Below are 115,343 nucleotides of genomic sequence, written 5' to 3'. Positions count from 1 at the left end.
GTTCACTGAATACGGCTAAATTGTAGCAAGTCATTGCACGCACCTTGTCTTTTTCATGATTGGTGTCTCGCTGCCAAAGAGCAACTGCGGAATCCCAGTTCTCATCGGCGATATGACTCTCAGCCATAGCAAGATTGTCCGAACCTTTGACGTGATACTTGCGATAAACCGTATGTTCATTCGGTTGCAAACGGGCACCATAGGCGTGTCCGGCAGTTTTGCTTTTGAAAACCAATGAATCCTTGCGATCGTTAAGAGCCATAAGCGCCCTTAAGGGGCTGGTTCCCCTGGCACTGGTCTTGAGTTCTTCCCTGAATACAAACTCGTCCAGAACCTCCCGGCTAAAGGGGTCGTATATGCGCCATCCGTTTTCGATAAGTGTTTCAAGATTAATCTCGTGGCCCTTTACCTCTGCTTCCCGGCGTATCATGTCTGCTCTCGCCATTTTCGTTTTCTTGAGCGAGTACTGGGTATTCGTCTGGTAGTAAGCCAGTGAAAAAATGGCGTCCAACTTATGAGTTTCACAAAGTTTCTGAATGGCTGTCCAGGAAACTTCAGAAGGCGTCCCGGCATTCCCATAGGTAAGATCGGCCTCGTTTTTCAGAAGAATTACCGAATCAAAACGGCTATCGGCCATTAACTCTTCCAGCAGACCATTTAGCGCAGCCTCCTGCCCCACTTCCGAAAGTGACGCATCTTCATTCGCAATGGCCTTGCCAAGTCCTTTGAGGTCTCGCAAATTTTGTACAGACGATTTCGTCTTTACAATACCTATTCTTCTGATATCTTTAGATAGCTCGACGGCTGCGGGTTCCAGCGTATTTATGGCCACCTGATTCGTAGTTCCGCAAGATGAAATTCCCAGGCAGAAGATCCCTATTAAAAAGTGGAATAATGGCTTTCGCATTAAACGATCTCTTTAGCAAATTCTGTTTAGGGGGAAGAATTCAGTTGCCAGCATGTGCCCTATACAACTACATATTTGAGCAAAATATTGTTCTTTCATGCGAATTTCTGTACAAAATAAACTCGTTTATGCCTTTATTTAATAAGCACTTAGGGTTTGCTGCAGCTTAATTTCAGGTATTGGGTCTATTGCATACCTTTGCAAGCATTCCGGTTTTTATGAGCGAGGTAGTAAAAAAAATGTTGCAGGACCTAGAATTCCCGGCGGTCAGAGACCACCTGGCCAACCGTTGCCATACCGAATTGGGTAAGGAAAAGGCACAATTGGTGGCACCGGAGAAGGATCAAGCCTTTTTGCGCACATTGCTGGGGCGAACCTTCGAGTACCTGGCTTCCTACACCAACGAAAACCGTATCCCAAATCACTATTTTGACAGTATAAACGGTGAGTTAAGATTGTTAAAGGTTGAAAACACCACCCTGGAGATAAGCGGATTCCGAAGAATTGCCGCCATTTGCAGTACTGTGCTGGCCCACAAAACCTTTTTTAAGAAATTCAAAGAGTACTATCCTTTACTTTTTGAATATTCAGAGGAATTGGAAGCTAACAAGGAGATCCCACAGCTCATTGAAGCGGTTATAGATCGATTCGGGGAGATTAGGGACGATGCATCTACCCAGTTAAAACAAATCCGCATAGAGATCAATCAGGTAAGGGGAAAGATCAACCAGAGTTTCGCCTCAGCCCTTTCTTCATATCAGGCCTCCGAATATTTGGATGATATCCGTGAATCCGTGGTGGAAAACCGCCGGGTACTTGCCGTAAAGGCCATGTACCGCAAAAAAGTAAGGGGTACTGTATTGGGGGCAAGCAAATCCGGTAGCATAGTCTATATGGAACCCGAGGCGACCTTTAAATACAGTAGACAATTAAGCAATCTGGAATACGATGAAAAAGAGGAGATACAACGTATTCTAAACGAGCTCACGGCAGCTATAAGGCCTTATATGGCGCTATTGGATCAATACCAGTACTTCCTGGCCCATATTGATCTAACAGCGGCAAAGGCCCGCTACGCCTCAGAGATGGACGCCATTCTTCCTCAAATCAACAACGAGAGCAGGCTCTACCTTCGCGATGCCTATCATCCATTGCTATTTCTTACCAATAAACTGAGCGATCAAAAGACCTGGCCGCAAACGGTGCAACTGGACCAGGAAAACCGGATAATCGTCATCTCCGGACCGAACGCCGGGGGGAAGAGTATCACTTTGAAGACCATAGGACTACTTCAAGTAATGCTTCAATCCGGGCTTCTAATCCCCGTTCATGAAAGGAGTTCAGTTTGTTTCTTTGATCAAATTCTGACGGACATTGGGGATAATCAATCCATAGAAAACCATTTAAGTACTTATAGTTACCGCTTAAAGAACATGAATGGCTTTTTAAAGAAGTGTAAAGAAAATACCCTCTTCCTTATCGACGAATTTGGCACAGGCAGTGATCCGGAGTTAGGGGGTGCGCTCGCGGAGGCCTTTCTGGAGGTCTTTTACGAAAGAGGGGCGTTTGGAGTAATTACCACGCACTACGCAAATCTCAAAGCCTTAGCGGATGAGCTTCCTCATGCCTCCAACGCCAATATGCTTTTTGATTCCAAAACCTTGCAACCTACTTTTCAACTGGAAATGGGTCAACCCGGAAGTTCCTTTACATTTGAGGTGGCCCAGAAAAATGGTATTCCCTATAGCCTGATCAACAAAGCAAAAAAGAAGGTAGAACGCGGTAAGGTCCGTTTTGATGCCACCATTGCCAAGCTGCAAAAGGAGCGCAACAAGATGGCGAAGACAGGTTCTCGTTTACAGGAAGAGGAATCCAAAGCCAGGGATGAGGCTAAAAGACTGGAAGAACTAAACGCCAGAATCAAAGCCAAACTGGAGAACTACCAGGAATTATACGACCATAATCAGCGGATGATCTACCTGGGAAATAAGGTGAATACCGTAGCCGAACGATATTTCCAGGACAAGAAAAAGCGGCCTTTAATATCTGAATTGCTACGAATTGTGGAAACAGAGAACAGCAAACGCAAAAAGAAGTCGGCCAAAGAATTCAAGGAAGATCGTCAAAGAAAGGCTGCCGTTAATCAGGAGGTTGAAAAAGAGGTAAAGGTTATCCGCCAAAAGAAAAAAGCGGAGAAGAAGTCCCAAAAATCTCCCGTTCCGAAGCCCAGGCCGGTCTTTAAGGTGGGTGACCGGGTACGCTTGTCTGATGGCAAGGCAGTTGGGAGCATAGACAGTTTGGAAAAGAACAAGGCTATTGTTAATTACGGACTTTTTACCACGAATGTCAGCGTAGATCAATTAGAATTGGTAGAAGCCGCAAAGAAATAAGCATTCCGTTTAGTTCAGTGGGGCTACGCCCTCTCCTCCCCTAAGTTCAAGATAAGTGTTTTGACTGTAAAAAGCTTGCAAAAATAACAGCCGGCATCCGGTCGTTGATCCCAACCTAGCGGCCGACTGTATTTTAAGCTATATGAAATTGGAATTCAAGATGAGAACTTAGACCTAAATACCATTTCGAGCTCTTATCATCGCACAGCTATTGTCTTTCGCCGTTCCAGGAACCACTCGCATTCGCCCCTGCGTTTGACCAGGTACCTATAGCTTCATTATCCTCTCTTAATTGTCCGACAAACTCCCCACCTTCTGTGGTCGTGCCCAAAGTTGCTGACAACATACCATTTTCCGCAACCGTTCCATTGATGGCGTAAGTTTCAGAATTCCTGCTTGATGTTGCCACCCCTGTAACCACCCCTGAAGAATTTACGTTGACGGTCCATGCTCCCCTATCATCTCCCGTATAGGTTCCGCTCCAATTCCCCGCTAAACTGGAATCAATCTCATCTTCTGAACAAGATGTATTTAAAATTGCTAAAATAAGTATGGGAAAAAAGATCAGTTTTTTCATTTTTCTGTTTTTTTGGTTCAACTCCTCAAACTTAGATGAGAAAAATGCTTGTCCATAATTCTGTATATGGACAAAGTATGGACAGATTTGAGCGATGCTTAGCGAAAGTGCTATGGACAAACCTGTTAAGGTGCATAATTCAAAAACCTATAATCATAACAATATCAAAGGTTTAATCCACTACACCCGCCATCATGAAGTATTCTTTTTATAGACAAGCCTTTTTTTGATTTGTAAAAACCAGGATTGCACAGTCCCTTACGGAATCAGTTTATGTACAAAAAAAGGTATAGGAAACAGAGCCGCAGTCCTGAGTCAACATACTCAAAAGTATTCATCATTGAATTAGTCGGGGGTGGCAATTTTGCCTAATTCCACCTGATTGAGGCTATAATTCTAGTGCTGGATCCAATAAAAATCTCTGCCTTTTATTGAATCTCGATTTTTATCACCAAAGGGCCGTTGTCCGGTCCATCCAGGTCTCCAGTCTAAACTTTTTTTGAGAAATAACAGCCAAAAATCAGTCGAAAATTTAAACAAAAATGGATATAACTATCTTATTATTAGATGTTTAAATACATCAATGTTTATCCATTTAATAATATAGGAGCTTGTAAGCTGTCCAGAGTTTGTCCATACCTGATTTTAGCTCTTCACATTTATCACCTCTAATTTTACCCCATCAATTTTGATAACCGTTTTGTGAATTCTTACCCGGGGACGGGTCAAAGATCCAAACTGGGTAAGGAACACAAAACAGCATTCATCAAAACTCACAAAACGATGGAAAATTTTAGAATCAATCTCCTGATATCGACAATATGCCTTTTAACTTTTCTCATGTCTTGTGCGAAGGATTCAAATGGTTTGGATGATTCATTCGCAGATCAGACCATAACTATTGAAGAAAATCCTGCGAGGGGAACGATCATTGGAAAGATCAAAGAAAACCTGCAAGGCAATTATGTTTTTACGATTGTAAGTCAAGATCCCGAAAACGCTTTAGATATAAACGCTGCTACCGGTGAACTGATCATCTCAGATGAGCTATTGTTCAATTATGAGATTTACCCTGAGCTTACGGCAAGCATTCAAATCGCCAACACAGAGGGCAGTACTATGGTTAACCTTAAAGTTACCCTCATCGATGCTGATGACATGGTCTTCTTTTTGGGATCTTCTCGAGAAGCATACCTGCAAGCCGCTTATGGCGATTGGATAGCAATAACCGAAGAAGAATACGATCTTCTGGCTGCTCGTATCGCCGGGGTAGTCAAAAGCGGGACGACTGAAGCTCAATATCAGCTGGAAGGCACTACTTCGTTTGATACGTTTGACGCGACCTACGCAAACTTCAATGAGTACAACATTCCAGAGGGTCATCGCCTTTTTGCTTTTAAATATTTTTCCACCGCTGACGAGGTTGAAGGCGTCAATATTAAGGTTTCTTTAGCCGACGTTTCCCCGGCCTATGCATCTTTGCCAGCTGTATTACCTCCACATGGCAAGGGCAACCAGTTCTTTGTGCTCAAAGGCGGCAGCGACCCTGCACTTCGGGAATTGCGATTAGGAATGTATTCCCCAAAAAGCGGTTTGGTGGTTATTGATCCAACCTTGGATTCGGAAGTGTTGTATGGTGTCGATAACTCAGAAATCCTCAATGACTTTCCTCCTGTTTTAAATGCTGTTGGCCGCTATCAAGGCCTAAGCACTGAAATTATCCAATGGGACTAAAAAAAAATCGCATGAAAAAAATAGCATACATATTGATTGTTGGTTTGACTCTATTCGGATCTTGTTCAAAAGAAGGTAACTCACCTACTCCATCCACAGTCGAGGCAAATGACTTTTCTATAAGCATAGACGAACATCCTTTCGATGGAACCTCCCTGGGTCGTGTTGAAGGCAATAATCTTGAAAATGCGGTCTTTAAAATAGTCAGTCAAAATCCAGCGAACGCCATGTCCATTAATGGGCAAACGGGTGAAATTACAGTACAGGACTCCACGCTGTTTGATTATGAAATCAATCCAATACTGACGGCTTCCATGACCGTAAACAACGACGTTTCAAGTGATGACTTCAAGCTGGAGATCACACTGAACGATATCGATGAAATTGAATTCTACCTCACCGATTCCAAAGAAACTTATAGAAATGCAGAAAATGGTGAATGGATCTCTATCACTGAAAATGAATATGAGACCCTGGCCACAGCGCTAATTCAAGTCACCCGAATAGGAACTAATCAGGAAGAATATAATGCCGAAGGCGAAACCATCACTTCAAGTACTGATTTCACCTTTGCCCTTGACGGGGCGAAAATTCCGGAAGGAGGATTGGTCTTTGCTTTTAAATATGACAATGCATCACCACTATCGGAACGCGCCAAGTTGAAATTCACTGAGGATATCTGGCGGGGTTATGAGGATTTTGGCCCACTATTTCCCTCCCATGGGGAAGGCGAAAATTTCTTTTTACTAAAGGGCAATAACACTGCCTTCGAGAAGGAGGGTTACCTGGGTTTCTACAATGAAAACAGGATCCGATGGATCAGAACAGAGGGCCTCGATACCCGTTTCTTTTTTGTTTTTGGTGATAGTAGTACGATGTCCCAATCCTATCAAAACTTTATAGTTCGCTACCAGGGGCTTAGTACTATGATCAAACAATGGAAATAATCACAATACGGAAATAAAATGAAAGCATTTAATTATTTAGGGGTCCTTTTGCCACTGCTCTTTTTAATCGGCGCCTGTAGTAAAGACTCTACTGATGAAAGCAGCAATGACATAGCGATAAGTCTTGATGAATATCCTGCCAGCGGAACAACGGTAGCAGTTTTGACATCAAACTTATCAGGAACAACCACCTATTCCATACAATCCGAATCGGTCAACGGGGCATTTGCCATAAATCAGGAATCCGGATCATTGACCGTTGGGAACTCCCTGGCCTTTGATTTTGAAATCAACGAGACCATTACCGCTTTGGTGAACGCTTCAAACGGAACTGATACCGAATCCATCCCAATAGAGGTCTCTATTGATGACATCGATGATATTGAATTTGTCTTGTCTGATTCAAAATCAGACTACCAGAGCGCAATGGCCGGGGAGTGGTTGGAAATCTCCAAAAAAGAGTACGATAGTCTCTTTACAATAATCAACAGTATCAATTTGGTAGGTTCCAGCGAGGATGATTACAACGGAGCTGCCAGGGCCAATTCTTTCGAATATCATTCAAATAGGACGGTGGCCAATTTTGGTAATCTGTTGCCCAAAGGAGAATACCTCTTTGCTTTTAAATATATATCCGGAGCGACTGAGGTAAATGCCGCCAAGGTGAAGATTTCGGAAACATCAGTGACTTCCGGATATCAAGATTTTGGATCTGTACTTCCGAATCATGGAGCAGATGAAGTCTATTTTATACTAAAAGGCAATGATACCAACTACACCAATGATACCTATTTGGCGATGTACTCGGATAAAAGTATAGCCTGGGATCCATTCTTTCAACAGAGTACAGTAAATCACATTTTCAGATCTGGTGACACCAACATCCTGGGTGGAGATAATATGGTTATACGACAAGCCAATACCGTATGCACCTACCAAGGCTTGAGTACGCCCATAAAACAATGGAAATAATCACAAAACAGTTATAACTATGAAAACACCTTATTACTTAAAGATCGTTTTGCTACTGATTTTGGCAGCGACCTCTTGCAGCAAGGACTCCAAGCAAGGTTTCAGCGTTGCAGACCTACAGGTATCCCTGGAGGAAAACCCATCAGATGGGCAGTTGATTGCCTCCCTGGTACCAGGAAATACCGAAGGATTGGAATTCAGCATTGTCAACCAAAGCCCGGAAAATGCCTTTTTACTCAATGCAAATACCGGGGAAATTCGGGTAAATGAAGCTTCCCTTTTTGATTTTGAGACAAATCCGGAATTGACCCTTACCGCCTTCGTTTCTGACGGAATTAAGGACGAAACGGCAAGAGTAACTGTCAATCTCGATAATATGGATGACATCTTCCATTTCCTTAGCGCCTCTAAACAAACTTACCTTGAGGCTGATGCCGGCAATTGGATTGAAATTACACAAGAAGAATACGATGCCTTAGAAGCAGGGCTCAATAAGGTCTCCTTTGTTGGTCCCGGAAGAAGCAGTTATGCCTTTAGCTCTACCTTGAATTATAGCTATACGGCAGCTGGTTTTACATCTGTACGCCATGAAGAAAGGCATCAGGTAGTGAACAATGGGTACATTTTTGCTTTTAAATACATGAATGGCACAGGCTTCGGTTGGATACCTGGGCATCAAGTCAAGCAAGCAGATGGCAATCCATTGAATCCTTTGACAGATCTTGGAAATCCACTACCCTTTCACAGGCTGGGGGACGTCTCCTATTTTGTATTGAAAGGAAACAATACTCCCGCCTCAACAAGCGGGCCCGGTTATATTGGATTTTATTCAACAGCTCCCGTTGCCTATTGGGATGGCACCGGTGCCTATATGGGAGAAGGCAATCTCTCTCAGATCAATCCCCCTGATAATTCACAAGAAGTACGTTTCAATCTGCAATATGAAGCCTTGATATCCACCCAGAAACAGTGGGACTAATCAACAACTCAGAAAAAGAAATCATTATGAAAACAAAAAAATCAAATAACAAAATACTGTCAATACTACTAGCGGCATCCGTTGCTTTAACCTCTTGTAGCAAAGATGACAACGAGGATTCTCCGGAAGGCCCTATCAACAATGCCAATGTAGCGGCACAAATAGATGAATACCCGAGATCAGGAGATTTTATAGTCACGGCAGAATCCAAACTCTCCGGAGATTTGAACTTTACCTTGACTAAGGTCTCCGTGAATGATGCCTTCATTTTAAACGAGACATCAGGCCAGTTGACCGCAGCCAACCCTTTTGCTTTCGACTATGAAACGAATACTGAGATCACGGGAGAAATCACAGTTACCAATGGTACCGAATCCGAAGTCTTGTCCCTGCAGGTAGACATTAATAATATTGATGACATTGCCTATTTTCTTAAAGGTTCAAAAGAGGCCTATTTAGCCGCCAGTCCGGGGGATTGGGTGCCCATTACCAGTGATGAATATCTTACGCTCTCTATAGAGATCAGTGGTACGAATAGGTCCGGCACAACTGAGAATCTGTACGAGGCCGGTGTTGTGGTAGAGGTTTTTGACACTTACGATGATTTTACCGTTGCCAACGATGCCGCACCCATCCCTGTGGACAATTATGTCTACGCATTTAAATTTTGGTCAGATGCAAGTAACACCAACGGAAATAGGGTAAAAGTTTCTGGTACCTCTTTGACGGAAGGTTATGAAGATCTAGGCAACAGCCTTCCAACAGGTGGCCGGGGAGAACAGAGTTTTGTGCTTAAAGGAAGTAACGATCCAACAACCAGTACCGGGTATCTGGGAATGTATTCACAGTCTGGCCTTGCCTATGATGTCAGAGGAAATGCTCCGGGAGAGCACTATTTTGTTCAGGGCAATACCGGAACTATTGGAAACAATTTCAACATAGTGCAGCGCATATGCCTCTATCAAGGGCTAAGCACTTCTATAAAACAGTGGGACTAATGGAAACGTTCATGAAAACCGGATTTAAAGTGTACTTGTTTTTTGCAGTGACCCTTGTAGCAATCTCATGTGGCGGAGAAGATGATAGCATGCCGGTAATGGTAGAAACAAGTGGCGAAGTTCTTTTGGATGAAAATCCAGCGTTAGGGGTAGCAATCGATACGCTTTCTAACCGGATCCAAGGCGCCGGTGATTTTTCCCTGGCCATTGAATCACATAAGGATGCTTTTGCTATTGATGCTGTTTCCGGCATTATCAGTGTAAACAACCCTTTAATATTTGATTTTGAAACCAATCCGCTCATAACGGCAGTCATTTCCTATCAATTGAATGGCGAGAATAGAGAATTCGAATTAAGGGTACGTCTGGAAAATAAGGATGATATTCTGCACTTTTTGACAACCAGTCAAGGGCTTTACGAACTAGCCGCTGCGGGAGAATGGATCAAGGTTACAGAGGTAGAGTATGAAACCCTGGCCGAAAATCTGGTGGAAATCGCCGCATGCGGAACTACGAAAGAACAGTATGATCAGAGTTTTCCGGATCTACCTGACGAATTACATCAAGGAAGTTTTACTATAGCCAATAACAATGGTGCTACTATACCTGAAGGAGCTTATCTGTTCGCATTTAAATATTCGTTTAATCCTCATGTGACCAAAATTAACATTGATGATTCGCAACTCAAGATCTCAACTGATGCAATAGACCAGGGGTATGAAGATTTTGGACCTCCCCTGCCCTTACATACATTTGACGACGCCTTCTTTCTACTAAAAGGAAATGACAATCCTATTGCCAGGGAAGGTTTCCTGGGTATGTATAAGGACACCTACGTCTGGACCAACTCACAGCTCATTACTGAAGAGTATTACTATGGCACCGGAAATGTCACTGAACTGGATGGCTTTGTCCGCAACCAAAAATCCTTCAAATACCAGGGTCTCGCCACTACGGTAAAACAGTGGGACTAACAATTAAAAAAAGAAATGATGAATAAATCAATAGGTAAAATAGTAGGTTTAATATCCATACTGCTTATACTCTCATGTTCAAAGGATGAGGATAACTCTCAGAACACGGCTGGCCCTGAAAACCTGACAGGGACCACCTGGAGAAGCTCAGTATTTCCAGGTACGGATGTGGAATACGCACTTTTAGAATTTCTATCTCAAACCCAGGTTCAGGGGTCCACAAAAAGACCGGAACAGGAAATTCAAATTGACTGGACCGGAATTTATGAAATTGTGAATGACAGCATTTTTATTGATTATGAAGTTGAAGGCCTAAAAGGACGTATAACTGATATCGAAATAATATTTACTACAGAGGAATCATTCGAAATCAGATTCGTAAAACAGTAGTCTCCAATAATTAGTTTAGTTAGCTATAGAGGCCGCAAATTGCGGCCTCTTTTTAATTCGTATTCTGATTTGCATATCAATTTGCTATACGAACATCAGTAAGCGTCTCAGGACCTGACTGCCCTCCTAGGATGTATAAACTCCCTTTAAAAGACTTGGCCGCAAGATTTCTTCGTGATGAAAATATACTGCCATTTTCATTAGGGGTTTTATTCCATTCCAGGCCATCCGTAGAATTCCAAATATCTGATAAATCATTCCCTACGATGTCACTCCCTCCCAAGATCCATAGTTTATCTTCATATTCCGCCAAAGCCTGACCATATGAATTTTGTATAGGTACATTCGATACAGACTCCCAGCTAATTCCGTCAGAACTGTGGTATATACTGTTAAGGGCAACAGTCTCGATGCCAAAAGTGCCACTTATTCCCCCGCTGATCCAAATTTCTCCATTAAACACTATGGAGGCATGATCAGCTCTTCTTCCAAAACCGGACTGTATTTGTGCTTCCGTCCAATTAACACCATCGCTGCTGTACCAGGCATCCTCCAAAGTCAGGCCATCAGTACCCACACCACCAAAGATCCATAACCTGCCATCAAAGGACACTGAACTATGTCCGCCTCTTTCTATAAATTCAGATGGTGCACTGGCACTAAGATTTGTCCAGGTCAGACCATCTTCACTGTTCCATACCTGATTTGTAATCCCTCCACCTATAAGCCATAACTTGCCGTTATGACTGGTAAATGTATAATCCCAAAAACTATCATCAGGAAAAGTACGGACCATTTCCCAAGTATTTCCCACTTCGCTAAACCAGACTTCATTAGCTGTGGCCATCCAAAATTGGTTTTTAAAAAGCTCAACATGTACCCGAGAATAATTACCGCTATAGCCTCCGTCTCCAATTAGTGCAGCCCCTTGAAGATCACGGGTGGTAAACCCAAACACACTGCTTTCCGATTTTGCTCCATTATCGGTTCTGGCCACCACCTTCCAATAGTAATCAGTTAGCAAATTCAATCTATCTGCGGCCGCCAGGGTATAAGTCGTTTCAGATAGTTCGGATGCCACCAACGTGGTCGGGTTGGGGTTTTGATCCAGATAGAGATCGTAACTGATATTCCCCTGCATAGCTTCCGATGGGCTTTCCCAGGAAAATTGGGGTTGTCTTGGTACACTGGTGGCATTGTTTTCTATACTGAGTAGATTGAAAGCATCCAGGTTTTCCTCTTTACTACAGGCAATTGATAAAAATGCCAATGTAGTCCCTAATATTAATAGCCTTGTTTTCATATTAAACGTTTTGTGGGTTACTTTTCAAAATTAAGGGCAGATGATATCCCTGGCTAGTTTTGTCCATGGACAAAGTATGGACAAGACCTCTGGAACACATACCAAAGTCGCATGGACATGAAAAAATCCCGGTTCCTTTAAATACAGCTTAAATTGCTGATTCTATGATATTTAATAATTCATTTATGAGAGAAACAAAGTGTATAGACATGGACAGCTTATAGCCTCAGCCATTGCAAGCCAAGGTGTAAGGGTTTCCTTGCAGAGGGATATTGACTATCTTGGGTAAACCAAACCAGCTTTATGAAAAAACTAACTCTTGTAGCCTTATTCATCAGTTCGGGCTGTTTTATGACCGCCAGCGCTCAGTACGCATCCAATCAGGAACAAATTGACAGTCTGCTTCAAGTACTGGGGTCTGCTCCAAGAGACTCTTCGAGAACCCCTATACTCGTCAATCTTTGGAGGGCACATATTAATAACGATATTGAAAAGGCCTTAACCTTTAGCGATTCGATCATAGCCCTGGGAGAAGACTTAGACAATATTGCAATACTGGCCACGGGGTATCAACGCAAAGGAATTGCCTATCACTATTACGACGATCTGGATAAATCCAACACCTATTACAAAAAGACTCTGAAACTTAGTGAACAACAAGGAGAAACGGCAACTACAGCCGCTATGGAATTAAATATCTCCATGAATTATGAAAAGCTGGGGCAGCTAGACAGTGCCTTGTACTTCACCGAAAGAGCCAAACAACACTTTAGCGCTGTAAATGACAGTTCGGGTGTGGGTAGCGCTCATCATTCAATTGCAATCATACGGGGAGCTCAGGGGTATTATCAGTTGGCGTTGGAAAATTCCATTTCTGCCGCAAAAATCTTTGAAACGGTAAAAGACTCCCTTCGTTGGAGTGATGCGCAATCATCGATAGCCCTGAGTTATTCAAGAATGAGGGACAGTACTTCAGCCATACCCTATTACAGAAGTGCAATTGAGTTATATAAAAGGAAAAACGATAAGCACTTCCAGGGCTTTGCTATGACAAACCTGGCCGTGCTTCTTTTAAGAAAACCAGAGATGCAGGCAGAAGCTGAATCCCTCTTAAAGGGAAGCATATCTATCGCCAAAGAAATGAAAACTCCTTCTAATGAATCCTTTGCCTACCTGAATCAAGGTGCTCTGTACTTTTATCAAGGTCGGTACAAAGCTGCTGAGTCTTCATTATTAAGATCTAGATTCATTGCGGATTCCATAGCAAACGGCAGGAAAAGATCCGAAGTACAGCTTTGGCTGGCTGAGCTCTATTTGGAACAAAATCAAACTAAAAAGGCATATGAAGCTATAGAAGAAGTACTGGCGAATACAGATGCCGAGATTGGCCTATCCTTAAAAAGCAAAGCCCATAAATTGCAATCCAGGGCCTTATCTCAACTTGGTGACACAGATAAAGCATTAGTTTCATTCAAAAGTTTTAAGCAATTGAATGACAGTATTTTCAACACTGAAAATGCTAATCGAGTTGCCGAACTCCAAATCAAATACGAGACGGAACGCAAAGAGGCAGCACTCGCACTTCAGGAAGAAGAAATAAATACTTTAAATGAAAAAGCAAAGGTTGATCAGCTAACTAAGGGAATGTATGCCGGAGGAATGGCTTCCGCCCTGGCCCTGTCCGGACTATTGGTTTTTGGTTTCCGCCAGCGTATAAAAAAGAACCGCATTGCCAGGGAAAAGCAAGAGGAGCTATATAAAAAGGAAATTGAGCACAAAAAGAAAGAGCTTGCGAGCCAGACCTTACATCTGGTACAGAAAAACACCTTTATTCAGGAACTTATGGAAAACCTTCAAAACATTAAGAACGATCCTGATCGTTTTAAGGTGGAGTTCCGAAGGATTGTTATGCTACTTAAAAAGGAAAATGCTTCGGACAAGGATTGGGAAACTTTTAAAACCTATTTCGCTGAAGTCCATAACGACTTTGATCAGAAACTAAAAACACTCTCTTCGGACATTTCCGAGAAGGAGATCAGGCTGGCGGCCTTTTTAAGAATGAATTTGACCACCAAAGAGATTGCTGCTACCCTCAACGTTATGCCAGATAGTATACTTAAATCGAAATATCGATTGAAGAAAAAACTGGGGCTACCTAAAGAACAAGACCTTAACGAATATCTCAATACATTATGAAAAGAATCTACCTTGTAGTGCTGTTATTTACGGGTTTTGGATGGTCGCAGGATCAAGCAAAAATAGATAGCATCCAACTCTTGCTGCCGAAGCAGAGCGACACAGTAAAAATGAATTCTTACAACAGCATTTTCAATATGCTGGTTCGTAAACAGCCTGAGGTCGCAAAAAAATATCTGGATACTTTGTTGACCGCCGCTCACGATAGTAAAAACAGCTCTTTTATAGCGAAAGCGTTGAGAAGTGAAGGCGTTTATTTTTATTACCAATCAGATTATTATGCTTCTGAAAAATCATATACAAAGTCGATACAATTATATGAGGAATTAAACCAAAAAAAGCCTTTAAGTGCAGTACTGAATAATTTGGGAATCGTCCAAAAGTATCTGGGAAAGTTAGAAGCGGCCGCTCAAACGCATTTACGCTCCCTTAAACTGAAAGAGGAACTGGGTCTGGGGGCTTCGGATATCGCCGCCTCTTTAGTCAATATAGGTGTACTGCAATGGGAGCTGGGAAATCTTGAACTCTCAACAGAATACTACGAAAAAGCGGAAAAACTGTGCCAGGAAAATGGATTGACCTGGGGTTTGAATCTCGTAAGGGGTAATCTCGCTGCAAATTATAAAAATAGCGAGCAATATGATAAGGCTTTGAAATACTATAATATGGTGTTAGCGCATTGGGAAGAACAAAAAGACTACCCTGCCCTGGCAAAAAACTTAAATTCCGTAGGTGCGCTCTACTTTCAAATGGATAGTATTAGTAAAGCCAAATCATATTACATAAAATCCCTAGAGCTTTCAAGAAAATATGGTGAACCGCAGATGGTGGGTCTGACAACCCGTAACCTGGGGAAGGTTAGCATGAAAGAAGGCAGACATGAGTTAGCCCTACAATATTTTTTAAAGGCTCAGGACATTTCGAAAAAGACCGGAACCATGGTCAGAAATGTCGGAGATCACCTAAACATCGCCGAGGCCTATGCGGCTTTGGGGAATTATAAAGAGGCCTACAGGAATAGGGCCGTGCATTTTGAGAAATATGATTCAATTTTCGAAAAAGAAAAAATCGAACAGATAAATGATCTGGAGGCGCGTTACCAGTCTGAGAAAAAAGAAGCGGCCATCGCCTTGCAGGAAGAAGAGATCAAAACATTAAATGAAAAAGCCAAGGTTGATCAATTGACCAAAGGGCTATACGCGGGCGGTATGGCCTCTGCCCTGGCCTTGTCCGGACTGCTGGTGTTCGGTTTCCGGCAGCGCATAAAAAAGAATCGTATCGCAAGAGAAAAGCAGGAAGAGATCTACAGAAATGAGATCGAACATAAGAAAAAGGAGCTGACCAGTCAGACCTTACACCTGGTTCAGAAGAACACCTTTATCCAGGAACTTATGGAAAACCTTCAAAATATTAAGAACGACCCTGATCGTTTCAAAGTAGAGTTCAGAAGGATCGTAATGTTACTCAAAAAAGAAAACGCCTCGGACAAGGATTGGGAAACCTTTAAAACCTATTTCGCTGAAGTGCATAACGATTTCGATCAGAAGCTTAAAACACTCTCTTCGGATATTTCAGAGAAAGAGATCCGGCTGGCGGCATTTTTAAGAATGAATCTGACCACCAAGGAGATTGCGGCCACGATGAATGTAATGCCAGACAGTATTCTCAAATCCAAATACCGTTTGAAAAAGAAATTAGGCCTGTCTAAGGACACGGACCTAACCACTTTTCTTAATACTTTGTAGATAAGGTTTTCAGCGTTTTGGGTCGTATCTTTGTAAGGTGGAAAACCTGGATGGCAAACAGCTCATTTTTTTTGACGGAGTCTGCAATCTCTGTAACCGCTCAATACAGTATATCATTAAGCGGGATAAGAAGGACCTATTCCGATTCGCTCCACTCCAGAGTTCTCTGGGGGAAGCCTTTATACAGGAACGGCAGATAGACACTTCCAAGGTAGACTCCATTATTCTTTACGAGCCAGATGTTGCCTATTACACCAAATCTACAGCCGCTTTGAAAATCGGGCAGGCCTTTGGAGGCGGATATAAACTACTAGGTATCTTTGAATGGGTCCCCCGCCCTATCCGGGATTGGTTCTATGACAGGGTTGCCAAAAACCGGTATCGCTGGTTTGGAAAACAAGATGCCTGTATGATACCTACTCCTGAATTGACGGCAAAATTTCTGGGTTGATCGCCTTCCAGAACCAAAATCTCCTATTGAATTATGTTAAAGCCTGATCTTTTAGGCGAACTGGCATGCGTTTTGAGGCTTTTTTTATTAAATTTAAGGAGATGATCTCTTCTTAAATTCCTAACCAACCACTCTTATTTTTTTAAAGACCTCCTTGGAGTCCGGAACGGGCGTTAGCCTAATGTATCCGATATGTTACTGTCCCAAACCCGTAACTGATACCTACAAGAGATGCTAAACTAACATAATCTAAACCATGATTAATGGAAAGAATAATCCCTATTTAGAAATAACATTTTAAAATTTTGTCTATGAGAAAAGTAATTGTACTATTGGTTATGCTGTGTTCCGGTCTTGTTATGGCGCAGGAGCGCGGCGCTAAGAACGACATCATTGTCACCAAAAACGGCGAGCTCATTCAAGCCAAGGTGGTGAAAGTAACGGAAAATGCAATCAGTTTTAGCTATCCCGGCGAAACCGTTCTCAATGAAGTGGCTACGTCCAGTCTTGAAAAGATCGTCTTCTCCAGTGGAAGAACACAAACCTTTGCAAAGGGCGCCAGATCTACCCAAAGCCAACAGCCCCTGGCGGTAGAAAACGAGCCCATCCCAGATGAAGAGATCTACCTTGGACCAGAGTCCAACTATACCGAAAACCAGCTTACGGTCTTACCGCTATCCTATATAAAAAATGGAGTTCACGACAAGAAAATGTCAAACCAAATGACTTCTTTCGTTACGGCCTTCATGGACAGTAATGCCAAGCCTTACGGTATTACGGTACCGGAAATGACCCAAACCATTGATAAGCTGGTGAGCGCGGATATCGGCTACCAAAAACTCGGGCAGGCTACTCCTGCCGAACTACGCGACGTGCTGGGTTCTGAATATATATTAAAAGCCACACTTAAGGATGACCGCTCTTCCGGGCAAGCGAGCCGTGATCTTTATTCAGATAACAATACTAAGACCCTAAAGACCACGATTAGCATACAGTTGGAGCTTTACGGGGCAGACCAGGATGAAGAAAAATATCAGGTAACTTTTTCGGAAGACATTGCGCTTAACCAGGCGGCAACCAGTCTTGAAGGCAAGTGGAAATCGTCCATCAAGTACGTGTTGCAGCAGTTGTTGTCTTCCAGAAGTCTTTAGGTAGTTTCCCTGATAACTTCCAAAACCTAAGGGTTTGGGGAGCTTCCTAAACGCTCGAATTGGCAGGGTCCGAACTGGGTGTACCCGTCAGTTCGAGTGCTTTATAAGAATTAAATTATACATAACCGCCGGAGAAGCGATTATTTGAGGTTGTTGAGGATGAAATCCAGGGTTTGATTCTCCCTGGTTTTCTTGAGATAGGCATTGTTGCGATGCGTGATGCTCTCTGCAAGTCCCAGGCCCTGAAGATATTTAATACTGTCTTCGTATTCCAGGGTCACTTTGCCTGTAAGCAAAAGATCCATTGATTGCCCTTTGGTATATCTGTCGTATATCTTTCGCAGACCGCTAAGGTACAATCTGTCCTTGGTAAAGCCGCCCCCTCGGTGGGCTCTCAAGGTAATTCCGAAAGCCTCGTTCCGGTTCAATTTATATTGATTATGAATGAGGTCAAAAGTATCAGCAAAGCTGTATCCTTTTATTAAACTATCCGCTGCTAAAACCCTGTAAGCCAGCTCTCTTAGTCTTTTTATAGTAAGGGCGCCACTCATGTACTCGCTAAATACTGAAAGCCCTTCCTGGGTCTCGACATTTTTGGGAAATCCATTGTAAAAGATCTTAAGGGGCTGTAGCATCCCGTTAAAGGTTGTCACCAGGTGGACCCCGATCTCGTGGTTGGCAAGAGTTAAAAGTTGATTTTTGCTGAAAAGCGTATTCCGCTTGATCAAAAGTGTTTGCGAAATATTACTCACCATCGCATCGGCCGCGATATTTGTGGAAAAGCGAATATTAAGCGGAAAGTCGTATTGCTGTGCAAAGTCCTCAAAATATGCCTTGGCTTCTTCAGGGCTAAAAACCTTCTCCATATCCCCGTTCCCCTGTTCATCCTCGTAATGCAAAATGTACTTGGCATTTTGTACATCCTTTTCCGTGGGCGTTCCGTAAACGCGAAGTGAATTGTAGTAAAAATCCTTTTTACTGCCTATGGTTTCAATACACTGCACCATATTGGCGTAATAGTAGATAATTTCCTGGTACAACTGCCGGATGTGGTCATCCTGTATTCGCTCAAGCCTTTGAGAGAAGAACAGCCTGTGGATCTTATAGGGGTCGAATTTTAGCTTGGGGTATTTAAATTTAGGGGTTTCCGTGTATTTGGAAGCGAAGAAGCGATGCTTCTCTTTCTCAATGTTCAACGGATTGACATAACTGAGTAGTTCTATCCGCTTTACCAACCTGTCCAGGTTAGCGTCTATTTCAAAAATATCTGAATAGGCAGCTCTCAATTCCGTCTGCTCCTTCTCGTTGATCATAAGCTCTGCTCAAATTCCTTTAGCTGCAAAGGTATTAATTCTGTCAATTGCGCTTCTACTGAACGTACTACCTCCGGATAAATTATCCCGCTGTATTCATCGCAATAGACTTTGGCTATTTCGGTGGCGAGCACCAGGGTATTTTCAAAGCTGGTGCTGATATATTTTAAAAAGAAACCATTACCCTGAAAGGTATCATTGATCTTAGAAGTGCTTTTTATGCCGTTAGGAAGGTCCATACTACCCAGTTTGCGACTCCAGGAAGCTGCCAGTGCCCCAAACCGCTGATTGTCGATATTGGCCGTACCAAGATTCCAGGTCGGCACCTCCCTATCCCAGCGTTTCCAGTTGTAGCTGTGCATATCGAACACCAGAGCTTTGCCATACTTCTCTTCAATTTTTGCGATGAGCGCATGAACCACCTCGTAGAATGCCCCATGTTTGGCGAGACTATGATCATATTCTTCAGCGGAAAGGGGTTCACGCCAAAGTTGCTTGCCCCAGGCATCCGAATAGACCGCTCCATCCGGAGCTCTGTTGAGATCGTATTCAAAGCGGCTGTCACATCCTGCAATCACTATAGGGTGCGATTGCACCATCTGCCTGGTACAGGGATCTTCCTCGTACCATCGATCGTATTCCGTATGCAGGCAGTTTTCCCAAAGCGATTTTCTGAACTGATGGCCGTCATGCACTGCACCGCAAACATAGGGTGCGTAATGTGATATTTTAAGCGTAAAGGAGTAATCCTCGGAAACAGCTTCAAATGGGATCTCCGCGGCTATGTTGGAAATGATGCGTTCAATTGGTAACCTAAGCATTCTCTACCTCATTACGCAGACGAGACCTCCTGTCGAAAGCCTTGAGCTTGTCTATGACCTTACTTTCAATAAAGTCGATAACCTTACATTGGATCTTGGTCTTGTACACCTTGTTCATATAGGTGATCCCGCCCGGTGACATTACATTGACTTCCACCAGTTTTCCCCCAATCACATCGATCCCCACGAAATACAGACCGTCCTTAACCAGTTTTGGCCCAATCTGCTTGCAAAGGGCCTTTTCCTGCTTGGTAAGGGTGTGCTTGGCTACCGAACCTCCTGCGGATACGTTTGAGCGGTGATCATCGGAACCTGGAACACGTCTCATGGCTCCGATCGGTTCGCCGTTGAGGATCAATATACGTACATCTCCCTGGTCTGCACCTTCTATATATTCCTGTAAGATGACATAGTTGGAACTACCATCAGAATTCGTTACATAAAAATCCAAAAGTGATTTGATATTGGACATTGCAGACTTCTCGATCAGTATCACTCCGGAACCTCCAAAACCATTCAGCGGTTTAAGGATCATTTTTTCAGCTGCAGATTCTTTGATCTGCCGAATCAGGTAATTCTTATTCTTGGAAACATGTGTTACCGGTATGATATTATTGTGGGAATCCCCAAAGGCAGCGGTATACAATTTGTTGTTGGCCTCCCTTAAGCCCTGAAGGGAATTCACTATAAATACATCGTCCTTAACCGAATCCAGGAAATTCAGCATGATCGGATCCAAAGGCGGATTTGCCCTCATAAAGATCACATCGAAACCAGCCAGCGGCAGCATCTCCTCCCTGATTGAAGCGTTTTTGTAAAATGTTTTCAGGTTGGCCGGAACTTTTTCCATCCTGTTGATCACCGTACAGAAAGCGTTGGTCACACTATTTCTGATCGTCAGGTTTGCAGGCGTACAGATCGCTACACCGTGGTTGCGTTTAACACATTCGTGAATCAATGCTAAACTGGTGTCGTTTTCCGGGTCGATATCTTCCCAGGGATACATTAAAAAACAAATGTTCATGGCTTAGATTTTTAAAAGTTTACTTTACTTCGTCGTAGTGGTCGTCCCAATGCCGTACGTGAGGTTTTCCCAACTTACCTACAGATTTGGCAACCACTGTGGACACAGTTGCATCTCCTGTAATATTGATTACAGTTCTAAACATATCAAGAGGTCGGTCTACCGCAAAAATAAGCGCTAAACCTATAGCGTATTTGTCTGCCGGAAAGCCCACGGACTCCAGGACGATCACCAGCATCACCATTCCGGCTCCAGGCACCGCCGCTGTTCCGATGGAAGCTAATAAGGCCGTCAAAACAATGGTAAGCTGAGCAGAAAGTGGTAGCTCAAAGCTGAGCGCCTGTGAAATAAATACAGCGGCAACACCCTGATACAGGCTTGTACCATCCATGTTTATCGTAGCCCCTACGGGAAGCACAAAACTGGAAACTTCCTTATCTACCCCAATGTGCTCCTCTACTCTTTCCATGGTAACTGGCAAGGTTGCCGCGCTGGAACTCGTGGAGAATGCCAGGAGTTGCGCCGGACTAAGCTGCCTCAGGAACCAAAAGGGGTTCTTGCGCGCCAGTGTGGAAACCAGCAGGGAATAAAAGACCACCATTAGCAAGAGTCCAAGGATCACAACACCCGAATACTTTAGCAAGGCAAGCAGTATCTCCGGATCGCTGGAAGACACTACAACATTGGCCAGAAGGGCAAACACCGCTACCGGAGCGATGAGCATGATCAGGTCTACCATTTTTAAAACTACATCATTCAGGGAGTCGAAAAAATTCTTAAGCGGTCTGGCCGTTTCCTCTCCAACAAGCAGCAATGAGATCCCCAGGAAAATCGTGAAAAAGATCACCTGCAACATAAGGCGGTTATCACCCATGGCCGCAACTGCATTTTCAGGAACCATATCCTCCAAAAACTGTAAAGGCCCCATTTCTTTCTGTCTGCTGGCCTCCTCCAGTTTGGAAACCACCCCGCTATCGGCAGCATAGGTGTCCGTAAGCTTGGTAATGGTTTCTTCGGAAATACCATCTCCCGGACGAAGAATATTGACCAGTAAAAGGCCCAAAATAATAGCCACCATAGTGGTGGTCACATAAATACCGATGGTCCGCAGTCCGATATTCCTGAATTTTGAAATGTCCTTGAGATCGGAAATACCTTTAATCAGTGAGGCAAGGATAAGTGGAATGGCAATGAGCTTAAGAAGCTTAATAAAAATGGTTCCAAACGGACTTATCCAGTCCTTGACAAATCCCGGGCCCCATTCCGGGTAGGTCATTACGAATCCAAAAACAAGACCCAAGACCATCCCAATTAGAATTTGCCAATGCAACTCTAGTTTCCGCATAAAATGAAGTTTGATTTAGGCGGGTAAGATACTATTTTGGACGGAAACGCCCTAAAAAAGCACCTCTATAATTTGCTGATACGGTTGAGCAAAACAAAGTCGGCAAGAACCAGGGCTGCCATAGCTTCAACTATGGGTACCGCTCGTGGAACAACACATGGATCATGTCTGCCCTTGCCCTGAGCCTGGACCGCGTTACCTTCCTTATCAATAGTCTCATAAGCCTGGATAATGGTAGCCACAGGTTTGAAAGCCACATTGAAATAAATATCCATACCATTGCTGATACCACCCTGTACTCCCCCACTGTGATTGGTCTTTGTACTGCCGTCCGAATTGAATAGGTCGTTGTGCTCACTTCCTTTCATAGACACCCCTTTAAAGCCGCTGCCGTATTCAAATCCTTTTACCGCGTTGATGGAAAGCATGGCCTTACCTAATTGGGCATGTAGTTTGTCAAATACCGGTTCGCCAAGACCCACAGGAGTATTCCGGATCACACAACTGATCACTCCGCCAATGGTATCGCCCTCCTTACGTACGGATTTGATATAATCTTCCATTCTAGCAGCGGTATCCGGATCAGGGCAACGAACGGGGTTTGACTCTGTTTTTGTCAGGTCCAGTTCGTTAAAGTCTTTTTCAAGCTTAAGGGTTCCGACCTGGGAAACAAAGGCGTTAATGGAGATGCCTTCGAGCAACTGCTTTGCAATAGCTCCGCCTACTACCCGGCTAGCGGTCTCCCTGGCCGAACTTCGGCCACCACCTCGGTAGTCCCTGAAACCGTACTTCTGGTCGTACACATAGTCCGCATGCGAAGGACGGTAAGAATCTTTGATATGACTGTAGTCCCTGGATTTCTGATTGGTATTGTGAATGACAAAACCAATTGGGGTTCCTGTGGTTTTTCCCTCAAAGATACCGGAATAGAATTCAACGGTATCCGGCTCCTTGCGCTGGGTGACAATAGCGGATTGTCCAGGCTTCCGGCGGTCCATTTCTGCCTGTATGGCTTCCATATTCAAGGATATACCAGCCGGGCACCCTTCAATAATTCCGCCGATGGCGGGTCCATGTGATTCTCCGAAGGTGGAAAGTTTAAATAGGTTTCCGAAACTGTTCCCAGCCATATGATGCTTTTGTGGTTTAGAGTCCTAAATAGCTTACAGATCTCTTAAGGTTGAACTTCAGGCGACGCGCTGTACGAAAAATCACCCGGCTATGTACTTCAAACAGTAGCGTTATATTGCTCTACTTGCTGTTTTGACGCCAAAGGTAAATGTTAAATAGCTCTCCGCCAAGTAGTCGCTTCGCTTAATATTCGCTTAACACTACTGTTATTCACTTAATTTAAAGTTAACCTGAGGATTATGAATCCTTGATATGAAATTGAATATTAATTATACCTATGGGTTTAATTTTGTCCTTAAGAATCTAACCTGTATGTGAATTGAAAAAACGCAAACTAGAGGTAGCCGTCATCTCTGATGTGCATTTAGGCACTTACGGCTGCCATGCAGATGAACTTATTGCTTACCTCAATAGTATTAAGCCCAGGAAACTGATACTTAACGGGGACTTTGTGGACATTTGGCAATTCAGCAAACACTACTTCCCGCCTGCACACCTGCAAGTGCTTAAGAAGATCATAGGAATGGCCTCCAGCGGCACCGAAGTTTTCTATATCACCGGGAACCACGACGAGATGTTGCGCAAATTTGCGGATATGAAGGTGGGCAACTTTAACCTGGTAAATAAACTGGTCCTGGAGCTCGACGGTAAAAAGGCCTGGTTCTTTCACGGGGATGTCTTCGATGTATCCATAAGACATGCTAAATGGTTGGCCAAATTAGGTAGCTACGGCTATGGGGCACTCATATTACTTAACCGTTTTATAAACTGGTTGCTACGTTTGCGCGGCAAAGAGCGATACTCTCTGGCCAAACGCATAAAGAACGGGGTGAAGAGCGCGGTGAAAAGGGTCAATAATTTTGAGAAGGCCGCGGCGGACCTTGCCGTGGAGAACAACTACGACTATGTTATCTGTGGCCACGTGCATAAACCCAAAAAGGAGCATTACGAAAATAAGCACGGGAAATGCTTATACCTGAATTCCGGGGATTGGGTAGAAAACCTCACAGCTCTTGAATATTCCTTTAAGCGCTGGAAAATCTACAGGTACAATGAGGACAAGCTCTCGCCATTCTACGTTGACGAGGATCTTAAAAGCATGGATATGAATGAACTCATCGCCTCTATTATAGATCTCCGCTCTCAACAGAAAAAAAAGAAGGAAAAGGACGGGGAGTCCTTAGACGAGTAAAGCTTGCAGTAGTACTGTTGCCGGATGTAATGCCGTCCTTTTCGTCCCATCAAAGATCTGGTGCCTGCAGCTGGTTCCATTGGCAGCTATAATGGTATCTCCATTTGCCTTTCTGACGGATGGGAACAACTTTAGCTCCCCGATCTGCATGCTGGTCTGGTAATGCTCCTTTTCGTAACCAAAAGAACCTGCCATACCGCAACAACCGGAGCTGATAATAGAAACCTTATAATTCTCAGGTAAATTCAATGCATCAAAAGTGACCTTTTGATTCGCCAGGGCCTTCTGATGGCAGTGCCCGTGAATTTTTACTGTCTTGTGTTCCCTGGTAAATTGTTTTGATGTGATTCGCCCTGAGGTGATCTCATCCGATAAAAACTCCTCCAGGAGATAGCTATTCCGGGCAACCTGGTCCGTAAGGCTCTTGTCAAAACCAAATCGATGATACTCATCCCGGAAAGAAAGAATAGCTGAAGGTTCTATCCCCACAACCGGCCAGTTTTTTTCTGAATAGGCCTTTAGTTGCTCAAGATTCCTGGCTGCAAGTTTTCTGGCCTGTTTTAAAAAGCCTTTGGAGATATACGTACGTCCGCTTTCCGCTTTAAAAAGTTCCACATCATACCCCAATCTGACCAATAATTCCAGAGCATCTTTGCCAATTTCCACATCCAGGTATCGTGTAAACTCATCTATATAAAGAACTATTTTCTTTCCATTTACATTATGCTGATCTTTAAGCTCTTGCAGATATCTATCAAAATTAAAACTTGATACTTTTGGAAAGCTTCTGGCAGGGGCAACACCAGCACTTTTCTTAAGGGCCCCGGAAAGCACAGGAGAAGAGTATACCGCATTGGTAAGCCAGGCTACTTTACTCCCGAGTCTGTTTAGACGGGTATTGTATGCGAATAGCTTATTTCTAAGCGAATAACCATTGGTTTCCTGGTATTGATACTGGAATTCCGCCTTTAGGGCAGCGACATCTACATTACTGGGGCATTCTCCTGAACATGCCTTGCAACTCAGGCATAGATCAAATACTTCCTTAAGCTCTTCATGGTTAAAAGGATTGGGTTTTTCCGATTGCGTCAGGAACTCCCTCAATGCGTTTGCCCTTCCCCTGGTCGTATCCTTTTCATTCTTAGTAGCGTGATAACTGGGGCACATAGCGCCCTGCATTTCGTGGGATTTTCGGCAATCTCCACTGCCGTTACACTTTTCCGCAGCTCTTAAAATGCCCTGGCTATCCGAAAAATCCAGCAAGGTGCTTATCTCCGGCTCCGTACGATCAATTTCGTAGCGCAGTGAAGCATCCATAGGGTATGGATCCACGATCTTACCGGGGTTGAAAACCCCCTGAGGGTCAAAACAGCTCTTTACTCTTTTTAGTAATTCATAGTTGGCCTCCCCTATCATAAGCGGAATGAATTCTGCCCGAACTATACCATCTCCGTGTTCTCCACTGAAAGAACCTTTGTATTTTTTGGTCAATTTAGCTACATCAGTAGTGATGGCCCTGAATAGCTTGACATCATCGGACTTTTTAAGGTCCAGGATTGGCCGCAAGTGCAATTCCCCTGCCCCGGCATGGGCGTAATACACCGCTTCCTGTCCATAACCCTTCATAATGGCCGTAAACTCTCCTATGAATTCACTCAGGTCTTCAATTGCCACAGCGGTATCCTCAATACAGGCCACAGCCTTTCGATCTCCTACCATATTACCCAAAAGGCCAAGACCCGCTTTTCTTAAAGCTATGGCCTTTGCAATATCCGCTCCTTTAAGCACCGGATGCGCATAACTCTTTCCGGAAGTCTTTATAGTGCTCAAAAGTGCCTCCAATTGTGCATTAAGGCCTGCATCATCCTCGGCTTTTACTTCTAACATGAGCAGCGCCATAGGATCTCCCTCTACAAAAAACCGGTTCTTTAGTTGCTCCCGGTTGTTCTTCGTGCAATCCAGTATCACCTTATCCATCATCTCGCAGAGATGCAGCCCGTGTTTCATTAGAGGGGCAACATCTTCAAGACAGTCCTCCAGGGATTTGTAATGGGTAACCACCATAGCCGCTTTTGGAGGTGGTAATTCATCCAGTTGTAAAGTGATCTCAGTAGTGAAAGCCAGTGTGCCCTCGCTCCCGCTAAGTAGTTTACACAGATTGATATGTTCTTCTTCTCCGTGGAATATTTCCGCTTTGAACAACTCGTCAACAGCGTAGCCAGTGTTGCGCCTGTGGATACTTTCTTTAGGAAATTTTTCGATAACTTCCTTTCTTATATCTCTATCAGACAGCTCTTTATGCAAACTCTTATAAATATTTCCTTCAAACGTATCTTCTTTGCTTTTCGCAAGGTATTCCGCAGAGGTCATTGAGTGGAATTCAGCCAAAGAACCATCGGAAAGCACTGTTTTCAGACCTACTACCTTATCCCTGGTTACTCCGTATTGAATGGAGGTAGTACCACTGGAATTATTTCCCACCATACCTCCTATCATACATCGGTTCGCAGTGGAGGTATTTGGTCCAAAGAAAAGGCCATGTGGCTGCAGATAGGCATTCAACTCATCCCTGACCACTCCGGGTTGAAGTGTGACCTGCTTTAATTCTTTGTTCAGGCTGATGATTTCTGTAAAATGCCTGGATACATCCACAACAATACCTTCACCAACACATTGGCCTGCCAGAGAAGTACCGGCCGTACGGGGTATTAGTCCGATCTTATGGGTAGCAGCAAATTTGACCAGTTTCTGAATGTCACTGGTAGATCTAGGAAAGGCGACTGCCAATGGTATTTTGCGATATACAGAAGCGTCCGTAGCATACAAAGCCCTGTTAAGTTCATCACTATGTAACGTCCCCTCCAGCTCCCTTTCCAGGCTATTCAAATAATTTTTATCCAATTTGGAACAATTTTTGGGTACTAAAGTAAGTTTTTATTAGCTGAAGATCATCCTTAAGATCTCATCAATTGAATCAAAATAAACAGAAACGCATGAAAATTTTAAAAGCACTCCTTTTCGTATTCTTTTTTACCGGTCTTTCGTTACAAGCTCAGGAAATATCAGATCACGCCCTCGGCCTTCGCCTTGGGGACAGTGATGGCTTCGGGGCCGAGATATCCTATCAAAAGTCCATTGGCCGGTACAACCGCGCCGAAATTAACTTAGGATGGCGGGACAGCCGTAATTTTGACGCCTTTAAACTATCCGCACTCTACCAGTGGGTACATTCCATAGATGGCAATTTCAATTGGTACTACGGTGTTGGTGGCGGGCTCGGTAGTGTAGACTTTGAGCCCATTCCGGGAACAGGTGGCGCGGATCCGGTAACTCCGGATGGCGGACTCTTTATATTCGCGGCCGGGGACATCGGGGTTGAATACAATTTTGACATTCCCCTGCTCCTTTCATTGGATTTCCGGCCGGAAATTGGTCTTTTGGGCTACGACGATTTCTCCGATAATTTTGATTTTGATATTGCCCTGGGTATCCGGTATCAGTTCTGATACACTTGAAATTTACGGGTTTAGGCAGACACAAGCTTATGTTAAGTGTTTTTTTTATTAAGCTTGATATCTGTACCTTTGGCCATCATAAATTTCTTTCGATGAAAATATCTTTATACGCCATCGCGGCTGTGTTTGTCTTAGCCGCATGTGGCGGAAGTCCTGACGGTTATACTCTTGAAGGCACTTTAACCGGAGAACTAGAGAATGGCACCCAGGTTTTCTTAAAGAAGACTGATGAGCGCAACCAGCCTGTTGATGTGGATACAGCCACTGTTGAAAATGGCACGTTTAGCTTTGCAGGTGCCTCATTGGTACCGGAGTTGCACTACATCTTCATTGACAAGATCCGCGGAAATATCCCGGTAATCCTTGAAAATGGGACTATTGAAGTAAGTGCGCAAAAAGATAGTCTGGCATTCGCCAGGATCTCGGGCACCCCTCAGAATAAACTCTTCGCAAGCTTTCTAAAAGAGTCAAGGGCCATGTCTGCCAGGGCCAATTCCATGTACAATGATATGCGGGCTGCCACGACTCAAAACGATACTGTACAAATGAACTCCCTGCGGGACGAGTATTTTGAATTGCAGGAGGAAGCCAAAAAGTTCGAGATGGATTTCGCGAGGGAAAATCCAAATGCATTGATCTCGCTATTAATTCTGGACAAAGTATTCACTACAAAAGCCATTGGCGATGAAGAGGCCAGAGTACTATTCGATGCCCTTGCACCGGAACTCAAGGAAACTTCAGTGGGAAAGAAACTAAAAGAAAAACTGGAAAAAGGAAAAAGCACTTCTATAGGAGCAAAGGCCCCTAATTTTACCGGGCCCTCCCCTAGCGGAGAAGAACTGGCGTTACACGATGTGCTGGGAAAAGTTACTATTCTGGACTTTTGGGCGGCATGGTGTAAACCCTGCAGGGCAGAAAACCCTAACGTGGTTCGGATATACCACAAATATCGCGATAAGGGATTGAGTATCCTGGGTGTTTCGCTGGACAGAAGAGCGGAAGATTGGAAAAAAGCCATTGAAGACGACGGGTTGGTGTGGAATCACATTTCCAACGTCAATTATTTTGATGAGATTGCTCAGTTGTACAATGTCAATGCAATCCCGGCTACTTTTATCCTGGATGAAAATGGTGTTATCGTCGCCAAGGATCTACGCGGTCCGGCCCTTGAAGAAAAGATAGCAGAATTGCTGCAGTAAACATTAAGAACATCGGCAGCAAATAAAAAGAGGCTGTCAGAAAAGTTCGTTGGTGTAATGGTCACATCGAGCGCAGTCGAGATGTGATTGATTGTCGGAACTTCAATGAGTTCTCGACTGCGCTCGAACAGACAATATACGCCTTATCACAGCCTTTTATTCCTTAAACTTATCTCTTAAAACTTGTTTTGAACGTCATCAAAGGTGCCGGTGACCGTTGGATTCCCATTCCGTACTACACTACCAAAGATATTGGCGACTGAACTGTCTCCTATAAATTCCAGGGTAGCGCCGTCATTGAGGATCAGGTTACCATAGACCGTAAAGTTTCCTTCTATCCTTAAAGTCGCTCCACTATCTACTGTGACATTTCTCCTGCGGTTATTCCTTGCTACAACCAGAGTACCATTCATCTCGAAAACACCTCCGGAATTTATGTTCACACGGTTATTACTAGTCCATGATCCGCAAAGCAGCAACGAACCATTAACAGTAATATTATTGAAGCGCTTCGCTCCCGTATATCCAACATCATCTCCGGAATTGACAGTCAGCTTGGAACTTCCGTCATAAGCTGGCAAAGATGCGCATTCTGTAGCCAGGCTCTCACTGGGCTTGTTCAGTTTAATAACCTGAACCCCTTCCCTTCCGGAAGCAGAGATAACATAATCTCCTTTTGTAGCTACATAGTTGGTAGAACCATCCAGTTCTATGATCCCGTATATATCGTTATTAGTCGCGTCCTTTTCCACAAGGCAAAGTCCTGCGCCACCGTTGGCCATCAAAATAATATCGTCATTTGCTGCTGTGCCCACGGTAACAATATCCGCTTCGGCAACACCTTCAGGGTTGATCAGAATAGGGATGTATTCCAACAAACTCCCCGAACTCAGGCTATAAACCCCGGCACCATTGGCAGCCTCGGGCACCACAATTCTGTCGCCTGAGAAGTCTAAGGTCCTTTTAGAGGCACCTCCAAAGTCTGTAGAAATTGGGATGTCCTTCACGGACTGGAACCCACTGTCTAAAACGCGGATACCGCTTCCGGCATCCAATAAGGCAATGGTACCATTGTCTACGGCAACAGATCTTAGGTCAGCAAAAGAAATTTCATTTTGCACACTGAGATCAGAAGCATTATAAGAGGTCAGGGTACCATCCCTTCCGCTGGTTACCAGGACCGAACTACCGCTGATCTTAACGTCGTTGGCGTTAAAACCCTGCTGAAAGGCGTAAGAGACACCTCCGCTAAGGCTGAGGCGTCCATTGGAAACCCTGATCTTTCCAATAAAGGAGTTGGAAGTAGCGGTTGCGGAGGTTTCCGCATTGACCCCACCTACGATATAAACATATCCGTTGCTGTAGGCGATGGAGTTAAGATCAGCATTCAGGTAAACCAATTGTGATCTAACGCTTGGGTTGTTCGGATCTCCAATATCAATGATCTGTATCCCACCAAAATACACTTCCCCGGCAGTATTGTAGGAGACATAGGCATAATCTCCGTCTATATCCACGTGGGAGGCGGCCAGTTCACTACCGTTATAGCTGGGTGGATTCACCTGTGCAACAAGGGTCAAGGGATAATCCCCTGCCTGTTCATTGGCTTTGGCAGTATTAGACTTGTTCGTAATGGTTTCTTCTTCCAGAATATCAAGTACCCCGGATTTGTCAAAACTCAGCCTGCTCTGGAGAACAGCTTCGTTTTCTTCCAGTAGTATATCTTCTTGCAGATCGTCCTTAAACACAGTAGTTTCGTCACTACAAGACACAATAAACACAATGAGAATTGTGAAAAGTCGGGCAACTCTTTTCGTCATAAGTAGGTCGTACTTTAGTTGTTTGGGTAACTAAGTAACGTGCAAATATCCAAAATGGTATATTTTCTTACAATAATATTCGATAAAAGGCATGAAATACAGGAGGATAGTGAATTTCAGAAAGGATATGATCCCTAAAGTTTACCCAGTTTCTCCAAAACAAACAGAATTACAATAGGCACGGCGAGCAGCACCACCATAACCGTATCTGTTACAATCAGTTCCGGTTTAAAGAGTAAAGTAGTAGCATAGCCTCCTATGGCACCTCCGAAGTGCGCGGTATGCCCGATGTTCCCTATACGGCTCTTCATCCCATAAATGGAATAAAGCATGTAGCCAATACCCAGAATGTAAGCGGGAATAGGAATGGGAATGAACATCAAAGCCAGTTGCATTTCGGGTTCCAGCAAAATAGCGGCGTAGAGCACTCCGGTCACCGCTCCACTGGCACCGACCGCACTGTAATAGGGTTCGTCCCGGTGGAAGAAAAGTGCCAAAAGACTTCCTGCGATAAGACTAATAAAATAAATGATCAGGAATTTGGCCGGATTGAACCAGTAGATCACCACATTAGCAAAAAAATACAGGGTGAACATATTGAGGAACAGATGGGCCAGGTCTACATGCAGGAATCCCGAAGTAAGCATACGCTCCCGCTGGCCTGACCTGATAGCCGCAATCCCGAATTTATAGCGTTCAAAAAAAGCCCCATCATTAAATCCTTTCAAGGAAACCAGCACATTGGATGCAATGATAGCGATGGTGGCCAGGTGGATGTTCATAGAAATGCGGATTATTTATAAGTGCCAAATATAGCTATATTTGCCCATAGTTTTGATCTAGATGCAACTGCTGGTTTATTCCTTTGCCTATCCTTTTTTATGGCTAATTTCCCGGCTTCCTTTTCGGGTTTTCTACGGGCTTTCTGATTTTGTATTTTTCCTGGTATATCGGGTTTTTAGATATCGAAGAAAGGTAGTGATAAACAATCTTAAACTGGTTTTTCCCGAGAAAACCGCTGTTGAGATCAATACCATTTGCAAAGCCTTTTACCGGCATATGTGCGATATGTTCCTGGAGATGATCAAAACCCTAAAACTTAATGAAACAAGCCTTAAAGAAAGATACCGGCTGATCAATCCGGAGATGCTGCAGGAATTGGAAAAAAATCGAAGTGTATTGGTCCTTTTTCCGCATTACGGGAACTGGGAATGGAGTATTATCGTGAATCGCTACATTGAATCCAAAGGTTATGCGGTATATCAGAAGATAGGGAATGTGTATTTTGACAGGCTTATACGGAAGATCAGGGCTAAATGGAATACCAGCCCGATTACCCAAAAAGAGACCGTACGAACTATAGTCAGAAACGAAAAAGCCAATGTACGGGCGGTTTATGGCATAGTAAGCGACCAGTCGCCGCAAGCACATGTAGCACAGTACTGGACAGAGTTTATGGGGATTAAGGTGCCTATTTACAATGGGCCTGAAGTCATAGCCAAAAGGCTGAACCTGGCCGTTTTATTTGCCCGGGTTAAAAAAGAAAAACGCGGCTACTACTCCCTGGAATTGATACCTATCGCCGAAGAAGGTGCCAAGACAACCCAAAATGAGATCACAGATACCTTCCTGAGGCTTACCGAAGAACAGATCCGCGAAGAGCCCACATTTTACCTCTGGACACACAAACGCTGGAAACACAAGGACAAGGTTCCCGAGGCTTTCTCCTGATCTTTTCCCTCTCCGATTAAATTTTTATTCTACCTTTAATAGTCGCTTAAATGAACAAATATGGAGCTGTTAGAGGGCCTTTGGAATGAAGTGATCGGATTTCTGGGCATTACTCAGGTACTGGAAATACTGCAATCTGGCGATTATACTGCTTTCCGTACCTATGACGGGGTGTTGTCTCTCATCTATCCTATCATTCCGCTATTGGTAATTCTGGAATTTATCCTGGGACTGGTCTATAAAAAGCCTCAGACCAAGGTCTACAAAGTAAACTTCCTCATCTATGTATTCAATCGTTTTGTGGGTAGGTTCATTGCCATAGCCATGGTAACTTTTTGTATTGGGTTGTTCCAACCATACGCCCCATTTCAGACCTCATCTACCTGGTACTGGTTCATTTACGCCTATATTGTTTGGGAATTCGGACATTTTATCTATCACTACCTCGGGCATAAGGTAAGGCTCTTCTGGTGTCTGCACGCTACACATCACGCTCCCGAGGAAATGAACCTTTCGGTGACCTATGCCCATTTTTTCCTCGAAGGGCCTTATGCGGATACTATAAGAACTACAGTTTGCATACTGGCAGGAGTAGAACCCGCTATGCTCTTATTGATCATGTTTATAGACGGTACCTACGGAGCCTTTATACATGTTGGTGAGAACTTTATCAAAGATGCCAGATTCGGATGGCTGAACAAGATCATGCTTACCCCATCCCATCACAGGGTACATCATGCCAGGAATCCACTTTACATCGATACCAATTTTTGCAATCTCCTGAATATATGGGACAGGGTTTTCGGCACCTACCAGGAAGAACAACCAGAAATAAAAATAGAATACGGGGTCACCCGAAAAATGAATACCGGTAATTTCTGGGATGTGTATTTCGGAGAGATAGTGGCTTTGGCCAGGGATGTGTTCCAGGCTCCTGGTTTAAAGAACAAGTTACTATACCTCATTATGCCACCAGGCTGGAATCATACCGGGGCACATAAAACCGCTAAACTGGTTAGGGCTAAATACTTCAACAATATTGATAAATAGAGCTATTTAAAAAGCTATATATCAATATTATACAAATATTCAATAAGTCAATCGATCCCTGCTACAGATCTGATCTCTTTAATAATGCGATCAGCCAGTTCATCTGCTTCGCTTTGCGATTTAGCTTCCGTATAAATCCTGATGATTGGCTCCGTATTGGATTTCCGCAGATGCACCCAATTCTCGGGAAAATCAATTTTTACCCCATCAATAGTTGAGATATCTTCGTCCGCATATTTATCCGCCATAGATCTCAATATACCATCCACATCCAGGTCCGGAGTGAGGGCTATTTTTTTCTTACTCATGAAATAACTTGGGTAATTGTCCCTAAGTTGCTGTACACTACCCCCGCGTTCTGCCATCAACATCAAAAACATTGCAGTTCCTACCAGGGCATCCCTGCCGTAATGACTCTCCGGATAGATAATTCCTCCGTTACCCTCTCCGCCGATCACCGCGCCTATCTCCTTCATCTTGGTAACCACATTCACCTCACCTACCGCCGCCGCCTCATATTTTCTTCCGTGCTTTTCCGTGATGTCTCTCAAAGCCCTTGAGGAAGACAGATTAGAAACCGTATCCCCTTTCGTTTTTCCCAGAACATAATCCGCGCAGGCCACCAGGGTGTATTCTTCACCAAACATTTCTCCCTGGTCCGTGATAAAGGCCAGCCTGTCTACATCTGGATCTACTACAATACCAAAATCCGCTTTCTCCTCAACCACCAGTTTACAGATGTCGCCCAGATGTTCTTTCAACGGTTCCGGGTTGTGCGGAAAATGTCCGGTAGGGTCGCAATACAATTCAACTACTTCCACCCCTAAGGCCGCCAGCAACTTAGGAATAGCGATTCCTCCTGTAGAATTTACACCATCGACAACAACCTTAAAACCTGCTTTCTTAATGGTCTCTGCATCGATCAGGGCCAGATTTAGAACCTCGTCTACATGGATATCCATATAAGCATCGTTGCGGGTGATCTTCCCGAGATCGTCCACTTCCGAAAACTCAAAGGCTTCTTTTTCTGCCAGTTCAAGAATAATCGCGCCCTGGGCCGCATCCAGAAACTCACCCTTTTCATTAAGTAACTTCAGCGCATTCCATTGCTTGGGATTGTGGCTGGCCGTCAGAATAATACCTCCGTCCGCTTCCTCAATGGGTACGGCTATCTCTACAGTTGGAGTTGTGGAAAGACCGAGATCCACTACATCGATTCCAAGTCCAACCAGGGTGTATACCACTAAATTCTGGATCATTTCTCCGGACAATCTGGCGTCTCTTCCAATGACCACTTTCAACTTATTCTTACCTGAGTATTCCTTTAGCCAACTACCGTAAGCCGCTGCAAATTTTACTGCGTCAATAGGGGTTAAATTTTCGGCGGGTGCTCCTCCTATGGTTCCCCGGATCCCGGAAATTGATTTGATTAGTGTCATAGATGTAGAAAAAGTTTTTGCAAATATACATCTCTGGACTATTTTCCTGTGTTGCTAATTTGTAAATTCGAGCTGACTAATTTCATACCCATAGGTGAATTTTTTGGCGCATATCTATCTTTCCTTTGAGGATGACGAAATCACGATCGGAAATTTTATTGCCGACAGCATTAGGGGAAAGAAATACAAACACCTGCCGGAACGCGTACAAAAGGGGGTGCTTCTGCATCGGGAAATAGATACCTTTACGGATGCCCACCCCGTACCTCGCCAAAGCAGTAAGAGGCTTCACCAGAACTACAGCCATTACAGCCGCGTGATCGTAGACATCTATTACGATCATTTTCTGGCAAAAAACTGGGAGCGCTACTCCGAGATCCCCCTGGATTCGTTCGTTGAACGCTTTTACGACTTGCTGGAAGACAATGTGGAACTGCTGCCTGACGGCATTAAGCGAATGATGCCCTATATGATCACCGATAACTGGCTTTTGAATTACGCTAAAATGGAGGGCATAGCCCGTGTTCTGAACGGTATGAACCGGAGGACCCTGAACCGGAGCAAAATGAACTTTGCAATATTCGACCTGGAAGAGCATTATACATCTTTTGAGTCAGAGTTTACCGAATTCTTTGACGAACTCATCATATTTTCCAAACAAAAATATCTTTCCCTATGCGAAAACTGATTGCGATCCTAAGCTCTGCCCTACTCCTACTAATCGGATGCAAACCACAACCGGCCCAACCTACCGGCCTGGTGACCCAAAATGCTATGGTGGTATCCGCCAGAGCAGAGGCCTCAAAAATTGGTGTTAACATTCTGAAACAGGGGGGAAACGCTTTTGACGCCATGGTGGCCACAGAACTCGCCCTTGCCGTCGCTTATCCCTACGCCGGGAACCTAGGTGGTGGTGGATTCATGGTCTACCGCAAAGCAAATGGTGAAGTTGGTGCTCTGGATTATCGGGAAAAAGCCCCATTGTCCGCACATAAGGATATGTACCTGGATTCTCTGGGAAATGTAATCCCGGGAAAAAGCACTAAAGGTGCGACTGCCGTTGGGGTTCCCGGGACTATTGCCGGTATTTTTGAAGTACACAAAAAATTTGGAACGCTTCCTATGGAAGATTTGATAAATCCGGTTATAGCCCTGGTAGACCAGGGGGTATCCGTAACCGAAAAACAAGCGGCCAGACTAGACCATTATTGGGATCAGATCATTGAAGTAAATGGAGATTCCACTCTCTTTTTCAACAAATGTGTCGAGGGGGACACATTGCGTTATCCTGCACTGTCTAATACACTGAGGAGGATCGCCAAGAACGGTCGGGATGAGTTTTACAAAGGAGAAACCGCCACGATCTTATCTGAGTTCATCCAAAAAAGAGGAGGTTATATCACCTTGGAAGACCTTGCCAGATACCAGGCGAAATGGAGGGAACCCATACAATTTGAATACAAGGAGCTGAAGATCACCTCCATGAGCCCTCCCAGCAGTGGAGGAGTAACCATGAATCAGATCTTTAAGATGATAGAACCCTACGATATTGGCGACTATGAACACAATAGCCCGGAAGCTATTCAACTGTTTACAGAAGCGGCAAGGCGGGCATACGCGGATCGCAACTATTTCCTGGGCGACCCGGATTTTGTATCTATTCCGCTCAACACCCTTCTCGCGGATAACTATCTCGCGGAACGAATGAATAGTTTCGACTTTAAACAGGCCACCCTTTCCTCCGATATAAGGGAAGGAGAGATCTCGATATCGGAAAGCTCAGAAACCACCCATTATTCTATTGTGGATGCCCAGGGAAATGCGGTTTCAGTGACTACCACCTTAAACGGGGCTTATGGCTCCAAGCTCTACTGTGATGAACTGGGCTTTTTCCTAAACAATGAAATGGACGATTTCAGCGCTAAGCCCGGAGTTCCTAATATGTTCGGCCTGATCGGTGCTGAGGCCAACAGCATAGCCCCGGAAAAGCGAATGTTGAGCAGCATGACCCCTTCTATCGTTGAAAAAAACGGTAAATTGTGGATGGTAGTCGGCACCCCTGGAGGTTCTACCATAATTACGGCGGTTGCACAGACAATTCTCAATACTTACGAATTTAATTTGAGCATGCAGGAAGCGGTAAACGCGCCTCGTTTTCACCATCAGTGGTTACCGGATGTGATCACTTTTGAACCTGAAGGATTCCCGGAAAGCACCAAAGAAAGGCTGAAAAGCAAGGGGTACATCATCAATGAAAAACGCACTCCCGTGATCGGTAAGGTGGATGCTATACGTGTCTTAGAGGATGGCAGACTCGAAGGAGGAGCAGATCCCAGAGGTGATGACACCGCAATGGGGTTTTAAATAAAATATTATGAAGAACTTATTGATGTTTTTGCTTTTTACACTGGCCTTTGTGGAGGTTAAGGCACAGACCGTAAAAAACCTAAAAGAGATAAAAGACATCTCCTACCTGAGCCCCCGTGAAATTCAGGTAGACAGCCTGCAAAAGCTACACCTTATTCTGCCTGAAGGCATAAAAAACCCACCTTTACTTCTATGGATAGGCGGAGGAGCATGGTCTTTTGTAAACCGGCATAAAGAGCTTCCGCTTTGTAGAAAGCTCGCAAAAAACGGGATTGCGGTGGCCTCGATAGGGCATCGACTAAGCAAAGGGTCTTTTTCAGAAAAGAGACATGAAGAGGGCATAAAGCACCCGGAACACATCAAAGATGTAGCAGCGGCTTTTAGTTGGTTATATAAGAACGCGAAGGACTATGGCTATGACAACAGCAAGATCTTTGTAGGCGGTTTTTCTTCTGGCGCCCATTTGGCGGCACTTTTAGGTATGGACGAACGGTATCTGAAAAAATACGGGCTGAAGACGGATGATATCAGCGGTCTCTTACCCATATCCGGAGCTTTCGATATTCATCACTACTTTGATGCTTTTGCCCAAAGTGAAAACGGCGACACTCAGGAACTGGCCAAAACACATGTGATGGATGTTTTCGGGGATCCTTCCGGTTTCAAAGCCGCGTCCCCGGCTACTTATATTGAGCAATTGCGGACCCCTATGCTGGTTGTCTCGGATGGAAGCGTGGCAAGATATACAGAACATTTTGAGAAGTTGTTAAAAGCCTCCAACTTTGCTTCGTATAAGTTTAGCTACTTTTCCGATTTCGATCACGGTGCTTTGTGGAAAAATATGTCCGAAGACGACTCAAGTGCAGCCCGTGATCTCATGGTAGAATTTGTACAGCATCATTCCGGGAACAAGCTTAGATGATCAGTAAGTTTTTAGTCTAAAGCTCGGAAAGTCCGAATTCGTGTAGAATCACCTGCCATTCTTCCGTTTCCATAATCTCCAGGATCTGCTGAGAGATCCTGGCCTCCAGATCGGTGTGTTGTCTGGATAATCCAAAGGCATAGAACTGCACATCAAATTTTACGGGAAGCACACTCAGGTTGTCACGGAGTACCGGGTCTTGTTTGATCCGATAACGCAGAATCGGCTCGTCATACATAAAGGCATCTATTCCGTTATCCCTGAGCTCCAACAAGCCGGGCCTGACCCCTTCAAATAACCGCACATCCTTAAAGAAACGTCTCTTTAAAAAGTCGGCGCTACCTGAGTTGCTGATGGTCCCTACGGATCTTTCCTTAAAAGCATTAAAGCTGTCGGCGTTGCTACTGAGCTGATTCACCGTAAGGCTGGAAGCTATGCTGGCTGTAAGCCCTGAGATGAAAAGGAGTCCGGTAAACATTAACAACAAGGCAGTGATCTTACCGCTTCTGCTCTTAGGTGATATATCCCCATAACCAACGGTGGTCAGGGTAACAACGGACCACCACAGGCCGTCCCAGATCCCCTTGTAACCTTTGCGGAACTGTTCAGGGTTCTTACCCTTTTCAAAATACCATCCCGCAAAACCAAAGACCAGAATAATACAGAACAAGATGAGAAAACCTCTCAGGAAATTACGGTTAAAAAACCCCTTTACGAATTGTATCACCTTCTGATAAGATGAGATCTCCGCAACTGCAATGGTGGAATTTGAAGCGTAAAAGGAGTGCGTAAACTCAATCTGCCTGCTTCTGTCACTGGTAATGGTCAACGGATTTATACTGACGTCTATACTCCCTGTTTGCAGAGCATTGAGCATCCCGGCAAAATCCATCGGAACCAGTTTATACTCAAGCCCCAGACTGCTGGCAACTTCCTCCCACAGCCAGATGTTGATACCTGTGAGTAATTCATCCTCCTGAACGATAAACGGAGGAGCAGATGTATAACCAACTATAAGGGTATCCCTTTCAGATTGTGCCCTGACGCCACTAAACAACAGCAACAGGACCAAACCGCTTAGGAAGTATTTCATATCGCAAGCACAAATTTATGAAGTGGCCTAAGATACGATTTTGAAGTTCTTATCCGGATTATTGCGCGAGCTTTTGTTTGAGCTCCTCCATACTTTGCTGCAATTCCCTTAGCAGCCCTTTTTCTGTGGTAGCGTCCTCGCCAAAAGTTATTTTACTGTTGACCTGCCATATCTCCTGAATCTGAAATGGCTTAATCTCGTAAGGCGGGTAGTTGTCATTAAGCGAGATAAGGGTAATATTATTGGAATTGGGTTTCTTTTCTATTTTCTTAACCAGAACAGCATCTTCCAGAACCACCACATACATTTTATTCGGGTTGATGTGGTCTATATGTTCAACGGCTTTGGCCAAAACCCATTCTCCCGGCTTTAGATTCGGTAACATACTGTCTCCTTCTACCTGAAACCCCCTATAGGTCGCGTTCCTGAATTCGGGTATGGGAAGATCGAATGCCGGAAGTTGCTGATACCAGCTTGTATCCTGAATATTCTGGGGATAGCCGGCTGCGGCTTTGGCATTGACGAGTACCATATTTTCCCGGTCCTCGGAATCTACGGTAACCACCTTCGGGATGACACTTGCAACAGAAGTTTCCAGGTGTTTCTGATTGCTCTCTCCAAAAAGCCATAGGGGATTGACCTTGAATTGCCTTAAAAGCTCGGCGACAACCTTACCGGAAAGTTTGGTCCTTCCACGCTCAATATCGGCAGTGGTATTGGAAATTCCCAATAGCTTGGCAAACTCTGCCTGGGTAAAACCCTCGTCTCTTCTGATCTCAATAAAGCGTTTTAAGGTAAGCTCATTTTCCATAATTCAGCCCGTTTACCGCGGTTTGCAGCCGCGATCCAGATACTATTGTATTATGATCCCGGCTGCTTCCGCCAAATAAAATTAACTAACAAACTACTTCAAAAATACAAAATTTGGAATATTTCCAAAAATTTAACTGGAATATTTCCATAATTAGGAATATTTCCATATTTTTGGATTAATTACAAAAAAGGGCTTATGTTATCCACAGAAATCAATCAAAAACTCAACGTATTTGCAAGGGCCGGAATGCGGGATCAGACGCATTTTACGAAACGACAGCGATCCAATCACAAATGGACTTCAGCGACAAAAGAGAAGATTCAAACCCCTGTGGTAAGATCCCGAAATCATAAGAACAAGCAATTAACCTTATTCGATATATTATGAATACTGCAAAGATCCTGATCTACGATGGAAGCTTCAATGGTTTTCTCACGGCCGTATTTACTGCCTTTCAGGAAAGACTGACCTTATCGGACATCCGCAGAAAAGCACGCGGACAAAATGATCTGTTCTCGGAAACTCACACCATATTCACCCAGATGGACAAGGCCAAACGGGTATGGAAAGGTATGGAGAGAAAGAATCACAGTGCGTTGAGAAACAGTTATTTCGCCTTTTTAAGTGAAACCAAAAACGTTGAGATGCTTGTCTATAACTATATATGTAAGATGTTTGGTCGCAGAAATGCGGTAGACGAATATCATCCGGATATGGTTACGCAAAAAATAGGGCAGCTTGCCCGCATGGTAGAGCGGGAAAAGCAGTATCTGGAAGCATCCATAGACTTTCAGCTTTCCGGAGATGGTATCTATTTCGCAGCGGTACGCCCTGATTTTAACGTACTTCCATTGATCTCAAAACACTTTCGGTCCAGATTTGGCGATCAACCGTGGATGATCTATGATCTAAAAAGGAATTATGGGTTGTTCCAGGATGGAGGAGAATCCAAAATTGTTTCGCTGGACTCGACTAAAATGGAACTGGAAACTGCTCCAAATGGACATTCGCTGAACATCAGGGAACATATTTCACCGGATCTATGGCCGATTCATAGTGGGAAGACGGATGTCAGAACAAAGGCCAACGGCAAGTTCAACCGCCAGAGAGCCAGGTGGAGATACAGAGGAGAGAAAGAGGCCGTTTGATCAAGGACGTTTTTCGAAACTATTTATTACCTCAAAGAAATCTGCACTCATTTTTTCCTTATCGATATCGCTGTAATACTTCAGTTTTTTGGAGCCATTGTCCTTAGAGGTCTCAACCTCCGTTACTGTCGCCCATTCCGGGTGAAGATATGCTTCAATAAGTGCCAGATCCCAGAGCGTCCTTTCGGTTCTTCCACCGTCGAGATGGGTATACCAGCGGTCGATTAGGAATTTGCCGATCGTATTGGAAGAAATCATCTCCCTGGTTTTTTCAAAATTGAATTTCATTTTAGCTCCAACGTTAATCGGCATAACGAACATTTCCACTTCAGAAAACAAAAGCACATCCAGGGCATAAGGATCCATCAGGCTGTTGAAATCATGCCTTCGCAGAATTCCATTCTCAAAATCGTAGGTCGTCCCGAACCAGTAAAGGGTTAGTTTTGAGGCAATACTCTCATCGAGGTAGATGGCGGATGCCACATTAGTTAAAGCGCCCAGGGCTATCACGGTAAGCCGTTCGCCTTCGGGAAGTTCTTTGGCCAAACGAATGATCTCATAGGCTGCTGCAGAATGCTGCGCCCTGTCTCCCCAGTCATACATCCTGGCAATCCCTCCCCTATTCGCCTTGAGTTGCAGACCAAGCTCCCCCAACAACATTTGATTCAGTCTGTGACTGTTTTCCATGGACTTTGGAAGTGTCCAATGACTGGTTTGCCAGTGTGTAGCATTCAGGCCCATGATCTCAAGATCATCTTCCAGCAAAATGCGGGCAAGAGCGTAAAGATCGTCCACCTCATTGCCGGTGTCGGCATCCAGCAAGACTTTCCCCCTGGCCTGAGATAAAACCACAAAAGGTAAAAAAACAAAGGTAAATAAGAAGGCAGCAATCAATGAGTTTGGCTTAAGGAACATAGCGGTAATTTTAGATTTCTCCGTGAATATATTCCTATACCATTTACCATCAAAATGAAATGCTTCTAAATTCCGTTTTAGCTCTCAAAACCGTACCTTTGCAACTTTGTCTAAAGGAATGATATCGTACGAGGAAAATATTGAAGTCAGGGGCGCCCGGGTTCACAATCTAAAGAACATAGATGTGACCATCCCCAGGGAAAAACTAGTAGTAATCACCGGGCTCTCCGGAAGCGGCAAATCCTCGCTTGCTTTTGATACGATCTATGCCGAAGGACAAAGGCGTTATATAGAAACTTTTTCTGCCTATGCCCGCCAATTCCTCGGTGGACTGGAAAGACCGGATGTAGATAAAATAGACGGACTCTCTCCCGTAATTGCCATAGAACAAAAAACCACCTCAAAATCACCAAGATCCACCGTGGGTACCATTACCGAGGTATATGACTTCCTGAGGTTGTTATTCGCACGGGCGGCGGACGCTTATAGCTACAACACCGGTGAAAGGATGGTGAGCTATAGCGATGAGCAGATCAAAGACCTTATCAAATCCGCTTATTCCGAGAAAAAAATAAATATACTAGCCCCGGTTATCAAATCGAGAAAAGGTCATTATCGCGAATTGTTTGAGCAGATCGCCAAGCAGGGATTTGTCAAAGTAAGGGTAGATGGTGAGATAAAGGATATCGTCAAGGGCATGAAGGTAGACCGATACAAAACCCACGATATTGAAATTGTCATTGACCGCCTAAAAGTATCCGATACTGAGGATCTGGACAAACGACTGTCTGAGAGTATCAATACGGCTATGTATTCGGGAAATGACGTGTTAATGGTATTGGAGGCGGAAGAAAGTGTTCCAAGGTATTTTAGCCGGGATCTTATGTGTCCTTCAACCGGGATCTCCTATCCTACCCCGGAACCCAACACCTTTTCTTTCAATTCTCCCAAAGGTATGTGCAAGAAGTGTAACGGCCTGGGACATGTATATGAAGTTAATGAGCACAAGATAGTCCCGGATAAAAAACGTTCCATACAAAATGGCGGGATAGCGCCATTGGGTGAGTACAAAAAGTCATGGGCTTTTAAACAATTGGAGACGATTGCCAAACGATATGGATTTGAGCTCAGCGATCCTATAGAGAAAATTCCGGAAGAAGCCTTACAGATCATTCTATATGGTGGGGAGGAACACTTTGAAGTAGATTCAAAGACCCTGGGTGTAAAACGCTCTTACAATATAGATTACGAAGGTATAGCCAATTTCATTCAAAATCAGTATCAACAGGCAGATTCTACTTCTATAAAACGTTGGGCCAAAGAGTTTATGGACAGAAAGACTTGCCCGACCTGTAATGGATCACGACTGCGGACTGAGTCGCTTTATTTTAAGATAGGCGGAAAGAATATTGCTGAACTCGCCCAAATGGATATCGCTGAACTGGCCGCATTTTTTAATGAATTGGATGCCAGGCTCGAAGGCAATCAGAAGAAGATCGCTGAAGAGATCATTAAGGAAATTAAGGCCAGGCTTAGTTTTCTGCTTGACGTAGGTCTGGATTATCTATCGCTTAACAGAAGCTCTAAATCCCTTTCTGGTGGGGAAGCACAGCGAATCAGGCTGGCCACACAGATAGGTTCCCAACTGGTTGGGGTCTTGTACATTCTGGACGAACCCAGTATAGGTTTACACCAGAGGGATAACGGCAGGCTCATACGCTCTCTGGAATCGCTCAGGGATATAGGGAATTCAGTGATCGTTGTGGAACACGACAGGGATATGATCGAAAGCGCCGACCATGTTATAGATATTGGTCCTGAAGCCGGAAAGCACGGAGGAGAGATCATATCTGAAGGGAGGCCCGAGGAACTTATGAGTCATGGCACCCTGACAGCGGACTATATCAGCGGAGAAAAGGAAATTCCCGTCCCGAAAAAAAGGCGCAAAGGCAATGGGAAACAGATTGTACTTTCGGGCTGTACCGGCAATAATCTTAAGAATGTCACCGTTAAAATCCCGTTAGGTAAGATGATTGGTGTTACCGGGGTTTCCGGAAGTGGTAAGTCTACCCTCATCAACGAGACCCTTTATCCTATTATGAATGCCCATTATTTTAACGGTGTGAAAAAACCCATGCCGTATAAGAGCATCCAGGGATTGGAGCATATTGACAAGGTCATTGATATCAATCAATCCCCTATAGGCAGGACCCCTCGTTCCAACCCGGCAACCTACACCGGGGTGTTCAGTGAGATCCGTGCTTTATTCGCGAAGACTCCGGAAGCTGCAATAAGAGGCTATAAGCCAGGCAGGTTCAGTTTTAATGTTAAGGGAGGAAGATGTGAGACCTGTCAGGGCGGTGGTCTGAGAGTCATAGAAATGAACTTTTTGCCTGATGTATATGTAGATTGTGAAACCTGTAATGGAAAGCGCTTCAACCGGGAAACGCTTGAGATCCGATATAAGGGAAAGTCAATTTCTGACGTTTTGGAGATGACCATAAACGAGGCGGTCGACTTTTTTGAAAAGATCCCAAAGATCTACCGCAAGTTGAAAACAATACAGGACGTAGGTCTGGGTTATATTTCTTTAGGCCAGCAATCTACCACCCTTTCAGGAGGCGAGGCACAAAGGGTAAAGCTGGCGACAGAACTCTCTAAAAGAGATACGGGGAATACCTTTTACATCCTCGATGAACCAACCACAGGCCTTCATTTTGAGGATATCAGGGTTCTAATGGAAGTTTTGAACAAATTAGTAGACAAAGGAAATACTATTTTGGTCATTGAGCACAATATGGACGTTATTAAGATGGTAGATCATATCATAGACATAGGATATGAAGGCGGAAGAGGTGGTGGTACGATTGTTGCGGAAGGAACCCCGGAAGAAGTGGCTGCTGACTTGAAGAGTTATACGGCCCAATTCCTGATCAAAGAACTTGAACCCTCCAGAGGAAAGGCATTGAGTACGACGAATTCTTAAACATATCTCCCCCGATAAGATCCTAAGCGAAATAGTAAAATCTGATTATGAGAAAAGAACAACATCATAAAGGGTGGAACGAGATCAAAACCAATGATTCCTGGGCGATATTTAAGATCATGGGAGAATTTGTAAACGGTTTTGAAAAAATGAGTGCCATAGGCCCCTGTGTATCTATCTTCGGTTCGGCCAGGACCAAAGAAGACGGAAAATACTATCAGTTGGCCGTAAGCATTGCAAAAAAAGTGTCCGAAGCGGGTTATGGTATCATAACCGGTGGCGGGCCCGGGATCATGGAAGCCGGTAATAAAGGAGCTAATCTGGCAGGAGGGACTTCTGTGGGCTTAAACATCGACCTGCCCTTCGAACAGCATGATAATCCTTTCATTGACGAGGATAAGAGTCTGGATTTTGACTACTTCTTCGTTAGAAAAGTAATGTTCGTTAAATATTCCCAGGGATTTGTGGTTATGCCCGGAGGATTCGGGACCCTGGATGAGCTTTTTGAAGCAATAACTTTGATCCAAACCAATAAAATTGGAAAATTCCCGATTATTCTAGTAGGCTCTGAATTTTGGGAAGGCCTTTTAGCCTGGGTCAAAACTACAATGCTAAATGCAGGAAATATCAGCCCAAAAGATATGGATCTGATCCATATGGCTGATACTGAAGAGGAAGTTGTTGAGATCATTGACGCATTTTATAAGGGGCATATGTTGAGCCCCAATTTTTAGTTGTAATGTCCGAAAAAAAAGTTGCGAATCTATATTTATTGCCACTGCTTATTGCCAGTATCCTACTGGCAGATCTGGGCTATTCGCAGCATATAAATACCATTACAGCAACCCTGGAAGAGGAAACCCAGGAGATCAACATTCAGCAGGAGTTTATCTACACCAATCACACCAATTTTCCTTTAGACACGCTCTATTTCAACGATTGGGCGCATGCCTACTCCAACAAAAATACTGCACTGGCTAAGCGTTTTGCAGATGAATTTAAAAAGAGTCTGCATCTCGCAAAAGACAAGGAACGCGGAGCGACAGAGATCTTCAGTATTGTAGACGATGAATATCGCGCCTTGCTTTGGAACAGGACAGAGGGAAGGGATATCGTAAGGATCATCCTGAACTCCACCTTAAAGCCCCAGAGTTCTGTTAAGATATTCATTACTTATACCGTTAAACTGCCCCCGAACCGGTATACCCCCTATGGCTATGATCCGCGTGGAGGGTATTATCTCAAGGATTGGTACTTAACCCCTGCGGTGTTTGAACGAGGAAAATGGGAATTGTATTCCAACAAAAACCTCGAAGACCTCTATACGGATATTACCGACACCAATATAAACTTCACCTTCCCGGACTCCCTATTCCTGGGAACCAACTTAAATGAGATCAGCGTCACTCAATTCCCGAATAGTCAGAATGCTTCTATAAGAGGAAAGAACAGGTTAAGCTGCGATATCATACTCAATCCTAATAAGAAATTCATAAAACATGTCACCCCCCACCTGATCGTAGTGACAGACATTAAGGCCAACAAGTATGACGAAGTATTACAAGGAGTATCCATTAACAGGGTAACCAAATTCATTCATGAAAACCTTGGCGACTTTCCCTATGAACAGTTGCTGGTAAGTGAAATTGACTTTGATAAGAATCCGCTTTACGGATTGAACCAGTTGCCTTCTTTCATCAGGCCCTATACCAACCAATTTCAGTTTGAGATGAAGTTTCTCAAGACTGCCCTGCGAAGTTATATGAAGGAAACCATTTTTCTCAATCCGCGTAAAGAGAAATGGGTCACCGATGCGCTGGTGAATTATCTGATGATCAAATATGTAGAGGATTTTTACCCCAATCAGAAATTGCTTGGAAAGCTGGCCAACGTCTGGGGAGTACGGAGCTTTCATCTTGCAGAGATGGACTTTAATGAACAGTATCCCTTTCTCTATATGTTCACGGCCAGAAGAAACCTGGATCAGGCCCTGATTACACCAAATGACTCTCTGATCAAATTCAACCAAAAGATCGCGAATACCTATAAAGCCGGTTTGGGGCTCTCATATCTTGCAGCCTATATAGGTAAGGAGAATATTGACGCCAGTGTGATGGAATTCTATGAAACCTATAAACTGAAACGGGTAAGTTCGCTCTACTTTGAAAATATCCTGAAGCGCAACTCGGATAAGGACATCGACTGGTTTTTCAAAACCTACGTAGGTACCAGTAAGCGCATTGATTACAAGATCAAGAAAGTAAGGAAGACAGAAGATTCCATCAACCTGATCTTAAAGAACAAAACAGGTACCAATGTACCCATTTCACTTTTTGGAATCAACAAGGATTCGGTGGTCTCCAAGTACTGGTTCCCCGATGTAGAATCGGAGAAATCCATAACCATACCGCGAAAGGGCGAAGAGCGTCTGGTACTGAACTATGATCAAAAGATCCCGGAGTTCAACCAGCGGGATAACTGGAAAACCCTGAACGGTTTTTTCTCCAGCAATAAAAAGATCAAATTACAATTCTTTAAAGATTCCGAAGACCCTTATTACAACCAGATATTCTTTATGCCCATCGCGAATTTCAATATTTACGACGGGTTAACCCCAGGAATTCGCTTTACCAATAAAACTCTGCTAGAAAGGCCTTTTATTTTTGATATTGCTCCCCAGTATGCCCTGTTGGAGCAATCTTTGGTAGGCTATGGTCGATTTAACTACCGTAAATACCACGGCAAAAGCGGCTTATTTGTGACCAACTATGCTCTGGGCGGTTCAACATTCCATTTTCAGGAAAATTCCCGCTACAGTACCATCACCCCATCCGTTACCTTTGGATGGCGGCCCGCAGACCTGATCTCCAATCACAGGAATACGCTGGTATTCCGCTATGTCAATGTTTTCAGGGATATTGATGAAAACCTGGAATTGGAAACAGATCCGGATTACAGCGTTCTCAACGTGCGTTTCAATAATTTCAACAACGGGATCATCGATTACTTTGCCTGGTTCGCTGACGCCCAGCACTCCGCGGATTTTAGCAAGCTGGCTTTCAACCTGGAGTACAGAAAACTGTTCCAGAATAATACACAGTTCAACATTCGCTTCTTTGCCGGGAAATTCCTGAGGAATAAAACGGATTCCGACTTTTTCAGCTTTGCCCTGGACAGGCCCACAGACTATCTGTTCGATTACAACTATCTCGGAAGGTCTGAAGATTCCGGGATCACCAGTCAGCAGATCATTATTGCCGAAGGTGGTTTTAAATCCCAACTGGAAAACCCATTTGCCAACGACTGGATGGCAACTACTAACTTGAGTTTTAGCCTATGGCGCTGGATAGAACTCTATGGAGATGCAGGTCTTGTTAAAAACAAAGGTGTAAACACCCGTTTTGTTTACGACTCCGGGATCCGTCTGAATCTGGTAACCGATTTCTTCGAATTGTACTTCCCACTTTACTCCAACAACGGTTGGGAGATCGCGCAACCCAATTACGACGAAAGGATACGTTTTGTGGTGACCTTAAGCCCGCGTACGCTCATTGGGCTTTTTACCAGGAAGTGGTTCTAATTTATTGAGGATATCTCAGTATATCAAATTTTTGTTGAAACATTTTCAACAAAAATAGTTTCAAATGCTTCTTTTTTAGTAAATATTTAATAATTATCTCTTTTGCAAAATTGCAAAAACGGTTCTGTTTTGGTATTTTTGTGGAAAATCCACCCGGGCCAATGAAAGTAAAACTACAGACCAGCGACGACATTTCCTTTGAAGATTTCAGGGCGCAGATCCTGCAAGACTACAAAGTAGCCGTCACAAGTCGGGAATGTAGTTTGCTCGGGCGCCGTGAGGTACTCACCGGTAAGGCCAAATTCGGAATTTTCGGTGATGGTAAAGAGCTTCCTCAACTCGCAATGGCGCGGGCTTTCAGGGATGGGGATTTCAGAAGTGGTTATTACAGGGATCAGACCTTCATGATGGCCCTTGGATTCCTGAATCCCAAAGACTTTTTCCACGGCCTTTATGCCACGACAGACATTGAAAAAGAACCCATGAGTGCCGGAAGGCAGATGGGAGGGCACTTTGTCACCTACAGCATCAACGAAGACGGAAGCTGGAGGGATCTTACCAAACAAAAAAACAGCAGCGCTGATATCTCATGTACCGCCGGACAAATGCCCAGGTTATTGGGCCTGGCTCAGGCTTCTAAGATATACAGGCACAACAAGGAGTTAAATTCCGAGAAGTTTTCAGATAAGGGGAACGAAGTCGCCTGGGGCACCATAGGAAATGCAAGCACCAGTGAAGGGCATTTTTTCGAGACTGTAAATGCCGCAGGGGTTCTGCAAGTGCCTATGGTTATCGGGATCTGGGATGATGAATACGGAATTTCAGTCCCCGCGAAATATCACACTACCAAAGGCAATATCTCCGAAATACTAAAAGGGTTTCAGCGGGATGAAGAAACCCCCGGCTACGAGCTGTTTACGGTAAAAGGATGGGACTATACCGCTCTTATCCACGCCTTTGAGAATGCTTCTGATATCGCGAGAGAAGAACATGTTCCTGTAATCATACACGTTACGGAACTCACACAACCGCAAGGGCATTCTACTTCAGGATCCCACGAGCGTTATAAGAGCCCCGAACGCCTGGAATGGGAAAAGGAAAATGACTGTAACAAGAGATTCCGGGAATGGATACTTGAAAACAACATTGCAGGGGAGGAAGAGCTTATAGAGCTCGAAAAGGCCATAAAGAGAGAAGTAAGAGCAGCAAAAAAAGAAGCCTGGTCTGAATTCCTTAGCCCGCATCGGGAAGCAAAGAAAGAATTGGTTCAACTGCTGGAAAACGCTTCGGAAAACAGCAGTAACAGGGTTTTCATTACACGTATAAAGAACGACCTGATCGCCATAGACGAGCCTTTGAAAAAGGATTTGCTTGCAAAGAGCAGAAAGGCACTGAGATACCTCCTCGGAGAAGAATCTAAGGAAAAAGAGGCCTTAAGACGATGGATAGATGAGTTCCTGCTCGAAGTGCAACCCAAATTCAGTTCGCACCTATATTGCGAATTACCAACAAACGCTACCGCAGTAGAAGAGGTTAAACCCGACTATTCTCAAGAGTCGGAAATGGTGGATGGCCGTATAATTTTACGCGATAACTTCGATGCCTTATTTGAAAAATATCCCGAAGCCCTTGTATTTGGTGAGGATAGCGGAAATATCGGAGATGTAAACCAGGGGCTTGAAGGGCTGCAAAAAAAATACGGAGAAATACGGGTCTCTGATACAGGTATCCGGGAGACCACCATTATTGGTCAGGGTATCGGATTGGCATTACGTGGCTTGCGTCCCATAGCGGAAATCCAGTATCTGGACTATTTGCTTTACGCCTTGCAGACTTTGAGTGACGACCTGGCTACGCTACTTTATAGAACGGTGGGGAAACAGAAAGCGCCACTAATTGTAAGAACCAGAGGGCATCGCCTGGAAGGGATCTGGCATTCAGGTTCTCCCATGGGCGGACTGATACATCTGCTAAGAGGAATGTACATACTTGTCCCCAGGAATATGACCAAGGCCGCAGGTTTTTACAACACCCTGATGAAAAGTGATGAACCCGCACTGGTCATTGAAAGCCTGAACGGGTATCGACTAAAAGAACCCAAGCCCGAGAATCTTGGGGAACTATGCACTCCTATTGGGGTAGTTGAAACCGTCAGGGCAGGATCAGATATCACCTTACTCTCCTATGGATCTACATTACGGATCGTAACTGAGGTTGCCCGGGAGCTGGTTGAGGTAGGCATAGATGCCGAGGTCATAGATGCCCAAAGTCTGTTGCCGTTCGACCTGAACAATGATGTCGCCAAAAGTGTGAAGAAGACAAACCGCCTGCTGATCATCGACGAGGATGTACCGGGGGGTTGTGCGGCCTATTTGCTACAGGATATCATAGAAAGACAGGGTGCCTATCGCTATTTAGACAGCGCTCCGCAGACCCTGACCTCCAAGGCTCACAGACCTGCTTACGCTTCGGATGGTGACTACTTCTCCAAACCCAATGCGGAAGATATTTTTGAAAAAGTGTACGAAATAATGCACGAATCTAACCCGGAGGACTTCCCAAAACTTCGATAGCCCGACAACCTTGTTCTGAGCTACTTTTCTGAATCGGGTTTTTGTTATATTTAGGGCCAAAAGCAGCTATGTTTTTAGTCTTCCCGGATTTCAATATTTTCAGTACCCCTTTACTGGTCCTGGTAAGCCAGGGAGTTATCTTCGGGATTTTGCTGCTTTCGCGATATAGCAAACGAAGGATTATTTCCGATCTATTTCTGGGACTTCTTGTTCTTATTACCTGTTATCACAGAACAAGTTATACCATAGGTTTCATGGATTGGTATGACACCTATAGGAATACCAAAGTGAATTATTACCTAATTTATCTGGGACTGGCCATAGGCCCACTCATTTATCTTTATGTGCGCTCGGTAACCACTTCGGACTTCCGGTTTAAAAAGAAGGACCTGTATCATTTCCTTCCGGTGCTGTTATACTTCATCTACAGGATCTTTATCCTTCTTTACGACGTCGGTCAACCCGGGTTTGCGGACAAACAAAATGGTATTCTTATGGAAAGCCTGGATATGGGTTATATGGGTGTTTTCTGGGAAGCGGTCTATATTTTCCAACATCTGCTGTACCTCGCGTTTACCCTGCAACTCTTTTTCCAATACAAAAAACAGATCCAGGAATACTTCTCCAACACCTACCGCCTGGAATTGAACTGGATAAAGACCTTTCTGTACCTGCACAGCTTTCTGTTCCTATACTGGGTACTGCAGCAATTCGTTGACCTTAGTGTTTTTGAGCTAAGCTGGATACAACGCTGGTGGTATCAGCTTATCTCTGCAATGGTGATAATTTATGTGGGTATTAAGGGGTATTTTACGGACACCACTACCCTGCACGGACTGGATTTTAAACCAGGAAATAGGCAGTCGGTTATAAAAATCAAGGAGCAAAACACCACAGCCGCGCATGCTGTCCAGGAACCAGGGATAGAGGAACAAAAGTTAGTAGTTCTCAATTATCTTGAAAAAGAAAAGCCCTATTTGGATGCAGATCTGAACCTGAGGGACCTGGCTTTGGGTTTGAATATGTCCAGAAGCCAATTGTCTGAAGTGATCAATATGGGATTCCAGAAAAATTTCAACGACTTCATTAACGGCTATCGCGTTAACGCCATGAAAGACAAGTTAGCGGAAGGACGTCACAAGCAACTCTCACTTCTAGGTATCGCTTTTGAATGCGGTTTCAATAGCAAGGCCACTTTCAACCGTGTATTTAAAAAAATTACGAACTCCTCCCCGACCGAGTATCTCAAAACCTTGTCTTAATACCCTATTACTTCCCGAATGAGACGTCTCAAATCGTATTTGAGACCTGCCCGTACACTTTGGGTCGCCCAACTTTGACCTAATCCTGAGATTTGTGCCGTTCAACAAAAATCAATCAGGATGATGAAAATACTAAAACAATTGATCAAGCCAGTCCTTCAAAACCACTGGATCGCAGATGCCGTTTTTGCTTTAATACGATTTATCGGGGGAATGATAATCGCTCTGGAATTCGGCGCACCAAAATTTGGAATGCCCTGGACAGATGATGATCGCAACCTGGACTTTTTTGAGGTAGTAGCCTGGTTTCCGGAAGATGTGGCAGCCTATGGCGGAATATTTGCGTTAGCCCCGGTATTCTTTGCATGGATGGGGGCATTTAGTGAGGCTGTAGGAGGGCTTTTTCTCGCTCTTGGATTGAAGACGAGGGTAGCATCTTTCCTCATTATGTGTACCATGTTGGTCGCAATTTTCTGTCAGAAATGGGGAGGAAGCACCTGGGGTTTGTTACCCGCGGCCAGTTTTCTATGGATCTCAGTATACAACCTCTATCTGGGATCAGGCAGATTTGGTCTGGATTATCTAATAAGCAAAAGACTGAATAATGCATCACAAAAGTGACCGCCCGGGAAGGGCACAATAATTCCCTGGCATCAATTCATTTCTAAACCATTCAAAATAAAATCAAGATCATGAGAAAAGAAAACATCATTTATGCACTGTGCAGTTCAATTTTGTTCTTTAGTTGTGTTCAGGAAACCCACTTAAAAGAGGTAACCTTTAAAGTAGATATGCGAGCTGTGGACAGTGTCTCGGCTGTCGGGATCCGCGGACAATTCACAGATCCTGCCTGGAGGGTGAAAGTACCTATGACCGACGATGACGGCGATGGAATATATGAGACCACAATATCTGAGAAAACCGCGCAAAATTCTGTGGCGTTCAAATTTGTAAACCGCGATTCGATCTTTGAATTGCAAGGTAAAGACAACCGATATCTAAAGTTTGAATACAGACCTCAAAAACTGGTTCTGGAGGCCGTATTTGATGAGTTGGGAACTCAACAGTTATTGGAAACAAACTAACCGCTTCAGGTAAAAAGTCAAATTTCTGTTACCACTAAGCAGCTTAATTCCTTTACTTTGAGATATTATTCAATTTCTTACAGGCAGCGGACGGCGGCCGAGGTTTAAGTAATGGAAATTAAAGAGATCATTGAAGGATTCTTTGGCTATAAGGTTACTTCCGTAAGCCAACTTGAAGGTTACGACAGTATAAACTACAAAATTGTTTGTTCGAAAGGTTCCTTCGTGCTCAAACAATACCCCGACAGCGAAGAGACCCGAGGATTATTGAAGGCTGAAAATGAGGTATTACAGACCCTTAGTACCCTGCCTTACGATTTTCCAGAACCTGAGCTTACCAGGGATCAGCAAGCAATTTTTGAGAAAGGTGACTGTCTTTTCAGATTGTTGTCTTATGTGGAAGGTACCTTTTTAGGAGATGTATCACATGAAGAGGAACTGCTACATTCCTTTGGCCGATTCCTGGCAGAGATGGACAACGCCCTCCTCGACTGTAAACAAGCGGAAATTCTTGCCAAGGAGACCCGATGGGACCTCAAGCACTTCGGGATCAATCGTCCTTACCTTAATTATATTGAGGATGCCGGGAACAGGAACCTGGTAGACTATTTTTATCTGCAGTATGAACAACAGGTTCTTCCGATCAGCCATCGGCTTAGAAAGAAAATAATTCACAACGACGCCAATGATTGGAATGTGCTTACCAGGGAAAATCGCGTAAGCGGTATCATCGATTTTGGGGATATGTGTCACAGCTGGTTAATCAACGAACTTGCAGTGGCCCTCACTTATGTCATGATGCATAAAACCCGTCCTCTGGAAATTGCTTCCAGTGTTATCGCAGCTTATCAGCAAGTCTTACCGCTTGAGGAGGTCGAGCTGGAGGTGTTGTATTTCCTGATCGGCGCCAGGCTGGCCACCAGCGTTTGTAATTCCGCTAAAACCAAGCTGGACAAACCGGACTCAGAATATATCACCATTAGCGAAAAACCGGCCTGGGAGCTGCTTCGGAAATGGCTTGAGATCGGTCCAATTGCAGCAGAAAATGCCTTTAAAAAGGTTTGCGGTTGGGAAATTGAGGTCACGCCAATCGAGAAACAGTTGGATCAACGCCATCTGTATTTCAGCGATTCACTTTCGCTGAGCTACCGGAACCCGATACAGATGAAAAGGTCCGCTTTCCAGTATATGTACGACATACATGGAAATTCATTTCTGGATGCCTACAATAATATTATGCTTGCAGGGCATTGCCACCCCAAAGTAGTCCGTGCGGGGCAGCGGGCCATGTCCGTCCTTAATACCAATACCAGGTATCTCTACGACAGCTTGTATCGCTATACCGAAAAACTGTTGAACCTCTTTCCCGATTCACTGAATAAGATCTTCTTTGTGAATTCCGGGAGTGCTGCCAGCGATCTGGCCATAAGGTTAGCCAGAACACATACCCGCAAGAATAAGATCATGGTCCTGCAAGACGGATACCACGGCAATACAGCTACAGGTATCCAGATCAGTCCGTACAAATACCACAAGCTGGATAAGGAATATCACAACCCTGACATCCTTGAGTGTGAATTGCCAAAGGCGTTTAATTCCGGTTATGAAGAGGCCGAAGCAGGGGCTTATTTTGCTAAAAGATCCGTAGAACTTTTGCAAAAAAACCAGGGTGAAATTGCCGCCTTTATCGCCGAGCCGATAGTTGGCTGTGGCGGGCAGGTCCCCCTTGCAAAGGGATACTTGCAAACGGTCTATCCTGAGGTCAGATCGCAGGGAGGCGTGTGCATTAGTGATGAGGTGCAGGTGGGTTTTGGAAGGCTGGGGGATCATTTCTGGGGTTTTGAAATGCACGAGGTCGTTCCGGATATCGTTATTCTTGGTAAGCCTATGGGCAATGGGCATCCCATAGGAGCCATAGTCACTACTTCGGAGATCGCAGCAAGCTTTGATCACGGTCCGGAGTTCTTCAGTTCCTTTGGAGGAAATCCGGTCTCATGCGCGATTGGAGAAGCCGTTCTTGATGTTATAGAAGAAGAGCGCTTACAGCAAAAAGCTAAGACTGTCGGTAATTTCCTGAAAAGCGGCCTCGAAGAACTCGGAAAGCGGTATGCTGAGATTGCGGATGTTCGGGGTAGCGGAATGTTCCTTGGGGTAGAACTCCTGGATCTTCAGGGAAAACCATATACTGAACTGGCCAACCACCTAAAAAATGAACTTAGAGAAAATTTTATCCTTATCGGTACAGATGGGCCTTTTGATAATGTGCTGAAAATCAAACCCCCACTGTCATTTAATGAAAATGATGCCAGAATATTGCTGGATAGGATGACTTCCATAATGGAAAATCGTGCCTAGCTTATTCAAAAATTTCAATACATTTATACCGAAACGAAGATGAAATTTAATGACCTCGAACTTTAAGAATAGTCTGGGACTTGCCCTTTTAAGGGTATTATCCTCCGTAATGCTTCTGACCCATGGCATACCGAAAGTAAAGAAATTACTCAACGGCAATTTTGAATTTGCGGACCCTATAGGAATCGGGGCTACACCCTCCCTCTTCCTTACCACACTTGCTGAGTTCGTATGCCCGATTCTGATCATTATAGGCTTTAAAACGCGCTGGGCAGCAATTCCTCCTGCCATATCGATGTTCGTAGCCGCGTTTTTCTTCCACTCGGCGGATCCTTTCGGAGCCAAGGAAAAACCCCTGCTCTTCTTGTTGATATTCCTGGTGCTGGTGCTGACCGGGCCGGGCAAATTCAGCATAGACAGGAAGTAAATCAACTTAGTTTAGCAAGTAATTCCTTGAGTAGTTCTGATTGGGAGATATTGTTTGCTCCTACCCCTTTTCCTTTCATATCCAGCTCCCTTAGGACAGAAACGATCTGACTCGTTTTCTTCATAGGATAGTTTCGGGCGGCAACCTGGAATTCCGAAACGAAATAAGGATTGATCCTTAAAGTACCGGCGACATTCTTTGGTGAGTGATCCTGTAAACCATGGTATTGCAGTAACTGGGAGAAAAAGTTATAGAGCAAAGTGATGGTTACAACAAATGGGTTATCCCTGGGATTCTGGGCAAAATAGTTGATGATACGAGTGGCTTTAGTGAGGTCCTTTTCTCCAATAGCCTTTTTCAATTCAAAATTATTGTAATCCTTGTTGATCCCAATATGCTTTTCGATCACGGCAGGGGTAATTTCAGATTTTTGAGGCAGTACCAAACGCAGTTTTTCCAACTCGTTTGAAATTCTGCTGAGGTCGGTTCCCAAAAACTCAACTAACAATCCTGAAGCCTTGTGCGTGATGCTATATCTTTTGCCAAGCAACATTTTTCGGATCCATTCGGCAACCTGGTTTTCGTATAGTTTCTTGCTTTCGAATACCACTCCCCCATTATCCCGGATCGTTTTATACAATTTCTTGCGCTTGTCTATCTTCTTGTATTTGTAACAGATCACCAGTACAGTTGAAGGTTGAGGCGATTCCGCATACTTCGCAAAATTTTCAATAGTCCGGGACAGGTGTTGCGCTTCTTTTACGATAACCACCTGCTTTTCGGACATCATGGGATATCTTTTGGCGCTGCCAATGACCGCATCCACATTAGTCTCCTTTCCATAAAGCACCAACTGGTTAAAACCACGTTCCTCTTCGGTCAGTACGTTCTTTTCAATATACTCTGCGATCTTGTCAATAAAATAAGGCTCTTCACCCATTAAAAAGTAAATGTGCTTTACCGCCCCGTTCCTTATATCATTAACAATTTGCTTTACTTCGTCCATCCAAAAAAAAACTCCAAATTTGCGCTATGCAACGCCTTAATTTCCCGTCCTACCAGTTTCGCTTCAAAAATAGCGAAAATAAAATCCGGATTTTCGACCTGATCCGTAAAAAGTTCGTGGTCCTGCAGCCGGAGGAATGGGTAAGGCAGCATACCCTTCATTTTCTGATATTTACCAAGAAATATCCAGCCAGCCTGATCAATGTAGAAAAGCAATTAAAGATCAACAAACTAAATAAGCGATACGATATCGTGGTCTACGAACCAGACGGGAGCATCCGAATACTGGTTGAATGCAAATCCCCTGATATCACAGTAGATCAGTCTACCTTTGACCAAATAGCCAGGTATAACCTGCAATTAAAGGCCAGGTTCCTGATGGTTACCAATGGGCTGGATCATTTTTTTGCCGAAATGGACTTTGAGCAAGAAAAGTATCGCTTTTTGCAGCATATTCCTGATTTTAGCCGTTAATTTGCAAGCATTTTGAAACTTGCCGTTGTCATACTTAATTGGAATGGCGCTGAACTTCTCCGCCGTTATCTGCCCTCCGTAATACGCTATTCAGAGGGAGTTGATATATACGTTGCCGATAATGCTTCTACCGATGATTCCGTGGACATGCTCCAAAGGGAATTCCCGGACATCAAAGTGATCCGGAACAGCACTAACGGTGGCTTTGCAAAGGGCTATAACGACGCCTTACAAGAGATTGATGCGGACATCTTTTGCCTGTTGAATTCAGATGTGGAAGTTAGTGAAGGATGGCTGGCACCGGTTTTGAATACTTTTGAAACACGCCCGGACATCGCCATCATTCAACCAAAGATCCTCGATCTTCTTAAACCGGATTATTTTGAATATGCCGGGGCGGCCGGAGGTTTCCTGGATCAGTTTGGTTATCCTTTTTGCCGGGGCAGGATCTTTCAGGTTCTGGAAAAAGATGAGGGGCAATACAACGACCAGCGGGAGATCTTCTGGGCCACTGGTGCCTGCATGTTTATCCGGAGTGAAGTGTTCCGCGATCTCGGAGGTTTTGACGAGGATTATTTTGCACATCAGGAAGAGGTAGACCTGTGCTGGCGTGCATGGAATGCCGGATATAAGGTATTCTATGTGGGCACCTCTAAGGTGTATCATCTGGGAGGTTCTACACTGAGTAATATGAACCCGAAAAAGACATTTCTAAACTTCAGAAACTCCCTTTTCTCCATCACAAAGAACCTGCCGAGAAAAAAGGCCTTTCCTATTATCCTGGCCCGTTTGCTTCTGGATGGCATTGCAGCGATACGATTTATTTTGCAATTCAAAGTAAACCATTGCCTGGCCATATTTCATGCGCATCTCAGTTATTATAAGCGCTTTAGGAAGATGTACCGGAAAAGGGAAAAAGCTAATTTTATACTAAAGTATTATGCCACAAAATCCATTGTGTGGTCTCATTTCGTACATCAGATAAGTAAATTTAACATTTTAGTAAAAGATTAACTAATTTTGAGAAATCATGGGGTAGCAATTTCTCTAATTTTGCTGCCGCGCCCTACATACATTACGAATAACAAACAATTAATATTAGAAACAAGTATTATGAAAAAAATCATCCTAGGCTGTTTGGGAATAACACTTCTGTTATCTTCCTGTGTCTCTCAAAAAAAATACGCTGACTTAGAGGCAAAGCACAAAGAAACTCAAGACCTTTTGAATTCCGCCACGGTAAAACTTAATACCTGTCTGGAAGAGAAGGCTACGGCAACCACCAGAATGAAGACCCTGGAAGACCAGAATGCCTTCCTTAAAGCAAACAATCAGGAATTGATTAACAATATGGGGAACCTGACTACCCTGACCACCAAAGGGGCAGAAAACCTGGAAAAATCATTGGAAAGCCTCAAAGAAAAGGACCTGACCATTCGCAAACTTCAGGATGCGATCACCAGAAGAGATTCTGTTAACCTCGCTTTGGTACAAAGTCTTAAAGGAGTGTTAGGCAATCTTGATGATGAAGATATCGAGATCAGTGTAGAGAAAGGTGTGGTCTTTGTTTCTATTTCTGATAAGCTGTTATTCAGCAGCGGTAGCTACAACGTTACCAGCAGGGCGAAAGAAGTACTTGGTAAGGTTGCTCAGGTAGTAAACAACAAACCTGATTTTGAGTTTATGGTAGAAGGGCACACAGACGATGTACCTTACCGCAAGGGAGTACTTTTAGACAACTGGGACCTTAGTGTTAAGCGTTCCACAGCGGTAGTAAGAATACTTCAGAACGATTACGGTGTGGACCCTAAGAGGATGACCGCGGCAGGTCGCGCTGAATACGTTCCCGTATCTCAAAGCGAAAAATCTAAAAACCGAAGAACAAGGATAGTTGTACTTCCAAAGATCGATCAATTCTATAGCATGATTGAAGAAGGAATGAAAGATCCGGCAATTAATAACTAGAAATTCAACAGAATAGCTTAATTTTACAACACGGCCAAACTACTTAGTTTAGGCCGTGTTTTTGTTTCAGACCAGCCAGCTTCCATTGTAAGATCTCAAGATACTATTTGAAACGTGAAACCGTTGTTTTATTATGAGAGGAATTCTACTGCTGTTCTGTGTATCTCTTTTTGCCTACTCCTGTAGTACTCTCGGCCTGGGATCCAAACAGGCTGTAAAGTCTGGTAAGGCACCAACAAAAGTTAAACCCTACGACAAAATAATCGGCAAAGAAGCTGTTAGCAGTAGCGGCCTTTTTGATGTACACCAGGTTGGGGACAAGTATTATTTTGAAATTCCAGACAGTATCCTAAACCGTGAGATACTGGTAGTAACCCGCTTTATAAAAACTCCCGCAGGAGCCGGTAACTATGGTGGAGAGGAAATTGGAGATAAGACCATTGTACTGGAAAAAGGGCCTCAAAACAAGATCTTCCTAAGAATATCCACACTGGTAAGCGCTGCTGATGAAAACGATGCTATCGCACAAGCCGTAAACAACTCCAGCGTCACTCCCATCTTGGAGGCTTTTGAGATTAAGGCCGTTAATGAGGACAAACAGAGCTCGCTGATTGAAGTCACCAGTTTTGTGAACAGCGATAACTCACTTCTGGCCCTTAGCCCGGCTCAAAAAAACGCTTACAAACTCACAAGCCTTGAAAAAGATAAGTCCTTTATTAAAGAGATCAATTCCTTTCCGATCAATACAGAAATACGGACGGTAAAGACCTACAAATCCAAATCAGTTTCTAAAAAGGACAAAAGGGCGCTGCCTGCAGCCGCCTTGTCCGGCGTTGTTACCCTGGAGCTGAATAATTCGTTTATTCTGCTTCCAAAGGAACCTATGAAGAAGCGCATTTACGACCCAAGGGTCGGTTATTTTGCAAGTTCCTACCTGGAATACGGAGACGATCAGCAGCAGGTAAATCAAAACATTTACATCCATCGCTGGAGGCTGGAACCCAGAGATGAAGACCGGGCCAAATGGGAAAAGGGAGAGTTGGTTACCCCCAAAAAACCCATTGTATTCTATTTAGACCCTGCTACGCCAAAGAAATGGCGGCCGTACCTCATCAAGGGGATCAACGATTGGCAGGAGGCTTTTGAACAGGCAGGTTTCAAGGATGCCATTATTGGAAAAGAATGGCCTGAGAACGATCCTTCGATGAGCCTGGAAGATTCTCGCTTCTCCGTACTGCGCTATTTCGCCAGTTCGGCTAAGAATGCATACGGACCCAACATTACAGATCCGAGGAGTGGTGAGATCCTGGAGAGTCATATTGGATGGTATCACAATGTCATGACCCTGGTGCACAACTGGTATATGATCCAGGCCGGGGCGGTGGATGAGCGTGCCAGGAAAATGCGCTTCGATACGGATCTTATGGGTGAGCTCATACGATTTGTCTGTGCTCATGAAGTTGGGCATACCCTGGGACTTAGACATAATATGGCGGCCAGTCATGCCACGCCTGTGGAAAAACTTCGGGATGAAAACTGGTTAAAAAAATACGGTCACAGCAGTTCGATCATGGATTATGCGCGATTTAATTATGTGGCACAGCCTGAAGATTCCATTGCCCCGGAATATCTGAGACCCAGAATTGGCGATTATGACCGATGGGCCATTCAATGGGGTTACTCAGGCTTTGCTGAGACTTATTCGGAAACGGAAGAAAAGGAATTACTGAATGCCATGGTAACGGATAGTATTAGAGGTAACCAACGTCTTTGGTTTGGCGGTGAAGGAAGGGACTTTGATCCCAGATCACAGAGTGAAGACCTTGGGGATCATGCGGTTATCGCCAGCAATTACGGCATCATGAACCTGCAGCGTATAGTGCCCTATCTTACCCAATGGACCAAAGAGCGGCAGAGTGATGATTATACCAATCTGGACCTCATCTATAAGGATCTCATCAAACAATATGACAACTACCTGTTCCATGTTGTAAAAAATATTGGAGGTATCTACGTCACTCCCAAAACAATGGGCGAAGAAGGTGAGGTATACCTGCCGGTGCCGAAAAGTGTTCAAAAAGAAGCGCTGGTATTTCTGGACAATCATATTTTTCACGAACCGGATTGGCTGTTACCCAATGATATTCTGAACAATATACAGTCGCCCCGCTCTAAAGAAGCTGTTACCCGTAGTATGGAAAGTGTGATGCTTAATCTCTTAGGCGGAAGCCGATTGAGCAGGATGACCTTTATCACTGAAAGATACCGGGATATTGACACCTACCGGCCCGAGGAATACCTGGACGATCTGCATTTCCTGGTCTGGGGTGAAATGAATGTTTTCTATCAGGCGAATACATACAGAAGAAAGCTTCAAAAGGCCTATGTAGACAATCTCATCGCACTTTATAAACCCAAGAAGGCCAAGGGAGCCATATCTGGTATCCTATCGAAACTTTCAGAGGATTTTACCAGTAACACGGACGTAAGATCACTGGCCCTGGATCAACTGATTCAACTTCAGGGAGAGATCAAAGGGACTATCCCAGTGATCACCCACAGGATGACGAAAGCACATCTGAGGTATCTGGAAAAAGAGATCGAAGAAGTTATAGGAGAGGTCTGGGAAACCGATGATTTTATACCTCCTTATAATCCTGATATTTCCATCAAGTCTAACGGGAAAAACTAAACCAGCGAGCGGTTCAGTATTAAAAAATATCTATAGCACCTTTTCCTTCCCTTAGTATTTCAGGTTCCGAACCGGACAGGTCTACAACAGTAGAGGCGAGATTGCCTCCATAGCCACCATCGATCACTACATCTACGATATTACCCCACTTTTCATAGATCAACTCCGGATCCGTGGTATATTCAAGAATATCGTCCTCATCTCTGATAGAGGTTGATACGATTGGATTACCCAGGGCTTTTACAAGTTCCCTGGCTATGGCATTATCCGGGATTCGAATTCCAACGGTTTTCTTGGATTTAAAATCCTTAGGTAAATTATTGCCTCCGGGAAGAATAAAGGTATACGGGCCGGGAAGAGCTCTTTTCAATATCTTGAAAGTTGGAGTATCTATTTGGCGTACATAGTCCGATAGGTTACTAAGATCCGCACATATGAAGGACCAATTGGCCTTTTGCAGCTTAACCCCCTTGATCCTTGCGATTTTCTCCAGAGCCCTGGACTTTGTAATATCGCAGCCCAGACCGTAGACGGTATCTGTAGGATAGACAACCAGCCCCCCTGATCGAAGTACCTCCACTACCCTGTCGATCTGCCTGGGACTGGGATTATCTTCATATATCTTAATGAGTTCAGCCATAACGCGTGGATAAGAGTTTAAGCAGTTTACTGCACCTGGTATACCCTTACGTAATCTACCTCCATCACAGCAGGGAAAATACTGTCGTCTACACCTTCAAGGCCTCCCCAATCACCTCCAACCGCAATATTCATCAGAAAGTAAAAGGGTTGAGAAAAAGGCCAGTTTTCAGCAGTGGTAACCGCGGGTCGTGGAAAGGTCAATTTTACATTGGTGATATCGTCTATATAGAATTTGAGGTATTGATTGGTCCACAGTACCCCATAATTATGGAATTCCTCTTCTATGGTTTCCAATTCAAGCGGGCCAGAGGTTACCTGAGTTCCATCCTTGTGGTTATTGGCCGTACTGTGAATGGAAAAATGCACTTCATTAGGGCTAAAGCTCACATATTCCATAATATCTATTTCGCCACAGGCGGGCCATCCTACGGTGCCGATATTACTTCCCAGCATCCACAATGCGGGCCAGAGCCCATTCCCTTTGTGTTCAGGGATCTTGGCCCTTATTTCCAATCTTCCGTATCGGAAGTCACTGATGCTGTTCAAACGTGTAGAAGTATAGGTGCCTCCCGTTGATCCAGGAGCCTCTTTTTTCGCTATGATCTTTAAAGTACCATCACTCACTTCCACATTATCATTTTCCACGTAATTCTGTAATTCATTATTGCCCCATCCGTGAGAACCGGTTTCGAAACGCCATTTTTCCATGGAAAGCTCCGTTCCATCAAATTCGTCTTGCCATACGATAACAGCATCATCCCAGTAATCCGGAGCATTTACGTCTGGCAATTCAGCAACGGGGACTGTATCATCTTCCAAAAGTTCCGCGTTATCGTCAGAACTTTGTCCGCAGCTGCAGTACAAAAAAAGGAGGCAAAACAGGACGTTCAGAGGTGTTCTTAAGGTATTTTTCATTTGATTTTTTTTGAGCGAGTCCTAAAATTAAAGCAAAACAGGCGTTTTATAACTATGAGGTTCCTGTAAATGTTCCATTTACGGAAATCAAATAAGTACTACCAACGATTTGGGTTATGATTTACGCCCGCACGGAAAACATTTCCGCGCCATCGGGCATTGACTGTTTCAAATGGGCCAGTCATAGTCCTCATCATTTTTGAAAGGAACTCCCATTTCTAAATCAAGAACAAGTCCATATTCACAATTTAAATTCAGCCAATACTTTTCATTAAAGTACATAGTTAAAAAATCAAACTCATTCTTGTCCCATTGTATTAATTCTGGAAACAGTTTTTCTTTTACAACTTCTGGCGGCAAATTCAGAATTTTTTGTCCATTGTAAGTCAAGTCTGGATGCATTGTTCTCAAGTAACCAAATCGATTGTTTTCTTCATGATAGAAGGTCAGGCGTAGAAATTTTTCATTCCATTCCCAAACCATTTCATTATCTCCAAAATCGTCCAATTGGAAAATTCGGTCTGGTTGACCTAGAATGTCCGATACCTCTTTTTGAGACATTCCAAATTTTAAATTGTCTATTCCAAATTTTGGTTTTAACTCCATTTTCAAGCTTGCTTGCAACTGTCTTCCGCGTGATTAGTCGCAGAAAAATCAGCCGTGATTTTACCGCAAGAGTAAAGATAATTGATTGCAGGAATTTCAAGCTTGAAATTCCGACAGCTATCAGTTATACACGATGTTGGGAAGTTTAGTTTTTGCCTTTTTCTTCTTTACGCCAAAAATCAAATTGTTGATTTAGCAAAGTCACTGCGGGTTTGCCACCTTTTTCTATGCCCTGGACCGCTAGCTTTAAAATGGCTCCATCCTGGGGATTGTAAACCATTAGAAAAGCAGATCTTGCATATTGCGTTTCACACCTTTTATCTCCTCCTGCTTCTTCTCCGGCTTTTAAGGCTAACATAAGTCGTTCTGCTAACGGTTTATCCCTGTTTTCATCAAATGCCTTGTACGCATTGGATACCACTGCCTCTCCATGAAGAATGTTACCCATAACGAGAAAATCGCTTCCCAGTTTTTCTCCATTCCAATCTTGAATTTCAGAACCGGAATAAACTAATGGTTTTGTATTTGGATCCAAAAGAATTAAACCGTATTGCTGCTTTTCGGGCGTAAATTTTTCGTCCATCATGGCTTCAAGTATTTTTTCCAGAGGTACATCATTTTCCATTAAATCAACACCTGTCATTCTCGCATAATAATTACTTGCCGCCTGAATCACTATGGCTCCTTTTCCCGGGACAATCGAAGCGATGCCAGATACATCAAAAGTACATGAGGCACCTACAATGCCAATTTCTCCCGTTTTTCGGTCAACGGCAATAATAGACCAGGTGGCATAGCAATGTGTAGAAAAAAGTGTGGTAAAAAGGATGAATAAGGAGACTCCTATTTTCTTCATAATCTGGAAATTTAAGGTTGGTATATGTATTAGAGATAAATCGAATACAAATTTGTTACAATATCCGAGGTAGAAGTCTTAAAGGATAAAAATCAATTTGGCTGAGGCATTACCACCAAAGGTTTGCATATGGCTTATTGGTAGTTTTTTTTTATTTATCAACTGCTAAACAAGTGCTGTCTTCACTCTAACCGTTTCAATGCCTTCAATAACTTCAGAAAGCAACATTTTTTTTGCCTTTCTATCTTGAAAAACTTCTTGCATGTTTTTTACAATGCCATAAGGAATATTTCTTTGTTCAAGATTAGAAACCCAATACCCAGAGGTTTCTTTGGCAATACATTTACTTATTTTACTGTTTAAAGCTTCTCTTTTAGATACCCGTTGGGCATTCGTGCCAAACTCATTAAACTCTATTCCTAAAAGCATGCACAAGTTTTCAAATTGCTTGTCAGAACCAATGGCCAAAACAAGTAATTTACCATCTTTTGTAGTATACATATCTCCATATGGTGCAATGTTGGGATGCTGTGTTCCCATAGGTTGTGGAATATGCTCTTTCATTAACCAGTTAGTAGCTTGATTTGCCAAAGACGCTAAAGCACTCTCATAAAGTGAAACTTTGATATGTTTTCCTTTACCCGTATTTAACTTGTCAATAATTGCACAAAGAATAGCTTCTTTTAAGTGATGGGCGGCGAGTACATCAATTAATGCGACTGGCATTTTTACAGGGTTTCTATTGGGTTCCCCATTCATAAACATAAACCCGGTTTCAGCCTGTAGTACAACATCAAATGCGGGTCTTGAGTCGTCCTCACCAAAACCTGTAAGTTCTGCATAAATGAGAGATGGATTGTATGGTTTCAAATCATCATAACCCAGTTTAAGTTTTGTAGCAGTACTTGGTTTGTAGTTCGTTATAACAATGTCGGCATCCTTAATGTGATCAATCAAAATCTCATAATCCAGGATATCTGTAACATTGAGTAACAGGCTTTCTTTTGAGAAATTTGCAGCACTATAATAAGCAGAGATGGATCTTTCTTTGGATTCCGTTGGAAGTTTCCATGTTCTTGTAACATCTCCATTAGTGAGTTTATTTTCTATTTTAATAACCCTGGCACCTAACTCTGCAAAGAAGGTCCCCGTTAAAGGACCGGCCAAAACACTTGCCAGCTCTACTACTTTTAAGTTTTTAAACATAATATGATTTCTAAAAGAAGATTTTGTTTATTTGGATTGTTAGATCTTTAGACGTTTGGATGATTGGATTGTTAGACAGCTGGATGTTTGAACGATTTCTTGAATTGTCACTAAATGCGTTTAACAGCTGATACCGTATATCTAATATCGTATGTCTTACTTCAGCTTTGCGCTAAACGCTATCCATGAACCATCAACTTTCAACAAAAGTAAAATTGAGGAATCGAAGAATTGAGGATTTGACTATTGGATTGTTAGACAGCTGAATTGTTGAATACCAGCCCAGAAAGCACTTCCGCGCCATCGGGTTACCTACTCATTTTTAATTCAATTTAGCAAGTACTTCTTCAATTTCCATATGCGTTCTTTCTAATTCAGACGAATACTTATCAGTGTCCTCTTCAATTGCTTTTTTAAACAATTCAAAAGCTTTGACTCTTAATTCCGAGTACTTTAAAAGCAATTTATTCTGCTGAATCAGTTCGGAAGGCAAATTCTCAAACTTATTAGTTCGATTAATAATTTCAATATTTTCCTTCCATTTCGGGATTGTCTTATTATCTAATTCTTGTATTAGAGAATAGTTTGACTCGGTATTCAAGTGGTCATAAAAAACTAAAGTTTCTATTTCATTTTTTGAAAACACACTTAGTTCCGTATCATATTTGTCATATATTTCATTATCCATTCCAAGAAACACGTATCCAAATATTCCTATCAATATTATTATAAGTGAAATAAGTCCGATTCCAGCAGCTCTCCAACCTGAAAAGAATGAGTTTCCGTTCTCCTTATGTAATTTAAGAACATCTCCTTGTTTCCATTCAACAATTCCCCAAATAATTCCTGTATAAATTAATGGAATTATTTGTCTTGGGATATTATCGATTATATTTTCTGGAATCATAAATATTCCTGTGAAAAGTATAATTGTTGTCACAATTCCAATAATCAATGAATTTCTTCCTTCACTTGGTTTGCCCAATGCTTTGAAGTTTTCTCCAATCATATATCCTGCTGCTAGTGGTCCACCGAAAAACGTGGCTCCACCTATAGCTTTTGAAGAGTATAATTTGATGCCTTTTGTTTTATTTTCGACTGGTTCGGTCATATTTTTTTAGCTTGCAAGTGACTAATGGATAAATGATTAGTTCCACACATCCGCCTTACTTCACCTAAATCTAATACTTTATTGGTTGAAATCGAGGAATTGAGGATTAGACGATTAGATTTTTAGATCTTTAGACGTTGGGATGATTGGATTGTTAGACGGCTGAATTGTTGAATATCAGCACGGAAGGCATTTCCACTACATCGGGTTAGCCGTTGTTAATCACTACCATTCTGCTTGACATTTCGTCCGTAATGTTGTATATTTGAATATTGTTTAATTGTTTGGACTTTTCAGACATGATCAGTGATCATTGTCAAACAAATGAGGAGCTAAACAGAAATTTGTTAATATTATGGTTAAAACCAAAAATTGGGATGTTTTGTCATTTCATTCCCTTCGTAACATCAGCTCACCTGATGACTTAAAAAATGATAGAAAAATTCTTTCCGGCACCTGTCCAGTAAAATCAGTACTTAATTTCGAAACAGATCAGAACGTTCGCGACTATTTGTTAGAGGCCGATGGCAAAAAACGTCGACGTCCAACCCAGGTTCATCGAGCAATCATTGAAACGCTCGATAACAATGCGGATAATTTTTGTGTACTAAATGGTGGAATTACCCTAGTAGCGCATCAAGTTGATGTTGACGAAAAAAGTAAATCTCTAAGGTTGAAGAATGCTAGTATAATCAATGGAGCGCAAACCCAAGGTGTCCTAAGAGACTATTTCGACAAATATGAGGAAAGATTTACAGATGATGAATATAATCCATTTGTGAAATTTGAAATAATTGTCACGACAGATGACGATTTAATTGCTGAGACTTCGATATCTAGAAACTTTCAGAATGATGTTATGCCCTTGTCTATAGTTGGTCGATTAGGACAACTTGATGAGTTAGAAGAAGCATTTAAAGAAAAGTTGCCGAATTCTAAGTTTCAAAAATCGGAGACTAAACTGTCAGATGATTATGTTAAAACCGAAAAATTGTTACAAGTTATCACAGCATTAATTCCTTCCGAGTTATGGCCTGGATCTAGTGATATGAATAAGGTTTTTACATACAATATGAAGTCTAAATGTCTGAAGCTGTTTCAAGAAGTATATGAAAAGGGTAAAAATAAAGATGCTACTGATCATAAGTCATATAAAGCTTTATATCAATTCTATCTTGATATTTCTTCGGAAGCGTACATTTTATATAATAAATGGAAGAAACACAGTGGATTTGAAGGAACAAGAATTCGGAAAATAGATAGAGATTCTAAGGGAAATATAGTTAATATTCCCGACGGTATTATCTTTCCAATAATCGCATCTTTTTCTGAATTTGTAATCAAAACGGAAGATGGATGGAAGATAGAGACCCCGGGAAGATTTCGTGACTCCGACATTATTGAAGCGGCTAAATCCGTTTATATGAATATTGCCGATAGCAACCCCCAGTCCATGGGCAAAAGTAAAGCATGCTATTCAGCTCTAGCTCAAGTCACACAAATTTTTAAACGGCTGGGAGATTAAATTAAAAAAGCGGGTTAAACCCGCTTTTTTTTATGGTTGTGGCTAACTAATGGATATATGATTATTTCCATATAACCGTCTTATTTGGCCTAAATCTAATACTTTATTGGTTGAAATTGAGGAATTTAGGATTAGATGATTAGATTTTTAGACGTTTGGATGATTGGATTGTTAGACCGCTGGAAGTTGTGACATTTAACTGTTTACTGCTCACTGTTCACTGCTTACTGCTAACTGTTCACTGCCTACTGCCTACCGCTAACTAATTTATAATCTCCAGTCTGGCAAACCTGAGTAGTAGCTTTTTTACATCCCCTTTTTCAAACTGTATCTCCGCTTTTTTATCATCACCCACACCTTCAATTTTAAGGACTTTCCCCCTTCCGAATCTAGTATGATTCACCAGGGCTCCCGGGGCCAGATTGGGATCGACCGGGTTGGTATTTTTGGTAGGACTGGCCAATTGCGGTTTCAACTTTCGCAATTTTCGCAGCTGCTGTTCATTAGGCTTAAGCGCTTTGGGAGGAGTACCGTTGCTCGGCTTGGACTGCCGCAGTTTGCTTTTATCAACTTCCCCAAAAATGTCCGTATTGACAAAAGACCTGAACTTATAGGTGTCTGCCGGCGTTAGGTTCTCTATGAATTTCTCGTCGATCTCCTCGATGAATCGGCTCGGTTCGGCATCGATCAGTTTACCCCATCTGTACCTGTTTTGCGCGTAAGTAAGATAAGCCTGTTCCTCTGCCCTCGTGAGCGCTACGTAAAACAGTCTTCGCTCCTCCTCCAGTTCACTTCGGGTATTCATGCTCATGGCTGAGGGAAAAAGATCTTCTTCCATCCCAACGATATAGACATATGGGAATTCCAGGCCCTTGGCCAGGTGAATGGTCATTAAGGCCACTCTATCCTCATCTCCGGTGTCCTTGTCCATGTCCGTGGCCAGCGCCACATCTTCCAGGAATTCCGTAAGATCGCCTTTCGCATCTGCCAGCTCTTTCTGTCCTTCCACAAAGTCTTTGATCCCGTTAAGCAACTCCTCTATGTTTTCCATTCGGGCAACACCCTCAGGAGTACCGTCTTTTTTAAATTCCAGAAGGATCCCTGTCTTTCTTGCCACGTGCTCCGCAAGCGTAAAAGCGTCGGAGTTTTCATTCATGATCTGAAAGCTCTTGATCATATTTACAAAATCTTCCAGTTTTCTTCGGGTACCTGAATTGATCTTAAGGTCAATTTTGTCCAGGTTATCCATGACCTCAAAAATGGATCTTTGGTAATGGTTGGCTGCAACTGTGAGCCGGTCTATCGTGGTCTGCCCTATTCCCCGGGTTGGAAAGTTGATGATCCGCTTGAGCGCTTCTTCATCCTTGGGATTGATCACCAGCCTGAGATAAGACAGCACATCCTTGATCTCCTTTCGTTGATAGAATGAAAGCCCGCCGAAGATCCTGTAGGGTATATCCTTTTTCCTGAGCGCGTCTTCTATGGCTCTCGATTGGGAGTTGGTCCGGTATAGCACGGCAAACTTCCCGTTTGGGAGCTGCTTTTGCATTTTATTCTCAAAAATGGAACCCGCGACAAACCTACCCTCTTCCGCATCGGTTACACTTCGGTGTAATTTTATCCTTGGGCCTTCGTCATTAGCAGTCCAGACCACCTTTTCCAATTGATGCTTATTGTTGGATATGATGGAATTCGCGGCATTGACAATGTTCTTTGTAGATCGGTAATTCTGCTCCAGACGGTACACCGCAACGTTGTCGTAATCTCTTTGGAAATTGAGGATGTTGCTGATATTGGCCCCGCGGAAGGAATAAATACTCTGGGCATCATCCCCCACCACACAAATGTTCTGATAACGATCTGAAAGCGCTTTTACAATAAGGTATTGGGAGTGATTGGTATCCTGATACTCATCCACAAGAATATATCTAAAGCGATCCTGGTATTTAAATAGCACCTCGGGAAAACGGGACAAGAGCTCGTTGGTGCGAAGCAGCAGATCGTCAAAATCCATGGCGCCCGCCTTAAAACATCGGTCCACATATTCCTTATAAATATCTCCCAACCTCGGTCTTTTGGCCATGGCATCCGCTTCTACCAATTCCGGGTTTTGGAAATAGGCTTTCACCGTGATCAGGCTGTTCTTGAAAGACGAAATACGATTCTGGATCTGTTTGTATTTATAGATATCCTTATCCAGCCCCATCTCCTTGATTATGGACGCGATGAGACGCTGGGAATCCTGAGTATCGTAAATCGTAAAATTGCTGGGATATCCCAATTTATCGCCGTCATATCTCAGCAGGCGGGCAAAGATGGAGTGAAAGGTCCCCATCCACAGGTTTTTTGCCTCTGAGTCGCCCACAATATGGGCGATACGTTTCTTCATCTCCCTGGCCGCCTTATTGGTAAAGGTCAGTGCCAGAATATTGAAGGCATCTACTCCTTGCTGCATCAGATGGGCTATGCGATAGGTGAGCACACGGGTCTTTCCGGATCCCGCCCCGGCAATGACCATTAGCGCACCTTCCTTATGTAATACCGGTGCTCTCTGCGCATCGTTAAGCTCATTCAAAAACTCCATAAAAGCTGCGACGTTTAAACGGTGAAGTTAGCTAATATTGGACGCATCCTAAAGCCCTCAATTTAATAATTATAAACAATGGTCTAGGAATCTTATGCAATTTGAATATATTTAAAACTCTATTTTGAAATATGAAGAAACCCTCGTTCTGTTTTATCTTGCTTTTCTTATTTGTGAGTTTGAGCAACGTCCATGCCCAGACGAAACAAGCCGGACCTGTAATCAAGGAATACGGCGCTGTTTGGCCAATTGACCAGCCGACATTCAAAACAGATACCACAAAGGTATTTAAAGCGGTGTTCGACGTGATGGACAGCCCGGATGACCCAAAAACACTCAACGCCAAAATAGCTACCGTAGCGCGTTTTCTGAATATGCACGCTCAGCACGGTGTCCCAGCTAAGAACCTCAAAGCCGTTCTGGTAATTCACAATAAAGCTTCCAAAGATATCCTGGATAACAAGGCCTATCGGTCCAGGTATCAAACGGACAATCCCAATAGCGGTATGATCCGCGAACTGTTGGATTCCGGAGTGGATATTATCTTCTGCGGTCAGTCTTCGCTATCCCGAAACATCCCCGTTTCAGAAACTGTTTCCGGGGTGGATCTTGCACTCTCCGCAATGACAGCCTTGATCCAATTACAGGATGAGGGTTACCGCTTAATTAAATTTTAAACTAAAGATCACTATGAGACAACTACTATCCGTTTTTTGTCTGCTTAGCTGCAGCCTGATCATGGCTCAGCAAGCTGACCTGGAAAAAGAGTATAGCGCGATCGAATCCAAGGTCGTCGAATGGCGACGGGATATTCATCAGAACCCCGAGCTGTCTAACCGCGAATTCAAAACCGCTGAAAAAATCGCGAAACACCTGAGATCCCTGGGTATTGAAGTCACCACCAATGTGGCGCATACAGGGGTCGTAGGAATACTGAAGGGAGACCATCCTGGCAAGGTGGTTGCTCTAAGGGCCGATATTGATGCCCTGCCTGTAACAGAGCGAAACGACCTGTCCTTCAAGTCTACGGTAACAACAGAGTTTCTTGGTAAAAAAGTCGGGGTGATGCACGCCTGCGGTCACGACACACACACCGCCATACTTATGGGTGTTGCGGAAGTGCTTTCTAAAAATACAGATAAGATAAGGGGTACTATAAAGTTTATTTTTCAACCCGCTGAAGAAGGACCACCCCCGGGAGAAGAAGGAGGAGCCTTATTGATGGTTAAAGAAGGAGTGCTTAAAAATCCTGATGTTGACGTGATTTTTGGCTTGCATATCAACTCTCAAACTCCGGTTGGTGTGATACGATTCCGACCTGGTGGTGCTATGGCCTCTGCCCAGCGATTTGTGATCAATGTAAAAGGAAAACAAACCCATGGTTCCCAGCCCTGGTCTGGGGTAGACCCTATTCTGATCAGTGCCAAGATCATAGATGGTTTACAAACGATAATAAGCAGGGAGGCCAACCTTACCAACGAGGCCGCCGTGATCAGCGTAGGTAAAATAACCAGCGGCGTACGCTTTAACATCATTCCGGAAAGCGCGGAAATGATCGGAACAATACGGACCCTGGATTACGATATGCAAAAGCAGATCAATAGAAGAATGGAAGAAATGGTTCCTGCTATCGCAAAGGCCTACGGTGGAGATGCTACCATTGAGATTACTACTTCTACTGATATTACGTATAACTTGCCGGAACTGGTTGTTGAAATGTTACCCTCTCTAAAAAGGGTAGCCGGTGATGAAAATGTGCAAATGCAAAAGGCCATCACTGGGGCAGAGGATTTTTCGTATTTCCAAAGAGAAGTTCCCGGCTTTTATTTTTTCCTGGGAGGAATGACACCGGGGAATACCACCCCCTACCCTCATCATACTCCGGACTTTAAGATAGATGACAGCGGCTTGCTACTGGGGGTTAAAGCGCTTACGGAAATGAGCCTGGATTATTTGAATATGTCGGCCCCAGGCCAGTAGTGATTGATTTTTATCCGGGAATATGAAAGAGTTGCTTGATTTTCTTTCTGCGATACCCTGGTGGGGATGGGTCCTTCTGGTTTTGGCAGTTGTTGCATTCAGAGATATCTTTTTGCAACGCTCCCATACTATTACCCATAACTACCCGATTGTAGGGCATCTCCGCTACTGGCTGGAGAGTATAGGTCCTGAAATGCGACAGTACTTTGTGGCTAACAACAGGGAGGAATTGCCTTTCAATCGCATTGAAAGAAGCTGGATCTACGCTTCAGCAAAAAAAGAGAACAATTACGAAGGTTTCGGAACGGACAGGGACATCTATGCACATCAGCACATCTTTATAAAAAATCAAATGATGTCCTTTAAAATAGATAAAGGGCATCCCAACCACCTTGACAAGTTCTTCCTTCCCTGCGCCAAGATCATGGGCGCCTACAACAATCGCAGGAAGCCCTATCGCCCGGGATCGGTTATCAATGTTTCTGCCATGAGTTTTGGTTCTTTGTCCGCGGCCGCCGTGGAGGCCTTAAATATAGGCGTTCACAAAAGCGATGCTTACCACAACACCGGTGAGGGCGGCTTGTCTCCATACCACAATAAAGGTGGAGATGTAATCTTCCATTTTGGCACAGGCTATTTTGGGGTCCGATCGGAAACCGGCGGCTTTTCCATGGAAAAAATGAAGAAGCTGGTAGACCAAAATCCTTGTATTAAAGCAATAGAGATCAAACTTTCTCAAGGGGCCAAGCCCGGCAAAGGAGGGGTGCTTCCAGCGGCAAAGATCTCCAGTCAGATCGCAGAGATCCGCGGGGTGCCGGTAGGGAAAGATGTACTTTCACCACCTACTCATTCTGCCTTTGGAAATGTAACTGAATTGTTAGAGTTCATAGAAGCCATCGCGGAGCAGACCGGATTACCCGTGGGGGTCAAAGGAGCAATAGGCAAACTGGATATGTGGGAAGAACTGGCAGACCGCATGCTGAGTAGTGGAAAAGGTCCGGATTTTATTACGGTAGATGGAGGAGAAGGCGGAACCGGAGCAGCTCCTCCCAGTTTTGCAGACCATGTCTCCTTACCCTGGGTTTACGGGTTTTCTTCCCTTTATCGCATATTCAAAACCAAAGGATTGACGGAAAGAGTGGTCTTTATCGGAAGTGGAAAACTCGGTTTTCCGGCCAAAGCGGCCATGGCTTTCGCCATGGGTGCAGATTGCATTAACGTGGCCAGGGAAGCCATGATGAGTATAGGTTGTATTCAGGCCCAGGTATGCCACACCAACCGCTGCCCTTCCGGAGTAGCTACACAAAGCAAATGGCTGCAAAGCGGTATAAACGTTCCCTTGAAATCTGAGCGTCTTGCCCAATACTTTAAAACGTTTAGAAAAGAACTGCTGGAGATTACCCATGCCGCCGGCTACGAGCATCCTTGCCAGTTCACCATGGACGATATTCAGGTGAACATTGATGACGATTATCTGCACAGCGACCTTAGATCTACTTATGATTATGAAAAGAGCCCGGTACCTTTTGTCAGTATGCAGGATCTCAAGGATTGTGTATATCTTGGCGGCAAAAATGTATCTTTGGCAAAAAATTAATTGATCCGGATCAAATATCATTGCCCACATGAAAAAACTTTTACTCCTAAGTCTGATAATTGGTAGCGCCATCAGCGTCCACGCACAGAAAAAAAGTGAACTTATTGCGGAAATTGACGAACTAAAGCAAAAGCTGGACTCAACCCAGAACCTGGTAACGGAAGCGAACCGCAAAGAAAGGGCCAGTACTGCCCGGGCGGAATCCTTTGAATCTCAGGTTACAGAACTTCAGGATGCTAATGCTACCCTATTAAAAAACCTGAATAGTTTTGCAGAGGTCTCTAACAAGAATTCTTCTGCTATCAATCAGGCGCTGGCCAGCCTTGAAGCTAAGGAAAATCAGCTCAAAGGGATCACTGATGCGATTAGCCGAAATGATTCTACGGCTATTGTCCTGCTTACAAATACCAAGCAGACCCTGGGAGAAGATGCCAAGGTTAAGGTGGCCCAGGGAGCCGTGGTCATCTCAAACAGCCTGGATGCCCTTTTCGGGAGTGACACCGCGGATTCAATAGCCGAAACCGCATCAAACTGGTTGAACAGGGTTGCGGATATCCTCAAGGCCAATCCGGAGGTCGTAATGACTGTTGAAGGCCTGTCTATGACCGGAGATATTGATTTAGCATCCCGCCAGGCACGAGCTGTTAGCAGTTCATTGCAAAAGGACTTTGGTATAGATGCCACCAGATTGACGTCCCGAGGGCGAGATGGAAATCTGAAAGAAGGGGTAGATCTTAAGCTACATCCAAATTTCGGGGCTTTCTATCTTATGGTACGCGAAGGCATAAAGAATTAAGGCTCACAGGGTCATTTGGTTTACATCCATAATTTTTTAGATAAAGCTGCGTTCTACAATCATAAACCAACCCTGAAACAATTTAGGATAAAGCCAAACACATGACCGGAGACGGAATATTTCAACTTTTTGCATACCTATTACCAGCAGTAGTTACCGGAGCAGTAGCCTTCTATTTTTTTCGATTACACACCAGGAATGAAGATGGCAGGAGGCGTTTTTTACTTCACAAGGATTCACAAAAGAATGCCCTGCCCATTAGGTTACAGGCCTATGAGCGAATGGCTCTTTTTTTGGAAAGGATTTCTATTCCCAGCCTCGTGGTTCGCGTAGCTCCAAAATCCGCAGACAAGAATTCCTACGAGCAACTACTGATCAAAAGCATTGAAAACGAATTTGAACACAATCTCTCTCAGCAGATCTATATGAGCGATCAGTGCTGGAGTATCATCAAAGCGGCCAAGAGCGCCACCATCCAAATGATCCGTAAAGCTGGGATGAGCGAAACGGATTCGGCGGACAAATTGAGGGAAGACATTCTGAATCAAACCATGGATAAGCAATCGCCCTCCTCCACTGCCCTTACCTTTATCAAAAAGGAAATTGGGGAGCTTTGGTAAATTAACAGCGAATTATTCTTTTGAAACTTAGTTTTCCGGCTCTATCTCGCTGGTTTCGGTATTCTTGGTCTCGGCAAATTCGTAGCCTCGCTCCCACCAGGAAGTCATTTTCTCCTTATCGAAGATCAGAGAATTTGTAGTTAAAACTATTGGTGTATAGTAGAAATTAATGATGGCATCGTTGTGGTTGGCAACGTACTTTCCAATACGAATATTTTGTTGCTCAATTCGGTCCAGCATAAAGGCAAACATACTGGTCAGCAATGAAAATACGTTCTTCGAAGGCATCCTGTTGAAGTGAGTGACCTCTGTATGCAGAATAATGGCATCTACCACCTTGGCACCGCGTTTTACGGCCTCTTCTATCGGGACCATACTTCCGAGGCCCCCATCCGCGTATTCGCAGCCGTTCTTTCGTATAAGGCTCATAAATGGAGTATAGTTGCAGGATATCCAGATCCATTCGCAAAAATCATCGTACTCAAAATCATTGATCGACTTATATTCCACCTGATTCAGCGAAAGGTTTGAAACCGTTACCACGATATCCTTAGGACCATTTTTCAGGCTTTCGAACTCTTCTATGGTCAAGGTTTCCCTGATCAGTTTCAAAAGATTATGACTTTCCCCAAATGTTTTGCTACCACTGTAGAAATTCCTCAATACGTTCCAGTGATTTATAGCAATATTGGCCATGCCATACCGCTTTTGAATGGTAAAAGGGCAGTTACTGAAAATGCTGTCCTGATCTACCGAACAATATACATCCTTGATCTTTTGAATTTTTTGCAAGGCCAGGTGCGAGATCAACAGACTGCCGGTAGAGGTACCGAGGAAGAGATCGTAGGAATGGCCAAGGGCCTGCATGAGGTATTGCGCAACCCCACCGGCAAAGGCTCCTTTGCTTCCCCCTCCAGAAATGACCATCGCCCTCATTTTTTGCTTATTTTACTTTTTAGATAACGCGTTTCCCTATCGTTCAATCCCTGGGACAACCGCAACAGTCGTTCTTTTTGTTTGTCGTCTTCCAGTAATTTATCTAACAAGCGGCGGGCAAACTTCCTGAATTGCCAGCTATGGTGTGCCGATGCATTGATCAGGTCTACTAAATTGGAATCCGTTAGACCCTGTACCTCGTTGAGTAGCTGAAAAGCATTCTGACGGATCTCAAAAGAGTATTGTGGAGAAGTATAGCCCACCAACTCCAGCGTATATAGCTGTTTATCTTCTTCAGACAAATAGTCCCTGGTCAGCACAGCCAAAAGCAGCCACAATAGCCGAATATTCTTATTGGGAAAGCCCTCTACTTCCGCAGTCATGTCCAGATATTTTGGCCTGCTTTCAGGAAATTGTATCCATAGTTGATAAAACGCGTTTTCCACGGTAATGTAACTGTCTTCCTTTAACAGGCCTTCATAGGCCGTTCTGAGCTCCGATGGAACCGGACTGATTACAGCAGAAAGCGCTTGCCTGATTTTTAGCTTCTGACTGTCAAACGCCTTTTTTAAAAATTCGTTAGATAGTGATTTGTGGTATTTTAGAATGATGCGTTTCTTCAGTTCTTCGGAATCCGTAGCCGTCCAGTATCTGTCCAGGATAGCTTCATCCTGATCAGAACTGCTGGTCATTTCCTTCTGAAGATCGAAAAAGTCCTTAATTGGTCTGGAAGCCTTAATCAGTCTCTTTTTGACCTCATCAAAAGGAAAATCGTCATCTTCCAGCCATTCTTCACGAAAAGCAAGCAGATCCTTTCCACCGGCATCTTCCATTTCAGCTATAAACTCATCGATGGTCACATTTTGATACTGATACTTCTCCAGGTAAGATCTGATCCCCTTTTTAAAATTCTTTTCCCCCAGGTCCTGATATAATATATAGAGTGCCCAGGCTCCCTTTTCATAAAAAGTAAGGCTACCTGCCTTGGGGTTCGTAAGGGCATCCCCTCTGGACTCCTGCTCGAGGTCCTCTAATTGCTTAGCGGTATCGTATAGTCGCCAATAGAAGTATTCTTCGCCAAAAATGTCCTTTTCGGCCAGATAGGCATAAAAAGTTGCAAAGCCCTCGTGCAACCAATGGTGCTCTCCGCTGCCTTCCGTCACCAGATTGCCAAACCACTGATGTGCCAATTCGTGGGCGTTTACGTTAACGTAGTTTTTGTCCTTAAAAGCCGTAGAATCTATGACAAAGGCCTCGGAAAAAATCGTGGTCCCTGTATTTTCCATTCCGGCATAAAGAAAATCCCGTACCGGAACCTGTTTATAGTTTTGCCAGGGATAGGAAAACCCTATCTCCTCTTCCAAAAAATCAAATATCCGCCTGGTATATCGGTAGGTGGGTTCAGCACACAGACTGTCTTTAGGTAAATAGTAGAGTTCCAGTGGAATTCCTGAAGAAGAGATTAACTCCTTCCTATTGTAATTCCCTATGGCAAAGGCCAGCAAATAGCTGCTCATGGGTTTATTCATCCTGAATGACCAGGTTTTTAATCCCTCTTTTTCCTCAGTACGCTCCAGCTTGCCGTTGGCAATAATCTCGTAGTTCTTGTCAAAGGTCAGGTCCATATTAAAAATGACCTTTTCATTCATGTCATCGAAGCTAGGCAACCAATGACTGGAATATTTGCCCTGGCCCTGGGTCCAGATCTGATTATTATCCGGAATATTATCGTCCCATCCAATAAAATACACGGTCTGTCTGGGAACGGCATTAAAATGAATAGACAGACTGTAGGTTTTTCCGGCCTTCATTTTTTTGGAAAGCCCCAGCTTCTTCCCGTCGTAAGTGTATTTTACGCTTCTGTTGTTCAGACTCACTTCGGAAAATGACATGTTCTGGGCATCGAGAAAAACCGAATCTACCTTGGAAAGGGCCTTAAAGGTATAGTGTACATTACCTCCTATGCTCCGTGAACTAGAATCAATATGAATAGAAATATCAGCCTTGAGAAAGTCTAAAGCTCTCTGTTTTTGGGCTTCCAGGGTCTGGTTGGATAGCAAAATTCCCAAAAGGAAAAGGAACAACTTCATGAAAATTTGAAAGCAAATACTACACCAAATTTAGCATTTTGGTTTATTGCGGTTGTACAAGGTAAGACTTATTTTAGTCTGATGAACTCCAATTATCTGCAAACACCGATTACTTATCTCAAAGGAGTAGGTCCTAACAGGGCAGACTTGTTGGGTTCGGAATTGGGTATTAGCACTTATCAGGACCTGCTGAATCTCTTTCCCAACCGACATATAGACAGGACTCAATTCTATAAGATCAATCAATTGGAGCGCAGCAATGCCGATATTCAGATCATTGGAAAGATCATCCATATTAAGACCGTTGCACAAAAGAGGGGCAGCCGACTGGTGGCCAAATTTATAGACGATACCGGGGAGATGGAACTCGTATGGTTCCGCAGTCAGAAATGGATCAGGGAAAATCTAAAACTAAATACGCCCTATGTCGTCTTCGGGCGTGTTAATTGGTACAACGGCAAATTCTCCATGGCACACCCGGAAATGGAAATCTTAAAAAATCAGCAGCCTGCTAAAAGGCTCAGAATGCAACCGGTGTACCCGTCTACAGAAAAGCTGAGCAATTCAGGGGTAACCAATAGAATGATCAGCAAATTTGTGTTGCAATTGTTCGAAGAAACGGGCGGACTATTCCAGGAAACCCTTGCTCCTGACATATTGGATACCCTGAAGTTGGTGCCAAAGCGAGTTGCGCTGCGCGCCATTCATTTCCCGGACAGCCAGGAGGAACTGGCCCGTGCCAGGTTCCGACTCAAATTCGAGGAACTCTTTTTTATACAGCTGCAACTTTTGATGAAGAAACAGCGGAGACAGCAAAAAATACGGGGTTTCAACTTTGAAAAGGTCGGAGATCTTTTTAACGGCTTTTATGAAGAACATCTTCCATTTGAACTAACCTCGGCTCAGAAGAAAGTACTAAGAGAGATCAGGGCAGATTTGGGAAGCAATGCCCAAATGAATCGATTGCTGCAGGGCGATGTGGGTTCCGGAAAGACCATTGTTGCCCTGATGAGCATGTTATTGGCCATAGACAATGGATACCAGGCCTGCCTGATGGCCCCGACCGAAATATTGGCAAACCAGCATTATAACAGCCTGAAAGAATTGCTTGGGTCACTTAAGGTCTCAATTGAATTACTGACCGGTTCCACCAGGAAATCGGACCGAAAGAGAATCCACGAAGCCCTGGAAAACGGTGAACTCCATATTCTGATCGGAACCCATGCGGTCCTGGAAGATAAGGTGGTCTTCAAAAACCTTGGGCTGGCGATAGTAGACGAACAACACCGCTTTGGAGTGGCTCAGCGTTCCCGCCTTTGGCATAAAAACGCTACTCCCCCACATATATTGGTCATGACCGCCACTCCGATCCCCAGGACCCTGGCTATGAGTTTATACGGAGACCTGGACATATCCGTTATCGATGAGCTTCCTCCCGGCAGGAAACCTGTAAAAACGGTACATCGTTTTGACCAAAACCGCTTAAAGGTCTTTCAGTTTATCCGGGATGAAATAAAAAAAGGCAGGCAGGTTTATGTGGTTTATCCGTTGATCAAGGAATCTGAGGCCCTGGACTATAAGGATCTTATGGATGGCTATGAGAGTATTGCCAGGGATTTCCCTATGCCGGATTACCAGATCTCCATAGTTCACGGGCAAATGAAATCCGATGCTAAGGATTACGAGATGAATAGGTTTATCCGGGGAGAGACCCAGATCATGGTGGCCACCACGGTCATAGAAGTGGGTGTAAATATCCCCAATGCGTCTGTTATGATCATAGAAAGCGCAGAACGCTTTGGCCTGTCCCAATTACATCAGTTAAGAGGAAGGGTAGGACGAGGTGCAGAGCAGAGTTATTGTATTCTGATGACCGGTTTCAAGCTTTCCTCCGAAGCCAAAACCCGGCTTGAGACCATGGTTGCGACCAATGACGGCTTTGAAATTGCCGAAGTAGACCTTAAACTGCGCGGTCCCGGAGACCTCATGGGCACACAACAAAGCGGTTTGTTGCAACTAAAGATTGCCGATATCATCAAGGACAGTGATATTCTGAACACTGCCCGGTTTTACGCCAAAAAAGTGCTTGAACAGGACCCATTGCTGGAGATGGATCAGCACAGATCTGTTAGACAGGCATACTCCGAGATCACAAAACACAAAAATATCTGGACCTACATCAGCTAATCATTTGTCCTCCAAAAAAAACGCCCGGTAAAAACCAGGCGCCTTCATTTAACAACGTGAGCGTTCTTAATTAATATCTTCTCCGTTTTCCAGTTTTACCAGGAATCCGGCAATTGCATTTTGATTTAAGGCATCAGGAGCTCTTCCTTCGGCGATTTTAAGGTGCTTAAGGGCTGTTTTATAATCTCCCATGGCAGAATACCCTCTTGCCAGACCAAAGTCTACAGGCCATTGTCCTTTATTCATTTTCGCGTTCTTCTTGAACACAGCCATAGCTTTTTCTTTCTCACCCTGTCCTATGAGTTGCCTTCCATAACCGTGGATCTGGAAAACCGTACCCATTCCCATAGCCTCATCCATTAAGGCATCTGCGTCAGCATTTTTTCCCTGCTTGGTAAGGATCCTGGCCTTTATGCCAAGATTATTAAAGGTCTTTTGACTAAAAAACTGACCGGCAATTGCGGCATCAACCCAACCGAGGGCCTCGTCAAGATCACCGTCATTATTCAAGGCAAAATTAGCCGCCTGTTCCCAGGATTGCCTGCTAAAGCCGGGGGTATCCTGCAGCTTCTGGCGGATATCCGCCAAAACAATATCCGTTACGTCTACCTCAACTTTAAAGGGAATCTGCTTTTTCTCCCAGTTTAGAGAAGCCACCGCAGAAGTCGCGTCCACTTCGTTAAATGCGAAAGTCAGCTGTTCTACATGGGGAATGTCTTTCATGCTTACATCTACCCTAAGGGCGTCTTCGGAAGGCTCGTAGAAATAGCTTCCCCAGGCCCCGTGATTCTTAGAGAATATGACGGTTGCCTTGTCGCCTTCCTCAATCACCATATGAAGGCCGTATTTTCCTGCACTAAGTGCTTGTCCTTCAATCTTGACGTCGTCTGTAAATTTGATCACCGTATTTTCATTTGCCCCGGCACGCCACGGAGATTCCTTGGCGGTTCCAAATCCAAGATTGTTCATCCCATAGGGAACAAGCTTCCCCCATATTTCCCTGTCATTCACACTGGGTCGTGAATACACTATGGTGACATCAGTGATCCCGATACGTTGAGATACTTTGGCCATTTGGCTACCACGAGGAAGGTCGAGTTGAGCAAAAGATTGCACACTAAACAATAGTGTGGCCAGCAGAAGAAGGGCTGGACTTTTCTGGTACAATTTTCTCATGAGTTCGTTTTTAAGTAGTTATAATGAATAGGTGTGGTTTAAAGATAGATATCGTCTATTATTGAAATCGTTACGATTATGTTAAACCTATACTTTGATCTGTTAAACTACGGTATTCCCAGTCGTTTAATAGAATATATAATGCTCTCGGCTGAAAGCCGATCCGACCCTCTTTCGTTGTTTTAAAAGCCTGGAATCTTCAGTTTAGACTTTTGGGAATTTTGTGAAACCTGGTGTTGAACGTCGTAATTTTTTATCGCTTTAGTTTCCTTAAACGAGTTGGTTTAATAGTTTTGTTTGCTTAATGATTTTAGTTTATGAACGCTGCGAAAACACTATTTGATAAGGTCTGGGATTCCCATGTCGTAAGAAGTATTGACAATGGTCCGGACGTACTCTTCATAGACAGGCACCTGGTTCACGAAGTTACCAGTCCTGTGGCCTTTTTAGGTTTGAGGAACAGGGGAATAAAAGTGCTGTATCCCGAACGGACTTTTGCAACAGCAGACCACAATACCCCTACCCTGAATCAACATCTTCCTGTGAAGGATCCGCTTTCTGCCAATCAGTTAAAAGCCCTGGAACAAAATGCCAGAGAACACGGTATCCCTTATTGGGGTCTTGGGCATGAGAAAAATGGAATTGTTCACGTAATAGGACCGGAAAATGGCATCACACTTCCCGGAGCAACCATTGTCTGTGGTGACTCGCATACCTCTACCCATGGGGCATTTGGAGCCATTGCCTTTGGAATAGGTACTTCGGAGGTTGAAATGGTGTTGGCTACTCAATGCATCATGCAACCCAAACCCAAAAGTATGAAAATCACCATTGACGGTGAACTCAATAAGGCGGTCACCCCTAAGGACGTGGCACTTTATATCATTTCTCAGCTAACCACTTCAGGTGCCACGGGATATTTTGTGGAGTATTCCGGCGAGGTTTTCCGCAATATGAGTATGGAAGGCCGGATGACGGTTTGTAATCTGAGCATTGAAATGGGTGCACGCGGTGGCATGGTCGCCCCGGATGAGAAGACATTTGCTTACATCAAGGATAGAGAATTTACGCCTAAAGGTGAGGCCTGGAACAAGGCTATGGCCTACTGGAAAACATTAAAAACTGATAATGGTGCGGTCTTCGACCGTGAGGTCTCATTTGAGGGCAGCGCCATTGAACCTATGATCACCTACGGTACCAATCCCGGTATGGGCGTCGGAATTTCAAATGGTATTCCTAAAGCAGAGGCCATTGAAGGTGGTGTTGCCACTTATAAAAAGTCCCTGGAATACATGGATTTTAATGAAGGTGAGGCTATGCTTGGGAAAAAGATCGACTTTGTATTCCTCGGAAGCTGCACCAACGGTCGAATTGAAGATTTTAGGGCTTTTGCAGGACTGGTTAAAGGAAGGCAGAAGGCAGCACATGTGACGGCCTGGTTAGTACCTGGATCTCATAAGGTAGAAGAGGCCATTAAGGCAGAAGGATTGTTAGAGATCCTTGAAGAAGCCGGATTTCAGCTAAGGGAACCGGGATGTTCCGCATGCCTTGCGATGAATGACGATAAGATCCCAGCAGGAAAATATGCGGTGAGTACCTCTAACCGGAATTTTGAAGGACGGCAAGGGCCCGGTGCCCGGACCTTATTAGCAAGTCCGCTGGTCGCCGCTGCGGCAGCCATAACCGGAAGGGTAACAGACCCCAGGGAGTTGATGGAACCGGAGATGGCGTGATTAAAGGCTAATCGCGAATACGCAATGCGCTATACGCTATGAGGACAGACGATAGACGATAGACGATAGACGATAGATAAAAAACAAAATTTAATTTCCAGAAATGGCATACGATAAATTTAATGTACTTACCAGCACTGCGGTGCCGCTGCCTATAGAGAATGTGGATACGGATCAGATCATTCCGGCAAGATTCTTGAAGGCCACGGAGCGCAAAGGGTTTGGAGATAACCTCTTTCGGGACTGGCGCTATAATTCAGACGATACTCCCAAGGAGCATTTTGTGCTGAACAATCCTCTGTATAGCGGCAAGATCCTGGTGGGAGGTAAGAATTTCGGTTCGGGATCTTCACGGGAGCATGCGGCATGGGCTATATACGACTATGGATTTCGCTGTGTAGTATCCAGTTTCTTTGCGGATATTTTCCGAAATAACTGCTTGAATATAGGTGTTTTACCTGTAAAAGTGAGTCCGGAGTTCCTTGAAAAAATATTCAAGTCCATGGAAAGTGACCCCAAAAGCGAGTTGGTAGTTAATCTGCCGGATCAGACCATTACCATTAATAACAGCGGTGAATCAGAATCCTTTGAGATCAATGATTACAAAAAGTCGAACCTGCTGAATGGGTTTGATGATATTGACTACCTGGTGAATATGAAGGATGATATCCAATCCTTTGCCCAGGGAACTCCATTGTAGAACTATCAGGCCTGGCCTCCCGTAAAATGAAAGCGAGAAAAGTTGAAATAATGGATACCACGCTCCGGGATGGTGAACAGACCTCCGGGGTCTCCTTCTCCGCCTCGGAGAAGCTTACACTGGCTAAACTATTGTTGGAAGAACTCAGGGTTGATCGCATTGAAATTGCCTCTGCCCGCGTTTCCGAAGGCGAGTTTGAATCTGTCAGGCAAATAACGGATTGGGCCAAAGACTCTGGCCATTTAGACCGTATTGAGGTACTGACCTTTGTAGACAACGGTTTATCCATCGAATGGATGCAAAAAGCTGGAGCAACAGTTCAAAATCTCCTGACCAAAGGCTCTTTGAACCACCTGACCCATCAACTAAAAAAATCCCCTGAGCAGCATTTTAAGGATATTGCCAAGGTAATTAAGCAAGGGGATGAAGTTGGTATCGCAACCAATGTCTACCTTGAAGACTGGAGCAATGGGATGCGGCATTCAGCTGACTATGTCTTTGAGTTCCTGGACTTTCTGAGCACACAAAAAGTAAAAAGAATTCTACTTCCGGACACCCTGGGAGTGCTAACGCATGAGGAGGCTTTTAGGTTCCTCGATGAAATCCTTAAACGCTATCCGGATCAACATTTTGATTTTCACGGACATAACGATTATGACCTCAGTGTGGCCAATGTGATGGAAGCCCTTAAAGCGGGTTGCCATGGTTTGCATCTTACCGTTAATGGTATGGGCGAAAGGGCCGGAAATGCTCCTTTGGCCAGTGTAGTAGCTGTGATCAACGATTTTATGCCTCATATTGAGATAGCAGTAGACGAATCCGCCCTTTTTAAGGTCAGCAAACTGGTTTCTGCCTTTACTGGTTTTGGGATCCCGGCTAACAAACCTATTGTTGGAGACAATGTTTTTACCCAGACTGCCGGAATACACGCAGACGGGGATAACAAAAAGAACTTGTATTTCAACGACCTGCTTCCCGAGCGCTTTGGAAGAAAACGCAAATACGCTCTTGGAAAGACTTCCGGTAAGGCTAACATTCAGAAAAATTTACAGGAACTCGGGCTTACCCTCAACGATGAGGAATTGAAAAAGGTAACACAGCGGATCATCGAGCTGGGAGACAAAAAGGAAAAGGTCACCAAAGAAGACCTGCCTTATATTATTTCGGATGTACTGGACAGCAATACCTACCAACAAAAGGTTATCGTAAAGTCTTATGTACTGACGCATTCCAAAGGTCTAAAACCGTCAACGACGGTTGCCGTGGAGATCGAGGGGGAGTCTCATGAGGAAAATGCGCAGGGCGATGGGCAATTCGACGCTTTTATGAACGCCCTTCGCAAGGTTTACAAATCCAGGAAACTGGAACTTCCCAAACTGATCGATTACGCGGTTAGGATTCCTCCGGGAAGTAATTCGGACGCCCTTTGTGAAACTGTGATAACCTGGCAGAACAACGGAAAAGATTTTACCACCAGGGGTTTGGATTCAGATCAAACCGTATCGGCCATCAAAGCCACTGAAAAAATGCTTAACATCATATAAATAACCAAACACATCATATGAAATTAAATATAGCCTTGCTGGCTGGAGACGGGATAGGTCCCGAAGTCATTGACCAGGCCGTAAAAGTTTGCGATGCAGTCGCCAAAAAGTTTTCCCATGAGATTAACTGGAAGCCAGCCCTAACCGGGGCGGCAGCAATTGATGCCGTAGGGGAACCCTATCCGGATGAGACTCATGAAACCTGTATATCTTCGGACGCCGTTCTTTTTGGGGCTATTGGGCACCCAAGGTTCGACAATGATCCATCAGCAAAGGTAAGACCGGAGCAGGGGCTGCTGAAAATGCGCCAGAAATTAGGCTTATTTGCCAATGTACGACCCACTTTTACGTTCCCTTCTTTGATTGACAAATCGCCCTTAAAAAGGGAACGGATAGAAGGTACAGATCTGGTATTCTTACGCGAACTGACCGGAGGCATCTATTTTGGGAAACGAGGCAGGGAAGACAACGGAGATACTGCATACGATACCTGTACCTATACGCGTGCTGAAATTCAAAGACTGGCAAAAAAAGGCTTTGAATTGGCAATGAAACGGTCTAAGAAGCTTTGCTGTGTAGACAAGGCAAATGTCCTTGAATCTTCGCGTTTATGGAGAGAAACCGTTCAGGAGATGGCCAAAGATTATCCTGAAGTATCTGTTTCCTACGAATTCGTTGATGCTGTTGCTATGCGATTGGTACAATGGCCTAATGATTACGACGTATTGATCACCGAAAATATGTTCGGTGATATTCTTACCGATGAAGCATCTGTAATTTCAGGTTCCATGGGGCTTATGCCATCTGCTTCCGTTGGTGAAAGCATTGGGTTATACGAACCCATTCACGGCTCATACCCCCAGGCGGCAGGCAAAGATATTGCCAATCCGCTTGCAACTATCCTATCCGCGGCCATGTTATTTGACGACCTCAACCTGGCCGAAGAAGCCGAGACGATCAGGAATATTGTGAATGCCTCTCTGGCCGAAGGTGTGGTTACTGAAGATCTGGCAGAAGGTGGAAAGTCTTATAAGACCAGCGAGGTTGGTGACTGGCTGGCTGCCAGGGTTTGAGGCAGCAGTCATTTATGATTCGCCGCTAAGTGCTTTGCTCATGACCTCGAACTCAAAGTGTTCTTTACCGATGCTGTAGTCGTGATGTCCCGACCTTCATCGCCGTTGATATTGAACACCGGTACGGTTTTAAAACCCAATATGCCCAAGAGTATCTTTTATCGTGCAGAAATACGAAACTTTACAAAATGGGGCATCATCGGATTCGTTGGTAGCACTGGCAAGAGCATGGCAGAACCTATCCATTTCGAGATTTGGAATAACAGAAAACCCGTGGACTCCCTATCCTATTGTTTCATGGATAAAGAGTCCACGTCTCCTGTCTTATGATAATTTTTCCTGACCCTTTTGTACGTCCCTCTGCCTATCGGTGCAGATAGACGACCCCTTGAACTGGTGGTCTGGTCCCGTCCCCAAAATCAATCGTATAATAGTATACTCCGTTGGGCAGTTTACCGTCTCCCATGGTAATACCTTGGCCGGCAGCGCTCCCATCCCAGTCCGCTGTCCCGGCGTTCCCTTTGTACAACAGGGAGCCGTTTTGGTCATAGATCGTCATGGTGTAATTGGGGTAATCGCGCCTCAGCCAGGAAATGGAAAAAGTATCGTTGACCCCATCACCATTCGGGGAGAACGCCCTGTTACCCACCGCCGGCAGTCCGCCAAAGCCTTTGTTGTCCATTTCATCGGCCCCTGTTCCGCCCAGAGCTGGCGGCCCACTGAGATCATTGCTGTTGGTTTCATCGCCCTTCGGTTTCGGTAGGAACAGACGGCTAAGGTTCCCTGTTCCGCAGTCCTTACGGTCGCTGACAATCCTGAAGCTTAGCGCTGCACGCTGGGTCTCGGCCGTACAGTAGGCCAGCCCAAAGGCACCGATGGTCACGGTATTGGTAAAGCCCTGCCCGTGCCATCCGATCAGCGTGGCGTCCCAATTGGCAACCGAGAGCCCACTGCCATGGAGCATGTAGCTGCCGTTGTTCAACGCCCCGAGATTCCATTCGCCAAGGTCCTGGTCAAAGGCGGCCGCATTTTTGAACATGGACCGCATATCGGTCACTTTGCTGGTGTCCCAGGAGCTGATGTCTCGGTCAAAGGCGCTTGCTCCATTAAACATATGCTCCATCGAGGTCAAGCTGCCCACATCCCAGGAACCGATATCCTGGTCAAAGGCGGCCGCATTCAAAAACATGCCTCCCATTAGGGTCACCCCGGACACATTCCAGGAGCCGATGTCACTATTAAAGGCCCTTGCGTTGCTAAACATCCCGCTCATAATAGTCACGCTGCTTGTATTCCACGAACCGAGGTCCCTGTTAAAGGTCCGTGTGAACCGCAACATGCCGTTCATATTGGTCACCCTGGACACATCCCAGGAACCGATTTCCTGGTCAAAGGCAAATGCGCCGGAAAACGTCCACTCCATATTAGTCACACTACCCACGTTCCAGGAACTGATGTTCCCGTTAAAGACCCTCGCATAGGCAAACATATAGGCCATATTGGTAACCCTGGAGACATCCCAGGAACCGATATCCTGGTCAAAGGTCCTTGCGTTCCTGAACATGGATTCCATACTGGTCACCTTGCTGGTGTTCCACAAACTGATATCCTGGTTAAATACAATTGGGTTAGGATCGTTCTCGTTCCCGGCAAACATCCGCTCCATACTGGTCACCTTGCCAGTATCCCAGGAACCGATTTCCCCATTGAAGGAGGTCGCGTTCTGGAACATGCCGCTCATATCGATCACACGGCTTGTGTTCCAGGAACCGATGTTCCCGCTAAAAGAGCTTGCACCGGAAAACATCGAGCCCATATAGATCACGTTGCTGGTGTCCCAGTTGGAGAAGCCCGTGGAGCCGGTAAGTGAGGTACAACCCCTGAACATCTGATCCATACTGGCCACATTGCCCAGGTCCGGGGTATCCGTGGCCCTGACCTCCAGGTTGCTACAACCATAGAACGCACTCGCCATCATGCCCCAGGAGATACCATTGCCCCACTGATCCACCGAGAGCAGCTTCTCTTTGTCTCCCCCATTGTTGAACCGTATCCCTTCCAGGGTCCCATCCCCCGAGGCGGCATTGTTGAGGGCCACCTGTACTACACCGTCATGGCTATGCTCAGTGACGTTCACGGTAATGGGTCCACGCTGGTCAGTCAGTTCATAGCTGCCATCATCGCCCAGGTCCACATCGTAGGTCCCCATGGCGGGGATGGTGATGGAGTTCCCACTGGTCGTGTCCCAGGTGGTAACAAAGGTTGCAGAGTCTGCCACAGTCACCGAGGCCATGCAGCTGGCCGAGTTGCCGCTGCTGTCCTCCACTATAAGGGTCACCGTGTTCGCCCCAAGGTCGGTGGTCGTAAAGCGGTTCCGGGATACGTCCAGAGTGACGTTCCCACAGGCATCACTGGAACCGGCGTCCACAAGGTCGGTATCCAGGCTGGCCGTACCGTTGATATCCAATCGAAGTTTCACCGGCTTGCACTGTGCCGTAGGCGCCGTCGTATCTATTACGGTGATCGTTTGAGTTACATCGGTACTATTCCCTGCTCCATCGGTCACCCTATAGGTCCGGGTGATCACCTCAGGGTAGCTGTTGCCATCACTCACATCACTTACAAAGGTGACCGTAGGGTTTGAAGTACAGTTGTCGGCTTCGTCGGTCACTACAGTGATGTCTACGGCGGGAACATCAGATGCACACTGTACACTCACTGCTGCCGGATTGCTGGCCGTAGGAGCTGTTGTATCACCCACAGTGATCGTTTGGGTCACATCGGTACTATTCCCTGCCCCGTCGGTCACCCTATAGGTTCGGGTGATCACCTCTGGGTAGCTGTTGCCATCGCTCACATCACTCATAAACGTGACTGTTGGATTTCCGGTACAGTTATCCGCTTCATCGGTCACTACAGTGATGTCCGGTGCCGGGGCATTACACTGGGCACTGATCGCTACCGGATTGCTGGCCGAGGGGGCCGTGGTATCGTTAACTGTAATGGTCTGGGTCACATCGGTACTGTTCCCGGCTTCATCGGTAACTCTATAGGTCCGAGTGATCACTTCCGGATTGCTGTTGCCATCGCTTACATCACTCACAAAGGTCACAGTCGGTGTCTCACAGTTGTCGGCCTTATCGGTCACTACGGTAATATCTGGTGCGGGGGCACTGCACTGGGCATTGATTGGTGCCGGATCGCTGGCCGTGGGGGCCGTCGTATCATTTATCGTGATGGTCTGAGTTACATCCGTACTGTTCCCTGCTCCATCGGTAACACGATAGGTCCGGCTGATCACCTCGGGGTTGCTGTTGCCATCGCTTACGTCACTTACAAAAGTGACCGTTGGGTTGGCCGTACAGTTGTCTGCCTCATCGTTTACCACCGTGATATCTACGGCTGGGACATTGGAGGAACATTGTACGCTTACCGCTGCCAGGTCGCTGGCCGTTGGAGCAGTAGTATCGTTTATTGTAATGGTCTGGGTTACATCTGTGGAGTTCCCAGCCGCGTCGGTCACTCGATAGGTACGGGTGATTACCTCAGGGTTGCTGTTGCCATCGCTTATGTCACTTACAAAAGTGACCGTTGGGTTGGCCGTACAATTATCGGCTTCATCGGTCACTTCGGTGATGTCTACAGCAGGGACATTGGAGGAACACTGTACACTCACCGCTGCCGGGTTGCTTGCGGTGGGGGCCGCTGTATCGTTTACAGTGATGGTCTGGGTGATATCCGTACTGTTCCCTGCTCCATCGGTCACCCGATAGGTTCGGGTGATCACTTCAGGGTTGCTGTTGCCATCACTTATATCACTTACAAAAGTGACCGTTGGGCTGGCCGTACAATTATCGGCTTCATCGGTCACTACGGTGATGTCTGGTGCGGGGGCACTGCACTGGGCATTTATTGGTGCCGGATTACTGGCCGTGGGAGCCATTGTATCATTAACTATTATGGTCTGAGTTACATCCGTACTGTTCCCTGCACCATCGGTAACTCTGTAGGTCCGCGTGATCACCTCAGGGTTGCTGTTGCCATCGCTTACATCACTCACAAAGGTAACGGTCGGGCTTGCTGTACAGTTGTCGGCCTCGTCGGTCACTACCGTAATGTCTGGTGCGGGGGCACTGCACTGGGCATTGATTGGTGCCGGATTGCTGGCCGTGGGAGCCATTGTATCATTAACTGTTATGGTCTGAGTTACATCCGTACTGTTCCCTGCCCCATCGGTAACCCTATAGGTACGGGTGATCACTTCAGGGTTGCTGTTGCCATCACTCACATCACTGACAAAGGTGACTGTCGGGCTTGCCGTACAGTTGTCGGCCTTATCGGTCACTACGGTAATATCTGGTGCTGGGGCGCTACACTGTGCACTTATGGCTACCGCATTGCTGGCTGTAGGAGCCGTTGTATCGTTTACTGTGATGGTCTGGGCTACATCGGTGCTATTCCCTGCTCCATCAGTCACCCTATAGGTACGGGTGATCACCTCAGGGTTGCTGTTGCCATCGCTTACATCACTCACAAAGGTAACTGTTGGGTTTGCTGTACAGTTGTCCGCTTCGTCTACTACTACTGTGATGTCTACGGCAGGCACATTGGAGGAACACTGTACACTCACCGCTGCCGGGTTGCTGGCCGTAGGAGCCGTTGTATCGTTTATCGTTATGGTCTGGGTCACATCGGTGCTATTCCCTGCTCCATCGGTCACCCGATAGGTTCGGGTGACCACCTCTGGGTTGCTGTTCCCATCACTCACATCACTGACAAAGGTGACTGTTGGGTTGGCCGTACAGTTGTCCGCCTCATCGGTCACTTCCGCGATGTCTACGGCAGGCACATTGGAGGAGCACTGTACACTCACCGCTGCCGGGTTGCTTGCGGTGGGGGCCGTTGTATCGTTTACTGTGATGGTCTGGGTGACATCGGTGCTATTCCCTGCTCCATCAGTCACCCGATAGGTTCGGGTGATTACCTCTGGGTTGCTGTTCCCATCACTCACATCACTGACAAAGGTGACTGTCGGGCTTGCCGTACAGTTGTCGGCCTCGTCGGTCACTTCCGTGATGTCCGGTGCGGGGGCACTGCACTGGTCATTGATTGGTGCCGGATTGCTGGCCGTGGGGGCTGTCGTATCGTTAACTGTAATGATCTGGGTCACATCGGTACTGTTTCCTACTTCGTCGGTCACCCGATAAGTCCGGGTGATCACCTCAGGGTTGCTGTTCCCATCACTTACATCACTCACAAAGGTCACTGTAGGTGTCCCACAGTTGTCCGCTTCATCGGTCACTACGGTGATGTCTGCAGCGGGAACGTCGGATGCACATTGTACACTTATCGGTACTGGATCACTCGCTGTCGGCGGGGTGGTTTCTGCGCGGTCTCCGGTAATGTCATAGGAGAACGCGGCGCGCTCGGTGACGGCCTTGCAGTAGACCAGTCCCAAAGCGTCGAGTAAGATTGTTCCGGCAAGGCCCTGGTTGTACCAACCGATCAACGTGGCGTCCCAATTATCAATAGAGAGCCCACTGCCATCGAGCATGGAAGTCCCATTGGTAAGCCACCACAGGTCCCATGCGCCCAGGTCCTGGTCAAAGGCGGTTGCACTATTAAACATGTTATCCATCTTGCTCACCTTGCTGGTGTCCCAGGAACTGATGTTTCCATTAAAGGTACTTGCACTCCGGAACATACCGGACATATTAGTCACCTTAGTGGTGTTCCAGGAACCGATGTCCTGGTCAAAGACGCTTGCATTGTAAAACATGAAGCTCATATTCGTCACGCTGCTGGTGTTCCAGGAACCAAGGTCCTGGTCAAAGGTGGTTGCGCCCCAAAACATGCCGCCCATATCGGTCACGCTGCTGGTGTCCCAGGAATCGATGTTCTGGTTAAAGGCGCTTGCGCGAAAAAACATAGCGTTCATATCGGTCACATTGCCTGTGTTCCAGGAACTGAGATCCTGATCAAAGGCGCTTGCACTAGAGAACATGGATTGCATGTTGGTTACGCTGGCTGTCTCCCAGGAACCAATGTTCCCGTTAAAAGCGCTTGCACCATAAAACATAAGTCCCATACTGGTCACATTGTCCGTGTCCCAGGAACCGATATTTCCGCTAAAGGCTGTGGCATTGTAAAACATCCGGTGCATAGTGGTCACCTTACCCGTGTCCCAGGAGCCGATGTCCCCATTAAAGGCGCTTGCATTCTGGAACATACTGTTCATGTCTGTCACACCAGCCGTGTTCCAGGAACCGATGTCCCCGTTAAAGACGCTTGCACTCCGGAACATCCCGGACATATTGGTCACACTGCCCAGATCCGGGGCATCGGTCGCCTTGACCTGCAAGTTGGAACAGCCGTAGAATGCGCTGGCCATGGTACTCCAGGCTATACTGCTACCCCACTGGTCTACAGAGATCAATTTTTGTTTGTCTCCCGTGTTGTTGAAACGAATGCTTGTTAGGTTTCCGGAACCGGAGGCCGCATTGCGAAGGGCCAGCTGTATCTCCCCGGCGGTATGGCCATAGGTAGTGACATTTATGGTTGTGGTCCCGGTCTGGTCAAACAATTCATAGCTGCCGTCATTGCCAAGGTCCACATCGTAGGTCCCTTCAGCCGGGATGGTGATGGAGTTCCCGCCGGAGGTGCCGGGTTTGGTAGTGTCCCAGGTGGTCACAAACAGGCTTGCGGGGTCCTCCACGGTCACTGAGGCCTGACAGGTGCTGCTGTTCCCATTGGGGTCGGTCACCGTAAGGGTCACTGTATTCACGCCCAGGTCGGAGGTGGAGAAGCTAGACTTGGACAGGCCCAATGAGACATCGCCACAGGCATCGCTGGAACCATTATCAACAAGGTCGGTCGTCAGAGTTGCCTTACCATTGGCATCCAGTTGGAGGGTTACCGCCTTGCAAACGGCTGTCGGCGGGGTGGTTTCTGCACGGTCCCTGATAATGTTGAGGGTTAGCGCGGCACGCTGTGTACCTGCCTTGCAGTAGACCAGGCCGGAAGCGCTGATGGTAGTGGTGTTGGTAAAACCCTGGCCGTACCAGCCTATGAGGGTGGCGTCCCAATTGGCAACCGAGAGCCCACTGTCGTTGAGCATATTCCTGCCATAGGTCAGCTGCCCCAGGTCCCAATCGCCCAGGTTCTGGTCAAAGGCGCTCGCGTCATTGAACATATACCACATATTGATCACGCTGCTGGTGTTCCAGGAACCGATGGCCCCGTTAAAGGAGGTTGCCTGAAAAAACATTCGTTCCATATCGGTCACCTTGCCGGTATCCCAGGAACCAATGTCCTGATCAAAGGAGGTTGCGTTAGAAAACATGCTTCCCATATCGGTGACGCTACTGGTGTTCCAGGAACCGATAGCCCCGTTAAAGGAGGTTGCCCCTTGGAACATGTAACGCATATCTGTCACCTTTGTCGTGTTCCAGGTGCTAATGTCCTGATCAAAGGAGGTTGCATCCCGGAACATCCAGCCCATATTGGTAACGTTGGCCACATTCCAGGAACCAATATTCCCATTAAAGGAACTGGCCCCGTCAAACATGCCCTCCATATCACTCACATTGGTCGTGTCCCAGGAACTGATATCGCCTTTAAAGGCGCTTGCACCAGCAAACATTTCCTCCATATCAGTCACCTTGTTGGTATCCCAATTAGAGAAGCCTTTCATCCCAGTAAGTGAGGTGCACCCTTGGAACATCTGCCCCATATCTGTCACCCTGCCCAGGTCAGGGACGTCCGTTGCTTTGACCTCCAGGTTGGTGCAGCCTTGAAATGCACCCCACATTGCGATCCAGGAGATACTGCTGCCCCAGTTGTCCACGGAGAGTAGCTTATCCTTGTCGCCCGCATTGTGGAAGTGTATCCTGGTCAGGTTCCCAGCCCCGGAAGCAGCATTGCGAAGGGCCACCTGTATCTGCCCGGCGGTATGGCCGTAATAGGTCACATCTATGGTCGTGATTCCGTTCTGGTCGAACAGGTCAAAGATACCGTCATTGCCTAGGTCCACATCGTAGATCCCTGTGGCAAGAATATGGATGGAGTTCCCATTGGAAAAGCCGGGTTTGGTCGTGTCCCAGGTGGTGATAAAATTGGCTTTTGATGGATCCTCCACGGTCACTGTGGCCGTACAACTGTTTGTGTTCCAATTGGGGTCGGTCACCGTCAGGGTCACTGTGTTATCACCGAGGTCGGCGGTCGTAAAGTTGCTCTTGGACAGGACCAATGAGACATCGCCACAGGCATCGCTGGAGCCATTGTCCACAAGGGCGGCCGTCAGGGTCGCCGTACCGGTGGTGCCCAGCTGGAGGGTAGCCGACTTACATCGGGCCGTCGGCGGAGTGGTTTCCGCACTGTCGCCACTGACTTTGAAGGATCCGGAGTTCAAAGCGGCATGCTGTGTGCCGGCCGTGCAGTACACCAGGCCAGAGGCACCGATGGTAACCGTGTTGGTAAAGCCCTGCGCATGCCAACCGATCAGCGTGGCGTCCCAGTTGGCAACCGAGAGCCCACTACCGCTGAGCATGGTATAGCCCCCAGCCCCGTTCAACTGGCCCAGGTCCCAGGAACCGATGTCCTGGTCAAAGGCACTTGCGCGATAAAACATCTCGTACATATCGCCCACGCTTCCTGTGTTCCAGGAACCGATGTCCTGGTTAAAGGCGGTCGCGTCTTTGAACATCGCGCCCATACTGGTCACATTGCCAGTATTCCAGGAACCGATGGCCCTGTTAAAGGCACTTGCATTGTAAAACATCCCGTACATAGTTTTCACCTGGCCCACATTCCAGGAACCGATGTCCTGGTTAAAGGTACTTGCAAAGCCAAACATGTTGTACATACTGGTCACTTTGCTGGTGTTCCAGGAACCGATGTTCCCGTTAAAGGCAGTTGCAGACCAAAACATCATGCGCATATTGGTCACCTTACTGGTATTCCAGTTGGAGAAGCCCGTTGACCCTGTAAGTGATGTGCACTGGGCAAACATACTATCCAGACTGGTCACGCCGCTTAGGTCGGGAGCATCGGTCGCCTCGACCTCTAAATTGGTACAGCCAGAAAATGCACTCCGCATTGTACTCCAGGCTATGCCACTGCCCCATTGGTCCACGGAGAGAAGTTTCTGTCGGTCACCTGTATTGCTGAAATGTATCCTGGTCAGGGTCCCCTTCCCGGAGGCGGCATTGCGAAGGGCGACCTGTATCTCCCCAGCGGTATGGTTATGAGTGGTCACATCTATGGTAGTGGTTCCCGCTTCGTCATACAGGTCATAGATTCCATCATTGCCCAGGTCCACATCATAGGTCCCCACTGCGGGGATGGTGATGGAGTTGCTGTTGGAGGTGCCCGGTCTGGTCGTATCCCAGGTGGTGATGAACTCACTCTGGGCAGACAGGCCAATGGTGGTTAATAGACAGGTAAAAAGCATAAGCCCGGACCACTTTCGGCCCATTGCGTCATTTGTTCCCATAATGTATAATGTATTTGTATAAAGCGCTTGATTTTGACCCAACCGAAATTGCGGCAAGGGCCGGGGGCGCTTTGGATCCTGATCCAAAGGCTAAGTCACTGATTTCAGAACCGGAGACCAAAAATGGGGGTAAGTAGGGTTCAGGCTGTCCTGAAAACTCAAAACACCCTGCTTTGCACAATATCCCCGACATTGTTTGCCTATAATAGAGCAAAACAATGCTTCCTTTATGCACTCCTTCCAAATCCTCTGACTGGATGGACCCATTGTATAGGAGCATAAATGTTCCAGGGTTTCCCAGGCAGAAAGGATTCATTGTGAAAATTTTCCGCGAAGCTATCCCTTTATAGCCAACAGTTTAAAGAGAAAGTAACAACTGTTCCTATTTGACAATAGAAGGAATTCGTAATGGGGGTTGTTTAAAATTTGCCGTCCACTTGCTTCTGAGGAAGTTCATGTTTTGAGAAAGAATAGGATCTATGATTCGCCGCTCAGGGCTTTGCTCATGACCTCGAATTCAAAGTGTTCTTTACCGATGGTGTAGTCGTGATGTCCGACAATTTTAAAGCCATTTTTTTCGTAGAAACGAATGGCCCGACTGTTTTCATTAAGCACACTGAGCCAGACTTCTTCGCATCCCAGGGCTGCGGCCTGTGACAATAAAGTGTCTTGAAGTTTTAGGCCTATTCCATAGCCGAGGAAGTCCTTTAAAACATATATCTTTTGAAGCTGCCCTACCCTACTGGCCTTGACAAAATCAGAATTGACATCCAGTTTTAATTTGGCATAGCCCACTGGCAGCCCATCGGCTAAGCCCAGCCAGAAAAGGTTCTCTTTTTTCAAAAGGCTTCGTGAGATCTTTTCCAGGCCAAATGTGTTCGAACAGTAATGCAGCAAGTCCGAAGGATCCCTGAACAAATGCCCAAAGGTCTCACTAAAGGTAATGCGCCCCAACAGGGCAATGATTCTGGCATCTTCAGGTCTGGCAACAACGACTTCGATCTTTGCGTTTTCCATAGGCGGCCAGGCTGAAAATGGTCTGTTTATAAGATATAATCCGTGCTTATAAAGTTAGATAACTTAGTCTCCAGCAACTTCTCAACGGTTTGAGTGTTCAAAGGGTTATCCTTAAAAGCTACAAAGGTCCTTATGGAAAACGACCGCAAGGCATCATGAACACTAAGTGTTGCCACGGCAGAGTCTTTACGCCCGGTAAACGGATATACGTCCGGACCGCGCTGGCAGGAGCTGTTGAGATTTACCCGACATACCAGGTTAGCAAGCGTATCGATCAACGGTGCCAGGGCATAAACATCACTTCCAAAAAGGCTTACCTGCTGGCCGTAGTTACTTGCTGCCATATCGTCTAGGGGTTCGCTGATATCCGAAAAAGGAACAATAGGGATCACTGGCCCGAACTGCTCTTCCTGATACACCTTCATCTCCTTGTTTACCGGATAAAGTATTGCCGGCCAAATAAAGTTTTCAGTGGTTTCTCCCCCTTTGGGATTCAGTATCTCTGCCCCGTATTCCCGGGCGTCATCAATGAGTTCCTGGAAGTAAGAAGGTTTCTGAGCTTCAGGTAAAGGGGTTAGCTTAACTCCCTCATCCCAGGGATTACCGAACTTCAGAGTGTCTACCTTCTCCGCAAATCTTCTGTTAAATTCCTCCCTAATGTCTTCATGTACATAGATCACCTTTAGTGCGGTACAACGCTGACCATTGAAGGACAGCGTTCCGGCTATACACTCATTGACGGTGAGGTCCAGATCCGCATCCGGTAGAATTATAGCAGGGTTCTTCGCTTCCAGTCCAAGAACAAGACGAAGCCTGTTACTCTTAGGATGCTGATCCTGCAAGGAATTAGCAGAAGTACTGTTACCTATTAAGGCAAGTACATCTATTTTGCCGGTCTTCATAATCGGCCCTGCAACGGCTCGCCCCCTTCCAAAAACGATATTTACCACCCCTTTGGGGAAGCTGTTCTGAAAGGCTTCGATCAACGGAGCGATCAGCAGAACACCGTGTTTCGCCGGTTTGAATATGGTAGTATTCCCCATAATGATCGCGGGGATCAAGAGCGTAAAGGTCTCATTCAAGGGATAGTTGTAAGGGCCGAGACACAAAACTACGCCCAGGGGACCTCTGCGAATATGCGCATAAACCCCGTCGTGCTTTTGAAATTTGGCCGAATTACGGTCTAATTGCTTGTAGTCCTCTATGGTGTCTTTGATATACTCAACGGTTCTGTCGAACTCTTTTTCCGAATCAGGAAGGGATTTCCCGATCTCCCACATCAAAAGTTTTACAACTTCTTCCCTTTTCCCGGCCATTTGCCCTACGAACTTTTCCATACAGGCAATGCGATCATTGACCTTCATTGTAGGCCACACCCCCTGTCCCTGATCATAAGCCGCCACTGCGGCATCAAGAGCCTGAAGGGCTTCCTTTTCAGCCATATCAGGAACACTTCCAAGCAGGGTTCTTTGATAGTCCTCTGTTGTGGATATGGTGGAATAAACGTCAGCTGTTTCACCTTGCCAGGTGATCAGCTCACCATTGATAAGGTACTCACTTTGATGAATAGGTTCGTGAATTTGGAAACGAGTAGGTATTTCCGCGGATATTGATTTCATGGTATTCATACTCCTCAGCTTAAAAAGAAGGTTTTACCTAAATTCAGTTATTAAACAATGGGCTTCATGGCTGTCATGGATTCCCTTAGCCTGGCTCCAACAATCTCAACAGGATGTGACCTTAATGCACGGTTCACAGCAATGAGCTTGGCATTATCCACGCCTGTATCTCTTCCTTCTCCAAATGCCTTGCCGATAACATCCGTATCGATCTTTTTCATAAAATCGGATAAGAGCGGCTTGCAGGCATGATCAAACAAGTAACATCCGTATTCTGCAGTATCGGAGATTACCCGGTTCATTTCAAATAATTTCTTCCTGGCAATGGTATTGGCGATCAGTGGGGTTTCATGAAGGGATTCATAATATGCGGATTCCCCGATAATACCGGATTCCGTCATGGATTCATAGGCCAGTTCCACCCCTGCGCGGACAAAGGCCACCATTAACACCCCATTGTCATAGTATTCCTGCTCAGATATTTCAACGGAGCCAGCAGCGGTCTTTTCAAAAGCGGTTTCTCCGGTTGCCGCCCTCCAGTTGTGCAGGTCTTTATCGTCATTTGCCCAATCTTCCATCATGGTCTTGGAAAAATGACCACTCATAATATCGTCCATATGCTTGCGGAACAAGGGCCTCATAATGTCCTTCATCTCCTCGGACAATTCAAAGGCTTTGATCTTCGCCGGGTTAGACAGACGGTCCATCATATTGGTAATACCTCCGTACTTTAGGCCCTCAGTGACAGTTTCCCATCCGTATTGAATGAGCTTGGAAGCGTATCCGGGATCAATTCCCTTTTCTATCATCTTATCAAAACAAAGAATGGAACCCGTCTGTAGTAAACCGCAAAGGATGGTCTGTTCTCCCATAAGGTCTGATTTAACTTCGGCTACAAATGAAGATTCCAATACTCCTGCCCTATGACCACCGGTCCCTACGGCATAAGCTTTGGCTTGCTCCAGTCCTTTACCCTCAGGATCATTATCAGGATGCACCGCAATCAGGGTGGGTACTCCAAATCCTCTTTTATACTCCTCCCTAACTTCGGAACCCGGGCATTTAGGAGCAACCATAATCACGGTAAGGTCCTCACGTATCTGCATGCCCTCCTCAACGATATTGAAGCCGTGGGAGTAAGATAGTGTAGCCCCCTTTTTCATAAGAGGCATTACCGTTTTGATTACCGATGTATGCTGTTTGTCCGGAGTAAGATTGATCACTACATCCGCAGAGGGTACTAATTCCTCATAGGTCCCTACCGTAAATCCATTCTCCGTGGCGTTTTTATAGGATTGCCTTTGTTCTTTGATCGCCGCTTCTCTCAGGGTATACGAAATATCAAGACCAGAATCCCTCATATTTAGCCCCTGGTTTAATCCCTGAGCCCCACAACCGACAATTACGATCTTTTTTCCTTTTAAAGCGGTAACACCATCTGTGAATTCATGGATCTCCATAAATCTACATTTACCTAACTGTGCTAATTGATCCCTTAAAGACAGTGTATTAAAATAATTTGCCATTTCTTGTTCTCGTAATTTATATGATGATTAATTGGTTTGAAACTCTTTTAATAAGGCGGTGATCTGCATTTCTGCCTTGGTAACGGCTATACGGCCAGACCGGACAAATTGCATGATCCCAAAAGGTTTTAAGTCCTGGTACATCTCGTCTATCTCACCTCTCCTACCCGTTTTTGCCAAAACAAAAAACTCTCTGGATACCGTTACGATCTGAGAATTACTTTCCTTGATGATGTTTTGGATCTGCCTTTCGTCAAACAAAAGGTTGGATGCTATCTTAAAAAGGGCGGATTCCTGGAATATGGTTTCCTCATCAGTATGATAAAACGCCTTGATCACCTCAATCTGCTTTTCAATTTGAGCGACGATCTTTTGTGTCCAGTTTTCTGTGGTGAAGACGACAATCGTAAATTTTGAGACCCCGTCAATCTCCGATTTGGAGACGTTAAGGCTTTCAATGTTGATATGTCTTTTGAGAAAAATACCGGATATCCTGTTCAGGAGTCCCACGTGATTTTCGGAATACACCGAAATAGTAAACCATTTGTTATCCATAGTCTTTATTTCAATCTGATATCAGAAACCGAAGCGCCGGAAGGGATCATCGGGAATACATTGTCTTCCTTTTCTACCCGTACTTCCAGGAAGTATGGTTCGTCCGAAGCCATCATTTCTTCTACGGCCGATCTGAGGTCTTCACGGGCTTCCACCCGCTGAGCTTTGATATAATATCCTTCAGCGATCTTAACGAAATCCGGGTTGGTCATTACGGTAGAAGCATATCGGCTCTCAAAAAAGAGTTCCTGCCATTGCCTTACCATTCCCAGGTGATCATTGTTAAGTACCACGATCTTAACCGCTGTCTTATTCTGAAATATGGTGGCCAGTTCCTGGATATTCATCTGGTAGCCCCCATCACCGATGATAGCAACAACCTCCCTTTCCTGAGCACCCATTTTAGCACCAATGGCAGCAGGAAGGGCAAATCCCATGGTTCCCAGTCCGCCAGAGGTGATGTTGCTTTTAGTCTGATTGAATTTGGCATATCGGCAGGCTATCATTTGGTGCTGGCCCACGTCTGTAACGATAACAGCCTCGTTTTTAGAGGCCAGGTTGATCTCCTCGATCACCTCACCCATAGTAAGCCCGGGTTTGGTAGGGTTCAGATCACCATCGATCACAGCCTGATATTCTTCTTCGTATTTCTTGTGAAACTCAGAGAGCCATTCCTCATGGCTGTTCTTATCAATCAGTGGAAGTATCTGACTAAGGGTTTCCTTTGCATCGCCTAGTACAGCAATGTCTACCTTTACATTTTTGTTTACTTCGGCAGGATCTATTTCAAAGTGTACGATCTTGGCTTGCTTTGCGTAGGTAGCCAGATTACCGGTAACACGGTCGTCAAAACGCATGCCAATGGCTATGAGTACATCACATTCATTGGTGAGCACATTCGGTCCGTAATTTCCATGCATACCCACCATACCCACATTCAGGGGGTGGTCCGTTTCCAGGGCCGACAGTCCTAATATGGTCCAGGCTGCAGGAATTCCTGATTTTTCTACGAATGCCTTCAGTTCCGCTTCAGCTTCTCCCAGAATTATACCCTGCCCGAATACGATATAGGGTCTTTTGGCCGAATTGATCAGTGAAGCCGCCGTTTCAATGGCAGCAGGATCGGGTTTAGGGACCGGTTTATAGCTTCGAACCCCGTTACAGGGTTCGTATGTAAATTCAAATTCGTCAAACTGGGCATTTTTGGTGATATCGATCAGAACAGGACCTGGCCTTCCGGACCTCGCGATATAAAATGCCCTGGCCATGATCTCAGGAATTTCAGATGCTTTGGTGATTTGGTAGTTCCACTTGGTCACCGGTGTTGATATCCCAATAATATCTGTTTCCTGAAATGCATCAGAACCCAAAAGATGCCTGGGTACCTGTCCGGTTATACAGATGATAGGTGTAGAGTCTATCTGCGCATCTGCAAGTCCGGTCACCAGGTTGGTGGCACCGGGACCTGAGGTAGCCATAGCCACCCCTACTTTTCCGGTAACACGGGCAAATCCCTGGGCGGCATGGGTCGCTGCCTGTTCATGTCTTGTCAGTACGTGAGTAAGTTTGTCCTGAAATTTATACAATTCGTCATACACCGGCATAATCGCTCCGCCAGGGTATCCATAAATCAAGTCTACTCCTTCAGCCAATAGACAGTGGATCAGTGCTTCAGCACCACTTATTTTAATCCCCACTTTATTACTAGCTGCTGTTCTTTTTGCTTTTACCGTTTCCATATGTCTGCTATATCTGGATCTGATCTCATGGCAGCTTACGATGCATCCTGCCAATCAAAAAAGTTGCAATTTGTTTCCTATATTTCGTCTGTAACGCATCCCTGAGATGCAGACGATACTGTTTTAGCGTATTTGTATAAACTCCCCTTTTTAACCTTCAATTCCGGTTGCTTCCAGTTTGCTCTTCTTTCAGCGATCTCCTCGTCCGACAGTGCCACACTGATACTGTTCTCTTCGGCATCTATGGTTATCATATCTCCATCACGTAATAAGCCTATGTTTCCTCCTTCCTGAGCTTCAGGCGCCACATGCCCCACCACAAAACCATGGGTTCCGCCAGAAAAACGGCCATCCGTTATCAGGGCCACTTCTTTGCCCAGACCAGCTCCCATAATGGCGGAAGTAGGTTTGAGCATTTCGGGCATTCCAGGACCTCCTTTTGGGCCTACATATCGTATCACAACCACATCTCCTTTTTGAACCAATCCTTGCCCTATACCTTCATTGGCGCTTAACTCATCCTCAAAGACCTTGGCCGGACCTGTAAATTTAAGTCCTTCTTTACCCGTTATCTTGGCAACAGCACCTTCTTCAGCCAGATTGCCGTAGAGTATTCTCAAATGTCCCGTTTCCTTGATGGGGTTATCCAAAGGTTTGATCACCTGCTGACCTTCTGAAAGGCCATCCAATTCAATCAGGTTTTCAGCCAGGGTTTTGCCAGTTACCGTCATACAATCCCCGTGCAACATGCCCTTTTCCAGCATAAAGCGGAGAACCGCCGGGGTACCCCCGACACGGTGTACATCTTCCATAAGGAACTTACCACTAGGTTTAAGATCCGCCAGGAAAGGAGTTGTATCGCTTATCTTTTGGAAATCATCCAGGCCAAAATCTATTTCCGCTGCCCTGGCAATAGCCAGGAAATGCAGAACGGCATTTGTAGAACCTCCCATGACCGTGATAAGGCGTACGGCATTTTCCAAAGACTTCCGGGTAATGATGTCGCTTGGCTTCAAGTCTTTTTCGATCAGGTTCCTAAGCGCCCTGCCCGAATCTATACAGTCTTGTTTTTTCTCTTTTCCGGTTGCGGGGTTAGAAGAATTGTAAGGCATCGCCATTCCCAATGCCTCAATGGCCGAAGCCATGGTATTAGCAGTGTACATTCCGCCACAGGCTCCTGCACCGGGACAGGCATTCTGGATTACAGCTTTGTATTCTTTTTCATCAATAGTACCCGCTACTTTTTCTCCCCAGGCTTCAAAAGCCGAAACGATATCCAACTTTCGGTCCTTCAGACATCCGGACGCGATGGTCCCGCCATATACCAGTATGGAAGGCCGGTTTAGCCGAATCATTGCCATAAGGGCTCCCGGCATGTTCTTATCGCAGCCAACCACAGTGACCAGGCCGTCATAACTCATAGCCTCCACTACCGTTTCCATGGAATCTGCTATCAGATCCCTTGAAGGAAGGGAAAAGCGCATTCCCAGGGTTCCCATGGAGATACCATCACTTACACCTATGGTATTGAATACCAGTCCTACCAATCCTTCTTCATTGACCCCTTTTTTGACCTCCTGAGCCAGATCGTTCAGGTGCATATTACACGGATTTCCCTCGTAACCTGTACTGGCGATCCCTATAAAGGGTTTCTTAAGATCATCTTCGGTAAGCCCTATCGCGTGAAGCATGGCCTGAGATCCTGGCTGGGTAGGGTTTTGGGTAATGTTTTTGCTGTATTTATTCAATTCCATTTAAGCGGCTATTTCTTTCGAAAACATAGATATTCAAACTCTTTCGATCAAAGATAGTCCTTTCAAAAAGCTGTTTTTTTTAACAATTAGGGTTGGTTCAAATTCAATAATAGGAATATTAAATTAAATCACTGATAAACAGATATTTAACTTATTATTTTATCCCATATTCAATACTGAACAAGGCGGGGTCAATACAGTCGAAAAGCTATGGAATCCCCGAATTTCTTTTGGGAGAGGATAGAAATAGCCCTTTGGGATAATTGAAGGATGCGAGGGTAGCCTCCGGTAGTCTGACCATCACACATCAGGATAATGATCTTACCTGAGGGTGTAAGTTGAACAGTCCCGGGCAGCGTTGCAGAAGTAAGCATATTGACTGAATGCGCATCCAGGTTTTGAGTGAGCTGATAAGCCATGCGGTTGTTTTCCTTGGCGATGGTAAATTCCGATCCCAGCAGCTCTTTCTGCTGCTTCTCGCTTAGGATCTCGTATTCCGGTCCCGGCTGGACATCGAGCTCAGTCTCCTCAAACAATGAGGCCGCTTTGATCGTGGTGATCTTAGGCGTAAAGTTCTCATAAGTCCGGAAAGGAAGTTCCATACCGGCTTTTATCCGGTTTTCGGCAGTTATAGGTCTGTAAAACGAACGGCTCCCCAAAACCTTCTCGGAAAGAAATCCTCCCTTTATAGCCAGATAGCACCTAAAGCCACTGCGAAACTTGCCAAAGGACAAGGTATCTCCTGTATTTACTTTGTGTACGTGATAAGCCTCGATAGGATTATCATTCAGGGTAGCGGGGAGATCAGCTCCTGTGAATGCGATAAAGGTAGGAGCATCAAAAGTAAGTACAGGGCCTGTCATGGTGATCTCCAAAAGGGCATCGGTCTCCTCATTCTCCAATAGAGCATTGGCCATAGCGGCGGAGTAGCGGTCCATCACTCCACTTACCGGCACCCCTTTGTTCCGATATCCCGTGCGCCCCCAATCCTGTATAGTACTGAAAAAACCCGTATGTAAGACCTTAATCATCCAGCAGTTCCTTTTCCGGTTTATAAATCCCGACCTCGCCTTCTATTTTGCGCAAATCGTACTCCCCTTGGGTAATGCTATAAAAGCGAATCTTATCCCCTACACTTACAAATGAGGGAGGGTTCTTTGTGACATCAAAAATCGGGATTGGACAATTCCCAATAATATTCCAGCCTCCAGGCGACTCCTGGGGATAGATCCCGGTCTGCTTCCCGGCAAGACCAACGGAACCACTGGGGACCTTTAACCTTGGCGTACTTCTTCTCGGGGTTTCCAGTGCTTTGGGAATACCACCCAAATACATAAACCCCGGAAGAAAACCAATACCATATACGGTGTAATTATGGGCTGTATGTTCAGCGATAAGCTCTTCGACACTGTAATCCAATAGATCCGCGACTTCCTTGAGGTCTTCCCCGTATTCCGGGGTATAGCAAACCGGTAGTGTCCAGAGATATCGGGGGGCCGGGTCCACCGCTTTTTTTTCAGTGTACCAGCCCAAAAGTTTTTTCTTCATATCCTCAAAATCGATCCCTTCTTTATTGTTGATCAGGGTGAGGGAGTTGTAGGCCGGAACCTGTTCCCACCGCCCAGATCCCGGGAGTTTTTCCTGAAGATATTTGTTGAATTCCAGTATATCCTTTAGAATGGCCTCTTCAACGCGGTTTGGCCATTCGATAAGAACCGCCTCCTCTCCAAAAGGTTTAACAGATATAGCGTAAGGATTCACTTTTTGATACGAATATGATGTTTGGGAAATTCAGTAGAAAGATACACCAATATTTGTAATGCCGAAGGCGTATCGCCATGTATGCAAAAAGTATTTGGTTTTATTTTGACGGTCTCTCCGTTTACGGTTAAAACCTCACCGGATCTTATCATGCGTAGCATATGATGAAGTACCGCCTTAGGTTCCGTTATGAGGGCATGGTTGTCCTTTCTCGAGACCAGGGAAAGATCTGCATTATAGTTGCGATCTCCAAAAGCTTCTAACATAAGCCGAAACCCTCTTTTACGAGCTAATTCAGCAGCCTTGGAGCCGCAAGGCAGATAGAGCATTGACTGCTGTTTATAGGGTTCGATTGCCTTCAAAAAGATCTCTGCTGTTTTCTGCCCCTTTGCAATATCATTGTATAATGCGCCGTGTGGTTTAATATGATGCACAGGGACATCTTCCTGTTCGGCAAGCCTGAGAAATAATTCTACTTGCTCCTGAATACTGGCCTTCAATTGGTCCGGTGCTATGACCATAGATATTCTTCCGAAATTCTCGCGATCGGGATAGGAAGGATGGGCCCCTGCCTTTACATTGTACTTCCTGGCAAGTCGTAATACTTCTCTGAGCGTCTCCTCATCCCCCGCATGCCCTCCACAGGCAATGTTACAGGAAGAAAGGTAGGGCATTAGCTCAGCTTCATTTCCTAAACCCTCTCCAAGGTCACAATTAAGATCTACCTCAAATTCCATTATTGTAAGATTCCAAATACCTGCACAAGACTTTTCAGTCCGAGAACAGTGGCCAAAAGCAAAATAGTTATGGCCAGTATATTTTGCCAGATATCATTCTTATAATTTCCCATTATGCCTTTTTTGTTAACCATCCAGACCAGAAAAACAGCAATAAAAGGCAATAGTATACCATTGGCCACCTGAGCGAACTTTATCACCTGGATCGGGTTGATATCAAAAGAAAGCACACTTACTCCTGAAATTAGCACCAGTATCCAAACCAGGCGGAATTTAAAGTGCTTCGTACCCTTTTCCCAACCAAAAACGCTTCCTGCCACATAGGCCGCGGCCAGCGGGGCTGTGATGGCCGAGGTTACACCCGCCGCGAACAGGCCAACACCCATAAAATATTTGGCGGCATCGCCGTATAAAGGTTCCAGGCCCCTTGCCAGGTCCATCACGCTTTCTAACTGATCTCCGGGAATGGCCGCTGCAGAAACTATGATAGCCATGGAAACCAATCCTCCCAGAAAAACCGAGATCAGGGTGTCTTTACGGGCATCAGACAGTCCCGCTGCAGAATTCCACTTTTCCCTAACCAGGGAGGCATGGAGAAAGAGGTTATACGGCACCACAGTAGTACCTACCAGGGCAATGATGGTAAGCAAGCTACCTTCCGGTACTTCGGGCATGAACAATCCCTGAGCCACTTTTTTGATATCCGGGCCTGTAATAATGGCCGTGGTTAAAAAGGAGACACTCATGATCCCTACCAATATAACAAAGACCTTTTCCAGGGCTTTATAACTACTTAAGTACAGTAAAACGAAGGCCACTAGTCCGATTATCCAGGGATAAAACTGCCTGTATCCCTGACCAAAGAACACTTCCAGCCCCAAAGTGGCCCCTCCGATATTACCGGCCTCATAGGCCGCATTTCCAATAACGATGGCACTGAGAACGACGAGCAGTGCAAGACTCCTAAACCAGGGTATGGTCAGTTCTGTTTTCAGCACTCCGGCAAGGCCTTTTTGGGTAATGATGCCAAGCCTGGCTGCCATTTCCTGCAAAACCACCGTGGCTACAATAGAAAGCAGCATGGCCCATAAGAGTGCAGTACCAAATTTTACCCCGGCTAAAGTACAGGCGGTTACCGTACCCGGGCCAATAAATGCTGCGGCTACCAGTATACCCGGGCCAATTTTTGTTCGCATTCTTATATAGTGTTTGTTATCGAATCAGGTCTTCTGGTAAATATAGGGGGTTTTAAGACTGAATTAAGCCCGGCTGTTGAATTTTGCAGAGAATATAGCCATATAGGGCATGTTTTTAGGTTTTTTGAAGACTTGAATTGATCAGATAACGTCACCAATTCCTGGTCGATGAAAGACGGTTTTTTGGCTGCTGCCCTGCCCAAAATTTTAACATAAATCGTGCAGTTCGTCTAAAAATTTGCAGTTCGTCTAAAAGTGGGGGTTCATACGTCGAGAGAATATAATATTCCTCAAAAGCCAGGGTTATTAGTATCCCAAATCAAAATTAACCTACTGAATGAAATGTGTGGAATGTGGTAAGGAGTTAAGTTACATAGACCATAGGAAATCCATCGAGATGTTCAACGTGGAGCTTTGTGAGCATCACAGACTTCGTATGGAAAGACTTATGCGCAAAAACAATACTCCTGTTGAGGCAGTTAAGCTGTATTACGGTTTGAAATCGGCCGGTGAAAACCCTATGCTGGAATGGTGGGACGGGAAAAGATCCGTTGACCTCGCGATTTCCAGGGTAAAGCTAAACATCGAGATCGATACGGAATATCAGATGCTGACCCATGAGCAAGCGATGAACGATCTGGAGGAGACCATGCATTCGTTTCAGAACGGATTTACAACGATTAGAATACCGCATATCATCATAAAACACTACCTACAGGAAACGGTACAAAACATTATGGGCATAATAGAGGGGCTGAGAGCAAATATCAAGGTGATTTGAAACTAACTTCTAAAACCCCGGAGCAATGGAAGCAAATAAAAGTTATACCGAGCGATCCTATCAGGTGAGCAAGCTTATTCTTATTCTATTGACCTTTGCCGCTTTGACGATCATGGTCAATATTAAACCGGAAATCTCACGCATCCTCTTTGGACTGCCGATAGTGGTATCCGGAGTCCTGGGAATTTTCGGCTCCATCTTTATCATCAAGGGAATGGACGAACCCACCAATGAAAAAAAGATCATTGCGATCACCGTTAATTTTGCCATGGTGTTGCTTATCCTGACCATATTGGTCTCCAACACCCTGTATTAGACCTGGATAAATTTCAGGCCAGAGGCGCGACCGAGAAAACGTCTATCTTGGATTTTCGGTAATTCCTAACCCTTTTCATTACGGCGATACCGTTCCTGGAACCTTCGTTGTTGGTATTTCCCTCAATGGTTTCAATGATATCCCCAATTCTTCTGGTGATTATTCCGGTATGCACCCAATCAAAGCGGGATTTTTGCAGTAAAAAAATATCTCCGGGTTCTATGCGCTCCGGCTGCCTCCGCAAGGTCTGGTAGCGTGTAAGCAGTCCCTTGTTCAATCCTGTAGTCCCTACGGTATCGCAGCTATAGGTCTTCGGCATAAGCCCGGTGAATCTCTTGTCTATCGCAGATGCGGCCTGATCCACTATAGCCTGGGCAAAACCCATACACCAGAACCAGGGAGAACCGTCATTTCCATCCATATAACTTCTTACCCACGGTCCGCTATTGGACTGGCCCTTGATGATCAATTCGTAAGGTTGATTTTTGAGGTGATTTTCCGCGACTTCTAATACGAGTTCCCTGAAACTACTGCCGGAAAGCGGTTGCTCAAAAGCCTCGCGAAGCGGGTTGCATAGCTTGGCAAACAGGGCATGGCTTACGGTACCTGTTTGGTTCATCCCTTCGGCTTTCTGGAAATTCTTTACCGCTTTCTCCGTAGCCGGGCCAAAATCCCCGTCAATTCCTGTAGCAGTGCTACTAAGGGGATTCCCGATAGAATAGAGATTAAGCCAGGACTGGATCTTCATGACATCTTTTTTCCTGTTTGTGGAACCATTTCGCTTTTGCAGGCTGCTGATGGACAGCTCTTTTTTATACCAATCTTTGATCATGATACGCGTTTTTAGGGGTTTAGGGGGTTGTCACAATCAGTAAAACCGCGGTAGTCCGAAAACTACCGGGATAGCTGGGGAATGCTTCAGATAAAGGCGATCAACTTGGTAAATATCAAGGTGACTATCTTATTCTTAAAGTGCCCCAGAGCAATCTTAGATACTCCGGCCTTATGCAATGACTGTATGACAAAAAGGTCTTTCTGACTCTTTAACAACAGATTTAGCTCCTCCTTGGAAATATGGCCTTCGGCAAAGAGTTTGGCCCATCGCTTTAGCTTGTCCTTGGAGTCGTCCACAAATCCGGAAACCTCATCGCTGATAGCCTGACTTTCCTCACCGAATTTGTCTTTGATCATAGACCCTATCTCGGTCTTAAGTTCCTTGTACAGTTTTTCAAAATCCATGACTATCTTTCTAAAGGTTGTTTATAAAGGAGAGAATCGCGTTTTCCGAGGCCTTGGTCTTTTTCGATTCGTAATCCACCATCAGATCGAAGGCTTTTGTTATCTGAGGGGAAAATTCCTCCGTAAATACCTCGCTCATAGTGCCCTGGGCTTCCCATGTCCTTAGGAAATCCTGAATGGCCGAATCTTCGCGATTCATGTAATTCCACATTTTCTGGGTTATCTGATTTTTATTTTTCGACTGCTCGTAAAGCATCATTTTTTGCATCTGATTCTTTAGGGCGTCTACCTCGGTCCTATGATCGGCAAATGGTTCCTTAGAGTTTAGAATAAGTCTTTCTACCTGTACTTTGGTATTCAGGGTTTCCGTAAAAGTGTAGTGGTCATAAATACTGGCACAGCTTAATACAAAAATTGAAGTAAGTGCAGTTAAAATATTGTATTTCAACGATTTAAACATAGATTCTCTAAATGTATTCACAGGGATTGCTCTGGAGGTCATGGCTAAATAGGAATTAAATTTTGTAACAACAAGCAGGTGTTAGCTGACAAGGGCTCATTTAAAATTACAGCATGAGCAAGTCAAAAATCCTGGTTTATGTTTGTTTAGACGAAAATTCTGTATATACGGTAGAAAATTCTGTATATCTTAAAGTTAGTATTTTTTTCCACAGTATAGGAAGTCCAATGTTTCCAATATCCTTTAAGTTCAGAAATCTGTACTGATCCATTGGCCTACGCCCCTATTGTCGTATCTTATCTAATATTTTTCTAAAACGGGGCATTATGAATACTACAGACAGAAGACAGTGGCTAAAGACATTTGGATTAAGCAGTGGGTTTGCCCTGCTGGGTGGCTTTGAGAGTATGGCACTCGAAATTGATGATAGACCATCAATACTGCACAGGCCGGCCAAACTGAATGCCAATGAGAACCCCTACGGCCCATCCAAGCGGATAAGAGCCATACTTTCCAACACTTTTGACGAGGCGTGCAGATACCCTTTCGCTAAGCTAAGGACCCTTGTGGAGGCTATTTCGGAAAAAGAGGGTGTAACCAAAGACCATATAGTGGTTTGCGGTGGCTCTACGGAGGGACTACGGGCTGCAGGTATGCTCTATGGAATGGGAGAACGTGAGATCATCGCCGCAGACCCCACATTCCAGGCCCTTATGCGCTATGCCGAAAATTTTGGAGCTAAAGTACATCGCGTACCCCTAAACGACAAGTTGCAGCACGATCTGGAGGCCATGGGGCAAAAGATCAACGCTAAAACCGGCCTGGTATATATCTGTAATCCAAATAACCCTACCGGAACATTACTGGACGGTGACAAACTAAAGGACTTCTGTAGTTCATTCCATGAAAAAGCGGTAATCTTTAGTGATGAGGCCTATTACGACTATATTATGGAGCCAGATTATCCCTCTATGGTCGAATTCATCAAAGAAGGGCATAATATCATCGTATCCAAAACCTTCTCCAAAGTCTTTGGACTTGCAGGCCTGCGTATCGGGTATTTGATCGCAAAACCCGAAATAGCTACAAAACTTAAGTCGACCATCATGGCAAATACCAATATTTTGGCCATAGAAGCGGCTAAGGAAGCCCTTAAAGACGATAGTTTTTACAAATTCAGCCTTGCCAAGAACGCGGAGGCCAAGAAACATATCTACCAGACCCTGGATTCACTGAGTTTAAGCTATATTCCTTCCCATACGAACTTTGTGTTCTTTAAAAGCGGAAGGCCCATAGACCAGCTGATCGCGGCGATGAAGGAAGAGGAAGTGATTATCGGAAGGCCTTTCCCACCCCTATTGGATTGGGCCCGTATCAGTACGGGTACCATGCCTGACATGGAAAGGTTTAGAAAAGCACTCTCTACGGTCATGAGTAAGTAAAAAGCAGAATTTTCTGTAAAAAACCTTTCCGCAAAGCTACTTTCAAAGAGGAAATTGACGCTTCATCGATTTTACGGCCTGATAACCGGGTTTTGAACCGTATATAGGCACAACATTGTTATTTTTACGATGCCCGCGTTTAACGATAAAACACAAATCTTATGAAAAACAAGACCACTACAACGACGTTTATGCTATATACTTTTTGTGCTTTCTGTATTCTTTGGGCGATATACATTCTGCTTTTCAAGGCCTGATAACACTATAGCATTTAGCTTACTTCTTTCCTAAGTACCTCCATAGGAGGACTCTGGATAACACTTCTGCTGTTAGCCAAGCCTATTAGAACTACAAGGGTAACTATAGCAGGTAAGAGCACTATAAAAGGAATAACGGAAGGTACAAAAGGAACCTCGAAGACAAAACGCGCAAGCAGAACACTGCTGACCAGCGAGAGCACTATTCCGGAAAAGCTTCCCAAAACACCCAGGAAAACATATTCAAGCAAGGTAATTTTGCGAATTTGCCTTCCTCTTGCTCCGATAGTCCGTAACATTACACTTTCCCGGACCCGTTGATATTTGCTCGTTCTCACAGAAGCAATAAGTACCACAATACCAGTAAGAATACTAAAGAGTGCCATAAAATTGATCACCCAGGAGATCTTGTTCAAAATGTTCTCAATGATATTGAGCATTTGTCTGAGGTCTATAATGGATACATTCGGAAATTTTCGAACCAGTTCACGCTGCAAACTGGCCGAAGTAGCTTCGTCCGGGGCATTTGTGGTCAATACATTGAACTGGGGCGCTTTTTCCAGAACCCCTTCCGGAAATACCACCGAGAAATTCAATTGCAGACGTCCCCAATCCAC

Annotated in this window: 91 protein-coding genes (2 of these 91 running past the window's edge); 50 read left to right on the top strand and 41 right to left on the bottom strand. The window is 44.9% G+C overall.

From position 1 onward, the window contains the following. On the bottom strand, window positions 1-907 hold the 5' portion of the coding sequence (locus GTQ38_RS14205) for a DUF6340 family protein (RefSeq protein ID WP_161436208.1). It extends 152 nt beyond the left edge of the window; 907 of the gene's 1,059 nt are visible here — the first part of the coding sequence; the start codon lies at window positions 905-907; its stop codon lies off the left edge, out of view. A 218-nt stretch (window positions 908-1,125) separates the two neighbouring features. Here GTQ38_RS14205 and GTQ38_RS14200 point away from each other — a divergent pair, with 218 nt between their 5' ends. After that, on the top strand, window positions 1,126-3,297 hold the full coding sequence (locus GTQ38_RS14200; RefSeq protein ID WP_161436207.1) for an endonuclease MutS2: 2,172 nt from the start codon (window positions 1,126-1,128) through the stop codon (window positions 3,295-3,297). A gap of 208 nt (window positions 3,298-3,505) precedes the next feature. Here GTQ38_RS14200 and GTQ38_RS14195 read toward each other — a convergent pair whose 3' ends face one another. Beyond that, a complete protein-coding gene (locus GTQ38_RS14195) occupies window positions 3,506-3,874 on the bottom strand; it encodes a hypothetical protein (RefSeq protein ID WP_161436206.1) in 369 nt (122 codons plus the stop codon). Window positions 3,875-4,657: 783 nt separating this feature from the next. Between GTQ38_RS14195 and GTQ38_RS14190 the strand changes: the two genes are divergently transcribed. The 7 genes from GTQ38_RS14190 to GTQ38_RS14160 are packed head-to-tail and all read left to right on the top strand — an operon-like array spanning window position 4,658 to window position 10,868. Next, window positions 4,658-5,608 (top strand): cadherin repeat domain-containing protein, encoded by a 951-nt coding sequence (locus tag GTQ38_RS14190; RefSeq protein ID WP_161436205.1) that lies wholly within the window; start codon window positions 4,658-4,660, stop codon window positions 5,606-5,608. Window positions 5,609-5,619: 11 nt separating this feature from the next. Beyond that, complete coding sequence (locus GTQ38_RS14185) at window positions 5,620-6,555, top strand: cadherin repeat domain-containing protein (protein ID WP_161436204.1); 936 nt, start codon at window positions 5,620-5,622, stop codon at window positions 6,553-6,555. 18 nt (window positions 6,556-6,573) lie between these two features. Continuing rightward, complete coding sequence (locus GTQ38_RS14180) at window positions 6,574-7,527, top strand: cadherin repeat domain-containing protein (RefSeq protein WP_161436203.1); 954 nt, start codon at window positions 6,574-6,576, stop codon at window positions 7,525-7,527. Between the two features lie 19 nt (window positions 7,528-7,546). Continuing rightward, the gene (locus tag GTQ38_RS14175; protein ID WP_161436202.1) at window positions 7,547-8,506 is read left to right on the top strand and encodes a cadherin repeat domain-containing protein; all 960 of its coding nucleotides are present in this window, start codon (window positions 7,547-7,549) and stop codon (window positions 8,504-8,506) included. Window positions 8,507-8,532: 26 nt separating this feature from the next. Further along, a complete protein-coding gene (locus GTQ38_RS14170) occupies window positions 8,533-9,504 on the top strand; it encodes a cadherin repeat domain-containing protein (RefSeq protein ID WP_161436201.1) in 972 nt (323 codons plus the stop codon). An 11-nt stretch (window positions 9,505-9,515) separates the two neighbouring features. Then, on the top strand, window positions 9,516-10,478 hold the full coding sequence (locus GTQ38_RS14165; protein WP_161436200.1) for a hypothetical protein: 963 nt from the start codon (window positions 9,516-9,518) through the stop codon (window positions 10,476-10,478). Window positions 10,479-10,493: 15 nt separating this feature from the next. After that, complete coding sequence (locus tag GTQ38_RS14160) at window positions 10,494-10,868, top strand: hypothetical protein (RefSeq protein ID WP_161436199.1); 375 nt, start codon at window positions 10,494-10,496, stop codon at window positions 10,866-10,868. A 76-nt stretch (window positions 10,869-10,944) separates the two neighbouring features. On the opposite strand, the gene GTQ38_RS14155 is transcribed toward GTQ38_RS14160, so the two are convergent. After that, window positions 10,945-12,171: a kelch repeat-containing protein gene (locus tag GTQ38_RS14155; RefSeq protein WP_161436198.1), complete on the bottom strand. Its 1,227-nt coding sequence runs from the start codon at window positions 12,169-12,171 to the stop codon at window positions 10,945-10,947. A gap of 303 nt (window positions 12,172-12,474) precedes the next feature. Between GTQ38_RS14155 and GTQ38_RS14150 the strand changes: the two genes are divergently transcribed. The 4 genes from GTQ38_RS14150 (at window position 12,475) to GTQ38_RS14135 (ending at window position 17,714) form a co-directional block, all read left to right on the top strand. Next, on the top strand, window positions 12,475-14,367 hold the full coding sequence (locus tag GTQ38_RS14150) for a tetratricopeptide repeat protein (protein ID WP_161436197.1): 1,893 nt from the start codon (window positions 12,475-12,477) through the stop codon (window positions 14,365-14,367). Continuing rightward, window positions 14,364-16,112 (top strand): tetratricopeptide repeat protein, encoded by a 1,749-nt coding sequence (locus GTQ38_RS14145; protein ID WP_161436196.1) that lies wholly within the window; start codon window positions 14,364-14,366, stop codon window positions 16,110-16,112. The genes GTQ38_RS14150 and GTQ38_RS14145 overlap by 4 nt, the downstream gene beginning before the upstream one ends. A 37-nt stretch (window positions 16,113-16,149) precedes the next feature. Then, window positions 16,150-16,563, top strand: coding sequence for a thiol-disulfide oxidoreductase DCC family protein (locus GTQ38_RS14140; RefSeq protein WP_161436195.1), 414 nt, complete (start codon window positions 16,150-16,152; stop codon window positions 16,561-16,563). Window positions 16,564-16,874: 311 nt separating this feature from the next. Beyond that, window positions 16,875-17,714, top strand: a complete 840-nt coding sequence (locus GTQ38_RS14135) for a hypothetical protein (RefSeq protein ID WP_161436194.1) — start codon at window positions 16,875-16,877, stop codon at window positions 17,712-17,714. Window positions 17,715-17,854: 140 nt separating this feature from the next. Here the strand turns inward: GTQ38_RS14135 and GTQ38_RS14130 are convergent, their stop codons facing one another. The 5 genes from GTQ38_RS14130 to aroC all read right to left on the bottom strand — a co-directional run bounded on the left by GTQ38_RS14130 (window position 17,855) and on the right by aroC (window position 23,347). Then, a complete protein-coding gene (locus tag GTQ38_RS14130; protein WP_161436193.1) occupies window positions 17,855-19,027 on the bottom strand; it encodes a flavohemoglobin expression-modulating QEGLA motif protein in 1,173 nt (390 codons plus the stop codon). Beyond that, window positions 19,024-19,848 carry an N-formylglutamate amidohydrolase gene (locus GTQ38_RS14125; protein WP_161436192.1) on the bottom strand — a complete coding sequence of 275 codons (825 nt, stop codon included), beginning with the start codon at window positions 19,846-19,848 and terminating at the stop codon, window positions 19,024-19,026. The genes GTQ38_RS14130 and GTQ38_RS14125 overlap by 4 nt, the downstream gene beginning before the upstream one ends. Continuing rightward, window positions 19,841-20,872 carry a glutathione synthase gene (gene gshB, locus GTQ38_RS14120; RefSeq protein ID WP_161436191.1) on the bottom strand — a complete coding sequence of 344 codons (1,032 nt, stop codon included), beginning with the start codon at window positions 20,870-20,872 and terminating at the stop codon, window positions 19,841-19,843. The genes GTQ38_RS14125 and gshB overlap by 8 nt, the downstream gene beginning before the upstream one ends. Before the next feature lie 19 nt (window positions 20,873-20,891). Then, entirely contained in the window at window positions 20,892-22,217 is a 1,326-nt protein-coding gene (locus GTQ38_RS14115) for a dicarboxylate/amino acid:cation symporter (RefSeq protein WP_161436190.1), read from the bottom strand. 65 nt (window positions 22,218-22,282) lie between these two features. Beyond that, window positions 22,283-23,347: a chorismate synthase gene (gene aroC, locus GTQ38_RS14110; RefSeq protein WP_161436189.1), complete on the bottom strand. Its 1,065-nt coding sequence runs from the start codon at window positions 23,345-23,347 to the stop codon at window positions 22,283-22,285. 320 nt (window positions 23,348-23,667) lie between these two features. On the opposite strand from aroC, the gene GTQ38_RS14105 reads away from it, so the two are divergent. Beyond that, window positions 23,668-24,540 carry a UDP-2,3-diacylglucosamine diphosphatase gene (locus GTQ38_RS14105; RefSeq protein WP_161436188.1) on the top strand — a complete coding sequence of 291 codons (873 nt, stop codon included), beginning with the start codon at window positions 23,668-23,670 and terminating at the stop codon, window positions 24,538-24,540. On the opposite strand, the gene GTQ38_RS14100 is transcribed toward GTQ38_RS14105, so the two are convergent. Next, window positions 24,529-27,441, bottom strand: coding sequence for an FAD-binding and (Fe-S)-binding domain-containing protein (locus tag GTQ38_RS14100; protein WP_161436187.1), 2,913 nt, complete (start codon window positions 27,439-27,441; stop codon window positions 24,529-24,531). The genes GTQ38_RS14105 and GTQ38_RS14100 overlap by 12 nt on opposite strands. A gap of 92 nt (window positions 27,442-27,533) precedes the next feature. Here GTQ38_RS14100 and GTQ38_RS14095 point away from each other — a divergent pair, with 92 nt between their 5' ends. Together GTQ38_RS14095 and GTQ38_RS14090 are read left to right on the top strand one after the other, a co-directional pair. Then, window positions 27,534-28,046, top strand: coding sequence for a hypothetical protein (locus GTQ38_RS14095; RefSeq protein WP_161436186.1), 513 nt, complete (start codon window positions 27,534-27,536; stop codon window positions 28,044-28,046). Window positions 28,047-28,147: 101 nt separating this feature from the next. After that, window positions 28,148-29,254: a TlpA disulfide reductase family protein gene (locus GTQ38_RS14090; protein WP_161436185.1), complete on the top strand. Its 1,107-nt coding sequence runs from the start codon at window positions 28,148-28,150 to the stop codon at window positions 29,252-29,254. A 176-nt stretch (window positions 29,255-29,430) separates the two neighbouring features. Here the strand turns inward: GTQ38_RS14090 and GTQ38_RS14085 are convergent, their stop codons facing one another. Together GTQ38_RS14085 and GTQ38_RS14080 are read right to left on the bottom strand one after the other, a co-directional pair. Next, window positions 29,431-31,074 carry a hypothetical protein gene (locus GTQ38_RS14085; protein WP_161436184.1) on the bottom strand — a complete coding sequence of 548 codons (1,644 nt, stop codon included), beginning with the start codon at window positions 31,072-31,074 and terminating at the stop codon, window positions 29,431-29,433. A gap of 134 nt (window positions 31,075-31,208) precedes the next feature. Continuing rightward, window positions 31,209-31,856 carry a rhomboid family intramembrane serine protease gene (locus GTQ38_RS14080; protein WP_161436183.1) on the bottom strand — a complete coding sequence of 216 codons (648 nt, stop codon included), beginning with the start codon at window positions 31,854-31,856 and terminating at the stop codon, window positions 31,209-31,211. A 61-nt stretch (window positions 31,857-31,917) separates the two neighbouring features. Between GTQ38_RS14080 and GTQ38_RS14075 the strand changes: the two genes are divergently transcribed. Both GTQ38_RS14075 and GTQ38_RS14070 read left to right on the top strand, forming a co-directional pair. Continuing rightward, a complete protein-coding gene (locus GTQ38_RS14075) occupies window positions 31,918-32,805 on the top strand; it encodes a lysophospholipid acyltransferase family protein (protein ID WP_161436182.1) in 888 nt (295 codons plus the stop codon). 60 nt (window positions 32,806-32,865) lie between these two features. Next, window positions 32,866-33,855 carry a sterol desaturase family protein gene (locus tag GTQ38_RS14070; protein WP_161436181.1) on the top strand — a complete coding sequence of 330 codons (990 nt, stop codon included), beginning with the start codon at window positions 32,866-32,868 and terminating at the stop codon, window positions 33,853-33,855. 47 nt (window positions 33,856-33,902) lie between these two features. Here GTQ38_RS14070 and glmM read toward each other — a convergent pair whose 3' ends face one another. Beyond that, the gene (gene glmM / locus GTQ38_RS14065) at window positions 33,903-35,294 is read right to left on the bottom strand and encodes a phosphoglucosamine mutase (protein ID WP_161436180.1); all 1,392 of its coding nucleotides are present in this window, start codon (window positions 35,292-35,294) and stop codon (window positions 33,903-33,905) included. 94 nt (window positions 35,295-35,388) lie between these two features. On the opposite strand from glmM, the gene GTQ38_RS14060 reads away from it, so the two are divergent. From GTQ38_RS14060 to GTQ38_RS14050, 3 genes are read left to right on the top strand one after another with little or no spacing between them, the layout of a single operon-like run. Beyond that, window positions 35,389-35,982 (top strand): acyl carrier protein phosphodiesterase, encoded by a 594-nt coding sequence (locus GTQ38_RS14060; RefSeq protein ID WP_161436179.1) that lies wholly within the window; start codon window positions 35,389-35,391, stop codon window positions 35,980-35,982. Further along, window positions 35,970-37,658, top strand: a complete 1,689-nt coding sequence (gene ggt / locus GTQ38_RS14055; RefSeq protein WP_161436178.1) for a gamma-glutamyltransferase — start codon at window positions 35,970-35,972, stop codon at window positions 37,656-37,658. Before GTQ38_RS14060 ends, ggt begins: the two co-directional genes overlap by 13 nt. A gap of 10 nt (window positions 37,659-37,668) precedes the next feature. Then, entirely contained in the window at window positions 37,669-38,583 is a 915-nt protein-coding gene (locus GTQ38_RS14050; RefSeq protein ID WP_161436177.1) for an alpha/beta hydrolase, read from the top strand. A 16-nt stretch (window positions 38,584-38,599) separates the two neighbouring features. Here GTQ38_RS14050 and GTQ38_RS14045 read toward each other — a convergent pair whose 3' ends face one another. Both GTQ38_RS14045 and GTQ38_RS14040 read right to left on the bottom strand, forming a co-directional pair. Further along, window positions 38,600-39,676, bottom strand: coding sequence for a transporter substrate-binding domain-containing protein (locus GTQ38_RS14045; protein WP_161436176.1), 1,077 nt, complete (start codon window positions 39,674-39,676; stop codon window positions 38,600-38,602). A 58-nt stretch (window positions 39,677-39,734) separates the two neighbouring features. After that, on the bottom strand, window positions 39,735-40,487 hold the full coding sequence (locus GTQ38_RS14040; RefSeq protein ID WP_161436175.1) for an XRE family transcriptional regulator: 753 nt from the start codon (window positions 40,485-40,487) through the stop codon (window positions 39,735-39,737). A 198-nt stretch (window positions 40,488-40,685) separates the two neighbouring features. Between GTQ38_RS14040 and GTQ38_RS14035 the strand changes: the two genes are divergently transcribed. Both GTQ38_RS14035 and GTQ38_RS14030 read left to right on the top strand, forming a co-directional pair. Then, window positions 40,686-40,877 (top strand): hypothetical protein, encoded by a 192-nt coding sequence (locus GTQ38_RS14035; RefSeq protein ID WP_161436174.1) that lies wholly within the window; start codon window positions 40,686-40,688, stop codon window positions 40,875-40,877. Next, window positions 40,874-41,638, top strand: a complete 765-nt coding sequence (locus GTQ38_RS14030) for a TIGR03915 family putative DNA repair protein (protein WP_161436173.1) — start codon at window positions 40,874-40,876, stop codon at window positions 41,636-41,638. Before GTQ38_RS14035 ends, GTQ38_RS14030 begins: the two co-directional genes overlap by 4 nt. Here the strand turns inward: GTQ38_RS14030 and GTQ38_RS14025 are convergent, their stop codons facing one another. Next, a complete protein-coding gene (locus GTQ38_RS14025) occupies window positions 41,639-42,553 on the bottom strand; it encodes a nucleoside hydrolase (protein WP_161436172.1) in 915 nt (304 codons plus the stop codon). 118 nt (window positions 42,554-42,671) lie between these two features. Here GTQ38_RS14025 and uvrA point away from each other — a divergent pair, with 118 nt between their 5' ends. The 9 genes from uvrA to GTQ38_RS13980 all read left to right on the top strand — a co-directional run bounded on the left by uvrA (window position 42,672) and on the right by GTQ38_RS13980 (window position 56,821). Further along, on the top strand, window positions 42,672-45,539 hold the full coding sequence (gene uvrA, locus GTQ38_RS14020; protein WP_161436171.1) for an excinuclease ABC subunit UvrA: 2,868 nt from the start codon (window positions 42,672-42,674) through the stop codon (window positions 45,537-45,539). Between the two features lie 47 nt (window positions 45,540-45,586). Then, the gene (locus GTQ38_RS14015; protein WP_161436170.1) at window positions 45,587-46,273 is read left to right on the top strand and encodes an LOG family protein; all 687 of its coding nucleotides are present in this window, start codon (window positions 45,587-45,589) and stop codon (window positions 46,271-46,273) included. Between the two features lie 5 nt (window positions 46,274-46,278). Next, window positions 46,279-49,119: a gluzincin family metallopeptidase gene (locus GTQ38_RS14010; protein WP_161436169.1), complete on the top strand. Its 2,841-nt coding sequence runs from the start codon at window positions 46,279-46,281 to the stop codon at window positions 49,117-49,119. Window positions 49,120-49,280: 161 nt separating this feature from the next. Further along, a complete protein-coding gene (locus GTQ38_RS14005) occupies window positions 49,281-51,692 on the top strand; it encodes an alpha-ketoacid dehydrogenase subunit alpha/beta (RefSeq protein ID WP_161436168.1) in 2,412 nt (803 codons plus the stop codon). Window positions 51,693-51,760: 68 nt separating this feature from the next. After that, window positions 51,761-52,954: a helix-turn-helix domain-containing protein gene (locus GTQ38_RS14000; protein ID WP_161436167.1), complete on the top strand. Its 1,194-nt coding sequence runs from the start codon at window positions 51,761-51,763 to the stop codon at window positions 52,952-52,954. Window positions 52,955-53,074: 120 nt separating this feature from the next. Continuing rightward, window positions 53,075-53,575: a DoxX family protein gene (locus tag GTQ38_RS13995; RefSeq protein WP_161436166.1), complete on the top strand. Its 501-nt coding sequence runs from the start codon at window positions 53,075-53,077 to the stop codon at window positions 53,573-53,575. Window positions 53,576-53,646: 71 nt separating this feature from the next. Next, window positions 53,647-54,039, top strand: a complete 393-nt coding sequence (locus GTQ38_RS13990; RefSeq protein WP_161436165.1) for a hypothetical protein — start codon at window positions 53,647-53,649, stop codon at window positions 54,037-54,039. Between the two features lie 111 nt (window positions 54,040-54,150). Beyond that, window positions 54,151-56,394: an aminotransferase class III-fold pyridoxal phosphate-dependent enzyme gene (locus tag GTQ38_RS13985; protein ID WP_161436164.1), complete on the top strand. Its 2,244-nt coding sequence runs from the start codon at window positions 54,151-54,153 to the stop codon at window positions 56,392-56,394. A 49-nt stretch (window positions 56,395-56,443) separates the two neighbouring features. Next, window positions 56,444-56,821, top strand: a complete 378-nt coding sequence (locus tag GTQ38_RS13980; protein WP_161436163.1) for a DoxX family protein — start codon at window positions 56,444-56,446, stop codon at window positions 56,819-56,821. Window position 56,822: 1 nt separating this feature from the next. On the opposite strand, the gene holA is transcribed toward GTQ38_RS13980, so the two are convergent. Beyond that, window positions 56,823-57,827, bottom strand: coding sequence for a DNA polymerase III subunit delta (gene holA / locus GTQ38_RS13975; RefSeq protein ID WP_161436162.1), 1,005 nt, complete (start codon window positions 57,825-57,827; stop codon window positions 56,823-56,825). A gap of 26 nt (window positions 57,828-57,853) precedes the next feature. On the opposite strand from holA, the gene GTQ38_RS13970 reads away from it, so the two are divergent. From GTQ38_RS13970 to GTQ38_RS13955, 4 genes are all read left to right on the top strand, one after another. Next, window positions 57,854-58,300, top strand: a complete 447-nt coding sequence (locus tag GTQ38_RS13970; protein ID WP_161436161.1) for a type I restriction enzyme HsdR N-terminal domain-containing protein — start codon at window positions 57,854-57,856, stop codon at window positions 58,298-58,300. A 12-nt stretch (window positions 58,301-58,312) separates the two neighbouring features. After that, a complete protein-coding gene (locus GTQ38_RS13965) occupies window positions 58,313-59,314 on the top strand; it encodes a glycosyltransferase family 2 protein (protein ID WP_161436160.1) in 1,002 nt (333 codons plus the stop codon). A gap of 99 nt (window positions 59,315-59,413) precedes the next feature. Further along, window positions 59,414-60,265, top strand: coding sequence for an OmpA/MotB family protein (locus GTQ38_RS13960; RefSeq protein ID WP_161436159.1), 852 nt, complete (start codon window positions 59,414-59,416; stop codon window positions 60,263-60,265). 133 nt (window positions 60,266-60,398) lie between these two features. After that, on the top strand, window positions 60,399-62,957 hold the full coding sequence (locus GTQ38_RS13955; protein WP_161436158.1) for a zinc-dependent metalloprotease: 2,559 nt from the start codon (window positions 60,399-60,401) through the stop codon (window positions 62,955-62,957). 19 nt (window positions 62,958-62,976) lie between these two features. Here the strand turns inward: GTQ38_RS13955 and GTQ38_RS13950 are convergent, their stop codons facing one another. The 6 genes from GTQ38_RS13950 to GTQ38_RS13925 form a co-directional block, all read right to left on the bottom strand. Further along, window positions 62,977-63,597 carry an L-threonylcarbamoyladenylate synthase gene (locus GTQ38_RS13950; protein ID WP_161436157.1) on the bottom strand — a complete coding sequence of 207 codons (621 nt, stop codon included), beginning with the start codon at window positions 63,595-63,597 and terminating at the stop codon, window positions 62,977-62,979. Window positions 63,598-63,623: 26 nt separating this feature from the next. Further along, window positions 63,624-64,514 (bottom strand): glycoside hydrolase family 16 protein, encoded by an 891-nt coding sequence (locus GTQ38_RS13945; protein WP_161436156.1) that lies wholly within the window; start codon window positions 64,512-64,514, stop codon window positions 63,624-63,626. Between the two features lie 168 nt (window positions 64,515-64,682). Continuing rightward, entirely contained in the window at window positions 64,683-65,138 is a 456-nt protein-coding gene (locus GTQ38_RS13940) for a hypothetical protein (protein WP_161436155.1), read from the bottom strand. Window positions 65,139-65,265: 127 nt separating this feature from the next. Beyond that, on the bottom strand, window positions 65,266-65,976 hold the full coding sequence (locus GTQ38_RS13935; RefSeq protein WP_161436154.1) for a DUF1028 domain-containing protein: 711 nt from the start codon (window positions 65,974-65,976) through the stop codon (window positions 65,266-65,268). A 165-nt stretch (window positions 65,977-66,141) separates the two neighbouring features. Then, the gene (locus tag GTQ38_RS13930) at window positions 66,142-67,182 is read right to left on the bottom strand and encodes a CaiB/BaiF CoA transferase family protein (protein WP_161436153.1); all 1,041 of its coding nucleotides are present in this window, start codon (window positions 67,180-67,182) and stop codon (window positions 66,142-66,144) included. A gap of 322 nt (window positions 67,183-67,504) precedes the next feature. Next, window positions 67,505-68,293 carry a hypothetical protein gene (locus GTQ38_RS13925; RefSeq protein WP_161436152.1) on the bottom strand — a complete coding sequence of 263 codons (789 nt, stop codon included), beginning with the start codon at window positions 68,291-68,293 and terminating at the stop codon, window positions 67,505-67,507. A gap of 355 nt (window positions 68,294-68,648) precedes the next feature. Here GTQ38_RS13925 and GTQ38_RS13920 point away from each other — a divergent pair, with 355 nt between their 5' ends. Beyond that, window positions 68,649-69,818: an AIPR family protein gene (locus GTQ38_RS13920; RefSeq protein WP_161436151.1), complete on the top strand. Its 1,170-nt coding sequence runs from the start codon at window positions 68,649-68,651 to the stop codon at window positions 69,816-69,818. A 262-nt stretch (window positions 69,819-70,080) separates the two neighbouring features. Here GTQ38_RS13920 and GTQ38_RS13915 read toward each other — a convergent pair whose 3' ends face one another. After that, on the bottom strand, window positions 70,081-72,402 hold the full coding sequence (locus GTQ38_RS13915; protein ID WP_161436150.1) for an ATP-dependent helicase: 2,322 nt from the start codon (window positions 72,400-72,402) through the stop codon (window positions 70,081-70,083). 131 nt (window positions 72,403-72,533) lie between these two features. Here GTQ38_RS13915 and GTQ38_RS13910 point away from each other — a divergent pair, with 131 nt between their 5' ends. The 5 genes from GTQ38_RS13910 to GTQ38_RS13890 all read left to right on the top strand — a co-directional run bounded on the left by GTQ38_RS13910 (window position 72,534) and on the right by GTQ38_RS13890 (window position 77,395). After that, window positions 72,534-73,079 carry a DsrE family protein gene (locus GTQ38_RS13910; RefSeq protein ID WP_161436149.1) on the top strand — a complete coding sequence of 182 codons (546 nt, stop codon included), beginning with the start codon at window positions 72,534-72,536 and terminating at the stop codon, window positions 73,077-73,079. A gap of 13 nt (window positions 73,080-73,092) precedes the next feature. Beyond that, complete coding sequence (locus GTQ38_RS13905; RefSeq protein ID WP_161436148.1) at window positions 73,093-74,382, top strand: amidohydrolase; 1,290 nt, start codon at window positions 73,093-73,095, stop codon at window positions 74,380-74,382. Between the two features lie 22 nt (window positions 74,383-74,404). Then, window positions 74,405-75,979 (top strand): FMN-binding glutamate synthase family protein, encoded by a 1,575-nt coding sequence (locus GTQ38_RS13900; protein WP_161436147.1) that lies wholly within the window; start codon window positions 74,405-74,407, stop codon window positions 75,977-75,979. A gap of 28 nt (window positions 75,980-76,007) precedes the next feature. Next, window positions 76,008-76,775 (top strand): MlaD family protein, encoded by a 768-nt coding sequence (locus GTQ38_RS13895; protein ID WP_161436146.1) that lies wholly within the window; start codon window positions 76,008-76,010, stop codon window positions 76,773-76,775. Between the two features lie 101 nt (window positions 76,776-76,876). Beyond that, on the top strand, window positions 76,877-77,395 hold the full coding sequence (locus tag GTQ38_RS13890) for a DUF7935 family protein (protein ID WP_161436145.1): 519 nt from the start codon (window positions 76,877-76,879) through the stop codon (window positions 77,393-77,395). Between the two features lie 27 nt (window positions 77,396-77,422). On the opposite strand, the gene GTQ38_RS13885 is transcribed toward GTQ38_RS13890, so the two are convergent. Together GTQ38_RS13885 and GTQ38_RS13880 are read right to left on the bottom strand one after the other, a co-directional pair. Then, entirely contained in the window at window positions 77,423-78,331 is a 909-nt protein-coding gene (locus GTQ38_RS13885; RefSeq protein WP_161436144.1) for a patatin-like phospholipase family protein, read from the bottom strand. Beyond that, window positions 78,328-80,421 (bottom strand): M1 family metallopeptidase, encoded by a 2,094-nt coding sequence (locus GTQ38_RS13880; protein ID WP_161436143.1) that lies wholly within the window; start codon window positions 80,419-80,421, stop codon window positions 78,328-78,330. Before GTQ38_RS13880 ends, GTQ38_RS13885 begins: the two co-directional genes overlap by 4 nt. A gap of 81 nt (window positions 80,422-80,502) precedes the next feature. Between GTQ38_RS13880 and recG the strand changes: the two genes are divergently transcribed. After that, complete coding sequence (gene recG / locus GTQ38_RS13875) at window positions 80,503-82,608, top strand: ATP-dependent DNA helicase RecG (RefSeq protein ID WP_161436142.1); 2,106 nt, start codon at window positions 80,503-80,505, stop codon at window positions 82,606-82,608. Window positions 82,609-82,674: 66 nt separating this feature from the next. Here recG and GTQ38_RS13870 read toward each other — a convergent pair whose 3' ends face one another. Beyond that, the gene (locus tag GTQ38_RS13870) at window positions 82,675-83,784 is read right to left on the bottom strand and encodes a DUF2911 domain-containing protein (RefSeq protein ID WP_161436141.1); all 1,110 of its coding nucleotides are present in this window, start codon (window positions 83,782-83,784) and stop codon (window positions 82,675-82,677) included. A gap of 317 nt (window positions 83,785-84,101) precedes the next feature. Between GTQ38_RS13870 and leuC the strand changes: the two genes are divergently transcribed. The 4 genes from leuC to leuB all read left to right on the top strand — a co-directional run bounded on the left by leuC (window position 84,102) and on the right by leuB (window position 88,834). After that, the gene (leuC, locus tag GTQ38_RS13865; protein ID WP_161436140.1) at window positions 84,102-85,517 is read left to right on the top strand and encodes a 3-isopropylmalate dehydratase large subunit; all 1,416 of its coding nucleotides are present in this window, start codon (window positions 84,102-84,104) and stop codon (window positions 85,515-85,517) included. A 103-nt stretch (window positions 85,518-85,620) separates the two neighbouring features. After that, the gene (gene leuD, locus GTQ38_RS13860) at window positions 85,621-86,217 is read left to right on the top strand and encodes a 3-isopropylmalate dehydratase small subunit (protein ID WP_161436139.1); all 597 of its coding nucleotides are present in this window, start codon (window positions 85,621-85,623) and stop codon (window positions 86,215-86,217) included. Window positions 86,218-86,243: 26 nt separating this feature from the next. After that, the gene (locus GTQ38_RS13855; protein WP_161436138.1) at window positions 86,244-87,761 is read left to right on the top strand and encodes an alpha-isopropylmalate synthase regulatory domain-containing protein; all 1,518 of its coding nucleotides are present in this window, start codon (window positions 86,244-86,246) and stop codon (window positions 87,759-87,761) included. Window positions 87,762-87,778: 17 nt separating this feature from the next. Then, on the top strand, window positions 87,779-88,834 hold the full coding sequence (leuB, locus tag GTQ38_RS13850) for a 3-isopropylmalate dehydrogenase (RefSeq protein WP_161436137.1): 1,056 nt from the start codon (window positions 87,779-87,781) through the stop codon (window positions 88,832-88,834). Between the two features lie 364 nt (window positions 88,835-89,198). Here leuB and GTQ38_RS13845 read toward each other — a convergent pair whose 3' ends face one another. Further along, window positions 89,199-98,327 (bottom strand): BspA family leucine-rich repeat surface protein, encoded by a 9,129-nt coding sequence (locus GTQ38_RS13845; protein WP_161436136.1) that lies wholly within the window; start codon window positions 98,325-98,327, stop codon window positions 89,199-89,201. An 8-nt stretch (window positions 98,328-98,335) separates the two neighbouring features. Between GTQ38_RS13845 and GTQ38_RS21130 the strand changes: the two genes are divergently transcribed. Continuing rightward, window positions 98,336-98,464: a hypothetical protein gene (locus GTQ38_RS21130; protein WP_262886137.1), complete on the top strand. Its 129-nt coding sequence runs from the start codon at window positions 98,336-98,338 to the stop codon at window positions 98,462-98,464. A gap of 340 nt (window positions 98,465-98,804) precedes the next feature. Here GTQ38_RS21130 and GTQ38_RS13840 read toward each other — a convergent pair whose 3' ends face one another. The 10 genes from GTQ38_RS13840 to GTQ38_RS13795 all read right to left on the bottom strand — a co-directional run bounded on the left by GTQ38_RS13840 (window position 98,805) and on the right by GTQ38_RS13795 (window position 110,231). After that, entirely contained in the window at window positions 98,805-99,344 is a 540-nt protein-coding gene (locus GTQ38_RS13840; protein ID WP_161436135.1) for a GNAT family N-acetyltransferase, read from the bottom strand. Window positions 99,345-99,370: 26 nt separating this feature from the next. Further along, window positions 99,371-100,963, bottom strand: a complete 1,593-nt coding sequence (locus GTQ38_RS13835) for an NADP-dependent glyceraldehyde-3-phosphate dehydrogenase (protein ID WP_161436387.1) — start codon at window positions 100,961-100,963, stop codon at window positions 99,371-99,373. Between the two features lie 50 nt (window positions 100,964-101,013). Beyond that, on the bottom strand, window positions 101,014-102,489 hold the full coding sequence (ilvC, locus tag GTQ38_RS13830) for a ketol-acid reductoisomerase (RefSeq protein ID WP_161436134.1): 1,476 nt from the start codon (window positions 102,487-102,489) through the stop codon (window positions 101,014-101,016). 27 nt (window positions 102,490-102,516) lie between these two features. Continuing rightward, complete coding sequence (gene ilvN / locus GTQ38_RS13825; RefSeq protein ID WP_161436133.1) at window positions 102,517-103,044, bottom strand: acetolactate synthase small subunit; 528 nt, start codon at window positions 103,042-103,044, stop codon at window positions 102,517-102,519. 5 nt (window positions 103,045-103,049) lie between these two features. Continuing rightward, a complete protein-coding gene (gene ilvB, locus GTQ38_RS13820) occupies window positions 103,050-104,783 on the bottom strand; it encodes a biosynthetic-type acetolactate synthase large subunit (RefSeq protein WP_161436132.1) in 1,734 nt (577 codons plus the stop codon). A 77-nt stretch (window positions 104,784-104,860) separates the two neighbouring features. Further along, window positions 104,861-106,537 carry a dihydroxy-acid dehydratase gene (gene ilvD / locus GTQ38_RS13815; protein ID WP_161436131.1) on the bottom strand — a complete coding sequence of 559 codons (1,677 nt, stop codon included), beginning with the start codon at window positions 106,535-106,537 and terminating at the stop codon, window positions 104,861-104,863. 191 nt (window positions 106,538-106,728) lie between these two features. After that, window positions 106,729-107,568 carry a 5-oxoprolinase subunit C family protein gene (locus GTQ38_RS13810; protein WP_161436130.1) on the bottom strand — a complete coding sequence of 280 codons (840 nt, stop codon included), beginning with the start codon at window positions 107,566-107,568 and terminating at the stop codon, window positions 106,729-106,731. Continuing rightward, window positions 107,561-108,298 carry a 5-oxoprolinase subunit PxpB gene (gene pxpB, locus GTQ38_RS13805; protein ID WP_161436129.1) on the bottom strand — a complete coding sequence of 246 codons (738 nt, stop codon included), beginning with the start codon at window positions 108,296-108,298 and terminating at the stop codon, window positions 107,561-107,563. The genes GTQ38_RS13810 and pxpB overlap by 8 nt, the downstream gene beginning before the upstream one ends. After that, window positions 108,295-109,035, bottom strand: a complete 741-nt coding sequence (gene pxpA, locus GTQ38_RS13800; protein ID WP_161436128.1) for a 5-oxoprolinase subunit PxpA — start codon at window positions 109,033-109,035, stop codon at window positions 108,295-108,297. Before pxpA ends, pxpB begins: the two co-directional genes overlap by 4 nt. Next, the gene (locus GTQ38_RS13795) at window positions 109,035-110,231 is read right to left on the bottom strand and encodes an Nramp family divalent metal transporter (protein WP_161436127.1); all 1,197 of its coding nucleotides are present in this window, start codon (window positions 110,229-110,231) and stop codon (window positions 109,035-109,037) included. The genes pxpA and GTQ38_RS13795 overlap by 1 nt, the downstream gene beginning before the upstream one ends. 337 nt (window positions 110,232-110,568) lie before the next feature. Here GTQ38_RS13795 and GTQ38_RS13790 point away from each other — a divergent pair, with 337 nt between their 5' ends. Both GTQ38_RS13790 and GTQ38_RS13785 read left to right on the top strand, forming a co-directional pair. Then, complete coding sequence (locus GTQ38_RS13790) at window positions 110,569-111,012, top strand: hypothetical protein (protein ID WP_161436126.1); 444 nt, start codon at window positions 110,569-110,571, stop codon at window positions 111,010-111,012. A 25-nt stretch (window positions 111,013-111,037) separates the two neighbouring features. Next, window positions 111,038-111,328, top strand: coding sequence for a hypothetical protein (locus GTQ38_RS13785; protein ID WP_161436125.1), 291 nt, complete (start codon window positions 111,038-111,040; stop codon window positions 111,326-111,328). 13 nt (window positions 111,329-111,341) lie between these two features. Here GTQ38_RS13785 and GTQ38_RS13780 read toward each other — a convergent pair whose 3' ends face one another. The 3 genes from GTQ38_RS13780 to GTQ38_RS13770 all read right to left on the bottom strand — a co-directional run bounded on the left by GTQ38_RS13780 (window position 111,342) and on the right by GTQ38_RS13770 (window position 113,069). Beyond that, the gene (locus tag GTQ38_RS13780; RefSeq protein ID WP_161436124.1) at window positions 111,342-112,160 is read right to left on the bottom strand and encodes a peptidoglycan-binding domain-containing protein; all 819 of its coding nucleotides are present in this window, start codon (window positions 112,158-112,160) and stop codon (window positions 111,342-111,344) included. Window positions 112,161-112,246: 86 nt separating this feature from the next. Further along, entirely contained in the window at window positions 112,247-112,567 is a 321-nt protein-coding gene (locus GTQ38_RS13775; RefSeq protein WP_161436123.1) for a hypothetical protein, read from the bottom strand. Window positions 112,568-112,577: 10 nt separating this feature from the next. Continuing rightward, window positions 112,578-113,069: a hypothetical protein gene (locus GTQ38_RS13770; protein ID WP_161436122.1), complete on the bottom strand. Its 492-nt coding sequence runs from the start codon at window positions 113,067-113,069 to the stop codon at window positions 112,578-112,580. A gap of 284 nt (window positions 113,070-113,353) precedes the next feature. Between GTQ38_RS13770 and GTQ38_RS13765 the strand changes: the two genes are divergently transcribed. After that, the gene (locus GTQ38_RS13765) at window positions 113,354-114,469 is read left to right on the top strand and encodes a pyridoxal phosphate-dependent aminotransferase (RefSeq protein ID WP_161436121.1); all 1,116 of its coding nucleotides are present in this window, start codon (window positions 113,354-113,356) and stop codon (window positions 114,467-114,469) included. A gap of 271 nt (window positions 114,470-114,740) precedes the next feature. On the opposite strand, the gene GTQ38_RS13760 is transcribed toward GTQ38_RS13765, so the two are convergent. Continuing rightward, window positions 114,741-115,343 carry the final stretch of an ABC transporter permease gene (locus GTQ38_RS13760; protein WP_238857940.1) on the bottom strand. It continues 1,953 nt past the right edge of the window, so the window shows 603 of its 2,556 coding nt (coding positions 1,954-2,556); the start codon falls outside the window, past its right edge — the gene reads right to left on this strand; it ends in the stop codon at window positions 114,741-114,743.

This window comes from Poritiphilus flavus (genome assembly GCF_009901585.1).
Classification (GTDB): Bacteria; Bacteroidota; Bacteroidia; order Flavobacteriales; family Flavobacteriaceae; genus Poritiphilus; species Poritiphilus flavus.
The sequence above is the reverse complement of the archived record's forward strand: the minus strand, read 5'-3'. Positions and strand labels throughout refer to the sequence as shown.

Coding starts and splice junctions, on each gene's coding strand:
- ilvD (WP_161436131.1), bottom strand. CDS start 106,537: ATGGAATTGAATAAATACAGCAAAAACATTACCCAAAACCCTACCCAG.
- glmM (WP_161436180.1), bottom strand. CDS start 35,294: ATGACACTAATCAAATCAATTTCCGGGATCCGGGGAACCATAGGAGGA.
- GTQ38_RS13990 (WP_161436165.1), top strand. CDS start 53,647: ATGAGAAAAGAAAACATCATTTATGCACTGTGCAGTTCAATTTTGTTC.
- GTQ38_RS13840 (WP_161436135.1), bottom strand. CDS start 99,344: ATGGAAAACGCAAAGATCGAAGTCGTTGTTGCCAGACCTGAAGATGCC.
- GTQ38_RS14030 (WP_161436173.1), top strand. CDS start 40,874: ATGAATACTGCAAAGATCCTGATCTACGATGGAAGCTTCAATGGTTTT.
- GTQ38_RS13915 (WP_161436150.1), bottom strand. CDS start 72,402: ATGGAGTTTTTGAATGAGCTTAACGATGCGCAGAGAGCACCGGTATTA.
- GTQ38_RS14195 (WP_161436206.1), bottom strand. CDS start 3,874: ATGAAAAAACTGATCTTTTTTCCCATACTTATTTTAGCAATTTTAAAT.
- holA (WP_161436162.1), bottom strand. CDS start 57,827: ATGGACGAAGTAAAGCAAATTGTTAATGATATAAGGAACGGGGCGGTA.
- GTQ38_RS13885 (WP_161436144.1), bottom strand. CDS start 78,331: ATGAGGGCGATGGTCATTTCTGGAGGGGGAAGCAAAGGAGCCTTTGCC.
- GTQ38_RS13880 (WP_161436143.1), bottom strand. CDS start 80,421: ATGAAGTTGTTCCTTTTCCTTTTGGGAATTTTGCTATCCAACCAGACC.
- leuB (WP_161436137.1), top strand. CDS start 87,779: ATGAAATTAAATATAGCCTTGCTGGCTGGAGACGGGATAGGTCCCGAA.
- GTQ38_RS13920 (WP_161436151.1), top strand. CDS start 68,649: ATGGTTAAAACCAAAAATTGGGATGTTTTGTCATTTCATTCCCTTCGT.
- GTQ38_RS14200 (WP_161436207.1), top strand. CDS start 1,126: ATGAGCGAGGTAGTAAAAAAAATGTTGCAGGACCTAGAATTCCCGGCG.
- GTQ38_RS13765 (WP_161436121.1), top strand. CDS start 113,354: ATGAATACTACAGACAGAAGACAGTGGCTAAAGACATTTGGATTAAGC.
- GTQ38_RS14170 (WP_161436201.1), top strand. CDS start 8,533: ATGAAAACAAAAAAATCAAATAACAAAATACTGTCAATACTACTAGCG.
- GTQ38_RS14175 (WP_161436202.1), top strand. CDS start 7,547: ATGAAAACACCTTATTACTTAAAGATCGTTTTGCTACTGATTTTGGCA.
- GTQ38_RS13785 (WP_161436125.1), top strand. CDS start 111,038: ATGGAAGCAAATAAAAGTTATACCGAGCGATCCTATCAGGTGAGCAAG.
- GTQ38_RS14180 (WP_161436203.1), top strand. CDS start 6,574: ATGAAAGCATTTAATTATTTAGGGGTCCTTTTGCCACTGCTCTTTTTA.
- GTQ38_RS14075 (WP_161436182.1), top strand. CDS start 31,918: ATGCAACTGCTGGTTTATTCCTTTGCCTATCCTTTTTTATGGCTAATT.
- GTQ38_RS14150 (WP_161436197.1), top strand. CDS start 12,475: ATGAAAAAACTAACTCTTGTAGCCTTATTCATCAGTTCGGGCTGTTTT.
- GTQ38_RS13925 (WP_161436152.1), bottom strand. CDS start 68,293: ATGACCGAACCAGTCGAAAATAAAACAAAAGGCATCAAATTATACTCT.
- leuC (WP_161436140.1), top strand. CDS start 84,102: ATGAACGCTGCGAAAACACTATTTGATAAGGTCTGGGATTCCCATGTC.
- GTQ38_RS13985 (WP_161436164.1), top strand. CDS start 54,151: ATGGAAATTAAAGAGATCATTGAAGGATTCTTTGGCTATAAGGTTACT.
- GTQ38_RS14025 (WP_161436172.1), bottom strand. CDS start 42,553: ATGTTCCTTAAGCCAAACTCATTGATTGCTGCCTTCTTATTTACCTTT.
- GTQ38_RS13955 (WP_161436158.1), top strand. CDS start 60,399: ATGAGAGGAATTCTACTGCTGTTCTGTGTATCTCTTTTTGCCTACTCC.
- GTQ38_RS14145 (WP_161436196.1), top strand. CDS start 14,364: ATGAAAAGAATCTACCTTGTAGTGCTGTTATTTACGGGTTTTGGATGG.
- ilvN (WP_161436133.1), bottom strand. CDS start 103,044: ATGGATAACAAATGGTTTACTATTTCGGTGTATTCCGAAAATCACGTG.
- GTQ38_RS13910 (WP_161436149.1), top strand. CDS start 72,534: ATGAAGAAACCCTCGTTCTGTTTTATCTTGCTTTTCTTATTTGTGAGT.
- GTQ38_RS14130 (WP_161436193.1), bottom strand. CDS start 19,027: ATGATCAACGAGAAGGAGCAGACGGAATTGAGAGCTGCCTATTCAGAT.
- GTQ38_RS14035 (WP_161436174.1), top strand. CDS start 40,686: ATGTTATCCACAGAAATCAATCAAAAACTCAACGTATTTGCAAGGGCC.
- GTQ38_RS13795 (WP_161436127.1), bottom strand. CDS start 110,231: ATGCGAACAAAAATTGGCCCGGGTATACTGGTAGCCGCAGCATTTATT.
- GTQ38_RS13995 (WP_161436166.1), top strand. CDS start 53,075: ATGATGAAAATACTAAAACAATTGATCAAGCCAGTCCTTCAAAACCAC.
- GTQ38_RS14095 (WP_161436186.1), top strand. CDS start 27,534: ATGAAAATTTTAAAAGCACTCCTTTTCGTATTCTTTTTTACCGGTCTT.
- GTQ38_RS14135 (WP_161436194.1), top strand. CDS start 16,875: ATGAGAAAAGTAATTGTACTATTGGTTATGCTGTGTTCCGGTCTTGTT.
- GTQ38_RS14040 (WP_161436175.1), bottom strand. CDS start 40,487: ATGGAAAATGAGCTTACCTTAAAACGCTTTATTGAGATCAGAAGAGAC.
- GTQ38_RS13835 (WP_161436387.1), bottom strand. CDS start 100,963: ATGAAATCAATATCCGCGGAAATACCTACTCGTTTCCAAATTCACGAA.
- GTQ38_RS13775 (WP_161436123.1), bottom strand. CDS start 112,567: ATGGATTTTGAAAAACTGTACAAGGAACTTAAGACCGAGATAGGGTCT.
- GTQ38_RS13945 (WP_161436156.1), bottom strand. CDS start 64,514: ATGAAAAATACCTTAAGAACACCTCTGAACGTCCTGTTTTGCCTCCTT.
- ilvC (WP_161436134.1), bottom strand. CDS start 102,489: ATGGCAAATTATTTTAATACACTGTCTTTAAGGGATCAATTAGCACAG.
- GTQ38_RS14155 (WP_161436198.1), bottom strand. CDS start 12,171: ATGAAAACAAGGCTATTAATATTAGGGACTACATTGGCATTTTTATCA.
- pxpA (WP_161436128.1), bottom strand. CDS start 109,035: ATGGAATTTGAGGTAGATCTTAATTGTGACCTTGGAGAGGGTTTAGGA.
- GTQ38_RS14090 (WP_161436185.1), top strand. CDS start 28,148: ATGAAAATATCTTTATACGCCATCGCGGCTGTGTTTGTCTTAGCCGCA.
- recG (WP_161436142.1), top strand. CDS start 80,503: ATGAACTCCAATTATCTGCAAACACCGATTACTTATCTCAAAGGAGTA.
- GTQ38_RS14125 (WP_161436192.1), bottom strand. CDS start 19,848: ATGCTTAGGTTACCAATTGAACGCATCATTTCCAACATAGCCGCGGAG.
- GTQ38_RS13770 (WP_161436122.1), bottom strand. CDS start 113,069: ATGACCTCCAGAGCAATCCCTGTGAATACATTTAGAGAATCTATGTTT.
- GTQ38_RS14160 (WP_161436199.1), top strand. CDS start 10,494: ATGATGAATAAATCAATAGGTAAAATAGTAGGTTTAATATCCATACTG.
- GTQ38_RS14070 (WP_161436181.1), top strand. CDS start 32,866: ATGGAGCTGTTAGAGGGCCTTTGGAATGAAGTGATCGGATTTCTGGGC.
- GTQ38_RS14165 (WP_161436200.1), top strand. CDS start 9,516: ATGAAAACCGGATTTAAAGTGTACTTGTTTTTTGCAGTGACCCTTGTA.
- GTQ38_RS13870 (WP_161436141.1), bottom strand. CDS start 83,784: ATGAGAAAATTGTACCAGAAAAGTCCAGCCCTTCTTCTGCTGGCCACA.
- ilvB (WP_161436132.1), bottom strand. CDS start 104,783: ATGGAAACGGTAAAAGCAAAAAGAACAGCAGCTAGTAATAAAGTGGGG.
- GTQ38_RS14050 (WP_161436177.1), top strand. CDS start 37,669: ATGAAGAACTTATTGATGTTTTTGCTTTTTACACTGGCCTTTGTGGAG.
- GTQ38_RS14010 (WP_161436169.1), top strand. CDS start 46,279: ATGTCCGAAAAAAAAGTTGCGAATCTATATTTATTGCCACTGCTTATT.
- GTQ38_RS13980 (WP_161436163.1), top strand. CDS start 56,444: ATGACCTCGAACTTTAAGAATAGTCTGGGACTTGCCCTTTTAAGGGTA.
- GTQ38_RS14185 (WP_161436204.1), top strand. CDS start 5,620: ATGAAAAAAATAGCATACATATTGATTGTTGGTTTGACTCTATTCGGA.
- GTQ38_RS13900 (WP_161436147.1), top strand. CDS start 74,405: ATGAAAGAGTTGCTTGATTTTCTTTCTGCGATACCCTGGTGGGGATGG.
- GTQ38_RS13935 (WP_161436154.1), bottom strand. CDS start 65,976: ATGAAGAAAATAGGAGTCTCCTTATTCATCCTTTTTACCACACTTTTT.
- GTQ38_RS13855 (WP_161436138.1), top strand. CDS start 86,244: ATGAAAGCGAGAAAAGTTGAAATAATGGATACCACGCTCCGGGATGGT.
- GTQ38_RS14080 (WP_161436183.1), bottom strand. CDS start 31,856: ATGAACATCCACCTGGCCACCATCGCTATCATTGCATCCAATGTGCTG.
- GTQ38_RS13810 (WP_161436130.1), bottom strand. CDS start 107,568: ATGATTAAGGTCTTACATACGGGTTTTTTCAGTACTATACAGGATTGG.
- GTQ38_RS13845 (WP_161436136.1), bottom strand. CDS start 98,327: ATGGGAACAAATGACGCAATGGGCCGAAAGTGGTCCGGGCTTATGCTT.
- ggt (WP_161436178.1), top strand. CDS start 35,970: ATGCGAAAACTGATTGCGATCCTAAGCTCTGCCCTACTCCTACTAATC.
- leuD (WP_161436139.1), top strand. CDS start 85,621: ATGGCATACGATAAATTTAATGTACTTACCAGCACTGCGGTGCCGCTG.
- GTQ38_RS21130 (WP_262886137.1), top strand. CDS start 98,336: ATGTATTTGTATAAAGCGCTTGATTTTGACCCAACCGAAATTGCGGCA.
- GTQ38_RS13790 (WP_161436126.1), top strand. CDS start 110,569: ATGAAATGTGTGGAATGTGGTAAGGAGTTAAGTTACATAGACCATAGG.
- GTQ38_RS13970 (WP_161436161.1), top strand. CDS start 57,854: ATGCAACGCCTTAATTTCCCGTCCTACCAGTTTCGCTTCAAAAATAGC.
- GTQ38_RS13890 (WP_161436145.1), top strand. CDS start 76,877: ATGACCGGAGACGGAATATTTCAACTTTTTGCATACCTATTACCAGCA.
- GTQ38_RS14045 (WP_161436176.1), bottom strand. CDS start 39,676: ATGAAATACTTCCTAAGCGGTTTGGTCCTGTTGCTGTTGTTTAGTGGC.
- GTQ38_RS14115 (WP_161436190.1), bottom strand. CDS start 22,217: ATGCGGAAACTAGAGTTGCATTGGCAAATTCTAATTGGGATGGTCTTG.
- GTQ38_RS14085 (WP_161436184.1), bottom strand. CDS start 31,074: ATGACGAAAAGAGTTGCCCGACTTTTCACAATTCTCATTGTGTTTATT.
- GTQ38_RS13930 (WP_161436153.1), bottom strand. CDS start 67,182: ATGTTTAAAAACTTAAAAGTAGTAGAGCTGGCAAGTGTTTTGGCCGGT.
- GTQ38_RS14190 (WP_161436205.1), top strand. CDS start 4,658: ATGGAAAATTTTAGAATCAATCTCCTGATATCGACAATATGCCTTTTA.
- aroC (WP_161436189.1), bottom strand. CDS start 23,347: ATGGCTGGGAACAGTTTCGGAAACCTATTTAAACTTTCCACCTTCGGA.
- GTQ38_RS14000 (WP_161436167.1), top strand. CDS start 51,761: ATGTTTTTAGTCTTCCCGGATTTCAATATTTTCAGTACCCCTTTACTG.
- GTQ38_RS14015 (WP_161436170.1), top strand. CDS start 45,587: ATGAGAAAAGAACAACATCATAAAGGGTGGAACGAGATCAAAACCAAT.
- gshB (WP_161436191.1), bottom strand. CDS start 20,872: ATGAACATTTGTTTTTTAATGTATCCCTGGGAAGATATCGACCCGGAA.
- GTQ38_RS13905 (WP_161436148.1), top strand. CDS start 73,093: ATGAGACAACTACTATCCGTTTTTTGTCTGCTTAGCTGCAGCCTGATC.
- GTQ38_RS13895 (WP_161436146.1), top strand. CDS start 76,008: ATGAAAAAACTTTTACTCCTAAGTCTGATAATTGGTAGCGCCATCAGC.
- uvrA (WP_161436171.1), top strand. CDS start 42,672: ATGATATCGTACGAGGAAAATATTGAAGTCAGGGGCGCCCGGGTTCAC.
- GTQ38_RS14005 (WP_161436168.1), top strand. CDS start 49,281: ATGAAAGTAAAACTACAGACCAGCGACGACATTTCCTTTGAAGATTTC.
- GTQ38_RS13780 (WP_161436124.1), bottom strand. CDS start 112,160: ATGATCAAAGATTGGTATAAAAAAGAGCTGTCCATCAGCAGCCTGCAA.
- GTQ38_RS13950 (WP_161436157.1), bottom strand. CDS start 63,597: ATGGCTGAACTCATTAAGATATATGAAGATAATCCCAGTCCCAGGCAG.
- GTQ38_RS13960 (WP_161436159.1), top strand. CDS start 59,414: ATGAAAAAAATCATCCTAGGCTGTTTGGGAATAACACTTCTGTTATCT.